Genomic DNA, 113,764 nt, shown 5'->3' with positions numbered 1-113,764 from the left:
TCTCAATATCGCTGATCACTTGATTGATATCGCGCCCCACGTGCATCGTGAACCGCAGGTCTTTCCGGGCGCGTGATAGGCCAACGTTCTGCAGCTTCATCAGTTTGATGTCGTGGAGCGTACGGAAGGCCGGCTCACCATTGATGCGGCGGGAGGCTCTGGTCACCAGGTTGAGAAAGTGAGTTGCCTGGGTGTCGTCACCTGAGGTGTGAACGAAGAGGGTGCTCTGCGCCTTGTTATAGAAGGCGATGTACAGATTCCAATTGGTATCGAGGATTTCTTCTGTCTGAGCCCATCCAACCGGCGTCTCTCGCCGGGTCACAGCTATGACTGTATCGGCCTGATCATTGGTCGAGATGTACTGCAGTTTTTCTCTGCGCCCATCCAGCCCCTGCGCACGCTGTGGTGTCCAGTCCTGGGGAGAGACGTGATATGCCACTGCGCTAATTTTGGGGTTCGGGTTTAGTCCAAAAATCACCTGAGCATCTTCACCATCGGCAAACTGCTCGCTGAAGTCCGCCTTTTCAATTTCCCGGCTGACCTTTTTCTCGCTCACGTCGCGAATGACTGCACTCCAGTCAGCACTCTCCTTGTACAGGGCTGCCATTTGGTGGTCAGTCTTCTGGTTAGCGATATTGGCAACAAACTTGGCATCACCAAGAGCCGCATCTACTCTCGTCAGTCGACCAATGAACTGGAGCGTTACAGCTGGGCTTTGGTGTTGATCATGAATGGCGGCGATTTTGAGCTCGGGCAGATCGAAGCCTTCGCCAAGCATGTCGACACAGACGATGATCCGGTGCTTCTTCTCGACGATATCCGCCATCACCCTGGCCTGGTTCGGCACCTTGCTGTGAATCAGAACTGGCGTCAGGTCGGGATGCTGTTTGTAAATCTCAAATAGGTCTGTCGCCCGCTTGTGGGACTTGGCACGCACCATCATCAAATGGTTGTAGCCTGCCTTGAGATCAGCCCGGAGCAGCTCAACGGCCTTGTCTGCGATGGCTTGGTCGGACAGATTGAGGTTGTATTCTCGTACCGGATGGAACTCGATGCCTTTGAAATAACCATCAAGCTGCGCATCCCGGAGTGGGTAGTTGTAGATGATCTTGCCAGCCAGAGCCAGGCCATCCTCCCGAAATGGCGTCGCTGTGAGCTGTATACAAGGTTTGCCCTTGAAAGCTGTTTTGATTCGACTCCAACTGGCTGCCACGACATGGTGAGCCTCATCGATCATCAAGTGGCTGCACATGTTGACCAGCACCCCCAAGGCAGCGTCCTCGAATAGCAGTAGGGCCTGGGGAGTGGCCACAATGATGTTGGCCGTAGCCAATTCAGCGACCTGCGCCTCAACCAGCTTCGAATCGATGGCCGCCACAATGGGATTGAGCGCCGTGTCCGATACGGCCCCCACTGTACGAAGCGTCTTCATCTCAGCGCACTTATTCACTAACTGAGTTCTGAGGGCGTCCGACGGTACAAGGATCAATGTCCGGCTCATCCTCGCCGCGATGATCAGCGCGAGCATTGTGTCGGTTTTCCCTGTGCCGGTGGGCATGACTACGGTGGCCGTAGTTGCGGGGTCGACCACCAAATGACCAAGGGTCGCGTAAAGCGCAGCTAGTTGCGGCTTCCGCAGACCAGGCACCTTGGCTTTAGGATCGTCCAGATTGAAATTGAAGAGGTGTTTTTGCCAGCTCTGGTACACATCAGAATGCGTTATTGCTACGTCGTCCATGGCGATTACCTGAAAGCAGAAAGGGCTTCTTGGATAGGGCACTCTATTGCGTAGGCGGCCTTAGCAATTTAGACATAAGTACAAGGCCGTTAGACTCAGCGTAGGGCTGCTGAACTGTCGCGTTCGCTTCTGGCCGATAGCTGCCCACCACTACCAGCAGCTTTGACCCAAAGTTGGCGCTCACGAATAGCGGCCCAGTACATTTTCAGCGGGCCTGCAAACTGGGAGTCATCGAGCCCACAGTGTCGTGTTCGTTGCTCTGCCAACGCAGTATTTACCGAAGTGTCCGGCCTCCATTCTCGTCTTCGTATTTAGAAAACAAACATGGAGGCGATCACCAGTACGCTTTAGCGAGTAATCGTAACCTACACGAAAGAATCCACGGTCTGCTCCAGTGGATGTGTTGAGCACGACCTCAACTACGTGTCTATTTTCTGGATCGTAGTGAACAATTCCTTCAAGGTCAGGGAGCCATACGCATACAGTCTCCGTCGCGTCTGGGGCTGAGAAGCCCTCAAAATAGAAGTATCGCAATGCTTCAATGTCATCCCAAGCTAGCCCCTGTGTATCAAGGCAAGACGAACCTAGGTTCATAAACTTCGCGGGGTGCTCGTCGCGAGCAGATTGAAATCGGCTTCTCAATATTGTGTTTTTTATTACACCATTGAGCCAGGCCCGCCGAGCATCCACTGCGAAATGCCTGATATTCGACAATGGTGGGATCTTTCTAGGTGGCAGGCCGGAATCATGGAGCTCGAATAACAGTGAAACAGCAAAATCTGTCGCCGTAGGTACTGCGCGGTCAGACTTAAAGGTGTTGGTCATGAGTCGTTCTAGAGCAGGTGATTTCGCCAAGGCAAGCGCTAGCGTGCTATCGACGTTTGCGCTGATTGCCGCGGCCCGGAAACAGTTGCTCCATAGAATTCCAGGAGCGAAATGTCCTACTAAAAATCTCCAAATTGGCCCCAGTAATATTTTGAAGATCGGACTGATGATTTTCGCTACAGAAGCTTCCATGCCTTGCCCTCGGTAATTTTTTGCAGACACTAATGACCATGACACTGTTTATCAATCGGAGTTGAGTGGGCTGGTGTTAACTATATGATGCGCAATCATTTGTTGAGCCTAGGCTGAGCGCGTAACGAGCCAAGCATGCTTCACGGCGTGGCTGGGCGGTATGCACGCTCTAGAACCCCTTCCCCCAAAACAAGCCCCGAATCCCCCTCCGGCCCCCCCTCTTTAATCTCCTCCAACGTCTGCCATCTGAGTTGCCCACCCTGCAACGTCGCCCTGCCTCTAACAACCTCCCCATTTCTACCGCTGGTGACATACAGCACAGCCTCCGAGCCCGTAACCGTTCCTTTGACTTCCCCACCTTCGTTGATCCGGCCGCAGTTGACCGTGGCGAAGTAGTGGGTACCGGTCACGGTGTTGCCTTGCTGCACCAGTTCGAAGCCCGCGCCACCGCATTCAGCCTTGGCCTGAATCTGTTCGGGCGTGCGCAGGTCCAGGTACCAACTGCCTGTGAAGGAGGATTCTGCGGCGTACAGGGCGGGGAGGGTGTTGATCAGAAGCACTGCCGCGACTGGGATTTTCAGGCGGTGAGCGGCTCGGTGGCTGAGCGGGTGACTGCTGGATGTAGCGGATTTGGGGTTTCGTTGCATAACGGTCCTTGTTGATGCGTAGTTCATTAAGCGGTTGGGTCTTGAGGCGTCATTCGACAGCTCTCTCCCGCAGACCAAATGGGTCGTAAATGCCGTGGCCACTCTTCGAGTGACGGCGAAGAATGGCGAGGTGGTTTATCCAGATAAGGAGCCTTTGCCATGCACGCCGCAACCTCTGCCGGGCCAGTCCGCCCCGGATCAGCCTCGGCAATCGCTACAGGCTCTCAAGCTCCCGACGCAACTGCTCAAGCAGCTCATCCACACCCAGTTCCGGGTCTGCCAGCAGGTAGCTCTTGGCCAGAATCGTCAGTGGGTGCACGCCCATGTTCTCCGCCAGCTCGGCCAGCTTGATCACCGAAGGGCTCTTGATGCCGCGCTCCACATCGCTGATGTAGCTCTGGCTCGCTCCCACCGTTTCCTGCGAAAGATCCTTGCTCTTTCTCAGCTCCTTGATGGCTTGCGCCAGCGCTTGCTTCAGTTCCATCCCGCCTACTCGCAAAAAGGAACGATGAAGCCTTCCGTCCGGTCATTAATCTATACTCAAAGGAGTATCTTTGGTCGAGTGAGATTTCCTCTTACGTGTTACCTCTCCAGGCCTAGACAAGGAGATTGCCGGCCAATGCATCCCCACCCCAAAACATGGACCCACGACATCACCACCATCCTCACCCAGTCCCCCGGCGAGCCGCAGCTGCGTGCCCTGGCCAATTGGCTACACAGCTTCGCTCCCACCGACTACGTCGTGCTGTTCCTCTACGAAGGCAGCCACCTGCCGTTGCCCCTGTTCCACACCATGCCCGCCGAGCTGCGCGCCATCTTTATCGATGATTACCGCGCCGGCCCCTACCTGCTCGATCCGTTCTGCCTCGGTTGCCTGTTCGAAAACGCCGATGGGCTCTACGGCATGCGTGAGTTGGCGCCGGACAGCTTCCACAACGGGCACTACTTCGATGCCTATTACCACCGCTTGCGGCTGAGTGATGAGCTGGGCTTTTTCACCACGCCAGCGCCGGGTTGCCGGGCGGTGTTGTCGTTGATGCGCGGGGAGGGTGGGGCGCCTTTCGATGAAGAGGCGCTGCGGCTGTTGCGCGACGCGCTGTCGGTGGTGCAGGAGGTGGTGCGCATGGCTTGGGAGACGCGGAGTCAGCCGCCGGCGGATGCCGTTCTGCCCACGAGCCATGTGCGTGCGGTGTTCAGTTCCTTCGGGGAGGAGTTGCTGACGCGGCGTGAGCACAAGGTCGCGCAGTTGCTGCTGCAGGGCTATTCCAGCGAGCAGATAGCTGCGCAGTTGCGCATCACCCGGGGCACGGTGAAGGTGCACCGGCGCAACCTGTACGAGAAGCTGGAGATCAACAGCCAGGCAGAATTCTTCGGGCTGTTCGTGCGGGAGTTGATGACGGAGCCGACGTTCAGCCGACGCAGGCATTCGCGGCGCTAAGCGGCCGCGTGCGCAGCGCCGCTCGGTGCTTCCGGTGAAATCCAGGTGCGCGCAGCACACCCTACGTCCGGAGTAGGCAGTGGCTGGGCGCTTCGAGGTCTATTTGCGCTGCTTGCACACCCCGATGATGCAGCAGTATCGAAGGCTGCGAGGTGGCCAGGGGCATGTAGGGGCGACTTCAGTCGCCAAGCAACCCGCAGGGTTGCCGTGGGTGGTTGCAGGGTAACGCCATTGCCCATGGGCCAATGAATTCGCCCCAACCGATAACGGCTACCACCCCCGGCGCTTCTCATAACGGACATCCCGCTCGTCCACGACCCCGGCCAGGGTCCAGCCATGGCGCTGGTAGAAGCCGTTGGCGCGGATGTGCTCGTGGCCATCGGTCACCAGCCAGATGCTGTCGTGGGCCTGGAACAGCGCCTCTTCCGCTGCCTGCAGGAGCATGCGCCCCAGCCCCACGCCTTCGAACTCGGGGCGGATGAACAGGGCGAAGAGTTCACCCTCATCCAGGTCGATCATGGCGAAGCCGGCGGGCACGCCGTCCACCTCGGCGATCCAGCAGCAGGGCCCGGCGGCGATGGCGTCGGCCAGCACGGCCGGGGTGATGCCCAGCTCGGCCATCTGCTCGCGGGAGAGGTGGTTCTGCACGACGCTGGTGCGGATGGCGAAGAGCGCCTCGATATCCCCGGTGGTGGCCAGGCGCAGGGTGCGGGTCATGCTGTCATTCCTTTGCGGGTTGTCCTGTGTGGGGGCGGTCGCCGATGCCGAGTTGCAGCACCTCGCCGGCCGGGCTGATCACCCGCAACCGTGCCGATTGTCGTTCACCCATGGAACGTCCTCTCCCTGGAGTCTTGGCCGTGTCGAGCGGTCGATCAGTGGATGGTCGGGAAGCGCTCTTTCACCAGCGCCTGGGCGTGGAAGGCCATCTGGTCGAGCAGGCGGTCGCGCTTGCTCTCGGCCTCGCTCAGGGCCTTCTGGCCGTTCTGCTTCACCAGGTAGGCGTGGATCTGCCGCACCTCCTTGGATTGGAAGATCGGGGCCAGGTCCTGCACCGCCACCATGCCGTTGGAGCGCTGGGCGCGGGTGTTGAGCAGCACGTGCGGCCCCTGCGCGGCCAGCACGCGGAAGCCCAGGGCCTCGAAGGTGGGCACCTTGCCCGCCGCGCAGGCCAGTTCGGCGTGGGGGCGGTGTTCGAGCATGCGTTGCACCAGGGCGCGGGCGATGCCGTGGCGGCGGTGGCCGGCGGCCACGGCCAGGTAGGCCAGAGTGCAGGCCTCGGCGTCGTCCTGGCTGGGCAGGTACAGGGCGAAACCCAGCACCTGGGAGGGGTCTTCGTCCGCCAGGGCGAGCACCAGCCGCGCGCCGCTGGCCTGGGTGCTGTCCATGGCCTGCAGGTACAGGTGCACCTCGTAGCCGATCACGTACTGGTACAGCTGGTAGAGCGGGTTGCTGGGCGTCAGCGGAACCGGGCTGATGTCGCTGAAGTAGTCCACCACCATCTGCAGCACCTGGCTCTTCAGGGACTCGGGCGGCGGGTTATCCAGGGTTACGAGGGTGAACATGTGCAGCTGACTCCGGGCGTGCCCGATCGGGGAAATCGGCGCGGGCGCCATTGTAGCGTCGCCCGCAGCGGGCGGCTCACTTGAAGAAGTTGCTGGGCGTGATGCCGAACTGCTTCTTGAACATGGTGGTGAAGGCGCTGGGGCTTTCGTAGCCGAGCTGGCCGGCCACGTCGATGATCTTCTCGCCCAGGGCGATGCGCTCCAGGGCGAGCAGCAGGCGGGCCTGCTGGCGCCATTGGCCGAAGGTCATCCCGGTGCCTTTCTGGAACAGGCGCTGGATGGTCTTCTCGTCCAGGCCCAGCCGGGCGCTCCAGTCCGCCAGGGTGGAGCCGTCGCTGGGGTCCTGCTGCAGCGCCGCGCAGATGCCCTGGATGCGTCGGTCCGCCGGTTGCGGCAGGTGCAGGGGGAGGGTGGGGAGGATCTTCAGCTCATCGAGGATGAGGCTCATCACCCGCCCTTCGCGGGAGTCCGGCGCATAGGACTCGGTGATGCCGATGGAGGCCTGGATCAGTTCGCTGAGCAGCGCCGAGATGCTCACCGCCTTCGATTCGAGGGGCAGGTCCGGGGCGATGTCCGGGCGCACGAACACGCTGCGCATCTTCAGCGCGCCCACGCAGCGGATGGCGTGCACCTGCCCGCAGGGCATCCAGATGCCGCGGCTGGGGGCACCGTCCACTGGTTCATCGCCGAGTGCACCACCATCACGCCCTGGATGGCGTAGATCAGCTGGTGCTTGTTGTGCGAGTGGGGCTGGATGAACCAGTCCGCCGGGTAGTCGGTGGCGCTGCTGCGCAGGGGCCAGGGCGCGGCATCGATCTCGCTCAGGAAGGTGTCGAGGGGCTTGATCATGATGTCTTTTTCGCGATGGTTGTTGACCGGATTGCGCGAGACAGGCGGTTTGGCGGGCCTTAGGATAGCGCCGAATCCTGAGAACCAGCAGCGTGATTTCACGGCCCCGGCGGCTGTGGAGCGGCGTTGCCTTTGCCTGGAAGCGTGCCATGTCCATCAGTTCCACCGCCTCCCCCCTGGCGGCCCCTTCGGTCGCGAGCCAAGCCAGCCCGCTGGTCATGCGTGTGATCGGCGCCTGCGCGCTGGCGCACCTGATCAACGACCTGATCCAGGCGGTGCTGCCGTCGATCTACCCCATGCTCAAGGCCAGCTACGGGCTGAGCTTCACCCAGGTGGGGCTGATCACCCTGACCTTCCAGCTCACCGCCTCGCTGCTGCAACCCTGGGTGGGCTACTACACCGACCGCCACCCCAAGCCCTGGCTGCTGCCGGTCGGCTCGCTGTGCACCCTGGTGGGCATCCTGCTGCTGGCCGTGGTCGGTTCCTTCCCGGCCATCCTCATGGCCTCGGCGCTGGTGGGCATCGGCTCGTCCACCTTCCACCCGGAGGCCTCGCGCATCGCACGGCTGGCCTCGGGCGGGCGCTTCGGCCTGGCGCAGTCCACCTTCCAGGTGGGCGGTAACGCCGGCAGCGCCTTCGGCCCGTTGCTGGCCGCCGCCATCATCATTCCCTACGGCCAGGGCCACGTGGCCTGGTTCGGGCTGTTCGCGACCTTCTCCATCCTGGTGCTCTACGGGCTGAGCCGCTGGTACCGCAACCACCTCAACCTGTTCCGCCTCAAGCAGGGCGGCGTCGCCACCCACGGGCTGTCCAAGCGGCGGGTGACCTTCGCCCTGGTGATCCTGGCGCTGCTGGTGTTCTCCAAGTACTTCTACATGGCCAGCCTCACCAGCTACTTCACCTTCTACCTGATCGAGAAGTTCGATCTCTCGGTGGCCAGCTCGCAGCTCTACCTCTTCCTGTTCCTCGGTGCGGTGGCGGCCGGCACCTTCTTCGGCGGCCCCATCGGCGACCGCATCGGGCGCAAGAAGGTGATCTGGTTTTCCATCCTCGGCGTGGCGCCCTTCACCCTGGCGCTGCCCCACGTCGACCTGTTCTGGACCGGCGTGCTGAGCATGGTCATCGGCTTCATCCTGGCCTCGGCGTTCTCGGCCATCGTGGTCTTCGCCCAGGAACTGGTGCCGGGCAACGTGGGCATGATCGCCGGCGTGTTCTTCGGCCTGATGTTCGGCTTCGGCGGCATCGGCGGCGCGCTGCTCGGCCACCTGGCCGACATCCACGGTATCGAGCACGTGTTCTTCCTCTGCTCCTTCCTGCCGCTGCTGGGCATCCTCACCGTGCTGCTGCCCTCCACCAAGGGGGTGTAGGGCAGGGCGTGCGGCGTGGGTTCAGAGCCAGCGCCGCACCCGTTGGCAGTAGCCCGCGTACTCGCTGCCGAACAACTCGGCCAGGGCGCGTTCCTCCGGGGCGATCTGCAAGCGGTCGAGGTACAGCACGAAGCCGGCCACGCCGAGCAGGCTCAGCGGCGCGGCCAGCAACGCCGCCCAGGCCAGCAGCACCAGGGCGAAACCCAGGTACATGGGGTTGCGCGTGTAGCGGTAGATGCCGCTCTGCACCAGGGCCGTGGCCTGTTCCGGCGCCAGCGGGTTGACCGTGGTCTGCGCCAGCCGGAAGCTCGCCACCCCCGCCAGGCAGATGCCCAGCCCCACCAGCAACAACACCAGCGCCATCACCAGACGCCAGGCCTGCGCCACCCCGATGGGCGGAACCGGTTGCGCCAGCAGCGCCATCAGCAGGGCGAAGGCGCCTGCGACCATCAAGGGGGGAACGCGTTTCTCCAGCCAATCCATCGTCGTTTCTCCTGTGGGCTTTCCGCGCAGCATGAAGGCTGTAGCGACTCCAGGGTCAAGCCTGCGGTCGGCCCACGCCCGCTCTAACTTGCGCTCCGGGGCTCAGCGTCTAGGCTCGACCGTTCTGCTTTTCAGTGATCAGGACGAGTGATGGAACATTCAGGCGCGACGGTTTTCACCAAGGGAGAGTTCAGCGTGGTGCAGTGGTTGGCGGTGCGGCAGGACGGTTCGACGGAAATCCGTGGCTACCGCCTCAAGGGGCCGGGCGCCCCGCAAACCCTGTTGCCCACGGCGGTGATCGCCAGCGCGATGATCCAGGAGCTGACCCGGCGCCGGCCCGGCCTGCGCCTCTGAAACCACCCAGGGCCCTGCAGCGGAGGGACGGCACATGGAGCGATTCAGCGGCGGCTGCCTGTGTGGCCGCGTAAGGCTGGTGGCGAGCGGGCGGCCCTACCGGGTCGGCCTCTGCCACTGCCTGGATTGCCGCAAGCACCACGGCGCGCTGTTCCACGCCTCGGCGATATTCCCCGAAGCCGCCGTGGCCATCGAGGGCGAAACCCATGACTACGCCGGGCGCTGCTTCTGCCCGCGCTGCGGCTCGTCGGTGTACTCGCGCACGGGTGATGAAATCGAGGTGAACCTCGGCTGCCTCGACGCCCCCGACCAGTTGCTGCCCACCTACGAGAGCTGGGTCACCCGCCGCGAAGCCTGGCTGCCGCCATTCCCGCTCGCCCACCACTATCCCCACGACCGCGAAGGCACGGGCCGCTCCGAGGACTGACCGGCGTTGTTCTCCGGCACAAAAAAGCGCCCCGTGGGGCGCTTTTTTCATGGTCGCTGGCATCAGCTGCCATTGCGTTTCTTCTCCGAGGCGCTTGCCGGCGGCTCGCTGCGTTTGGCCGGTTGCTGGCCGGCGTCCGCCACTTCGGCGTTCTTCTTGCCCCACAGGCGCTGCTGGTCTTCGCGCACCTTCTGGTTGAACTGGTAGGAGCGGTCGAAGCCGTCGCCCTTGGCGAAGGCGGGCGCGCTGCCGAGAGCGAGCAGGGCGATGAGGGCGTAGTGGATCTTTTTCATGGGCAGGCCTCTTGAAGTTCGCATGTCGGATGGGGAGTTGCGATGCGAAGTGGGCCTGATGCTACGGAGGTGAAACTAACAGGGGCATGAGCCGGACATTACATTGCTGCAATCTTGCCGCGCCGACAGCGCAGGACGGGGCCCGGTTGCGGAACCGACAGGACGAACACGTGCCGTAGGGTGTGCCGTGTGCACCGCCGCAAGGTGCTTCCGATGGAGCGCAGGTGCGCGCGGCACACCCTACATCGGGAGTGCGCAGCGGCTGCAAGAAAGCCTGCTCAGGCTCCGCGAATCAACAGGTCGCCGTTACGGAAAATTTCAGAATTGTAATCTTCCAATCATCCTGGCGTTAGCTCCCGGCAGTGACGATAAGGCGCGGTCGCATTCATTCGAACAATCCATAACGGCCCGCCCAGATCAATAAGAACTGCCATTCGCCAGGAGCAATAGATGAACAGAAAAGCCAAGCTGTCGCTTGCCGTCGTGTCCGCCATTCTCGGGGTCAGCCCGCTCGTTCATGCCGAAGAGCAGAAAGAGGGTTTTATCGAGGGCAGCAGCCTGAGCGTCCTCAATCGCAACTTCTACTTCAACCGCGATAACCGCAACGGCGAGGAGGGTGCCGGCGGTGCGGGTTACTCCGAAACCTGGGCACACGCGGTGATCGGCAAATTCGAATCCGGCTTCACCCAGGGCACCGTCGGCTTTGGCGTGGATGCCTTCGCCATGCTCGGCCTGAAGCTGGACACCGGCGGCGGCCGCAACGGCGCGCGCAGCTCCTTCGACGTGCTGCCCGTGGACAGCGCGGGCGATGCGCGGGACGAATACACCAAGGTCGGCGGGGCGGCCAAGGTCCGCGCCTTCGACACCGTGATCAAGGTGGGTGACGTTTTCCCGGTCACGCCGGTGGTGCAGTACGGCGACTCGCGGCTGCTGCCCGAATCCTTCCGCGGCATCACCTTGGCCAACAACAGCATTGATGGGCTGACCCTGCAGGGCGGCCGCCTGCACGCCATGAGCCAGCCGGTGTCGAGCAACATGCGCGACAACTTCGCCACCTTCTATGCCGGTGGCGTCGATTCGCCCTGGGTCGGTTACTTCGGCGGCGACTATGTGCTGAACGACCATGTCAGCCTCAGCGCCTACAGCGCTCGCCTGAAGGATGTCTGGGACCAGTACTACGTCGGCACCTCCCTGAGCTACCCGTTGAACGACCAGGTGTCGCTGATTGGCGGCTTCAACCTCTACAAGGCGGTGGACGAAGGCAGCAAGCAGCTCGGCGAGTTCAACAACACCATCTGGAGCGGCAAGGTCGGCGTGCGTTTCGGCGCCCATACCCTGGCCCTGACCCACCAGCGCAACAACGGCGACGACGACTTCGACTACCTGCGCCAGTCGGATTCCATCTACCTCGACAACTCCATCCAGTATTCGGACTTCAACTCGCCGAAGGAGCGCTCCTGGATGGTGCGCTATGACCTGGACATGGCGGCCTTTGGCGTCCCGGGGCTGTCGTTCATGACCCGCTACGGCAAGGGCACCGACGCCGACTACAGCAACGCCAACGCCACCTACATGCGCCGCGACGCGGATGGTAATCCGCTCACCGATCAGAAGCGCTGGGAGCGTGACATCGAGGCGAAGTACGTGGTGCAGAGCGGCTCGCTGAAGGACATGTCGTTCCGCATCCGCCAGGCCAACACCCGCGCCACCCAGTTCGAATCGGACCTGGACGAGTTCCGCCTCATCGTCGAATACCCGCTCAGCTTGCTGTAGCGGGCCTTGGCGAAGATGACGGATTTGTAATTCGCCGACCACGGTCCCGTCATTTTCGCTTTCGCATACTTCCACTCATTCACCTTTGAAGCAGTGATGCTCCTTTGGAAGAGGTGAATCCTTGGGCGCCCTGGTGGGCGCCTTTTTTATGCGCGAAGCATCCGCCCGAGCGGGCGTGGGGTTGATTCGTGCGTAGCCCCGTAGGATGGGTAGAGCGAAGCGAAACCCATGCTGCCGGTGTTGCCAATGGGCACGGTGCGGACGGGGGCCTTGGATTGATGGGTTTCGCTGCGCTCTACGCCATCCTACGGACCCCGCCAATCGGAGGTGTGGCGGGGATGTCGCTCCCTGCTCACCCCCGTGCGGGAAACACCAGGCGGAACAGGGTGAAGCTGCCCGGCAGGCTGCTGGCTTCGACGCTGCCCTGGTGCAGGCTCATGATCGAACGCACGATGGCCAGCCCCAGGCCGGTGCCGCCCTCGGCGCGGGAGCGGCCGCTGTCCACCCTGTAGAAGCGCTCGAAGAGGTGCGGCAGGTGCTGGGCGGGGATGCCGATGCCGGGGTTGCCCACGGCGATGGAGACCTTGTCCGTGTGCCGTTCGATGACGATGGAGATCTGGCTGCCGGCCGGGCTGTGGCGGATGGCGTTGGATAGCAGGTTGGACAGGGCGCGCTGGATCATCAGCCGGTCGCCCCGGGTGGTGCCGCTGCCGGCGACGGCGATGTCGATGCGCCGCTCCTCCGCCGAGATGCTGAACAGGTCGGCCACGCGCCGCGCCTCGTCTTCCAGCGTGATGTTCTCGAAGGGCACCAGGGAAGCGGGGTGGCTGACGTGGGCCAGAAACAGCATGTCGGTGACGATGCGGGTGACCCGCCCCAACTCCTCGGTGCAGCACTCCAGCACCTCCTTGTAGGCCTCCGGCGGCCGCTCGCGGGAGAGGGTCACCTGGGCTTTGCCCATCAGATTGGTGATGGGTGAGCGCAGCTCGTGGGCGAGGTCGTCGGAGAACTGCGAAAGCTGCTGCACGCCGCCGTCCAGGCGGTGGAGCATGAAGTTGATGCCCTGGGCCAGGTCGGCCAGTTCCTGGGGCAGGCGCTCCACGGGGATGCGGTGGGTCAGGTCCTGGGTGGACACCAGCGAGGCCACCTTGCGGAACTGGCGCAACGGGCGCAGCCCACGCTGGACGATCCACCAGGCGCCCATGCCGATCACCAGCAGCAGCAGGGGCAGGGCATAGAGCGTCGAGCGCAGGTAGGCGTTGAGCAGCGTCTGGTCGGCGGTGCGGTCCATGGTCAGCTGGATGATCACCGGCGTGCCGTCATCCAGGCGCACCTTGGTGGCGGCGGTGAGGGTGGCGTGGCCGAAGTCGTCGCGGGCCTCGTGGTAGCGGATCACCTCCGTCACCGCCGGCAGCGGGCCGCTGGCCAGGGCGCGGTCGCTCACGTCCAGCAATAGGCGGCCGTTGGCGCCGGCCTGGTAGATGGCCAGTTGCAGGTTGTCGTGGCCGAGCACCAGGTCGAGCAGGCCGTGGGGCTTGCCGAGCAGGCCGGTGGGGGTGAGGCGGTCTTCCTCCAGGCGGTGTTCGATCTGCTCGATCTTGTCCCGCAGGCCGTCGCGGGCCAGGGACGAGAGTTCGTGGAGCAGCGCGAAATAGGCCGCCACCGCCAGCAGCACCACCAGCGCGGCGCCCATGAGCGCCACCGAAACCCCCAGGCGCAGCGACAGGCTGGCGGGCTTCATGGGCGGTCCTCCAGCACGTAGCCGACGCCGCGCAGGGTGTGGATCAGCTTGTTGTCGAAGGGGTCGTCGATCTTCGCCCGCAGGCGGCGGATGGAGACCTCCACCACATTGGTGTCGCAGTCGAAGTTCATGTCCCACACCAGCGAGATGATCTGCGTGCGCGACAGCACCTCGCCCGAGCGGCGCATCAGCAGGTGCAGCAGGGCGAACTCCTTGGTGGTCAGGTCGATGCGCTGCTCGCCGCGGAAGGCCCGGTGGCGGCCCGGGTCCAGCTCCAGGTCGGAGACCTTGAGCACGTCGGGGATGGGCACCTGCTCGGTGCGGCGCAGCAGCGAGCGCACCCGCGCCAGCAGTTCGGGGAATTCGAAGGGCTTGACCAGGTAGTCGTCGGCGCCCAGGTCCAGGCCCCGCACCTTGTCCGCCAGGCGGCCCCGGGCGGTGAGCATCATCACCCGGGTGTTGCTGGTGCGGCGGATGTTTTCCAGCACGCCCCAGCCGTCGATCTCGGGCAGGTTCACATCCAGTATCACCAGGTCATAGGCGTGCTGGCGGACCAGGTGAAGGCCATCGATACCGGTGGCGGCACGGTCGGTTACATAGCCACTTTCACTGAGGCCCTGGTGCAAGTAATCGGCAGTTTTAGGCTCGTCCTCGATAATCAGGATTCGCATGTTCAAGTTACCTGGAAGTTCGAGGTTCAATTGATTCAAGCGCGCGGCTTGTATGAATTCATCGCGAGCGGATAGAGGCCGCTTCGTTGTTGTTTCGCGGAGGCTAAAGGCTGTAGTTGCTGCAGGGTCAAGCCCCGCCTGATGCGGCTGGCACGGGTGCGGCAAGCGGTCGCACTTGTCGGCTGGGTGGCGCTGGATCGTCAGTCGCGGGGGCCGAAAAGTTGCGCGGTTATTTGTTACGAGTCATGACGAAGTTCAACGGTCAATCACTCGGCCGGCGCATGTTAATACAGGCACTTTGTTAAATGCCGGTTGATTACATATTTGTAATTTTGCAGTCACCTTGACGATAAGGCCTGCCCACTAGATTGCCCCTCCATTGCGTATCCGGCATTCATCCACCCCTCGGGTGGCCGGTGCCTGTTCTGGGTCTTTGGAGTGGAGCGACCTGTGTCTGTCATCGATCAATTACCGGCCGGTTTCCGGCGCTGCGCCCTGGCGTGCACCCTCGGCCTGGGCCTTTCCCTGGGGCAGGCATTTGCCGCCCCCACCGCCTTGACCCTGGCCGATGCGCTGGAGCAGGCGCAGCGCAACAACCCCGAGCTCGCGGCGGCGGGCTGGGCCCTGGGCATCGCCGAGGGCGAGCGCCAGCAGGCGGCGCTGCTGCCCAACCCGGAGCTTTCCTGGGAGCAGGAAGACACCCGCAGCGCCACCCGTACCACCACCGTGCAGATCACCCAGCCCATCGAGCTGGGCGGCAAGCGGGGCGCGAGGACGACGCTCGCCGAGCGGGGCATCGATGCCGCCGGGCTTGAGCTGGAGCGCAGCCGCAATGCGCTGCGGGCTGAGGTCATCCAGGCCTTCCAGGGCCTGTTGCAGGCGCAGGTGCGGGTCGGGTTGGCCGAGCAGTCCCAGGCGCTGGCGGGGCGCGGCGTGGTCATCGCCGAGGGCCGGGTCAAGGCCGGCAAGGTGTCGCCCATCGAACTCACCCGGGCCCAGGTGCAGCGCGCCGAGATCGCCCTGGAGCTGCGCCGTGCCCTGCAGGAGCAGGCCCGTGCGACCACCCAGTTGCAGCGGGTGCTGGGCGCTGACGTCGCCGCGCCGGTGGCCCTGGCCGGCGACGCCGCCGCGCTGCCGGACATCCCGCCTGGCGCCCGCCTGCTGGGCGCGTTGGCCGAGAGTGCCGAGCTGCGCCTGGCGCAGATGGGCATCGACCAGCAGGACGCCGCCTTCGAGCTGGAGAAGGCCCAGCGCATCCCCGACCTCAGCGTCAGCCTCGGCAGCCAGTACAGCGCCGAGGACCGCGAGCGGGTGAACGTGGTGGGGCTGTCCATGCCCATCCCCTTGTTCAACCGCAACCAGGGCAACGTCCTGGCGGCGGCCCGCCGTGCCGACCAGGCGCGGGACCAGCGTCGCGCCGTCGAATGGCGCCTGCGTGGCGAGGTGCGCGAAGCCCTGGAGCAATGGCAGGCGGCGAGCGCCGAGGTGGAAGCCTTCAGCGCCACCATCCTGCCCGCCGCCAGCAGCGCGGTGGACAGCACCAGCCGCGGCTTCGAGATGGGCAAGTTGGCCTTCCTCGATGTGCTGGACGCCCAGCGCACGCTGATCCAGGCACGCAGCGGCTACGTGCAGGCACTGGCCTCGGCCACCGAAGCCTGGGTGCGCCTGGAGCGCATCTACGGCGACGTCACCGCCCTTGGCGGCCCCGGCGCCTGAGGGCCCGGCCCATCCATCACCCGCGCCCCTCGGCGCGGGCCCTGTCTTTTGAGTTTCGGGAGTACCTATGAGCAGGAAATTGGCCCTGGCGATCGCCTTCGCAACGGGTATCGGCGTGGTTGCCGGCGCGGTTGCATTCATGCCCGGTGGTGCGGCCGGGGAGGGCGCCAAGGCGCATGCTGGCCACGACGAGGCGGGGCACGACGACGAGGACGGCCACGGCGAAGCGAAACCTGCCGCGCGCGGCCCCAACGGCGGCGAGCTGTTCCGCGCCGACGACCTCGATGTCGAACTGGTGGCGCCGGAAAGCGCCGACGGCCGCGTGCCCATGTCCGTCTACCTGTCCCGTGCCGGCAGCCGCATCGCCGCCGATGGGCAAAGCCGGGTGTCGATGAGCGTGCGGCGCGCCTCGGGGGAGACCCAGGTACTGGCCTTCTCTCCCCGTGACGGCGCCTTCGTCAGCCCGACGGGCATCGCCGAGCCGCATTTCTTCAGCGCCACGCTGGAGGTCGAGCGTGAGGGCCGCACCGCGCGTTTCGAGTACACCAAGGAGGAAGGCCTGCTGGCCCTGAGCGCCGAGCAGATGACCGCTGCCGGCATCCGCCTGGCCACCGCGCAGGCCCGCAGCCTGGATACGCGGGTGAAGCTGCCGGGGGAGATCCGCTTCGACGAGGACCGCACCGCCCACCTGGTGCCGCGCACGGCAGGGGTGGTGGAGAGCGTGGCGGTGAACCTCGGACAGCAGGTGGAGAAGGGCCAGCTGCTGGCGGTGATCGCCAGCCCGCAGCTGTCTGAGCAGCGCAGCGAACTGGCCGCCGCCGAGCGCCGCGCCGAGCTGGCCCGCACCACCCACCAGCGCGAGCAGCAGCTGTGGAAGGAGGGCATCTCCGCCGAGCAGGACTTCCTCCAGGCGCGGCAGGCCCTGCAGGAAGCCGAGATCGCCGTCGCCAACGCCCGGCAGAAGCTGGCTGCGGTGGGCGGCGCCGGGCAACAGGCCCAGGGCAACCGCTACGAGCTGCGCGCGCCCTTCGCCGGCACGGTGGTGGAGAAGCACCTGGTGCCCGGCGAGGTAGTGAGCGAGGCGAGCAACGCCTTCACCCTGTCCGACCTCAGCCAGGTGTGGGCCACCTTCAGCCTCTCGCCCAAGGACCTGGGCGAGGCCCGGGTGGGGCGCGCGGTGAAGGTTATCTCGCCGGAGCTGGGCAGCGAGGTGCTCGGGCAGGTGGCCTATATCGGCAACCTGCTGGGCGAGCAGACCCGCACCGCTACCGCGCGGGCGGTGCTGAAGAACCCGGAAGGCGCCTGGCGCCCGGGGCTGTTCGTCAGCATCGAGTTGGCGATCGCCTCCAGCCAGGCCGGCGTCACCGTGCCGGAGCAGGCGGTGCAAAGCATCGAGGAGCGCCCCAGCGTGTTCGTGCAGGTAGCGCAAGGCTTCGTCGCGCAGCCCGTCAGCCTCGGCACCCGCAGCGACGGCTTCGTCGAGGTGACCGAAGGCCTGGCCGCCGGCACCGCCGTGGCCGCCGAGGGCAGCTTCATCCTCAAGTCGGAGCTGGGCAAGGGCTCGGCCGACCACGCCCACTGACCGCCACCACGAGACCACGACATGTTCGAACGCATCATCCAGTTCGCCATCGAGCAGCGCATCATCGTGTTGCTGCTGGTGTTGGCCATGGCCGGGCTTGGCGTCGCCAGCTACCAGAAGCTACCCATCGACGCCGTACCCGATATCACCAACGTGCAGGTGCAGATCAACACCGCCGCCGCCGGCTTCTCGCCGCTGGAAACCGAGCAGCGCATCACCTTTCCCATCGAGACGGCCATGGCCGGCCTGCCGCACCTGAAGCAGACCCGCTCGCTGTCGCGCTCGGGCTTCTCCCAGGTCACGGTGATCTTCGAGGACGGCACCGACCTGTACTTCGCCCGGCAGTTGATCAACGAGCGCCTGCAGGTGGCCCGGGAGCAGTTGCCCGAAGGCGCCGAGGCGGTGATGGGGCCGATTTCCACCGGCCTCGGCGAGATCTTCCTGTGGACGGTGGAAGCCGAGGACGGCGCCCTGAAGGAGGACGGCACGGCCTACACGCCCACCGACCTGCGGGTGATCCAGGACTGGATCATCAAGCCGCAGCTGCGCAACGTGCCCGGCGTGGCGGAGATCAACACCATCGGCGGCTACGCCAAGGAGTTCCAGGTCGCCCCCGATCCCAAGCGCCTGGCCGCCTACGGCCTGACCCTGGTGGACCTGCTCACGGCCCTGGAGCGCAACAATGCCAACGTCGGCGCCGGTTTCATCGAGCGCAACGGCGAGCAGCTGCTGGTGCGCGCGCCGGGGCAGGTGAAGGACCTGGCCGACATCGCCAACATCGTCATCGCCAATGTGGCGGGCACGCCGATCCGCGTCAGCCAGGTGGCCGAGGTGCAGATCGGCCGCGAGCTGCGCACCGGGGCGGCCACCGAGAACGGCCGCGAGGTGGTGCTGGGCACGGTGTTCATGCTCATCGGCGAGAACAGCCGCGCCGTTTCCCAGGCGGTGGCGGCGCGCCTCGACGCGATCAACCGCTCGCTGCCCGAGGGCGTGGTCGCGGTGCCGGTCTACGACCGCACCCAGCTGGTGGACAAGGCCATCGCCACGGTGAAGAAGAACCTCATCGAGGGCGCCATCCTGGTGGTGGCGGTGCTCTTCCTGTTCCTCGGCAACATCCGTGCGGCGCTGATCACCGCGATGGTGATCCCGCTGTCGATGCTGTTCACCTTCACCGGCATGTTCGGCAACAAGGTCAGCGCCAACCTCATGAGCCTCGGGGCGCTGGACTTCGGCATCATCGTCGACGGCGCGGTGGTGATCGTGGAGAACGCCATCCGCCGCCTGGCCCATGCTCAGCAGCACCACGGCCGCATGCTGACCCGCTCCGAGCGCCTGCACGAGGTGTTCGCCGCCTCGAAGGAAGCGCGCCGCGCGCTGATCTTCGGCCAGCTGATCATCATGGTGGTGTACCTGCCGATCTTCGCCCTCACCGGGGTGGAGGGGAAAATGTTCCACCCCATGGCCTTCACCGTGGTCACGGCGCTGCTGGGGGCGATGATCCTCTCGGTGACCTTCGTCCCGGCGGCCATCGCGCTGTTCGTCACCGGCAAGGTCAAGGAGGAGGAGAACGTCGTGATGCGCCTGGCGCGCCGTGGCTACGAGCCGGTGCTGGGCTGGGTGATGGGCCACCGCGTGCCGGTGTTCGGCGGTGCCTTGCTGCTGGTGCTGATGTCCGGCGTGCTGGCCAGCCGCATGGGCAGCGAGTTCGTGCCCAGCCTCAGCGAGGGGGACTTCGCCCTGCAGGCGCTGCGGGTACCCGGTACCAGCCTCACCCAGTCGGTGGACATGCAGGCGCGCCTGGAAATGGCGCTGATCGCCCAGGTGCCGGAGATCGAGCGGGTGTTCGCCCGTACCGGCACCGCGGAGATCGCCTCCGACCCGATGCCGCCGAACATCTCCGACGCCTACGTGATGCTCAAGCCCAAGGACCAGTGGCCCGACCCGGGCAAGCCCCGCGAGGCGATCATCGCCGACCTGCAGCGCGTCGCCGCCTCGGTGCCGGGCAGCAACCACGAGCTGTCGCAGCCCATCCAGCTGCGCTTCAACGAGCTGATCTCCGGCGTGCGCAGCGACGTGGCGGTGAAGGTCTTCGGCGACGACATGGCCGTGCTCAACCGCACCGCCGGCGAGATAGCCCAGGCCCTGGAAGGCGTTGCCGGCGCCTCGGAGGTCAAGGTCGAGCAGACCTCGGGCCTGCCGGTGCTGACCATCAACATCGACCGCGACAAGGCCGCGCGCTACGGCCTCAATGCCGGCGACGTGCAGGACACCATCGCCGTGGCGGTGGGCGGGCAGAAGGCGGGCACGCTGTTCGAGGGCGACCGCCGCTTCGACATGGTGGTGCGCCTGGCCGACCCGCTGCGCACCGATATCGACGGCCTCTCGCGCCTGCTCATCCCGGTGCCGCCGTTGCCGGGCAGCGGCTCGGAGCGCATCGCCTTCATCAGCCTGGCGGAGGTGGCCAGCCTCGACCTGGTGCTCGGCCCCAACCAGGTCAGCCGCGAGAACGGCAAGCGCCTGGTGGTGGTCAGCGCCAACGTGCGCGGGCGTGATATCGGTTCCTTCGTGGAGGAAGCGGCCAGCCGCCTGGAGCGTGAGGTGAAGGTGCCCGCCGGCTACTGGACCACCTGGGGCGGGCAGTTCGAGCAACTGCAATCGGCGGCCAAGCGCCTGCAGGTGGTGGTGCCGGTGGCGCTGCTGCTGGTCTTCGTGCTGCTGTTCATGATGTTCAACAACATCCGCGACGGGCTGCTGGTGTTCACCGGCATTCCCTTCGCCCTCACCGGCGGCGTGCTGGCGCTGTGGCTGCGGGACATTCCGTTGTCGATCTCGGCGGGGGTGGGCTTCATCGCCCTGTCCGGTGTGGCGGTGCTCAACGGCCTGGTGATGATCGCCTTCATCCGCAACCTGCGCGAGGAGGGCCGCCCCCTGCACGAGGCCGTTATCGAAGGCGCCCTGACGCGCCTGCGTCCGGTACTGATGACGGCGCTGGTGGCCTCCCTCGGCTTCGTGCCCATGGCCCTGGCCACCGGCACCGGCGCCGAAGTGCAACGCCCGCTGGCGACGGTGGTGATCGGTGGGATTCTCTCTTCCACCGTGCTCACCCTGCTGGTGCTGCCGGCGCTGTACCGCTGGATATACCGCCGCGACGAAGACCCCGAGCCCGGCGTCGCGCCATGACCGGTAGGGTGGACGACGCTTCACCCGTCCACCATTCGGAGCACGGCGCGGCATCGCTGGTGGAGGTGAAAAGCGACCTCCACCCTACGCTCGGGGCGCGTCTGTGCTGGGTGGGAATGACGGTCCGGTAGGGTGGACGACGCTCCACCCGTCCACCATTCGGGGCTCGGCGCGGCACCGCTGGTGGAGGTAAAAAAAAGCGACCTCCACCCTACATCCCGGGGCGCGTCTGTGCCGGGTGGAAATGACGGTCCGGTAGGGTGGACGACGCTCCACCCGTCCACCATTCGGAGTCCGGCTCGGCACCGCTGGTGGATGCAAAAAGCGACCGCCACCCCGCCTTGGGATGCGCTGGTGTCGGATGGGAACAGCTGTTGCTGGGGCAACAGCTGTTCAGCATTCCTGCCAGGCACCCAACAGCGCAGCTGTTGGCGGTTTTTCCTATCTGCTTGATCCCGCTGTGTTTTCTGCATTGGCACGACTACTGCTCTGACCTCCCTACATGCACGTCGCCGTGACGAGAGGTTGGAATGAGTCGAACGATAAGAGTGGTGGTGGTCTCGGGCAGCCTGCGCAACCCGTCGCGCACCCATGGGTTGCTGCAGGCCCTGGTGGAGCGCCTGCAGGCGCGCCTGGCCATCGAGGTGCACTGGATACGCGTCGCCGATATCGCCGGGGGATTGGCCGGCTCGCTGGAGCGCGACACGGCCTCACCGGCGCTGCTGCCGCACCTGCAGGCCATCGAGAACGCCGAGCTGATCATCGCCGGCAGCCCCGTCTACCGCGCCTCCTACACCGGCTTGTTCAAGCACCTGTTCGACCTGGTGGACTACCAGGCCCTCAAGGGCGTGCCGGTGTTGCTGGCCGCCACCGGCGGGGGCGAGCGCCACGCCCTGGTGATCGACCACCAGCTGCGCCCGCTGTTCGCCTTCTTCCAGGCGCACACCTTGCCCTATGGCCTCTACGCCACCACCGAGGCCTTCACCGATCACCAACTCACCGACCCCGCCCAGTTCGAACGCATCGAGCGGGCGCTGGAGCCGGTGCTCGCCTTCTTCCACCATGCGGCCGATCGCGCCGCCTGAATTCCCAAGCCCCGAGGAGTCAATGCCATGAGCCAGCAACCGATCCGCTTCGCCTACTGGGTGCCCAACGTCAGTGGTGGCCTGGTGGTCAGCAACATCGAACAGCGCACCAGCTGGGACGCCGACTACAACCGCAAGCTGGCGCAGATCGCCGAGCGCGCGGGCTTCGACTACGCCCTGTCGCAGATCCGCTTCACCGCCGGCTACGGCGCGGAGAACCAGCACGAATCGGTGGCCATCAGCCACGCGCTGCTGGCCGTAACCGAGCGCCTCAAGGTGATCGCCGCCATCCTGCCCGGCCCGTGGAACCCGGTGCTGGCGGCCAAGCAGCTGGCCACCATCGACCACCTCAGCAACGGCCGCATCGCCATCAACGTGGTGTCCGGCTGGTTCCGTGGCGAATTCCACGCCATCGGCGAACCCTGGCTGGACCATGACGAGCGCTACCGCCGCTCGGAGGAATTCATCCGCGCCCTCAAGGGCATCTGGACCCAGGACGACTTCACCTTCAACGGCGACTTCTACCGCTTGCGCAACTACAGCCTGAAGCCCAAGCCGCTGCAGCAGCCGCACCCGGAAATCTTCCAGGGCGGCAGCTCGCGGGCCGCCCGCGACATGGCCTCGCGCGTGTCGGACTGGTACTTCACCAACGGCAACAGCGTGGAAGGCATCAAGGCGCAGGTCGACGACATCCGCGCCAAGGCGGCGGCCAACGGCCATTCGGTCAAGGTCGGGGTCAACGCCTTCATCATCGCCCGCGACACCGAGGCAGAAGCCCGCGCGGTGCTGCAGGAAATCATCGACAAGGCCAACCCGGACGCGGTCAACGCCTTCGGCGCCGAAGTGAAGAACGCCGGCGCCGCCAGCCCCGAGGGTGAAGGCAACTGGGCCAAGTCCAGCTTCGAGGACCTGGTGCAATACAACGACGGCTTCAAGACCAACCTCATCGGCACGCCCCGGCAGATCGCCGAACGCATCGTCGCCCTCAAGGCCGTGGGCGTGGACCTGATCCTCTCCGGCTTCCTGCACTTCCAGGAGGAAGTGGAGTACTTCGGCCAGCATGTGCTGCCGCTGGTGCGCGAGCTGGAGGAAGAGAAGCGCGCGGAGAGGGCGGTGGCCTGACGGGGCGACTGGCGAATTCCGGGATGCGGCGCTTCACTGTTGAGTTGCCGGAATTCGCCAGAACCACCAGGTTCACCCGGGCATGGACCGGCCATTTCAGGAGCAGGGAAGATGCCGCAGGTTCATGACAGCAGCGCGTGGTGGTGCCTGGAGAATGGTGCGTTGGGCATCGGTGAGGACCACACCCAACCCGAAGGTCGCCAACTGGCCATCGACCTTATCGACTCAGGGCTGGTTACCCACCTCTTCATCGAACTGGCGGATGCGCATTACGGCGGCGTGCTGGCCAACGCGCAGCAGATCGCCACTAACGGTGGGACGCGTCAGCAAATCCAGGCGGCTTGCCCGGATGGCAACCTGTTCGTTTGTCCTATCAGCCTGAAACAGGTGATTACCGCTGCACTCAAGATCGGTGTCCCCGTTCATTTGGCGGACCACCCGATCATGGCTTCGCGATCTGGTGATTTCCAACGCAGGCACAATTCCATACTCCAGACGTTTCGCACCGTTACCAACCAGCCTGGCCCGGGGGCGGCACAGGCGGTAGGGCCTGCCAGCGTCGGCTGTCTGTTCCTGTGGGGAGGGGCTCATTTCGAGGGGGGAAGGGCATTGGATATCTTCATCCCGGGACTGCCCTTCATCATGATGGGCTGAGTCGCACCTCTTCTACCGGACTGTCGAGGTCCGCAGGTGCCGGAGCCTAAGGAGAGGCGGTGAAGGCCGTGGAACCATGGCGGGCGTGATCGCCGTATTTACGATAATCGCATCCGGCCATGGCGGGTAAGCCCGGGATGTGCAGCGCGTTTCTGTGCCGGGGTTGGCAATGTGCCATTGCAGCCGAGTCAGGTGTTCCGGTGGCGCGCTATCGTGGGTGCCTTCCCGGGCAACCCCCGCCCGCAGCCGCAAGGAGGCACTGCCACCCATGTCCGAAACCGCCATCACCCTGCGTGTGCAGTTCAGCGATGAGGCGCAGGCGCAGCAGGTGCTGCAAGCCCTCGGCGCTGCCGCCGAGGCCCACGGCCACGAGCTGACGGCCAGCCTCGCTTCATTGGCACCTGTCGGTGCCCACGGCGCGGAGCAGGGCATTGATATCGAGCGCCTGGAGCGCCAGGACTCGACGCTGATCGTGGCGGGCTATGCCGGGCGCATCGACCCGCCGCTGTGGCTGATCCCCGGCCTGGTGCACCTGGGCGCGACCCGCACGGTGTTGAGTGAGTCCCGTGACGAAGGCGGCCAGCGGCATCACTTCATCGGCCTGAAGCGGGTGTCGCAGAAGGCCTTCGAGGCCAGCGCCGCGCTTATGCCCAAGCCGCCGCTGAAGGCCAGTGCCGAGCTGTTCCTTCCGGAAGGCCGGGTGACGGTCAAGGCGACCTTGCTGAGCCACGAGTGGAAGGAGTCGCTGTTCGAGCGCTTCTGCGTGATGCGCATGCAGGCCGAGGACGGCCGCCTGTTTCTCTACAAGGGCGCGTCCGGGCTGACGGCGATGACCGCCGACGATCACGAGAAGACCTGCACCTTCTCCGCCACCTTCGAACTGGGCGAGTACGACGGTGAGACGGTGGCGTTCGCCCGTCGACCGACCAAGCTCCAGCTCGGCAGCATCAGCCCGGCCAAGGCCCGCAAGGTCAAGTTCAGCGGCCGCAACAAGGTCTTCATGGAAGGGCCGTTCGCGCCCCTTATCAGCCGCTACCTGCAGGAGCTGGAAGGCAAGCCCGATGCCTTTATCCAGCGCCTGGGCGCCGCCTCGTTGCTGGACGTGGGGTTCAGCGAACTGTTCGGCCTGCTGAAGAATCTCGACGCCTATTCCTTCGACGGCTTCGGCCACTACGTCTCGCTCTCGGACGGCAGCCGCGAGGCCTTCGAGATCTACACCGTGGGCGACGCGACGGTCGATCTCGAGGCTGCGCGCCAGCACCTGAATATGCTCGATGTGGCCGCCACCTATAGGGACGACCACCCCAACGTGTACACGCTGTACTGGCTGCACCACGGCATCCGCGTGCGCTTCAAGGTGTGGGCGAAGGGGTTCGAGTGCTACCTCGATCGGCAGGTGGAGTCCGCTTTCTAGCGGGGGTTGGCGCGGGGCGTCTTGGGATTCCTGGTACCGCCATCCCATGGGTTTCGCTTCGCTCTACGCCATCCTACGAATCATCCCTGCGTCGCGGGGACACGGAGCTGGAGGCGACTCCGGTTGCGTAGGATGGGTAGAGCCGTGCGAAACCCATGCTGTCAGGGTTTCAGGCAATGGGAAGGCGTGGCGCCCTCGGCGTTCGTGGCCGGGTCGTAGGTTGGCGACGAGCGCAGCGAGGCCCAACGGGGCGGGGTTCGATTTGGGGGGATGCCTGTAGCGCCGCCTGATGGGTTTCGCTTCGCTCTACGCCATCCTACGAATCATCCCTGCGTCGTGTGGACACGGAGCTGGAGGCGACTCCGGTTGCGTAGGATGGGTAGAGCCGTGCGAAACCCATGCTGTCAGGGTTCAGGCAATGGGAAGGCGTGGCGCCCTCGGCGTTCGTCACTCTGTAGGCCGGCCAGCCTGTATGTCGAAAATCGGGACCGTCTGTATCTATCGGCCCTGGGGGGCCATTGGTAGGGTTCGAAAACGCCCCATCCCCCCGGAAGCCCTGACCATGACCTACGCCTATTCCCTGCTGCTGATCAGCGGCATCTACCTGGCGGTGCTCGCCAGCCCCGGGCCGAACTTCTTCATCCTCAGCCAGATGGCTCTGAGCCAGCGGCACCGGGATGCGCGTTACGTCGCCTTCGGCATCACCACCGGCTCGGTGTTCTGGGTGATTGTGTCCATCGCCGGGCTGGCGACCCTGCTGGCGCAGCACCCCTGGCTGGAGTCCGGCGTGCGCCTGGCCGGTGCCGCCTACCTGGTGTGGTACGGCGGTCGGCTGCTGCGGTCGGCCCTCCACCCAACGCCACGTCGGACGCCGGTGGAGCAGCCCGAGCTCGATGGCTCGCGCCTGGCCGCGTACCGCATCGGCCTGCTCACCTGCGTGACCAACCCCAAGGGCGCGGCCTTCTGGACCAGCGCCTTCGCCGCCATCTTCCCGGTGGGGGCGCCACTGTGGTTCTACCCGGTCACCGTGCTGCTCATCGGCGTGCTGTCGTTCGGCTTGCATATCGGGCTGGCCCAGGTCTTCGGCTCCGCCGCGCTGCGGTCGAGCTACCTGCGCATCGAGCGGGGCATCAATGGTTGCGCCGGTGCGGCGCTGGTGGCGCTGGGGCTGCAACGGATATTTGCGCGCTGATGCGCCAGGTCGAGGACGGCTTCGCCCGGGTGTTCTTCGATAAGCCGCTGGGCTGAGCCGTCGTCGGGCGCGAGCCTTCAACCTTCTGAGTCACCGCGTAGGGCGGGTGAAACCCGCGTTGGCTTCTGTGCCCCATCCCGCTGGGTTGCACCCGACCTACACCACGCGGGCGCTGTGCACGGCCTGGCTTGCCTGCTTCAGCCCAACCTGCGGGCGTGGGCGTTTTCCGCCATGGCCGCGATGCCGCTGCGGCGGTTGGCCTCGGCCGCCAGCTGGCGTTCTTCCTCGTTAGCGAAGTGGGCGTCCCAGGCCAGGACCTTGGGCGTCATCAGCTTGTGCCAGAGCGGCGGGATCATCGCGACCATGATGGTCGTGAGGTAGCCGCCGATCATCATCGGCGCGTCCGGGAAGGGGCGCAGGTCCTGGTAGGGCACCTCACCCTGGGCGTGGTGGTGGGAGTGGCGGGTGAGGTTGAACATGCTCCAGGAGCTGATGCGCCGGTTGCTGTTCCACGAGTGACGGGGCTGCACCGGCGTGGCCGGGTTGCGCACCATGCCGTAGTGCTCCATGTAGTTGACGATCTCCAGCAGGGCCTTGCCCCACAGCGCGCAGGCGATGAAGAACAGCGCCACGCGCCAGCCACCGATGCCCCAGGCGGCGGCCACCAGCAGCAGACTCATGGCGTGCCCGCGCAGCACCGCGTTGTGCCAGCCGAACAGGCTTTGGCCCTTCCTGGCGAGGCGGCGGCGCTCGATGTGCCAGGCGCTGAGGTTGCCCTTGAGGGTGGAGACGAGCACGTGCCAGTAGACGTTGCGCCCACGCGGCGCGGTGGCCGGGTCTTCGGTGGTGGAGACGTAGCGGTGATGGCCGTAGACGTGCTCGATGGCGAACACCGTGTCGAAGCTGAAGGCCAGCAGCCAGCGGCCGATGAGCATGGAGACCCGGTCCCAGGTGCGGTGGGTGAGTTCATGGGCGGTGATGGTGCCGATCATGCCGATCATCAGGCCGGTGAGCAGCCAGGCCGAGACGTGGTGGATGCCGGCGGTGGCGTCGCGGGCGGCGATCAGGTCACGGCCGCTGAGGCGACTGAGGGCCGCGCCGAAGCCCAACGGGTCGCCTGCGCTGACGCTCCACAGCGCCGCGAAGACGATGAAGCCGAGCAGCGGCAGGGCCAGCCACAGCTGGACGGTGAGGATGCCGGGATGCTTGAAGTGCGGGGTGCTGGTGTCGTCCCCCGCGATGGCATCGCCGACGAGGTAGAAGGCGAGGATCGCCAGCAGCCCGGCGCTGGTCCAGATGCCGCCGGCCAGCAGGGACAGCGCGGCGAGCAGCCCGATGCCCTGGAACAGGAAGTACTTCAGGTAGTGCAACGCGTTCATGGTGGTTTCTCTTGTTGTGGTGATCAGGCGTCGGCCAGGGCCGCCGGTGCGGTGGTGGTGAAGCGGTCGGCGTGGATGTGCTCGGGCGCCACGCCCAGGCCGCGCAGCAGCGCACTGGCGCTGTCGATCATCGCGGGCGGGCCGCAGAGGTAGGCGTGGGCGCCGGGCTCCAGCAGCGCCGGGATCTGCGCCGTGACCAGCCCGCGCGCGCCGCTCCAGGGTGTCTCGGGGGCGATATCGGAGAGCACCGGGACGAAGCGGAAGGGCGCGGGCCATCGGGCGGCGATGGCGGTGATGTCTGCCAGGGCGTAGAGGTCGCGCTGCTGGCGGGCGCCGAACAGCAGGGTGGCCGGGCGGGTGACGCCAGCGGCCAGGGCCTCGTGCAGGATCGCCAGCAGGGGCGCCAGGCCGCTGCCGCCGGCGACCAGCAGCAAGGGCGCTGTTGCGGGGCGCAGGTGGAAGTCGCCCTGGGGCCCTTCGAGCACCAGGCCCTGGCCCAGCAACGGGCGTTCGTCCACCCACCCGGTGAAGACGCCGCCGGGCACCTTGCGGATGAAGAAGCCGACCTGGGCATCGGGCTGCATCGGCGTGCAGAAGGAGAACGGCCGTGGCTGGCCGGGCAGGGCGTCGAGGGTCAGCGTTGCGTACTGGCCGGCCTTGTAGGGCAGGGCCTCGTCGAGCTGCACCTGCAGGTGGGTGATGTCGTGGGTGAGCCGCTGCTGGCCGACCACCTTGCCACGCACGCGGCGCCTGGCGCTGTGCCGGGCGAGGTCCACCTCGATGCGCAGGTCCCCCTGGGGCACGCTCTGGCAGGCGAGGATGTAGCCCTGGTCCAGCTCCTCGTCCGTGAGCACGTAGCTGGCTTCGGTCAGCTCGCGCACGCGGCCGGACAGCAGCCTGCACTTGCAGGTGGCGCAACCGCCCACGCGGCAGCTGTGGGGGAAGTCGATGCCGTGGCGCAGGGCGGCCTGCAGCAGGGTTTCCTTCGGGTTCACCAGGATCTCGGTGGCGTTGATCCGCACCTGGCTGGGGCGGGATCGGGAGCGGAATGGAAACATGCGTCCTCCTGTTGTGATTGTTGGGTCGGACGGCTGAATCCTAGGGGTGTCGCCGGGGAGGAGGAGAGGGCCTCAATTGACATTCTGGGGGTCATTAAATGACACTTTCGCCCCCGCCAGATGCGAGCCACAGAGGCGCCCATGCCTGACTTCCGACTCCCCGTGCAGTACCTGCGACAGGTCGCGGAACAGCTGCGGGTGATGGGTGTGGCCCCGGGCGAATGGCTGGCCGATTGCGGCGTGGCCCCCGCGCTGCTGGACGACCCGGAGTACCAGCCCGGTATCGAGCTGTTCGGGCCGCTGATGCAGCAGGCGCTGCGGCTCAGCGGCGAGCCGGCGCTGGGGCTGTTGATCGGCGAGCGGCTGGGTGTCGGCACCCACGGCGTTCTCGGTTTTGCCGCGCTGCAGGGCGGCTCCCTGCGCCAGGTCATCCAGCTGCTGGAGCGCTACCTGGCGGTGCGCACCACCCTGGCCCGGGTGCAGCTCGACGGCGAACCGGCCCAGGCCCGGGAACACCTGCGCTTCGTGGCCGAGTACCCGCTCGGCGAGGTGGAGCAGACGGTGATGGAAGCGGTGATGCTGGCGGTGAAGAACATCTTCGACGCCATCACCCCGGCCGGGCGCTCGGCCAGCCGCATCAGCTTCCCGGCCCCGCAGCCCATCTACGCGGCACTGGCCGAGCAGCTCTTCGGCTGCCCGGTGGACTATGCGCAGTCTTGGGCCGGCTTCACCTTCGACACGGCGATGCTGGATACGCCGCTGCGCATGGCGGACCCTTCCGCCTTCCGCGAGGCGGAGCTGATCTGCCAGCGCGAGCTGAAGAAGCTGGGGGAGAAGAGCTCCCTGGGTGCGCGGGTGCGCCGGCTCATCCTCGAACGGCAGAACGCCTTCCCCAGCCTCGTCACCATCGCGCGCCTGCTCTACATGACGCCTCGCACGCTGCACCGCCGCCTGCTCGCGGAGGGCACCAGCTACAAGCAGATCCTCAAGGAAGTCCGCCACGTGCTGGCCATCGAACACCTCCGCGCCGGCCGGCTGACGGTGGAGGAAATCGCCCAGGTCCTGGGCTACAGCGACGTGGCCAACTTCCGGCGCGCCTTCAAACAATGGGAAGGCGTGGCGCCCTCGGCGTTCGTCGCCCCGTAGGTTGGCGCCGAGCGCAGCGGCGCCCAACGGGGCGGGGCTCGATTTGGTGGGCGCCTGTGGCTCCGCTTGATGGGTTTCGCATAGCTCTACGCCATCCTACGAACAAGCTCGCGTTGGCATTTGTGCTCCGTGCCCGACCTGCAGGGCTCGCGGGGTTGTAGGGGGAGTGGGGCGAGCGCCCTGGCGGCATCACGGTACGCGTCCGTCTCAGGCGCGCACCCAGCGCTGGCGCGTCCAGCCGCTGAGGGCGTCGACGGCGAACACCAACGCCAGCATGGCGAGGATCACGCTGCTGGCCTGGGCTTCCTGGAACAGGCTGAGGCTGACGTAGAGCATCTGCCCCAGGCCGCCGGCGCCGACGAAGCCGAGCACGCTGGCCATGCGGATGTTGTTTTCCCAGCGGTACAGCGAGTAGGCCAGCAGCTGCGGCCAGAGGTTGGGCAGGGTGCCGTAGCAGAAGGCGGCGACCTGCCCGCCGCCCTGTTGGCGGATGGCCTCGGCTGGGGCCGTTGGGGTGTTTTCCAGGGCTTCGGCGAACAGGCGGCCGAGCACGCCGGCGGTGTGCAGGGCCAGGGCCAGGGTGCCGGCGTTGGGGCCGAGGCCGGCGGCGAGCACCATCAGTGCGGCCCAGACCAGCTCGGGAATGGCGCGCAGGCCGTTGAGCAGCAGGCGGGTGACGGCCTGCAGTGGCTTGCCGAAACGCCCGGCGGCGGGCAGCGCCAGGAGCAGCCCGACGAGGGCCGCCAGCAGGGTGCCGAGGGCCGACATGGCGAGGGTTTCCAGGGCGCCGTGGGCGATGGCCTGCAGGTGGGGGGCGCTCAGGTCCGGTTGCAGGAAGCGCGCGGCGTAGGCGCCCATCTGCTTGAGGTTGCCCGCCTCGGTGAGGGCGAGCAGGTCCAGCCCCAGGTAGAGGAAGGAGGCGACCACGGCAGCGAGGGCCGCCAGCAGCAGGGCGGCATTGGCCAGGCGCTTCATGCCAGCCTCCCGCGCAGCACGCGGCTGAGCTGGTCGGCGAGCAGCACCAGGAGGAAGAAGGTCAGCAGCATGCTGGCCACCTCGCCACCGGCGAACATGCGCAGCGACAGGTCGATCTGCTGGCCCAGGCCGCCGGCACCGACGAAGCCCATCACCACCGAGGCGCGGATGGCGCATTCCCAGCGGTACAGGGTGTAGGAGGTCAGCTCGGCGGCGGCGTTGGGCAGCAGGCCGTAGACGAAGGCGCCCAGGCGGCCGCTGCCGGCCTGCAGCAGGGCGTGCATGGGGCGCTGGTCCACCGATTCGAGGATTTCCGCATAGACCTTGCCGAGCATGCCGGCGTAGGTGATGGCGATGGCCAGCACGCCCGCAGTGGGGCCGAGGCCGACGGCGCGGACGAAGAGCAGCGCCCAGACGATCTCCGGCACGCTACGCAGGAAGATCAGCAGCCCGCGGATGGGCCAGCGCAGGGCCTGGCCGAGGGCACTCGGGCGCCCGCCACGGGAGGCGGCGGAGAGCGACAGGGCACGGCTGGCGGCCAGGCCGGCGGGCACCGCCACCAGCAGCGCCAGGGCCATGCCGGCGGTGGCGATGGCCAGGGTCTGCAGGGTGGCGTCCAACAGCAGGGCGAGGAAGTCGGGTGTATGCGCTGGCGGCCAGAAGCCGGCGACGAAGCGGCCCATCTCGCTCTGGCTATCGGCCTGCAGCAGCACGCCCGGGTCGAGCTCGGCCAGGCGGATGCCGGGCCACAGCAGCGCGACGGCCAGCAGCGTCAGCAGCAGGCGGGGCAGGGCAGCGGGGTCGCGGGTGTCGCGGCTCAGCATCGGGGGATCTGCAGCCGCAGCGTCGCCGATGGCGGCTGCGGCGAGGCCAGTTGCTCGTTGGCGTAGAGCGCGTCGAGCAGGGGCTGGTCGACCTCGGCGGCGGGACGGTCGAAGGCGATGCGGCCCTCGCGCACGCCGATGATGCGCGGGAAATGCGCCAGGGCCAGGTCCACCGCGTGGAGGCTGGCGACCAGTGTCACGCCCTGGGCGCTGGCGTGGCGGCAGAGCACGCTGAGGGTGTGGTCGGCGAGCACCGGGTCCATCGCCGAAACCGGTTCGTCGGCGAGCAGCAGCTGCGGGGCCTGGTACAGCGCACGGGCGATGCCGACCCGTTGCAGCTGGCCGCCGGAGAGCTGCTGGCATTGGGCGAACAGCTTGTCGGCCAGGTCCAGCCGGGCGAGCACGGCGCGGGCGCCCGGGACATCCAGCGGATGCAGCAGGTTGAGCAGGGCGCGGCCCAGCCCCCACTGGCCGAGCTTGCCGGCCAGCACGGCGGTGACCACCCGTTGCCGAGGCGGCAGGGGCGGTGCCTGGTGGATCAGGCCGATGCGCGCGCGCAGGCGTTGCCGGGCTGCGGCGGAGCAGGCCCAGGGGCGTTCGCCGAGCAGCTCCACCTCGCCCGAACTGGGGCGCACGGCGCTGGCCAGCAGGGACAGCAGGCTGGATTTGCCGGCGCCGGACGGGCCGATGATGGCGACCCGTTCGCCGCTGGCGATGGCCAGGTCGACGCCACGCAGGGCCTGGACGCCGGTGCCGTGTCGCAGGCCGGCGTCGGTGAGGCGCAGGCTCATTTCAGCAGGTCGGCGGCCCGGGCGGCTTCCTCGATGCCTTTGTAGTTGTCCGGCTGGGTCTCGATGAAGCGGCTGGCGGCCTGCAGGTCGAGGATGGCCTTGTGCTCGGGGTTGGCCGGGTCGAGGGCGAGGAAGGCCTTCTTGATCTTCTCGGCCAGCGCCGGGTCGAGGGTGCCGCGCACGGTCCAGTTGTAGTCGTAGTAGGCCGGGGTGGTGGCGAACACGCGCACCTTGCTGGTGTCGACCTTGCCGGCGGCGACCAGCTTGTCCCAGACGCTGGCGTTCAGCACGCCGCCGTCCACCTTGCCGGCCTGCACCCAGGCAGCGGTGGCGTCATGGGCACCGGAATAGCCGATGCGGCTGAAGTAGCCTTCCGGCTTGATGCCGTCCTTGAGCATGAAGTAGCGCGGCATCAGGCTGCCGGAGGTGGAGGAGATGGAGCCGAAGGCGAAGGTCTTGCCCTTGAGGTCGGCCAGGGACTTCACCGCAGGGTCGGCGGTGATGAACTTGCTGGTGAACTGGGCGTCCTGCTCGCGCTGGACCAGGGGGATGGCGTTACCGGTCTTCAGGCGCACCTGGACGAAGGTGAAGCCGCCCAGCCAGGCCAGGTCCAGGCGGTCGGTGGCCAGCGCCTCGACCACCGCCGGGTAGTCGGCCACCGGGACGAACTGCACCGGCATGCCCAGTTCCTTCTCCAGGTAGGCGCCCAACGGCTTGAACTTGCGCAGCAGTTCGGTGGGGGCCTCGTCGGGGATGGCGCTGACCTTCAACACCTCGGCGGCCTGGGTGGCCAGCATGGACAGGGACAGGGTGAGGCCGGCGGTGGCGGCCAGGATGCGCTTGAGCATGGGGATTCTCCGGTTCAATAGCGGAAAAGGTGCGCAGCGGTCGCGCGTCGGGCGCGCTTGCTGAGGGTAGACGAATCGGCGGCGATTATAGGGATGGGAGGCGCAAACGCCAGCTTTGCTAGAATCCGCCGCCATCAGAGTTGCGAGGTGTGTGATGAGCGAGCCGATCCGTTTGACCCAGTACAGCCATGGCGCCGGTTGCGGCTGCAAGATCTCCCCCAAGGTGCTGGAGGTGATCCTCGCCGGCAGCGGCGCGCAGAACCTCGACCCGCGCCTGTGGGTCGGCAACGCCTCGCGTGACGACGCGGCGGTGTACGCCCTGGACGACGAGCGCGGCGTGGTCTCCACCACCGACTTCTTCATGCCCATCGTCGACGACCCCTTCGACTTCGGCCGCATCGCCGCCACCAACGCCATCAGCGACATCTACGCCATGGGCGGCGACCCGCTGATGGCCATCGCCATCCTTGGCTGGCCGGTGAACCTGCTGCCGCCGGAAGTGGCCCGCGAGGTGATCCGTGGTGGTCGCGCCGTGTGCGACGCTGCCGGCATCCCCCTGGCCGGCGGCCATTCGATCGACGCGCCGGAGCCGATCTTCGGCCTGGCCGTGACCGGTGTGGTGGAGAAGCGCCACATGAAGCGCAACGACACCGCCAGCCCCGGCTGCAAGCTCTACCTGACCAAGCCGCTGGGCATCGGCATCCTCACCACCGCCGAGAAGAAGTCCAAGCTGCGCGCCGAGGACGTGGGCCTGGCCCGCGACTGGATGTGCACCCTGAACAAGCCCGGCAGCCGTTTCGGCAAGCTGGCCGGCGTGCAGGCGATGACCGATGTCACCGGCTTCGGCCTGCTCGGCCACCTGGTGGAGATGGTCGACGGCGCCGGCGTGACCGCGCAGCTGGATTACGCCAGCGTGCCGCGCCTGCCGGGTGTCGAGCACTACCTGGCCGAAGGCTGCGTACCCGGTGGCACCCTGCGCAACTTCGACAGCTACGGCGAGCGCATCGCGCCGATCACCGACGCCCAGCGCGACCTGCTGTGCGACCCGCAGACCAGCGGCGGCCTGCTGGTGGCGGTGAGCCCGGAGGGCGAGGCGGAGTTCCTTACCGTGGCGGCCGAGCTGCGGCTGACGCTGGCGCCCATCGGCCAGCTGATCGAGCGACAGAGCCACGCGGTAGAGGTGCTGTGATGCGCGACAACGCCACCGACTACCGCGAGCTCTTCCTCAACGACGTTCCCATGATGGATATGCGTGCCCCGGTGGAATACACCAAGGGCGCCTTCCCCAATACCGAAAGCCTGCCGCTGATGACCGACATCGAGCGGCAGAAGGTCGGCACCTGCTACAAGCAGAAGGGCCAGCAGGCCGCCATCGAGCTGGGCCACCATCTGGTCTCCGGCAAGGTCAAGGCGGAACGGGTGGCGGCCTGGGCCGCCTTCGCCAGGGCCCACCCCGAGGGTTACCTGTACTGCTTCCGTGGCGGCCTGCGCTCGCAGATCGTGCAGCAGTGGCTGAAGGAGGCGGGCATCGATTACCCGCGGGTGATCGGCGGCTACAAGGCGATGCGTACCTTCCTCATCGAGACCCTCGATGCCGCGGTGGCGGAGTGCGATTTCGTCATCGTCGGCGGCATGACCGGCACCGGCAAGACCGAAGTGGTGGCGGCGCTGGCCAACAGCATCGACCTCGAGGGGCATGCCAACCACCGGGGCTCCAGCTTCGGCAAGCGCGCCACGGGGCAGCCCTCGCAGATCGACTTCGAGAACCGCATCGCCGTCGACCTGCTCAAGCGCCGCGCCCGTGGGCAGCAGCAGTTCGTGCTGGAGGACGAGAGCCGCATGATCGGCGCCTGCTCGTTGCCGTTGTCGCTGCACCAGGGCCTGCAGCGCTTCCCGCTGGTGTGGCTGGAGGACAGCCTGGAAGGGCGCATCGAGCGGATACTCAAGGACTATGTGACCGATCTGGCCGCCGAGTTCCGCATCGTGCAGGGCGAGGAGCAGGGCTTCGAGCGCTTCGCCGAGCGCCTGCTGCAGAGCATGGACAACATCCAGAAGCGCCTCGGCGGCGAACGCTACCAGCGCCTGCGCGCGGTCATGCAGGAGGCCCTCGACGAGCAGCGCCGCAGCGGCGCGGTGGAGCTGCACCGGGGCTGGATCGAAGGGCTGCTGCGCGAGTACTACGACCCGATGTACGCCTACCAGCGCGAGAGCAAGGGCGCGCGCATCGAGTTCGCCGGCGACGCCCCGGCGATCCTCGCCTACCTGCAGGCGCGCCAGGCGCAGCGCTAGTCAGGGGTAGGCGCGCTCGAAGGCGCCGAGGTCGCAGTTGACCAGGCCATCGCCGTTGCCGTCGCGCTGGCGGTCGAGCCCGCGCTGGTCGTGGCTGGAACAGTTGCCCACGCCGGCGTCGATGGCGGCGCTGGTGCGGCGCAGCGGGTGCACCCAGGCACCGTTGTTTTCCTGCAGGGGGAACAGCTGGTGGGTGAAGGTCGCCGCGTCGGCGATGTAGTTCTCCGCCAGGCAGTTGCTGCCGTCCGTGCCCAGCAGCAGGCCACGGGCGCGGAAGTCGACGGCGCCCGGCAGGCCCTGGCAGTTGCGCACCTCGTCGAACTCCGTGGCGCGGTTGCCGGCGACGATGCTGTTGCGCAGCAGCAGGTCGCCCCGGTTGGTGACGCCCCAGCCGTCGTTGCCGGCGATGGTCACGTGCAGCAGCTCGGCACGGGACTGGGCGGACAGCTGCGGCAGGAAGGGGTGGCCGTTCTCGAAGGCGCCCCGTTCGATGCTGCGGTTGCCGCTGAGGGTGCTGTTGGCCAGGCGCAGTTGCCCGGCATTGGCGATGGCCGCGCCGTAGCCGCTCCTGAGCACCTCGTTGGCCTGGAAGGTGGTGCGGGCGATGTCCGCCGAGCCCTGGTTGTAGAGCCCGCCACCCATGCCCCATTCGCCGTAGTCGGACGCCCGGTTGGCGTTGAACAGGCTGTCGCGGACGGTGAGCGTGCCCTCGTTGTACAGGGCGCCACCCTTGCCGGCGCTCTGGGCTTCCTCACCGAAGTTGCGGTTGTCGCGGAAGGTCGAGCGGTGCACCTCCAGCACGCCGAAGTTGGCGATGGCGCCGCCGTTGCCGGCCTGTGTGGCCGGGTAGGGCATGTAGACGAACACGCGGTTGTCCACCAACTCCACCTGGTTGAGCTGCACCTGGCCGTAATTGAGCAGGGCGCCGCCGTCGTAGATCTGCTGGCCACCGGTGAGGCCGAGGTTGCGCAGCTTCAGCTGGGCGCCGGCGTGCACGTGGAACAGGCGGTCCAGGCGGTTGGCGTTGAGGCGGGTCACCGCCGCGCCCCGGCCGACCAGGCTGACCTGGCCGTGTACGTCGAAGTCGCCGATGGCGTTGGCGTCTTCTTCCACGGGCCAGTTGCCGGCCGGGTCGGGGTTGGCCTTCTGCAGCAGGTAGTCGCCGGTGCTGAGGAGGATGACGGTCTCCCCCGGCGTGGCATTGGCGGTAGAAATGGCCTCGCGCAGGGAGCAATGGGCCTGGGTGCACTGGCCGTCGTCTTCATCGGCGAAGGTGTTGACGCGCAGTTCCAGCGCATCGGCGGCCAGTGGGGCGGTGAGGGCGAAAACGAGCGACAGCGAACGGTGGCAATGGCCTGGCATGGGAAGGTCCTCAGTGTGGGGAATCAGCGCTCGATTGCACGACTGAGGCCGCTGAGGTACGACAGTGCGCCGCGAAAATGGTGCCCGACTCAATCGTTGCGCACAGCCCCCACGGCGGGGCTGCGGCTGTTCGTAGGATGGCGTAGAGCGAAGCGAAACCCATCACGGCACGCTCGGGACTATTCCACGGGATCGAAGCGCTCCTGGGCGTCCATGCGGATACCGCGCAGCTGCCGTGTGTCCAGGTACGAGGCGTAGAGGGGTTCGGCGCAATAGCCGATCAGCAGGGTGCGACGGCGGCCGCCGAGGGTGTTGAGGCTGCCGGCGTGCACCAGGTCGGCATCGAACACCAGGATGTCCCCTGCGCTGCCGGAGAGCTGCAGGGTGCGGGTTTCGTCATTGACGTCGAGCGGCGGTTCTCCCGCCGCCGGGCGGTGGCTGCCGGGGACGATGCGCGTCGCGCCGTTGTCGGGGCCGTAGTCGTCGAGGTAGGCCAGGGCGTTGATGGTGTCGCCGGGGCGCTGTGCCGAGAGGTCGCGGTGCAATTGCTGGTAGCCGCCGCCGGCCAGGGGTTCGCGGCCTTCCACCTGGGCGAGGAAGAAGCGTTCGCCGATCAGTTCGCCCACCGCCGCCAGTACCGCTGGCAGGCGGCACAGGGCCTGGACCCTGGGCTCCAGGTCCAGCAGGGAATGGCGCCAGTCCCGGCCCCGGGGCACCGGCCATTGGTCCGAAGGCTTGACCCCGGCGTCGAACAGGGTGCGCAGCTCGTCCAGCCACCCGGCTGGGATCGCCTGGCGCAGCAGGGCGTAGCCATCTCGGTGGAGTTGTTCGCGGTCAGTCATGGTGTGCCCGATGTCCCTATCAGCCCGAAAGGGCGGAAGCATCGGGCAAGAGCCGGAGGATGGGCAAGTGCTGTCTTTCGGTTGGGGCACGACAGGTGCCAATGGGCCTGTGCGCGGGGCACGAATCTATGCTTGGATTACGTCTTCGGTCATCAACCGCATGGAGCGCCAGGCCGCCCCCGTGACGTATTCGAGACTCGGTGCAACCTTGCTGTGCCTGCTGCTCTGCCTCCCCGCAAGGGCGGCGCAGTACCAGGTCGTCACCGAGGAGTGGGCGCCCTACAACTACCAGCAGGATGGCCGGCTCACCGGCATGGCCACGGATATCGTCCGGGCCATCATGGCCTTGACCGGGGATGACTTCTCCGTGGCGGTGCTGCCGAGCATGCGTGCCGCCCTCGAACTGCGCACCCGACCCAGGACCATCATGTATTCGATGTTCCGCACGCCGGAGCGCGAGCTTCTGTACAAGTGGGTGGGGCCGATCGTGGAAGAGAGCATCTATCCCTATCAGCTGGCCAATGCCGCCGAGCCGCTGGATTCCCTGGCGCAGTTGCGCCGCGCCCCGCAGATCACCACCCGCCACGCCGGCCTGGTGCCGCAGACGCTGGCCGCCCAGGGCTTCGACAACCTCGACCGCAGCGCCGCCGAAAGCCAGCAGCTCTACCGCATGCTGCTGGCCGGGCGCACAGCGGTGATCGCCGGCGACACCGACGCGGGGGTGGCCTACTACAGCGGCCAACTGGGCATCGCCCCCGGCACCTTGCGGCGCATTCCCGTGGAGCTGTATCGCTCATCGCTGTACATCGCCTTCAGCCTCGACAGTGACGACGCGGTGGTCGCCGCCTGGGGCCGTGCCCTGGAGCAGTTGCGCCGTTCGGGCGAGGTGGAGCGCATCCAGCGTCGTTATGAACAGGCCCCCGGGCGATGAAAAGGCCGTGCCGGCCCGCTGATGGCCGAGCCCCTATTGAGCGTCGAGCTTCATCAGCTGGCAGATGGCCTGGTACAGAGGGCTGCCCGGTTCGCCCAGTTCGAGCACGACATCGAAGTGGTTCTTGCCAGGCACTGCGAGTGTGCGGCCTTCGAAACCGTTCCGCCGCCAGGCTGCCAGGAACTCGGCCGATTGCCAGGCGAACTCCTCGCTTTCCAGTGCGCCGTAGCTGGCTACCAGCTCACCGCTGCCTGCGCTTGGCAGGTGGAACAGCGGGCTGTTGCGACGGGCGTAATCGGCGTCGAACTGCATCCAGTCGTTGACGTAGGTGCTGCGCAACGGGTCCAGGTCGAACAGGCCGCTGATGGGCAGGGCCCCGCGCAGCACGTTGTCGGGCACCCCGTATGAGGCGTGCCAGCCACCGGCCAGAAGCATGCCGGTGAGGTGGCCGCCGGCGGAGCTGCCGCTCGCGTAGAGCCGCTGGGGGGCACCGCCGAATTCACCGACGTTCCGGTACAGCCAGGCCAGCGCACGGCGGGTCTGGTCGACGATATGGTCCAGCGTCACTGCCGGTGCCAGGTCGTATTCAAGCACCGCGACACAGGCGCCGGCAGCCGTCAGGGCCGGCGCCATGAAAGCGGAGGCGGCCTTGGAAAGCGCGCGCCAATAGCCGCCATGGACGAACAGCAGCACCGGCGCGTTTGGCTGGCTGCCGGGGAAGATGTCCAGCTTCTCATTCGCCCCGGGACCGTAGGGCACATCGCGGTGGCAGGGCAGGGAAGCGTGGGCGCTGTCGCTCAGTTCGCGGTACAGGAGCGGGTATCGCTCATAGTTGTCGACGCTCGCGCGGGCGTTGTACTGGGCTTCGAAATAGGCGGCGAGTGCAGCTGGATCTTGGGGGCGACTCATGGCGTTGGGCTCCCCTCGGGTGGGGCGGAATGGTGGGGAGTGTGCTGGGTCGGCGCTGGCCCTGGGTTCAACTGCCTATGAATTTTTCGGCGAATATCCGAGCTCCTGTGACGCAATGGTCGGTGGCCCATTGCTTGATTGCGTCGACCATTGGAGGCGGCCCGCACACATAGAGGTCGAAGTTCTGCTCGGGCTCGAGGGGAACATCCAGGTGCTCGGGGATATAGCCCCGCTTGCCGCTCCAGGCCTCGCCGGGCTGGTTGACCACCGTATGCAGGGTGAACCCCGGGATGCGTTGGTGATAGCTGGCCAGGCGCTCCAGCTCGCACAGGTCGGCCTCCTGGTTGACCCCGTAGAACAGCGTGACCGGTTGCCCATGGGGGCCGCTCTCCGCCATTTCGTCGAGCATCCCGAGGAAGGCCGAAAGCCCGGTGCCGCCCGCCGCCATTACCACGGGGCGCTCCAGTTGGCGCAGGTAGAAACTGCCCAGGGGCGCTTCGAGCTCGAGGATGTCGCCGGGCTGCCAGCGCTCGCGCAGGTAGCGGCTCATCACCCCATCGGGCAGCAGCCGCACGAGGAACTGCAGCTGGTTGCTAGCGCCAGGTCGGTTGGCGAAGGAGTACGCCCGCCAGGTGTCGGTGCCCGGCACCCGCATGCGTGCGTACTGCCCAGGGAGGAAGTCAAGCTGGCGGGGTAACTGGCTGGCATCGAGCCACAGCAGTGCCGTGCTGTCGGAGACCTGCACGACCTCGCGCACAGTGGCCGTGATGCATTCGGGGCCAGCGGCATGGCAGACGCTGGAGTCGAAGTCGAAATAGAACCTGGCATCGGAGTGCACGCGGGTCTGGCAGGTGAGCATTCGGCCCTGGGCCAGGTCGGCCGGGCTCAGGGCTTCGTCATCTACATAGTCCTGGGTATAGCGGCCGCTTTCGCAGCGGCCCTGGCAGGTGCCACAGACGCCTTCACGGCAATCCAGGGGGATCTTGATGCCGGCGCGCAAAGCGGCGTCGAGGAGGATTTCATCGTTCTGCACGGGGCAGAACAGGGTCTTGCCGTCGGCGAAGCTGAAGGCAACCTTGTGTGTCATGATCTGGAGTCTCGTGCAGTCAGAGGTGGTAGAAATCCAGCACCGAGTTGATGGTGTCGTTGAGCAGCAGCACATGCTTGCGGCTGATCAACCAGCTGTCGCCATGGGGGCGCAGGTGGTAGGTGGCGTGGCCGTAGAACTGGTCGGTGCTGGCGAGGCGGTGGAACAGGGTGTGCCAGTTCGCCTTGACCTCGAGATCCCCGTTGGCGAGTGCGCTGATGCGGACGTTGCCGACCTGGTGCAGGGTGCGCGGCATGGGCGTGGCCGAGGCGGCCTTGCCGGTGCGCAGGCGGAACACCCGGTCTTCCAGGCCACCGCGGTTGGCGTAGTAGATCAGCGACATGCTGGTTTTCGGATCAGTGGTGTACACGTGCTCCGAGTCCCACTGTGGCAGGTGGAATTCGCTGTCTTCGCTGAACAGTGCCAGGTAGCGGTCCCAGTCCTGGGCGTCGCACAAGGCGGCCTTGTTGAAGAGGAATTGTTCGACCCGGTATTGAAGCTCGGCATTCATGATTCAGAGCTCCTGCACATCGATGAGCGCGGCGGCCTTGCGGGCCAGTCCGTCGAGTAGAAAACGCTGCCAGGCTCCATGTTGATTCACGTAGAGCCCTTCGTGGGTGAATTCGATGCCGGTCAGCACCGGGGCTATCCCCAGCGCCTCGCTGTTGGGCGTCGCCCCTTCGACCCAGTGACCCGCGCCCCGGGAGATGTCGCTCCAGCGTTCCAGGCGCGCCTGGAAGCCACGCTGGGCTTCGCGGAACTCCACGAGGTCATCCGGTGTGCCCATGCCGGAGACGTTGAAGAAGTCCTCGAACTGGCGGATGCGGTTTTCCCGGTCGGCGTCGGATTCGCCTTTCACGCCCAGGCAGAAGCTATGAACCTCGGTCTTGTTCCAGGCCAGGGGGCGGACGATGCGCAGCTGCGAGCTGATCTGGTCGATGAAGAACATGCTCGGGTAGACGTTGAGGTTGCGCAGGCGGTGCATCATCCATTCGGCGCGGCCTTGGCCGTATTCCTCCACCAGGCGCGGCATGATGCTCGCGTAGCCGGGGCGGACCGAGGGGTTGGGCATTTCGCTGAAGAGCACGCTGTGGCCGTTGTCGAAGGCGAACCAGCCGTCGTCGGTGGCGCTGTCTCCGGCGCCGAGCTTGCTGTAGTCGAGGGTGTCGCCAGCGGCGTGTCCTTTTTCGGCGTTGACTTGCTGCCGGTGCTGCACGGTGGCCACGTAGTTGTAGTGCACGGTGCTGACGTGATAGCCGTCGAGGCCGTTTTCGTTCTGCAGCTTCCAGTTGCCCTCGTAGGTGTAGCTGCTGCGGCCAGGCAACACTTCCAGCTCACCGGTGGGGGATTGGGCGGTCATCATGTCGAAGAACACCTTGGCATCGCCCAGGTAGCTCTCGAGGCTGTCGACACCTTCGGTGTCGAGGCTGACGAACACGAAGCCCTTGTAGCTTTCGATGCGTGCCTTCTTCAGGCCGCGGCTGGCCTTGTCGAAGTCGGCCGGGTATTCCCCCGGCGCCTTGACCTTGACCAGGCGCCCGTCGCTTTTGTAGCACCAGGCATGAAAGGGGCAGGTGAAGGTGCTCTGGTTGCCCTTCATGACCCGGGTGAGGGTGGTGCCCCGATGCTGGCAAGCGTTGATGAGGGCATTGAGCCGGCCTTCGCCGTCGCGGGTGATGATCAGCGGCTGGCGGCCCGCGCGGATCGTGACGAAGTCATGGGGCGTGGCGATTTCGCTTTCGTGGCAGGCGTAGATCCAGTTCTTCTCGAAGATCAGTTCCATCTCGAGGTCGAACAGTCCGGGTTCGGTAAACATGTCGCGGGCGATGCGGTAAATGCCTTCCACGGGGCGGAAGTCCAGGCACCCTTCGACGAAACGTTGCCATTGAGCGGGGGATCGGGAGGTCATCAGGCGTACCTTGTTGTTGTGGTCCGATGCCACCGAATTAGACCCAGCCCCTGTCCCGGCTTCTATCCGCTTTTGCATCCAACCCTGGCCGGTTTTCGTGGCGCCTATGGCGAAAGAGCGCCCGGCCGCCCTATGCTTTGCGGCATAACAACGATAAGCCGCTCTGCCTTGAGGAACTGACTATGCCGTTTTCTCACCCCTGTGCTTCGGGACTCAAAGCCAGCCTGCGCGACATCGGCGGTGCCCGTGATTGGATGACGGCGATCGCCGGCCCCCACAGCCTGTCGGTGAGTGCCGAGCACCCCTTGGCCTTCGAGCATGCCGCCAGTCGGCTGGGGCCGCTGTCCACCGTTATCGGGCGCATCCACTACGGCACCGAGGTGGTGATAGGCGTGGAGGCGCGCGAGGGGTTTGCCAGCTACAGCATCAGCCTGCCGCTGGATGGCGAGCAGGAAATCCGTCAGGGCCGGCAGGTGCATGGTTCCGATACCCAGACCGGGATCATCGTTTGCCCCCGTGAGCAGCAACGCCTGACCATCGCCGCTGACTGCCGCAAGCTGCAGGTGGTGATTCCTTGCCAATCGATGCAGCAGGTGCTCGAGCACTTGCTGCAGCAGCCGGTCGAAGCACCGGTGCATTTCGATGCCCGCGTCGATGCCGAGCAGGGGGCGACCGCCGGCTGGTGGCGAATGGTGCGTTACCTGGCCGATGAGCTGGAGCAGGCCAGCCCGATCACCAGTCAGTTGCTGTTGGCCCGCGACCTGGAGAGCAGCCTGATCAAGGGCCTGCTTCTGTCGCAACCCAATAACTATTCCGCTGCACTGGCCCAGGTCGGTGAGCCCCGTTGCCCGGCATACGTGGGCAGGGCTCGCGAGTTCATCGAGCGCAATGCCCAGAATGAGCTGACCCTGATGGAGATCCAGGCGGTAGCCGGTGTATCGCCACAGCGGCTGCATGAGGGCTTCAAGCGCCGGTTCGGGGTGTCGCCGCTGGGTTATCTGAAGCGCTTGCGCCTGAACGGCGTGCGTCGCGATCTGCTGGAGGAGCGCGGTGTCTATACGGTTGCCGCCACGGCCACCCGTTGGGGTTTTACCCACCTGGGCCGGTTCGCCAGCGATTATCAGCAGGCCTTTGGCGAACAGCCCTCGCAGAGCCTGGCGCGCGGCAAGGCTTCCTTCACTTCCTGAGCATCAGGTCGAGCAGGGTATGACTGTCCTTGATTCGCTGCAGCACGATCTCCGAGCGGATGTCGGTGATGCCTGCGGTGCGGTTCAGCGTGTCACCACGAAGTCGGAAAAGTGCTTGAGGTTCCGCGCCTGGACCCGCAGCACATAGTTGCTGACGCCCGTGACGACATAGCCGGAAACCACCTCGGGCCACTCCTGCACGCGCTTGATGAAGGTCTCGTGCCAGTCGTCCTGGTCCTGGCGCAACGACACATGGACGATCGCCTCGAACTCGACACCCAATCGTTCGGCGTTCAGTTCCGCGCGGTATCCACTGATGATGCCTTCCTCCTCCAGTAGCCGCAGACACGCAGGCAAGCCGACGGCGAGAGCGCGACCTTCTCGGCCAGGTCCTGGTTGCTGATGCGCCCGTCGTATTGCAGAGCCTGAAGAATGCGCAGGTCAGTGGCATCCAAATTGATCAATGCAATTTCCTTCTGTTATTTCTCTGATTCTTAGAATTTTATGCTGTTTTCTGGTTTAAGGGGTGCGACTTTGCAGGAAAATTATGCCTCGGTTGGTTCATGGTTTTTCGGTAGATGAACAACGGCAAGGACCTGTGATGACCCGCTACATATCCAGCGATGGCATCGACGACAGTCATTACCGGGGCGGCGCCCATGCCGCTTATGGCCGTTACGGCGACGACGGCCAACGCTGGGAACGCGATATCGAAGTGCGCTACGTGGTGCCATCCGGCAAGGCGCGCGACCTCTCGTTGCGCCAGCGGCAGGCGACCCTGCGCTCAAGCCAGCAGGTGGCGAAGGCCGACACCGTCGATAGCGACGAAGTGCGGCTGATCATCGAATACTCCCTGAGCATCTTCTGAAGGGACTGCACACATGACTCAACCATCTGGATTTGCTTCGATCTCCAAACGTGAACAGGGCCTTCACCGTCAGCTGAGTGCTGGGCAGATGAGCATGATCGCCATCGGCGGTGCCATCGGTACCGGGCTGTTCATGGGCAGCGCCTTCGCCTTCGCCATCGGCTACGCCGGCCCCAGCGTGCTGCTCAGCTACGCCATCGGCGCCTTCATCACGTTGCTGCTGATGGGCTGCCTGGCGGAGATGACCGTGGCCCATTCCACGTCCGGCTCGTTCGGTGCGTACGCCGAGTATTACGTCAGCCCGATGGTGGGCTTCCTGGTGCGCTATGCCTACTGGGCGGCCATCGTGCTGGCCGTGGGCACCGAGGTCACCGCGATTGCGCTGTATATGAAGTACTGGTTCCCGGACGTGCCGGCCTGGATCTGGATCCTGTCGTTCTCCAGTGCGCTGGTGGCGCTCAACTCCGTCAGCGTGAAGACCTTTGGCCAGGTCGAGTACCTGTTCTCGGCGATCAAGCTGGCGGCCATCGCGGCCTTCATCCTGCTCGCTGTCTGGCTGGTGTTCGGCTCCAGTAGCGGGGAGTACGGCCTGCACCACTACACCGACCATGGCGGTTTCATGCCCCACGGCTTCAGCGGCATGTGGGTGGCGGTGATCATCTCGATCTTCAGTTACCTGAGCGTGGTGCTGATCGCCGTGGCCGCTGGCGAAGCCGAAGACCCGGAGCGTGCGGTGCGCCAGGCGTTCCGCGCGACCATCGTGCGGCTGGTGGTTTTCTACCTGCTGACCCTGGCCCTGATGCTGGCCATCGTGCCCTGGGACGAGGCTGGGAAGACCCAGAGCCCGTTCGTCACGGTGATGCAGTACATCGGCATTCCCGGGGCCACCGGCGTGATGAACTTCGTGATCCTGGTGGCGGCGCTGTCGGCCATGAACAGCCAGCTGTACATCACCACCCGCATGATGTTCAGCCTGTCTCGCGCCGGCCAGGCGCCGGCCGGCCTGGGTCGCCTGACCCGCACCGGCATCCCGCTCAATGCGCTGCTGCTGTCATGCCTGGGGATTGCGGTGGCGACCGTGCTCAGCGTGTTCTACCCGGAGGAATCCTTCAGCCTGATGATGGCCATCTCGATGTTCGGCGCGATCTTCACCTGGCTGATGATCTTCGTGACCCACCTGTTCTTCCGCCGTTACTACGCCCGCAAGCAGCAGGCATTGACGTTCAAGCTGCCGCTCTACCCCTACGGGACCCTGATAGGGCTGGTGCTGATGGCGCTGGTGCTGGTCACGGCCGTCTTCACCGAGGCGTTCCGGATGACGCTGCTGTTCGGTGCGCCTTTCCTGGTGTTGCTGACCATTGGGTAAGCGGTGTTCTTGCGGCCTCAGAGGGCGAGTGGTGCGTCTGAGAAGTGCGTCGATCCTTTGTAGCCCGAGCCGATCAACGGCAGCACATCCACCACCGGCAGGCCGCCGCGCAGGGCGGCCTCGATGCCCTGGGCGCTGTCTTCGAATACCAGGCAGCGTTGTGGCGGCAGGCCGAGGCGGCGGGCCGCCTCCAGGTGGATGGCCGGGTGGGGCTTGGCCTGGCCGGTATCGTCGAGGGTGACGACGGCGTCGAACAGCGGCGCCAGGCCCAGGGCGGCCAGGGAGCGGGTGACGATGGCCCGCGAGCCGCTGGAGGCCACCGCCATGGGCTTGAGCCCGGCGAAGCGGCGGGCGATGGCGGTGATCGGGGTGATTTCCCGCAGGTGCGTGTCCAGGTGGGCCAGGTAGTGCTGGCGCATGCGTGCCGAGACCTGTTCGCGGTGCAGCGTCACGCCGTGTTCGTGCTCGAAGGCGTCCATCAGCAGTGCTTCGGAGAGCCCGCAGCGTGCGGCGTGCCAGGCCGGGTCCATGACCTTGCCGCACGCGGCGAAGCCGGCATTCCAGGCGCTGGCATACAGCGGCAGGCTGTCCACCAGGGTGCCGTCGCAATCGAAGATCAAGCCTTCGGCGCGCTGCAGCAGTGCGTCGAGCGGGCTCATGGCTGGGCCGGCTCCCCCGGGTAGCGGGTTTCCAGCACCACGGCGAGGGCGTCCGGGCGCCAGAACTCCTGGTCGAACTCCACCGGTTGGCCCTGCTCGCCGAAGTTGAGCCGTTCCAGGTAGAAGCTGCTGGAGCCCGGGGATACCTGCAGCAGGCCGGCCTGGGCCTCGTTCATGGTTTCGGCGTGCATCAGCAGTTCGCTGCGTGATTGCACCCGGCCGAAGCGTTCGCGCAGCAGGGTGGTCAGCGAGGTGTCGAGGTCGGCGGAGAGCAGCGCCGGGCACCAGTCCACCAGCACCACGTTGCATTCCAGCAGCACCGGGCGCTGGTCGACCCAGCGCCGCCGCTGGAGGACGAACACCGGTTCCTCGGGGTGCTCCAGGCCCATGCGTTTTGCCAGCCAGGCACCGGCCGGGCGGCGCTCGGCGTGCAGGCATTCGGTGCGTGGCTCGCGGCCCTGGCGGGCGACGTATTCCATGAAGCCGATGATGCCGGTGGGGTCGTAGCGGATGCGCGGCGGGCTGACGTACCAGCCACGGCGGTTCTGCCGGTAGATCAGGCCGTCGCGCTCCAGCAGCTGCAGGGCCTGGCGCAGGGTGACGCGGGTGCAGGCGAAGCGCTCGGCCAGCTCGCGCTCCGCCGGCAGCTTGCTGTCGCCGGGAAGAAGGCCGGCGGCGAGGTCGGCCACCAGCTGGTCGCGGATGCGCAGGTAGTGCGGCAGCGAGGCGCGCCAGGCACCCGGGGGCTGGGATTCGCTGACGAACGAGGGCCGCGCCGGGTTGAGGTTCACGAGGTGGCCCCGGCGGCCTGGGGCAGGGCGCGGTCCTGGGCGTCCAGGTCCTTGCGCCAGGCGTGCAGGCCGTAGGCGGCGAGGATCACGAAGCCGGCATAGAGCGCCGCGGTGAGCTGCAGGTCCTTGTAGAGGAACAGGCCGACGTAGGCGATATCCAGCACGATCCACAGGCCCCAGCTGGCCAGGTACTTGCGCGTGGCCCAGAAGCTGGCCACCAGGCTGAAGGCGGTGAGCAGGGCGTCGACCCAGGGCACGGCCGCGTCGGTGAAGTGGTGCATCAGGCTGCCCAGCAGCACCGCGCCGAGCAGGCCGGCCAGCAGGCTGACCCGGGCCACACGCGGCGGCAGGCGCTCCACGCGGACCTTCCCGGCCACGCTCTGGCCGCTGCTCCAGCGCCACCAGCCGTAACCCTGCAGCAGGGCGAAGACCAGTTGCAGGAGCATGTCGGAGTAGAGCTTCACGCCGAAGAAGATCCAGGCGTAGAGCAGCACCGCGACGACGCTCACCGGCCAGCACCAGCGGATGCGTTGGGCGGTGAGCCAGACGCCGAGGATGTTGATGAGCACGGCGACGATTTCCAGCGTTGACATGGCGATGGCCTCGGCGGGTTCAGTACTGCGGTTTCAGCGCCTGGTGCTTGAGGGCGCGCTTCTGGGCGTCCGGCAGGTCTTCGCGGCCCTGGTAGGGGGCGCTGTACCAATGGCCGTAGGTGGGGTTGGGCAGCAGGAACCAGCGCTCGCCGAGCCAGCCGAGGTAGGGCGCGGCGGCTTGCTGCTGCTCGGCCTGGCTGCCCTTGGCACTGATGAAGTCGCCGAAGCTGTCGCCCACCAGCATCAGTACGCGGGCCTGGCTGCCGACCCAGTTGCGCCGGCAGGTCTTGTCCGAACCCGCGTCGGCGCAGCCGCCGATGGCGGTGCCGGCGGTGAGGATCTGCGCGGTGCCGTCGATGGGGAAGCCGGCGCGCCGGAGGTTGGCCAGGGTGGCCTGCTCCTGCCCGGGCTCGCGGTTGGTCAGGTAGTAGGGGGTGATGCCGCGCTGGGCCGCCGCCTGCATGAAGGCCAAGGCACCGGGCAGGGCTGGGGCTTCGGCACGGTCCACCCACTGGTACCACTGGGCATAGTCGTAGGGGGCGTCGGCGAGGATGGCGCGGGCGTTCAGCGGCACGTTGTCGAGCAGGGTCTCGTCGATGTCGACGATCAGCGCCGGTGGCAGCCCCTGGAGGTTGCGCGGGGTGCCGGCGAGGGCGTCCCAGGCGGGGTCGGCCAGGGCCTTGTCCAGCTGGCGGGTGGCGTTGGCGTAGACCTGGCGGAACAGCAGGTCGTGCTCGATGGAGGTCTGGGTCCAGAGCACCGCGTCCAGCTGGTCGTTGGCCGGCGGGTGCTGCTGGCAGCCGCCCAGCAGGGCGGCGAGCAGGGCGATGCAGGGCAGGGCGGGAATGCGCATGGCGGGCTCCTCAGAAGTTGACAGTGGCGGACAACCGCGCGGTGCGCGGGGCGCCCTGGAACAGGTAGCCGTCGCCCATGTACTCGCCGGCATCGCGCCAGTAACGCGCGTCGAAGAGGTTGTCGACGGTCAGGCGCAGCACGGTTTCGTAGCCCTCGATCGCCAGGCTGTAGCGCCCGCCGATATCGAACACGGCGTAGTCGTCCACCTTCACGTTGCCGGCCTGGCTGGCGTATTTGCTGCCGCTGTATTGCACGCCGCCGAGCAGGGCCAGGCCGGGCACGCCGGGGATGGCGTAGTCGCCATGCAGGCTGGCGCGCAGGGTGGGCACGTTGATCGCCTGGTGGCCTTCGTAGGCGGCGGTGGCGGTGCCTTCGACCCGGGCGCGGATGGCCGCAGCGCTGGCCGAGACCTGCAGGTGGTCGGTGACCCAGCCGGTGGCGGACAGCTCCAGGCCGACGTTCTTCTGCTCTCCCTGCTGCACGTAGGTGAAGGTCTGGTCGCCGTTGGGGCGCGAATACTGGTAGGCCTTGGTGATCTGGAACAGCGCGGCGGTGAGGCTGAGGCGCTGCCAGTCACGCTTGATGCCCAGCTCCAGCTGGCGCGAGGTGGTGGGCGCGAGGATTTCGTCGGCGTTGGTGGCGAACCAGGGCGCTTCGCCGCCCAGGGCCAGGCCCTTGCTGTAGCTGCCGTAGAGGGAGATGTCCGCGCGCGGCTTGTAGATCAGCGCGGCGTTGGGCAGGAACTCCCAGCGCTCGGTGTGGCGGGTGGTGTCGCCGTTCTTGTCGAAGGCTTCTTCGTCCAGGCGCACCTGGCGCCCGCCGATCACCGCCTGCCAGTGTTCGCCGTAGCTCACACGGTCGGTGGCGAACAGGCCGTACTGGCGGCTGTCCAGGCGGCGGTAGGTGTGGCCGAGGGGCACGTCGGTGGGGTCGAAGGCGGGCGTGGGCTGATGGATGTTGCCGGTGCCGACCCATTCGTTGGTGGATTTGCGGCGGTCCAGCAGGCGGCGGAAGGCGCTGGTGCCGACGGTCAGCTCATGGCTGAACGGGCCGCTGTCGAAGCGGCCGGCGAGGGCTGCCTGCAGCTCGTCGTTGCGGCGGGTGTCGCCGGGGTTGCGGAAGTCGTAGACGTCGTAGTCGCCTTCCGGGCTGAAGTAGTTGGGCACGGCGGAGCTGGCGCAGCTGGCGGAGCCGTAGCAGCCCCAGGCGAAGGAGCTGTAGTCGTCGATCACCACGCGGCTGCGGGCGGCGCTGAGGCTGCCGGTCCAGACGTCGTTGAAGAGGTACTCGAAGCGCCCGGTGAGGTTGAGCGAGTCGATGCCCACGGGCTTGGACCAGCTCTGGTCGGCGAGGCGGTCCTTGGGGTCGATGCCGCTGGGCACCACGTTGCCGCCGAGCAGCTGGTAGCCGGGCACCGAGCGTTGTTCGCGGGTCTGGTATTCGGCGTCCAGCTGCAGCAGGGCGGCGTCGCTGATGTTCCAGTCGGCGGCCAGGGAGACGAAGTCGCGGGTGCCGTCGGAGTTGTCGACGTAGGAGCGGATGTCCTCGTGGGCGAAGTTGGCGCGCAGGCCGAAGCGCTGCTCGGCGTCGAGCCAGGCGCCGACGTCGGTGGCGATGTAGCGCTCACCTTCCTCGTTGGTGGCCAGGGTCACCGAGCGCACGTCTTCCGGGCGCTTGGTGACGTAGTTGACCAGCCCGCCGGGCTCGGACACGCCGCTCTGCAGGCCGGAGAGGCCCTTGAGCACCTCGACCCGCTGCTTGTTCTCCAGGGCGACGTTCTGCTCGCCGGTGATGGTGCGGCCGTTGATCTTGTAGCTGCTGGCGGCGTTGAGGGAGAAGCCGCGGATGACGAAGTTCTCGTAGTAGCCGATAGGCGCGTAGCTGTCGCCGACCGAGGCGTCGTTGCGCAGCACTTCGCTGAGCAGCTTGGCCTGGCGGTCCTTGATCAGTTGCTCGGTGAACACCGAGACGGAGGCGGGGGTATCCAGCAGTGGGGCGTCGTCGAAGCCGCCCACCGAGGCGCTTTTCGCCTGGTAGCCGTCGCCCTCGTCGCCGTGCACGGTGACGGCATCCAGGGTGACGGTGTCGGCGGCCTGGGCCAGGGACGGGCTCAGTGACAGGGCCAGGAGCGCCAGTGCGAAGCCGTGGCGGTGCTGCAGGAACAGGGAAGGGACCATGAACGAACTCCTTGATGGACGCCGGCTGCTGAGTGAACCGCGCGACGGGAGGGCCCGGCGGGCGGCGCTGGCGTGCCTACTGCTGAAAGACGAAAGAAGAGGGTTGAATCTCAGGCCGGAGCTGCTCCGGTGGACATTGGCAAGGCTGGATCGGCCGCCCATTCCTGCAGCGAGCCGTCGTAGATCGAGACCTGTTGGCGGCCCAGCAGGGTCAGCGCCAGGGCGGTGGCAGCGGCGGAAATACCGCCGCCGCAATAAAGAATCAGCGGCTGCCCGCCATCGAGCAGCGGGGCGCCCAGCGCCTGGGCCAGTTCAGCGGGCGGCAGGTAGCGGCCCTGTTCGTCGAAGAGGCTGCGGGCCGGGCTGTTGAGGCTGCCCGGAATGCGCCCGCGACGGGCGTAGCGGGTCACCGCGCTGCCGTCGAACAGGCCGGCGGAGAGGGCGCAGACCAGGGTGCCGGGGGCGCGGCCCTCGACCACGGCGAGCACCTCCTGGCGGTTGGCCCAGAAGCCCGCCCGGGCCTGCAGCGGTGCCAGGGGCGCGGTGTCGACAGCAGCGGGTTGGTCACCCGAGGCGAGGGGCAGGCCGTCGTGCCGCCAGGCCTTGAGGCCACCATCCAGCACACGGGCGGCGATGCCGAGGCTGCGCAGCATCCACCCCAGGCGCGCGGCCCAGAAGCCGTCGTGGCGGTCGTAGAGCACGATCTCCCGGGCGGCGCCGAGGCCCAGGCGTGCCAGGGGCACCTGCAAGGCCGAGGGCGTTGGCAGGGCGAAGCTGAAGCCCGCCTCCGGGTCCGCCAGGTCATGCAGCAGATCGGCGTGGCGGGCGCCGGGGATGTGTTCGGCCTGCCAGGCCGCGTGCCCGCTGGCCACCCGGTAGTCGCCGTCGAACTGCGCGGCGGCCAGTTCCACGCTGGCATCGAGCAGCAGCAGGCCGGGCGCCTGCAGGGCCTGGTGCAGGGCCTGGGGCGAGACGAGGGTGGCAGCGTGAAGCGGGGGCATGGCGGTCTTCCTAGTTGTTATGGGTGCGGGCGAGCCGCGCGAGGTGGTCGAGCAGGCGGGCGCCCTCGCTGTCGCCGAACCAGCGGGCGTGGCCGATCAGGAACGCGTGGTAGGCGATGTCGGCGCTGGCCCGCGAGCCGACGATGCCCTCGAAGTAGTCGACTTCGTTGAGGGCGAAGTCGGCGTGCACCAGGGGCAGCAGGGCCTTGAGCGTGAGCAGGTCGTGGCGGCCGAGGGGGCGCTGGCTGGCGTAGCCCGCCAGCAGTGCGTCGACCGCATCGAGATCGGCCGTTGCGCGGCCGCCATCATCCAGTTCCAGCCAGGGAATGCAATTGCGTTCCAATGCCGTTGCCAGGTCGAACAGGGCGAAGGTCCGGTCGCTCAGGCCGAAATCAAGGACGCTCTCAACCTCCGCCGAGCCACCTTGCCCGCGCCACAGCAGGTTGGAGGCGTGCCAGTCGTTGTGGGTCCAGAGCGCCGGTTGTGCGGCCAGCAGCGGCAGCAGTTGGCGGTGGTAGGGCAGGTGCAGTTCTTTCAGCGCGTAGTGCCAGTCGTGCCCGGCCAGGTAGCGGGCCAGGGCCGGTTGCCCGGGCAGGGCCTGCTCGATGGCCCGCAGCGGGTCGGGCTGGCTGAACAAGCGCAGGTTGGCCACCAGCACCGGCGCCTGCCGGGGGGCGGCGTCGAAGCCTTCTGCGGCACAGTGCAGCCGGGCCAGGGCGGCGCCCGCCGAATGGGCGTGGTGGCGGTCGAGGAAGGGCGTCCAGGACAGGGCCTCGCGGTAGAGGTCGTCACCGGCGGCGCGGGGCAGCACTTCGTAGGTCCACTCGCCCAGGGCCAGCGCGCTGTGCCCGTCGCGGTCACGCAGGGCGGGGGTGACCGGTGCGCCGCGGTCCTGCAGGTGGCGGACGAAGCGGTGTTCCTCCTCCAGCCAGGCCGGTTCGCGCACGCGGCGGTGGTGGCGCTTGACGAACACCTCGCCGTGATCGGTGTGCACCTGGGCGGCGGCCGAGAAGGGCCGGGGGCTGTGCCAGCCGAGCTGCTGCACGGCGCCCAGCTGCGGGAAGCGTTGCAGCACCTGCTCCACATCCCGTTGCTGCAGGGCCGGCCAGTCGGCCTCCACCGGCTGCGCGCCCATGCCGTGGGCGATGCGTATCGGCTGGGTCACGGCCGTTGCTCCGTCAGGTACCGGTTGCTGGTGGCGCCGCGCCAGGCGTCCGCGTCGGCGAGCACACCGTGGCTGTGCAGCCAGTGGGCGTAAGGGGCGAGCAGTTCCTCCCGCTGCTGGCCCCAATGGCCGGCGTGCAACCAGGTGGGGGCGATGCGCTCCAGGGACTGGCTGAGCAGCTCGGTGGGGAAGTAGGGGATGGCCGCCTCGTAGGCGGGCAGGGCGCTTTGCGGGTCGGCCGCCACGGCACGGAAGCCGCGCTCGGTGGCGGCGAGGAAGGCGCGGGCGCTGTCGGGGTTGTGCTCGAACCAGTCCTGGCGGCCGCCGAGCAGGTAGCTGTGGTAGCGCGGCGCGCCGATCGCGTCCACCGGCCAGACCACGCGGCGCTCGGCGGGGATGGGGCTGCCCATCAGCGCTTCCCAGGCCCAGTAGCCGCCGAAGCTGGCGTCGGCGATACCGGCGGCCAGCTGCTCGGGGCGCAGTTCGCGCACCTGGCTGTCGACGATGATCACCGCGTCCGGGTCGCCACCGTCGGCGGCCACCAGGTGGCGCACCATGGCCAGGCCGCGCGGGGTGGGGTTGAGCGCCAGGCGCTTGCCGGCCAGGTCGCGGGGGCGCTGGATGCCGAAGTCGGTCAGGGTCTGGATGGATTCCAGGCCGGCATGGTTGATGGCCGCCACGCCCAGCAGCGGCTGGCCGAGTGCGCGGCGCACCAGCAGGCGGTTGCTGGGGAACACGCCGAGATCGGCGGCGCCTTGCAGCAGGTGTTCGAGGGTGTCGCCGCGATAGGGGTCCGGTACCTGCAACTGCACATCGAGCCCGGCGTCGCGGTACCAGCCACGTTCCCGTGCCACATAGAAACCCGCCGAATTCGGCCAGGGATGAAAATATTCCAGCATCACCCGTACAGCGATCATCCATCGTGCTCCGCATTGCCCACTGGGCCTGTGGGGGCGGATTTAACGGGCGGCGCCCTGGTATATACCAATATCGTTCAGCGCTATTGATATCTCCTGATGGAATAAAATTGCGGCTATTGATTCGATTTAGAGCTAGCGGCTGGCCTGCCCGTGCAGCGCACGGAGGAAGTCGGCCGCCAGGTGGTGGGCCCAGGAGCGCGCGGTGAGGCCGGCCAGGTAGGCGCAGTGGCTGCCGCGCGTGGTGACGGCGAGCAGCGTGCGGGGCATGCGCGCCATGGCCTGCTGGTGGTCGCGCACGTTGCCAAGCACACAGACGGGGTCGTCCTCGGCGTTGAGCACCAGCAGCGGCACGGTGATGCGGTCCATCACCGTGATCGGGTTGCAGTTATCGAGAAAGGCCTGCTGGCTGGGGTAGCCCGCGCATTCGTAGAGGTGCCGGTGGAACTCGTCCAGGCTCTGCGCGCCTTCCAGGGCGGCGAGGCTGGGCAGGTGGGCCAGCGCCTGGCGGTTGGGGGTGACGAACTGGCGCACCAGCTTGCGCGCCATCAGCCGGGTGTAGGGCGCGCGGGAGCGGGCGAAGGCCACGCGTATGTCGTAGCCCGGGCAGTAGGCGAAGGCGCCCTGTAGCGGCGTGTCATCGCCCTGTTCACCGAGGTAGCGCACCAGCAGCCCGGTGCCGGCGGAGATGCCCGCCGCGTAGAGCGCGGAGTGCGGGTAGCGCTCGCTGATCTGGCGCAGCTGCTCGCGGAGGTCGGCGGTGTCGCCCATGGTGTTGAAGCGCGGGCTGGTCAGCGACAGGTCGCCGTGGCCACGGCGCTGGCAGAACACCACGCGCCAGCCGGTGAGCCGCTGCAGGTCGCGGACGAAGCCGCGCATGCTGTGGGGCGAGCCGGTGATGGTGTGCAGCACCACCAGTGTGGGCACCTCCGGCGGCAGGTCGGCGCCGAGCCAGTGCAGGGCGGTGGTGCCGCCGTCGGCCATGAGCAGGGTGTCGACGCGGTCGTAGCGCAGGGCGGGGGAGAAGACCTTCTTCAGGCCCAGGCCGAGCAGTTGCAGGTGACCGTTGAACAGCCAGGGCGTGGCCCAGAAGCGCCGGGTGAGGCGCGGCACCTGCTGGATGAGGGCGTCGTTGTCGGGGTTGCGCTGGTAGATCAGCTGCGGCTTGCGCGCTGCCGTGCGCAGGTAATGGAAGCCCAGGCCGGTGGCGGCGAGCGGAAGCAGGGCGGTTAACCAGGTCGACATCGAACGTCCTTGGGTTGGAGGGCGGGCCGGTTGGACCCGCCAGGGGTTGAGTCAGGTGCGCAGCTGTGCCCGGAGGATCTTGCCGATGGGCGACTTGGGCAGCTGTTCGCGGAATTCGATGCGCTTGGGCACCTTGTAGGCGGTGAGCCGCTCGCGACAGTGACGGATGATCGCCTCGCCGTCGAGCCCCGGTCTATGCAGGGCGACGAAGGCGCAGAGGGCTTCGCCGGTGGTGTCGTCGGGCACACCGATCACCGCCACTTCGCTGACGTCCGGGTGTTCGGCGATCACCGCTTCCACTTCGTTGGGGTACACGTTGAAGCCGCTGACCAGGACCATGTCCTTCTTGCGGTCGACGATGCGGAGGTAGCCGTCCTCGTCCATCACCGCGATGTCGCCGGTGCGGAACCAGCCGTCGACGAAGGCCTCATGGCTCTCCTCCGGGCGGTTGAGGTAGCGCTCGATGATGTGCGGCCCGCGCACCAGCAGTTCGCCGGGGGTGCTGGGTGCCAGCTCGTGGCCCTCGGCGTCGGCTATGCGCACGTCGCTGCCCGGCAGGGGCAGGCCGACGGTGCCGGGGCGCTCTTTCGGGCCGGGCGGGTTGAAGGCCACGAAGCAGCTGCTTTCGGTGAGGCCGTAGCCTTCGAGTATCTGCCCCACGGCGGCACGCCAGCGCTCGCCGGTGACCGGGCGCAGGGAGGTGCCGCCGGAAACGGCGAGCTTGAGCGCGGGTGGCCTGGCCTGGAACCAGGGCTCGGCCAGCAGGCCGGCGTAGAGGGTGTCCACTCCCGTCATCCAGCGCACCGGGAAGCGCTCGAAGGCCGGCTGGGCATTGCTCAGCGGCCGTGGGCTGGGCACCAGCAGGTTGCGTGCGCCACGGCCGAAGAACAGCAGGAAATTAAAGTTGAAGGCGAAGATGTGATAGAGCGGCGGCAGGGTGACGATGGCCTCGCCCGGCTCGATCTCGGCGTCGAAGCCCTTGAGGTAGTCCTCGGCCATGCGCAGCACCGCCTTGAGGTTGGCGTGGGTGAGCACCGCACCCTTGCTGCGGCCCGTGGTGCCGCCGGTGTACTGGTAGAGGGCGACGTCGTGGTGACGCGGCTCCAGCGGCGCCGCCTGCCGGCCGATGGCCAGGGCCTGGGTGAAGCGCTGGAAGCCCACCTCGGGCGTGAGGTCGCCGCCGGCCTGTTCTTCGAGCTTCTGCTGGATGGCGCTGGCCACCGGCTCGGGGAAGAAGTCGCTGAGGCTGGCGAGCACCAGGGCGATGCCGTGCCGGGCGACCACCTGCTGGGCACGCTTGGCAAACAGGTCGCAGGCCACCAGCAGCCTGGCGCCGCTGTCGGTCAGCTGCGCATCCAACTCGCGCTCGGTGTACAGCGGGTTGACGTTGGTGACCACCAGGCCGGCCTTCCAGGAGCCGAGGACCGCGACGGGGTAGTGCAGGCAGTTGGGCAGTTGCAGGGCCACCACCTCGCCCGGCTGCAAACCGCACGCGTGCACCAGGTAGGCGGCGAAGGCACTGGACAGCGCGTGGACCTCTGCGAAGGAGAGGTCGGCATGCAGCCCGTTGGGCATCACCTGGGTGAAGGCCGGTGCGTCGCCATGACGCTCGGCGCCGTCACGGGCGCAATCGGCGAGGTTGCCGGACAGTGCCTCGGCGCCGAGCCGGTAGCCCCGCAGCTGCGGTGGATAGTGCTGTTCCCAGCGGCGTGCAGTGGTCATCCCTTGTCTCCTGTTGTTGTTATGGGTGATGCGGTGGTGCCGGTGCCCGTCTAGAGCAGGACTTCGATATCGCCGGTGGGGAAGGCCACGCAGGAATAGATCCAGCCGAAGTCACGGTCGGATTTGCGCAGGTGCGCTTCCTGGGGGTTGAACACCGGGCCGGAGAGCAGCTTGACCCGGCACAGGCTGCATTCGCCGGAGCGGCAGGCGTTCTCGGCGAAGTAGCCGTTACGTTCCAGTGCATTGAGCAGGGGCTCGCCGACCTGGCTGCGGAAGCTGCCACGGCCGCGCACGGTGACCTGCACCTCGTCCTCCAGCGCCACGCCTGCGGGCCAGCCCGGTTGCTGGTCCGGGGACTTGGGCGCGCCGTTGGCCTCGACGCGGATGCGCCGGCGGGGCACGCCCAGCTCGGTGAGCAGCGCGACGCAGCTTTCGTTGAAGGGGGTGGGGCCGCAGATGTAGAACATCTTGCCGTCGACAGCGCCCAGTTGCGCCTGCAGCAGCTCGCGGGTCAGGCGGCCGTCGAGCCCCTGATAGCCAGCGGGCGGCCGCGAGATCACTTCGGTGAGTCGGACGTTTTCATGGTGCGCGGCCAGCTCGCGCAGCTGGTGTTCGAAGATCACGTCGTCCACATGGCTGTTCACGTAGACCAGGTGGAAGCGCTGCGGCAGGTCGCGCCCGAGCAGGTCCAGCAGGATGCTGCGCGCCGGGGCCACGCCCGAGCCGCCGGCGAGGAACACCAGGTCGTCGCCATGGAACAGCGGGTTGTGGTGGAAGGTGCCCATGGGCCCGGAGCTGGTCAGGTGCTGCCCCAGGCTCACGTGGTCGAGCAGGTAGTTGGAGACGAAGCCCCCCTTGGCGCGCTTCACCGTGAGGTCATAGTGGCCACGCTCGCCGGGCGAGGAGGACATGGCGTAGGGGCGGGCAGTGAGTACGCCGTCGATCTCGACGAAGAGGTTGATGTACTGGCCCGCCTGGAAGGGCGGCAGCGGCTTGCGGTCGCTCGCCTTCAGCCGCAGGGTCTTGGTGCTGGGCGTGTCGTCGATGATCTCGACCACCTCCAGCGACAGGCGCTTGGGGTGCAGTTGCACCACGGTGCTGCCCACTTCGCCGCGCACCTCCTCGAAATCGCTGCCGCTCTGTTCCAGGGCCTGCTTGGCGGCGAGGGCTTCGGCGTAGCCGGCGATGCGGTTCATCGGGTTGCGGTCAGACATGCTCCACCTCCGTGGTCTTCAACTGCTTGAGCACGGCCCTGGCCGTGGATTCGCCCGCCATGTAGGTGGGCTGGAAGCCGCCCATGGAGGTCCAGGAACCCGCCATGTAGAGCCCGGGCACGGCATCCAGGCGTTCGCGCAGCAGGGCCGAGTCCTGGGCGCTTTGCTGGAAGCCGTAGATGGCACCGCCGGGGGTGTTGAGGTAGCGCATCATGGTCAGCGGCGTGGCCACTTCCACCTCTTCGATGTACTGGCGCACCTTGGGGTAGACCTTCTCGATCACCGCGATGAGCTTCTCGGCGAATGCGTACTTGGTCTGCGCGTAGCGCTCGGGTGGCACGGCCTTCCACACCTCGCCGTATTGCAGGCAGACCAGCACCACCTGGCTCTTGCCCGCCGGCGCGGCGCTGGGGTCTTCGAGGTTGTAGCAGGTGAGCATGCCGCCGAGCGGTGGCTCCAGGCTGCCCATGCGCGCGTGGATCTGCTCCTCGTCGAGGGTTTCGTAGATGAAGCTGGAGGCGGTGGTGACGCCGAGTTCCCCGGGGGTGCAATCCAGCCCGAGGTAGATGACGAAGGCCGAGGTGCCCATGCGCCGGGATTTGAAGTCCTGCTGGACCTTCAGCGGCGGGCGTTCGAGGTCGAGCAGTTCGTTGAAGGTGATCAGCGGGCTGGCGTTGGACACCACCGCCTTGCAGGCGACCCGTTCGCCGCCTTCCAGGCTTACCCCGCAGATGCGCCCGCCCTGGGTGTGGATGCGCTCCACGCCGCAGTTGAAGCGCACCTCGCCACCGGCTTCGAGGAAGGATTCCACCAGGGCGCTGGACATGGCCTGGGAGCCGCCCTTGATGTGCCAGGGTTTGAACACCGCGTAGGCGTAAAGCATGGTCGCCAGGTCGGCGAAGGGCAGCATGGTCGGCGGCACGCCCAGGTAGAGCCAGTAGGTGGCGAGGATGTTCTTCAGCTTGGCGTCGGTGAAGAACTCGTCCAGCACCTCCCGCGCGGGGCGGAAGCCGTACTTCACGTAGTAGGGGCAGAGCGATTCGAGCATGGCCTCGCTGTTGGCGCGGCTGGCCTGGGGCAGGGTCATGAAGCTTTCCAGGGTGACCTTCTCGCAGACCAGCATGAAGCGCTCGATGGCCTCGCTCTCCGCCGGGTACATGCCCTGCAGCAGGCGGCGGATGCCCGACCAGCTGGCCGGCAGGGTGACGTCCAGTTCGTCGGGCACGGCCAGGCGGTACAGAGCGTGCTCCTGGATGAACTCGACCTTGTCCAGCACGCCGAGCTTGTCGAAGAACTTGCGCATCACGAAGGGCTTGTCCTCGGTGCCCAGGCCGCTGAGCTGGTGCAGCGCCACCTCGAACTCGAAGTTACCGCGCACGAAGGAGGTGGCGCACCCCCCGGGAATGTTGTGGCGCTCCAGCAGCAGGGTGCGGGCACCACCGCGCTGCAGCGCGGTTGCAGCGGTCAGCCCGGCGTTGCCGGCGCCGATCACCACGGCGTCGTATTGGTTCATCGCTCACCTCGAACTTATCAACGATAAGATTTGGTCAAAAAAAGGGGGCCTAGGGCTTGTACGAAAAGTCGTCGAGCGCAGGCGCTTTTTAGAAGCGGTCCTGCAATGCATGCAGGTCGTCGAACTGCGCCGGGGTGCCGCTGGCTCGTGCGCCGACGGCGCGGAGGATGTCCTGGCCGCTGAGGATGGCGCTCTGCAGCAGCACCGCGTGCTGGAGGGATTCGTAGACGCCGTGGTCGCGGCTGTAGAGCATCGAGCGCTTGATGCCGTTGATGGCCACCGGCGGGCGTTCGGCGATGCGGCGGGCGGCGGCGAAGGCGCCTTCGAGCAGGGCTTCCGGGGCGGCGAAGACCTTGGCCAGCAGCCCCAGGCGGTGGGCTTCGGCGGCGTCGAGGGTGTCTCCGGTCAGCGCCAGGTAGCGGGCCACGCCGGCCGGGATGAGCCGGGGCAGGCGCTGCAGGATGCCGAGGTCGGCCATCATGCCGATGTTGGTTTCCTCGATGCGGAACTTCGCCGCCTCGGTGGCGAAGCACAGGTCGCAGGCGGCGATCAGGTCGAAGCCGCCACCGATACAGGCGCCCTGGACGGCAGCGATCACCGGGAAGCGCGCCTGCTCCAGGGCATTGAGCGCGCCCTGCATGCGTTCCAGGTTGACCTGCAGCACCTCGCGCTCCTGCGGGTTGCTGGCGTGGAATTCCTTGGCAGCGGAGAACATCTGCAGGTCCAGACCGCCGCAGAACACCTTGCCTTGGGCGGAGATGACCAGCGCCCGTACCGTGCCCGAGCGGCTCAACTGGTCGACGGCGGCGGGCAGTTCGCTCCAGAAGGCGCGCGTCAGGCTGTTGGCCTTGTCGGGGCGATTGAGCTGCAGGTGGGCGACGCCGTTGTCGACGCTGACGGCGAAACACTCATAGATTGGGGCCATGGAAACACCTCGGGGGCGGATAATCTTGGCGATGCTAAGATTCGATCTTTGCAGCGTCAAGATTTTTCCGAGTGCTAAGATCGCGACGCCCCGCCGCCCACGAAATCAAGGCCCCCGCCGCCCATGAGCAAGACACCTCAACGCGCCCGCGACACCTACCACGTCGGCAATCTCGCCCCGCAACTGCTCGATGCCGCGCGGGAGATGCTTGAGGAAGTGGGCCCCAGCAAGCTGTCGCTGCGGGCGGTTTCGGAGCGGGTGGGGGTGAGTTCGACGGCCGCCTACCACCACTACGCCAACCGCGCCGAGCTGGTGGGCCAGTTGGCGGCCCAGGGCTTTCGTGAATTGGGCGCCGTGCTGCGTATCGAAGATGGCGGCAGCACCGGCCTGCAGAAACTGCGTGACGCCAGCCTGGCCTACTTCAGTTTCGCCCGGGCCAACCCGGCGCTGTACCAGTTGATGTTCGGCCCGGAGCTGGCCAGCGGCGAGATGCCGCTCGACTACATCGAGGCGCGGGACCGGGCCTTTGGCGAGCTGCGGCGGATCATCGCCGAGATCCTCGGCCAGGGCATGGACAGCGCCGAGGTTCGCCGCGCCGCGCTGGCGGGCTGGTCCTACACCCATGGCCTGGCGTCGCTGGTGATCCACGGCGTGTTGCAATTCCCGGCCGGCACCACCGACGCACGCTTCGTCGACAGCACGCTGCAGGGCTTCGAGCACTTGTTCAATGCCGGCGGCGGAGTGGGTTCCGGGACCTAAGGGGCGGGCGGAGGGTGCGCTGGCCCTTGCACTGAGGCAAGGGCGCGGCGGAGGTAGGCGGGGTTATTCCAGGTGCTCGGGGTTGACCGGGTCGCCGGACTTCATGTTCAACTGCGCGCGCACATCTTCGAACATCGCATCGTAGTGTTTGTGCATCGAGCCAATGCTGCTCATGGCTTTGGGAATGCCGTATTTTTCGGCGATCTTGGTGATGTTGCTGGCGAAGTTATAGGCCAGGTCCTTGGGCAGGAAGAAGGACTCCTTCAGTTCCTTGTTGAAGATGCTGCCATGGACGGTGAAGAGCATGCCTTTGCCTTCCTTGGGGTCCGTGGTGACCTCGTAGTCGATGCACAGGTTGTAACTGAAGTCGTGCTCGTTCAGCGCATGACGCTCGATATGCAGGTGGCCGGGTTCGAATGTCGCCATTGCTCTTTCTCCTTCATGAATAGCGTGAATCAGCTGCGTCCGCGCAAAGAATAAAGCAGAGCTGCGAGGCACTGAAAACTAGTTCCTTTTCAGGGTTTGTAAAGCCTGCGGGAGCGCCGGTACGGGCGTCCTGCGGGTATTGGACGCGCCTGCTCATCGGTCATTCAATGTTCTTCCATCGTTCCATGGCGGTGCCTGCCCGATCACCTAATGATCAGGGCCCGATCAAAGGCCGGGCGGGAGTAACGCCAACTAAGACAATGAAAAAAGAGGCGCGGCGAGTGTAAATAACAGCGATAAAACTCTGGGATCCAGTAAACTCTGCGTGCGCTTGCCTGTCAGAATCACTGAAACAACCCACCCGAAGGTTTTCCATGTCCAAACTTGCAGAATTCAAGGCTCTCGAAGCCAAGCTGGCCGAACAACTGGCTCAACTCGATGCACTGAAGAACGATAAAGAACTCAAGCGTGAAATCGAATTCGAACAGAAGCTGCGTTCGCTGCTGGGCGAGTACAACTTCTCGCTGCGCAATGTGATCGCTATCCTCGACCCGAGCGTTTCGCGCAGCCCCGTTGCCGCTAAAGCCGGCGGTCAGCGCCGCGAGCGCGCGGTGAAGGTCTATATCAACCCGAAGACCAACGAGCGCGTCGAAACCAAAGGCGGCAACCACGGCGTATTGAAAGCCTGGAAAGCCGAACACGGTGCTGAAACCGTGGAAAGCTGGCTGCAGTAACCGCTTCTGCCCAGTTGCAAACAGCCCGCTTCGGCGGGCTTTTTGTTGCAGGTGAAAGAGCGATAACGTCGGCCTGGCTATTCGATCGTGTTTGAACAGGCAATGAGCACAGGAGGCCATTGCGTTGTTCTTATATCGCTCGCGGGATACCCGGATGGATTGATTGGTTACTCCGTTGCGATACCTCGCACTCCATCACTTGCCAGCGATAAGCTCCGCTCCCAGCACCGTTCAATAACACTTCAAACGATAGAACCCCATGAAATCCGATGGCTCCCTCAGTGCACGCGAGGTCTACCAACTGCTCAAGGACATCGCCCTGGGCGTGCGCCTTATGCGCCGTGGCACGGAGCAGGGCTGGAGCCGAGACCATCGCGGTGACGTCGAGCTCGCGGTCGATGGCTGGCAGCTGACGCTGTACAACGAATTCGGCCACCTCGACCACTGCAGCGCCTGCACCTCGGCGGACGGCCGGCAGGGCGCGCCCGATGCCTGGGCGCGGTTCGGCACCGACCCCACTCAGCTGTTGAGCCAGTGGGAGCGCAGCCAGTTGGAGGGCTTGCTGCATAGGCTTTAGGCGGCCGCTGGATGTTTTTCGCGGTTGAAACCGCTCCCACGGAACAGGCTTGATCGCGGTCAAGGCGCACGTGGATGGGCGCGGTAACGTTGGGGCAACCCGTAGCCGAAGCCCGAGCATCCACATGGCCAAGCCCTTTCCCCTCAACCCCAAGCACCCCGAGCGCATCTGCTGGGGCTGCGACCGCTATTGCGCGGCGAGTGATCTGGCCTGCGGCAATGGCGCGGACCGCACCATGCACCCGGTGGAGACCTTCGGCGAGGATTGGCACGAACAGGGGGAGTGGGGCATCGAGCCGGTGCTGGGGCCGGATGCCGTGCAGGAGGCGAAGCCGTGACGCGCTATCTCGCCCTGGCCCCCAGCGCAAACTGCTATGGACAGAAACACCCGAACTGATACTGGCTGGCCGTCCGTTCGCCGTTGCATAGTCGGAGTCTTTTTCTCGACGCGCACGGTAGCGGAGGCTGAGCATGGATGTGCTCATGGGGTTGCTTGCGGCCCTGCTTTGGGGTGGAACGGATTTCATGGTCGGGTTGAATGCCCGGGCCGTGGGCGTGCAGCGCGCGGTGTTCTTCAGCCAGACCCTGGGGCTGTTGCTGATGAGCCTGCTGCTCGTGGTGTTTCCCGCCTTCCTGCTCAAGCTGACCGACGCCGCGCCGGGGGATTGGGGCATGGGCGTGCTGGCGGCCTGCTTCACCCTGTGCGGCGCGCTGGCGCTGTCGAAGGCCTTCTCCATCGGCAAGGCGTCGATCGTCGCGCCGGTGGTTACCTCCTATGGCGTGGTCACCACCCTGCTTGCCTGGCTGGGTGGCGAGCGGCTCAGCGGGTTGCAGCTGGCGTGCATCGGCCTGTGCGTGGTCGGTGTGATCCTCTCCAGCATCACCCGTGGGTCCGACACGCCGCATCATGTCGAGCCGCGCCGCTCCATCGCCTATGCACTGCTCGGGCGCTGCTGTACGGCACCAGCCTGTGGTTGCAGGGGCACTTCACCCTGCCGCGCCTGGGCACGGTGGGCATGCTTTGGCTGGGCTACCTGGTGGGCGTCAGCCTGTTGCTGGTACTGATGCTGAGCCGCGGTGGCAGCCTCAAGCCGCCCGCGCCCCGGCATGCCTTCGCGCTGGCGGGCACCAGCCTGATGAACCTGGGCGGTTTCTCGGCCTTCGCGTTCGGCGCCATGGCTGGCTCGGTGTCGGTGGTGACGGTGATCAGCACGCTGTCCGGCGGGATCGCGGCTATCCTCGGCTACCTGTTCTTCAAGGAGCGGCTGGCGCCCGTGCAAGTGGTTGGCGTGACCCTGGTGCTGCTCGGCGCCATGGTGCTGCACGTGAAGGCATGACGGTCATGTGGGCGGCGTAGCCTGCATCCGCCGGATGAAAAATGGATTAACGAATTCCGTGTTCCTGGCACTCCCTCCCGACCTTTATGCTCGGCGCGGAATTGCCCCTGGCCACTGACCTTCCCACCCTTGGAGAGCCCGATGTCCTTCGTCGATTCGATCGTTGAGCAGGTGTTGCGCATAGAGCTGGGAATTCACCACAGCAGCGTGCGCCTGTTGTGCCGGACCGATGGTGAAGCCCTGCATGACCTGCGCATCGGCCTGCGGCGGCTGCGCAGCCTGTTGCGGCCCATCCGCAACCTGGAGTCGGTGCGTGAGTTGGATACCGCAGCAGCGGAGGTGGGGCGGCTGACCACGCCGATCCGCGACCTGGAAGTGATGATCATCGAGCTGGAGCGTCAGGGGCTGCCCGACCTGGCGCAACTGCGCCGCCAGCGTCTGGAGCAGGGCTATCGCATGGTCGAGGACAGTCCCACCATTCGCACGCTGATGGCCAGCCTCGATGACTGGCCGGAGCAGTTCCGTGATGCCCAGCGTGCGGGCGAGCTGCGGGCGTTGCGCGACTTCATCCGCAAGCGCCTGAAGAAGCAGCGCGACACGCTGGTGGCCGCACTGCGCGACCCGGCCTACGACCGCCACGCATTGCGCATCCTGGTCAAGCGCATGCGCTACGCCCACGACGCCTACCCGAGCCTGTCGCCGATTTCGGCCAAGGCCGCCGCGTCCCTCAAGGCCGTGCAGGGCGCGCTGGGGGATTGGCACGACCACTTCCAGTGGTGCCTGAAGGTCGACAGCGAGCGTGACCTGGAGCCCCTGCGCCGCCCGTGGGAGATCGCCATGGAGGCGTCACTGAAGGCAGCGGAAGCAGAGTTGCAGAACCTGCTGGAGCGCCTCGAAGGAAACTGAAAACCCGCGATCAACCGTTGCCGGTGTGAGCGGTGAACTTGACGAACACCAGTTCGGGGTCGCCGTCATCCAGGTTGTCGATGCGCCGCTGGGGGTGAAGCCATGCCGGGCCAGCAGGGCGAGCATCGGTGCGTTGGAGGCGTTGGTCGAGGTGAACAGCTTGGGCCCGGTGCACTGCCGCTCCAGCTCCGCCATCAGCGCTGAGGCGACGCCTCGGCGGCGTGCCCCGTCCTTCACCATCACCAGGGCGATGAAGTCGTGTTCGAAGAAGGAGCGGTCGAGCACGCCGTAGCCGAGCAGCGTCGAATCATCGTGGGTTTCCACCGCTACCCAGCATTGGTCGGCCGCTACCGCGTTGGCGATGAAGGCCTTGCGGCCCGGCTGCTCGCGGACTATCGGGTCCAGCGCCACGAGAGCTTCGGTATCCGCGCTGCGGGCGCGTCGCACGGTGGGGAGCGTCATGGTCGGCTCATGCCTGGGGAAGGGCGGCCAGTCTAACCACCGGCTCTCCCTCCGTCTTCCGATGCTTCCCGGAGAAGGCCCTGGCGGTACTGGTTGAGCGTGGTGCCGGTCCAGCGGCGGAAGGCTTGGCGCAGGCTGGAGCCGTCGTTGTAGCCGAGCAGCTCGGCGATCTGTTCGGTGGTCAGCTGGGTGCGCCCCAGCAGTTCCCGCACCCGCTGCAGGCGGGCCTGATCGAGTATCTGCCGGTAGCTGCAGCCCTCGTCGGCCAGGCGTCGGCGCAGGGTGCGTTCGGTGAGCTTGAGGTGCTGGGCGATCTGGCCGATGTCCGGGTAGCGGTCCGGCAGCGAGGCGAGCAGGGCGGTGACGCGCTGGCGGGTGCCGCCCATCTCGCTCTCCAGCAGCTTGTTGAAGCCCTCGCTGGCCAGCGCCAGGGCCGCCTGGAACACCGCCGGGTTGGCGGTGGGGATCGCCGATTCGAGCAGGCCCGCCGGCAGGAGGAAGACGATGTCGCTGCCACGGGAGCGCACCGGCATGCCGAAGTAGGCGAGGTAGGGCTGGGTGCTCTCCAGCCCGGCGGGCAGGGTGAGGCCGAGCCCCTGCAGCGGGCGGCCCATCAACTGGTTGAACAGGTGGTAGGCGGCGGAGGCCAGCACGTTGGCGTGGAACTGGCGCTGCCGGGCGTCCCAGCCCGCCCGGATGCGGAAGCGGGTGGTGACCCGGACATCCCCCTGGCCTTGCGCCTCGACCAGGATGTCGGCGATGTCCGGGTTGAACAGCAGCATGTAGGCGCGGACCACCTTCAGGGCGTCGGCGAGGGTTTCCGCGCTCATCAGGGCGAGGCCGGCCATGCCGTAGTCGGTGGCGCGGTAGTGCTCGCCCAGGCTCAGGCCGTCGATGGCGCCGCCGTGGTTGCGCACGATCCAGTCGTACAGGGCGTGGCTGGGCGGCTGCTCGTCGGGGCTGTCGGCGAGCAGCAGTTGCGGCGCCTCCAGGCCCCGGGCGTGCAGGTAGTTCTGCAGCGGTCGCCACTCGAAGTCGAAGGTCAGCGCTGACGGCGGCATGCCGGGCTCCTCAGGGATCACAGGTTGCGCGCAATGGCGCGGAAGGCTTCGAGCGACTCGTATTCCATGCGCGTGCCGTCCTCGTTGTAGCGTGCATAGGCGGAAGTCTTGGCGATCACCACGCGGCGCGTCGGGTTGACGTAGATGAACTGGCCATAGACGCCCACGGCCATGTACTCGCCTTCGTCGCCCTGCGGCACCCACCACTGGTAGCCGTAGCCGAGGTTCGGCTGGCCCTGCTCCTTATACCGCCCGGGGCGGAGGAAATCCTTCGCGGGGGTGACCGATTGCTGCACCCACTGCCGCGGCACGATCTGCTCGCCCGCCAGGTTGCGGCCCTCGTGCAGGTACAGCAGGCCGAAGCGGGCGTAGTCGCGCAGGCACAGGTTGAGGCCGCCGAAGGCGATCTCCGCGCCGTCGTTGTCGGTCAGCCACTGGCCGTCGCACTCGGCGCCGAGGGGGACCACAGCTTCTCGGCCATGTAGTCGGCCAGGTCGCGGCCGGTGGCGCCCTTGAGCACCATGCCCAGCACCTGGGTGTCCACGCTCACGTAGTGGTGCTCCGTGCCGGAGGCGCCGGCGCTTTTGAGCTGCGCCACCCAGGCGTCCACCGAGCCGCCGAGGGCGATGGTCTGGCCCAGCTGGTTGATGCCCGCCTCGGGGTCGGCGTAGTCCTCGTTGAAGGCGATGCCGGAGGCCATTTCCAGCACGTCCTGCAGCGGCACGCCGTCGTAGCCGCTGCCCTTGAGCGCGGGCGCGTAGTCGCTGACCGGGTCGCGGATATCGCGGATCGCACCTTCCTTCAGGGCGATGCCCACCAGGGCGGAAACGAAGGACTTGCCCACCGACCAGGAGATGGCCCGGGAATCCTCGCGGTTGCCTCGGAAGTACTGCTCGTAGACGACCCGGTCGGCCGCCATGACCAGCATGCCGGTGGTGCCCGAGGTCACCAGCCAGTCGCCCAGGGCCTGGTCCCGGCCCTGGAAGTGGAAGCGCTCCACCAGCGCCTTGGGTGCCGTCTGCAGGGGGACGCTCGCGGGGCCCTTGGGGATCGGGCGCGCCTGGAAGATCGTCGGCATGGAGCGGAAGTTCTGGGTGATCCGCTCGGGGTCGAACAGGGTGTGGAAGTGCCACAGGCGCATGCCCAGTTGCGTGGCGAGCACCAGGACGATGCCGCCCACCAGCAGGGCGGCTGACAGCAGCAGGCGTTTTACCGAGAGGCGGCTCATCGGGCGGCCTCGGCGTCTAGCGATTGGCAGTCGGGGATGTAGATGAAGGTGGGGCGATACGCAGCGGTTCTTCTCATTGTTTTCTCTGCCGTGTGGAAGGTGTTTCACCGGGGTGCAGTGAACCAGCCGCCAGGCGTGGAGCGCGAGAAGCGCTCCGGACAAAAAACGATGGAAATCGGACAGGCCTGCTGCCTCAGGCCAGCTCCAGCACCTGACCGTCGGCGGGAATCAGCAGGCGCTGGGCCAGGCCGCTGGCGTGCGCTGCCTCCGCGAGCTCCTCGCGGGTGACCGGGCAGTGGTTGATGGCCTGCAGGTGATTGGCGACCACGATGCCCCGGCTGAGGCGGGTGAATTCGAGCACCTCGTCCAGGCCCATGATGATGTCGTCGCCGATATCGAAGCGCGCGCCACCGGCCGGTACCACGCACACCTGGGGCTGATGGTGCAGCACGAAGTCGCGCACCCCGGGCGTGAGGATGGTGTCGCCGGCCAGGTACAGGCTGGGTTCGCCGGGCAGTTCGATCAGGTAGCCGACGCCGTGCTCCATCAGGCGCCCGACCAGGCCCTTGCCGTGGGTACAGCGCACGGTGCGGATGGTCCCGCCGAAAAAGGGCACCGGCTCCGCGTGCCCCTCCGGCAGCGGCTGTACGTTCAAGCCCAGCCGCGCCAGGTAGGGCGCGTCGTGCGGGGTGCAGATGACCGGGATCTGCCGCTCCCGCAGCCAGCGCGTACCGGCGCGGTCCAGGTGGTCGAAGTGGCCTTTCTGGCAGTGGGTGATCAGGCAATGGGTGACGGACTCCAGCGCCTGCGGGGCCGATTCGGGCAGCTCGACCGTGGGGTTGCGCTGCCGCCCGGCGAAGATGCGCAGCGAGGGCAGGGTGCCTTTGCGCGCCAGCATGGGGTCCACCAGGATGCGCTGCTGGCCCAGGTCGAGAATGATCGTTGCGTTGCGGAGTTGCTGGATCTTCATCATGTTCCTCCTAGGGTATGGCGCCATGGTGCCGAGGACCGGGTCTGGCGATAATGGCGGGAATGGACATAATTCATTCATTTCCAGTCACGTCATTCTCCGCCACGGTGCCCCTATGAAGATCGGCCTGCTGTTGTTTCCCGGTTGCATGCCCGCGGGGCTGCTGGCTTTTGGCGACATGCTCCACGCGGCCAACCGCCTGGCCGGGGGGCGAGTTGTTCGAAACCTGTTTCGTGGGCATGCACGGCGGCCCGGTGGAGTGCGCCCATGGGCTGGTGCTGGCGGCGAGCCAGGGCATCGCCGAGGGCGAGCTGGATGCCGTGCTGATTCCGGGCTTCTGGGCGGAGTCTCCGCAACAGGTCGAGGCGATGCTGGCCGGCAACGCCGCATTGCTGGGTGCCCTGGCTCGGCTGCACAAGCGCTGCCAGCTGTGGAGCTATTGCACGGGCGTGTGCCTGGTCGCCGCCAGTGGCCGCCTCGATGGGCAGCCCGCCACCGTGACCTGGTGGCTGGCGGATGCATTGCTCAAGCGCTACTCCAAGGTGCGCTGGCAGAGCGAGAGCAATTGCATCTTCAACACACGCAGCGCCACCGCCAGTGGTGTCAACGGTTACCTGCCGCTGGCCCAGGCCCTGATCGAGCGGCAGGTGAGCCAGAGCGTGTTCCACGACCTCGACCGTTTGATGGTGTTGCCACGCCCGGCCCAGGTGCACGATGCCTTCCAATCCCTCAGCCTGATCGAGCAGCCCAGCCCATTGCTGCGCCGCGTGCACGGCCTGGTGCAGGGGCTGCCGGCCGAGCAGATCACGGTGCAGAAGCTGGCGGCCGAACTGGGCATGTCGGAGCGCACCCTGGCCCGCAAGGTGCGCGATGAAACCGGGGTGGCGGCGGCCACCTATGCGCGGCGCATCAAGCTGAGCCAGGTCAGCGAGCGCCTGACCCTGACCTCCGCCCCGCTGAAGACCATCAGCGACGAGCTGGGCTTCAGCAGCGATTCGAACCTCACGCGCATGTTCAAGGAACTGACCGAACTGACGCCCGTGCAATACCGGCAGCGCTTCGGACGGGTGCAGGGATGAAGACGGCGATGCGGACGAGGTGCGCTATGCCATGGAAACCCGGCCTGCTGCTAGCACTCGTGCTCAGCGCCGGTGCAGCGGTGGCACAACCTGGAGCGGATGAGCCGCCGCCCGCTCGCGTCGACCCCTGCGCCCTGAAGCGCGATGGCGCGGTCTGCAGCGAACAGGACCCGATCTTCCAGCAGGTGATGGATGAGCTGAATCGTGAGCGGCGGGAGGCGGAGCCGACACCGCAGGAGAAGGACCGGGGTGAGCGCGTGCCGTAGGGTGTGCCGTGCGCACCTCAAAAGGTGGGAGTGGCACGGAGCCTTTCGGAGCTCGCCGGAAGTACCGAGCTCGGGACCGGTGCGCGCAGCACACCCTACAAGAACACATCGGCGCACGAGGCTCGACCGTGTGCATTGCAACGCACATTGATGCACGGGCTCGGCCCGATGCACGCGGCTCGGTCGTAGGGTGTGCCGTGCGCACCTCAAGTGAGTGCAGCGTTGGCTACCGGTCACTACCCCCCGGGCTGAAGCCCGGGCTACCGGGTAGGGGGTGCCGTAGCCCGGACTTCAGTCCGGGAAGGGTCAGCCAGGCAGCACCTTCGCCAACACCACACAGGCCACCACGAGCCCCAGCACCACCCAGCGCAGGCCATTGGGCGAGAGGAAGCCGAACAGGTGCAGGGTGCGGGCGGTGAAGACGTGCCGGCACTCGGGGCAACGCACCTGCATCCTGGCGGCGAAGGCGTTCTGGTTGACGCCCACGCCACTGGCGACGAGCGCCTTGCGCGCGGTGAAGATCGCCGAGCAGGCGGGGCAGGCTTCCAGTTCCTTCATGGGGTCTTCTCCGTTCCAGGGGCCAGGCAAGGTGGCTCTGCCAGCGAACATACAGGCTCGGGACCAGGCGCCGCGCCTTCGTGATACCGCGCTGAGACCCCGTGCACATTCGCTGAGGGGAGGCGGCTGCGGCCCGGTGCTCGCCGGGTTCGAGGGTTGTCTTGTAGACTTCCGCCCTGTCACGGTGCGACGGCCTGCGTTCGATGCGGCCGCCATCCGTGGCTCCCCTGGGCTCTGCTGGTACCTGGCCGCATGCATGCCATCCGCCTTTCCCGTCAGCTGTCTTCCTGGCTTCTGTTCGTACTGACCCTACTGGCGCTCCCGGCCGGCGCGGGCGAGCGGGTGGTCGATGCCGCGGCGGTGGACAAGGCCGCGCTGTCCCTGACTCCCTACGTGTCGCTGCTGGAAGACCCGGAGCGGTCCTTCACCCTGGCCGATGTGCAGGCCCCCGCGCTGGCGGCGCGCTTCCAGGGTGACCAGCCGCCCGGCAATGCCCTGGCGCTGGGTTTCACCCGCTCGGCCTTCTGGCTGCGCCTGGTGCTGCACAACCCGGGTGATACGCCGTTGCGGCGCATGCTGGTGGTGGAGAACCCGCGCATTTCCCATGTCGAGGCGCATATCCCGGATGCTCATGGCGTCTACCACGCCACCGCCACCGGCTGCGACGTGGCGCCCTCGAGTAAGGCATACGCCAACCGCAACTTCGTCTTCCCGCTGCTGCTGCCGGCGCATTCCGAGCAGGTGATCTACCTGCGCGTGGCGTCCAGCGTGGGACTGCTGGTGCCGTTGCAGTTGTGGCCGGTGGAGGCCTTCCATGCCTACGAGCGCGACGACTACGTGAGCAAGGTCTGGTACTTCGGCATCGCCACCGCCATGGTGCTGTTCAACCTGATGCTGTTCGTGGCCCTGCGCGACCGGGTGTACCTGCTCTACGTGGCCTTCGTTTCCTGCACCGCCTTCACCCTGGCGATCAAGAACGGCCTGGCGCCGGACTGGGCCATCGCCGGGCTGCCGCTCAACTCCAACGTCGCCTATTACTCGGGCGTGTCCCTGGCCCTCAGCGCGATGCTGCTGTTCACCCGGCGCATGCTGCGCACCGACCAGCTGATGCCGAGGGTGGACCGGCTGCTGCTGGCGATGGTCGCGCTCTACCTGGTGACGCCATTGCTCTACGCCATCGCCTTGCCGCTGTTCTCGCGCCTGGCGGTCTACTTCAACCTGGCCACGGCCGTGGTGGTGCTGGGCGTGGCCCTGGCCGGGGTGATCAAGCGCCAGCGCAGCGCCTGGTTCTTCCTCGCGGCTTTCGCCCTGCTGATGTTCGGCGGTGCCATGACCACGCTGCGGGCCATGGGCCTGATGCCCACCAACATGTTCACGGTGGACGGCATCCAGCTGGGCTCGGCCATGGAGATGATCGTGCTGGCCTTCGCCCTGGCGGACCGTTTCAACGTGATGCGCCGCGACAAGGCGCGGGTGCAGGAGGCACTGCTGCAGGCCCAGGAAAAGCTGGTGGAGACACTGCAGGGCTCGGAGCGCGAGCTGGAGCTGCGCGTGGCCCAGCGCACCGACGAGTTGCAGGCGCTCAACAGCAAGCTGGAGACCCTGAGCCTGACCGACGCCCTGACCGGCATCGCCAACCGCCGCCACTTCGACGAGGTGCTGCAGCAGGAATGGCACCGCGCCCAGCGCACGGCTGAGCCCCTGGCGCTGGCGATTCTCGATGTCGACTGGTTCAAGCGCTACAACGACCACTATGGCCACCCGGCGGGCGACGCCTGCCTGCAACGCATCGCCCAGGTGCTGGCCAGCACCGTCAGCCGTTCCAGCGACCTGGTGGCGCGTTATGGCGGCGAGGAGTTCGTCTTCCTCGTGCCCATGACCGATGCGGCCGGCGCCCAGGGCATCGCCCAGCGCCTGGTGCAGGCCATCGAGGAGCTGGCCTTGCCCCATGAGCTTTCCACCTTCGGCCGGGTCACCGTCAGCATCGGTGTCGCCGCCATGGTGCCGGGGCAGGGCGAGGCCGCCGAAACCCTGCTGCAACGCGCCGACGCGGCGCTCTACGAGGCGAAGAAGGCGGGGCGCAATCGCGTCGGGCGCTTCATCTAGGGCGCGCCTTCTGCGGGCCTGCTAGGCAGGCGTGGCCAGGTGGGCGAGCAGCTGCCGTGCATGGGATGACAGCGCCTCCTGGCCCTTGATGCACAAGCGCAATTCCCGTGTCGCCCAGGTGTTCTCCAGGCTGACGATGGCCACCGGCAGTTCCTGCGCCAGGCGTGTGGCGCCCGCTTCGGGGAGCATGGCGATGCCGGCGCGCTGGGCCACCAACTGGGCGATGGCGTCGAAGCTCGGCGCACGCACCCGCACCTTCAGCGGCACGGCGTAGTTCAGCGCCATCTCCTCGATGAAGCGCTGCATGGCGCGCTCCGGCGGCAGGCAGACGAAGGCGAAGCCCAGGGCCTCGCGCATGTGCGCCTGGCGGCGGCCGGCCAGCGGGTGGTCCTGAGGCACCAGCAGCACCAGACGGTCGTCGCGGAACGGCATCGAGACCAGCCCACCGGTGGGCAGGTTGCCGTCGTAGACGCCGATGTCGAATTCGCCGGCCTGCACGCCCCGCAGCACGTCGCGGCTGTTCAGTTCGGTGAGCTGCAGGTCCACTTCCGGGTAATCGGCGAGGAAGGGCCCCAGGGTGGCGGGCAGGAAGGTGCTGTTGGCCACGGTGCTGGCCGCCAGGCGCAGGGTGATGCGGCGCTGGCCGGCGAGCTCCTGCAGGGTGTCCTTGAGCTTCTGCGCCTCGTGCAGCACGCCGTGACAGCCTTCCAGCACCAGCCGCCCCGTGGGTGTCAGGCTCATGCCATCGGCCTTGCGCACGAACAGGGCCAGCCCGCAGCGTTCCTCGAACTGGCGCAGCCGGGTGCTGGCCGCCGAGACGGCCACGGGAAAGGTGGCGGCGGCCTTGCTCAGGCTGCCGGTGGCGGCGATGGCGGTGAGCAGGCGCAGGTCGGCGAGGTCGAAGTGCAAGGGCGTTCTCCTTTGACGAAGGGGCCGTTCGGTAAAAAGCGATTCTAGCGCTGGCGCCTTCGCTTCAGAATAACGGTAGCCACCTTGCAGACCGGATACCTGATGAACGCCTTGCTCTCCCTCTATAAACGCAGCGCCGCCAACGGCAGCCTCTTCGCCGTGCTTTCGGCCGCCGGATTCAGCCTCAAGGCGATCTTCGTCAAGCTGTCCTATGCGGCTGCGCCCGTGGATGCGGTGACCCTCCTGGCGATGCGCATGGGCCTGGCGTTGCCCCTGTTCGCCTGGTTGTTGTGGCTGAGCCGTGGCGCCGGTGAGGTGGCCTTGTCCGGCCGCGACTGGTTTCGCGTGCTGCTGCTGGGGATGTTCGGCTACTACCTGTCCAGCCTGTTCGACTTCTACGGGCTGGAATACATCAGCGCCGGCCTGGAGCGGCTGATCCTGTTCACCTACCCGACGCTGGTGCTGGTGTTCCAGGCGCTGATCTTCCGCGAGCGGCCGAGCCGGCGCACCTTGCTCGCCATGGGCCTGTGCTACCTGGGGCTCGGGGTCGCGCTGATGCACGACATCGGCAGCACCGACATGGGCACGCAGGTGATGATCGGCGCCGCCTGGGTGTTCGCCAGTGCGGTGACCTATGCGCTCTATTACCTGGGCACCGGCGTGATGGTGAAACGCATCGGCTCCATGCGCCTGGCCGGCCTGGCCGGCGGTGCCTCGGCGCTGATGGTGCTGGCGCACTATGGCGTTGCGGCCGACTTCACCCAACTGGCGACGCTGCCGGCTTCGGTGTGGCTGTACACCGCGCTGATGGCGCTGCTCTCCACCGTGCTGCCGATCTACTGGATGGCATTGGCGATCCAGCGCCTGGGCACCACCCACACCGCCGCCGTGGGCAACCTGGGGCCGGTGCTGACCATCCTGGCGTCCTGGGCGTTGCTGAACGAGGCCATCTCGGCCTACCAACTGGTCGGGCTGGTGCTGGTGCTGTTCGGCGTGTCGCGGCTCAAGGCGGCGCCGCCAAAGGCCGTCGTGGCCGAGGACGCGGCGCTCGCAGTGCCTGCCGTCGTGCCGGTGGGGGCGGGGCGCCAGAACGCCGACTGAGGCTGCGTTACGGCAGCCTAGAGCGGGAGCCGCCGACAGGCGCACGAAGCTGTTCTACTCTCCCAGCGTCGAGCCATCGTCCGGGGTGTAGAGCACATGGGAAGTAGCCACAAGGCAGTGGGGCCGAGCGCATGGCGCGGCGGGTTTTGGGGCTGGCTGGCGCTGTGCCTGTGCGCGCTGGCGCCAACCCTGGCGCAGGGGGTGGAGCCGGCGGCCGAAGGCGGCGCCCAGACCGCTGAACTCAAGGTGGTGAATCGCAGCATCCTGGTATTCCGCGCCGTGGTGCTGGGCGAGGGCCCGGAGCTGCGGGCCAGGCGAGCCAAGGCGGTGATCGGCGAGGCGCTGGAAGGCACCGAGCGGCTCGACGTCCGGGTCGACGCCGTGGGTGACGATTACCTGGTGCTGCTCGGCGACCGCCGTGCCTTTATCGTCGCGCCGGAGGATGTCGACCCGCTGGTGGCGCATTCCGTTCGTGAGGCCGCCCAGGACGCCGCCGAGAAGCTGCGCCTGGTGGTGACCGAGACGCAGCAGGCGCGCAGCCTGCGTTTCATCGCCGAGGCGGCGGGGTATTCCGCGCTGGCGACCCTGTTGTTCGTCGCCGCACTCAAGGCCATTCAGTTCGTCCGCAGCAGGCTGCTGGAGCGCTTGCCTGGCGTGATGACGCGCCATGCCCAGGCCTTTCGCGTCGGGCAGACGCCGGTGCTCGACCTGCGCTACCTGTACCCCCTGGTGGGCCGGGTGTTCTGGGCGATCCGCTGGGCCTTGATCCTGCTGTTGACCTATGAGTGGCTGAGCTTCGTGCTGTCGCGTTTCCCCTATACGCGGCCCTGGGGCGAGAGCCTCAACAGCTACCTGCTGGAGGTGGCCGGTTATCTGTTGCAGGGCATCATCGGTGCGGTGCCGGGGTTGATCCTGGCCATTTCGATCTTCTTCATCGCCCGGGGCGTGACGGCGTTCAGCCGACGCGTGCTGCGGCGGATGGCGACGCCGGGAACCCTCAGCTGGCTGAACCAGGAGACGCTGCCCACCACCACCCGGCTGACCTCGCTGGCGATCTGGCTGTTCGCCCTGGCCATGGCCTATCCCTACCTGCCGGGGGCGGGTACCGAGGCGTTCAAGGGGCTTTCGGTGCTGGTGGGGCTGATGATTTCCCTCGGCGCCTCCAGCGTGGTGGGGCAGGCGGCGGCGGGGCTGATCCTCACCTACACGCGCACGTTGCGGGTGGGCGAGTTCGTGCGCATCGGCGAGCACGAGGGCACGGTCACCGAGCTGGGCATGTTCACCACGCGGGTGCGTACTGGGCTGGGCGAGGTGCTGACCATCCCCAACTCGATGATCACCAGCAGCGTGACCAAGAACTACTCGCGCGCCGTGCAGGGCCCCGGCTACGTGGTCGATACCACCGTAACCATCGGCTACGACACGCCCTGGCGCCAGGTGGAGGCGATGCTGCTGGAGGCGGCGCGGCGCACGGCGGGCATTCTCGAGCAGCCGGCCCCGCAGGTGTTCCAGACGGCGTTGTCGGACTTCTACCCCGAATACCGCCTGGTGGCGCAGGCCATCCCCAGCGAGCCGCGGCCCCGCGCCGAGCTGCTGAGCGAGCTGCACGCCAATGTCCAGGATGTATTCAACGAGTACGGCGTGCAGATCATGTCGCCGCACTACCTGGGCGACCCGCAGCAGGAGAAGTGGGTGCCGCGGGAGCAGTGGTTCGCCGCCCCGCGCGGGAGCGGGACGAACCCTGAGACGTGGCGGTCAGCCTGGCAACCTGGCGATCACCTTGATCTCGAAGTCGAAGCCATAGAGCCAGGTCACGCCCACGGCGGTCAGCGTCGGGTGCGGCGCGGCGCCCCAGAACTCCGGCACCACCTCCCAGATGGCTTCGAACTTCGCTTGCGGGTCGACCATGAACACGGTGACGTCGACCACGTCGTCGAAGCTGCAGCCGGCCTCGCCGAGGATCGCGTTGAGGTTGGTGAAGGCCTGGCGCACCTGGGCCTTGAGGTCCGGCTCGGGGGAGCCGTCGGGGTTGCTGCCCACCTGCCCGGAGACGAACAGGAAGCCATTGGAACGGATGGCCGGCGAGTAGCGGTTGCGCTCATAGAGCGCCTGGCGGCCGGGCGGGAAAACGACGTCGCGCTGGGTCATGCGGTACCTCCAAGGTGGGTCGATGGGACCCGGGATCAACGATGGAGGCGACTGTAGGAGCTTGCGCGGGGGGATAAACGCGCAAGCTTGTCCTTCACTGTTTGTGAATCCCAAACAATCCGCTGGAATCTGGAGCGCCGATGGACCGTTTCGATGCGATGCAGGCCTTCGCCCGGGTGGTGGAGGCCGGCAGCTTCACCCGCGCCGCCGACACCCTGCACATGAGCAAGACCAGCGTCACCCAGCTGGTGCAGCAACTGGAGGCGCGCCTGCGGGTGAAGCTGCTCAACCGCACCACGCGGCGGGTGGCGCTGACCGCCGATGGCGCTGCCTACTACGAGCGGGTGGTGCGCCTGCTGGCCGATATGGACGACGCCGAGACCAGCCTCTCCAGCGCCTCGGCTTCGCCCCGGGGCCGCCTGCGGGTGGATGTGCCCAGCCCGCTGGCGAGCATGATCCTGGTACCGGCGCTGCCCGAGTTCCACGCGCGACACCCGGACATCCAGATCGACATGGGCGTGAGCGACCGCATCGTCGATGTGATCGGCGAGAACGTCGATTGCGTGGTGCGCTGCGGCGAGTTGCGCGACCAGTCGCTGATGGCGCGGCGGGTCGGCGACCTGCGCCTGGGCGTGTATGCAGCGCCGGATTACCTCGCACGCCTCGGCGTGCCGGCGCACCCGCGCGAGCTGGAGGATTCGCCCCACCGCATCGTCGGTTTCCTCTGGGCGCGCACCGGCAAGCCGGTGCCCTATGCCATGCGCAAGGGCAATGAGGAACTCCGCGTGAACGGCCGCTACGTGCTGGCGGTGGACGATGGCAACGCCTACCTCGCCGCCGGGCTGGCGGGCCTGGGCGTGCTCTGGCTGCCGGAGTACATGGCCCTTGCCAGCCGGGCCAGCGGTGCGCTGGTGCCCCTGTTCGAGGACTGGCGCCTGGACCCGATGCCGATGTACGTGGCCTTCCCGCCGAACCGGCACATCAGCGCCAAGCTGCGGGTGTTCATCGACTGGGTCGCCGAACTGATGGAGCGCCACGCGCCGGTGATGACCCTCCCGGGCGCATGACGCGATGAGGGCATGACGACGGGGCCGCAACGGCCCCGTTGTCCGTGGGTCAGAACGCGACCCGTACCCCGGCCTCGACGCTGCGGCCGGCCGCCGGCACTTCGTCCCGCAGGATCGAGCTGGCGTAGCGCACGGTCTGGTCGTTGAGGTTGTCGCCCTTGAGGAACACCAGCCACTCGCTTTCCGCCAGGTCGAAGCGGTAGCCGAGGCTGGCGTTGAGGGTGGTGTAGCCGTCGGTGCCGCGCTCTTCGGTCGGGACCCGGCGCTGGGCACTGGCGTGCTCGACGCCGACGCTGGCCTGCCAGCTCTGGTAATTCCACAGCAGGGCGCTGTTCAGGCGCAGGGGTGAGATGCGCGGCAGCGGTTCGCCGGTCTCCTTGTTCTTGGCACGGGTGTAGTCGGCGGAACTCTGCAGGGCGAACTCGCCGTACGGGGTCTGCGCCAGGCGCCAGTGGTCCTGCGCCTCGACGCCCCAGAAGTCGGCCTTCACGCCGCTGTAGAGGTATTCCGGCAGGGCATCGTCGTCGCTCGGGGCGACTTCCTGGCCGTCCTCGTCGAGGTAGCGGCCGCTGCCCAGCAGGCCGATGTAGTTGGAGAAGCGGCTGTAGAACACGCCGACGCTGCCCTTGTGGGTGCCGTCGTCGAAGCGCAGGGCCAGGTCGGTGGACCAGGACTTCTCTTTTTCGGCATCCGCATCGCCCACCTCGTAGGTGCCGGTGGCGGCGTGGGGGCCGTTGGCGTAGAGCTCGTAGAAGGTCGGCGCGCGCTCGGTGTAGCTGAGGGTGCCGGCCAGGGACCAGATGTCGGTGAGGCGGTAGATGGAGCCGAACGACAGGCTGCCGGCGGTGAAGCTGTGGCTGTCGTCGGCGCCTTCGAAACGCTCGTTGCCGGCGGCGTCCGGGCGCAGGCGGGTGTGTTCCAGGCGCCCGCCGAGGGTGAGCTCCAGGCGCTCGGTGGCCTGCCAGCTTTCCAGGGCGAAGAGGGCGCCGCTGTCGGTGTCGGTCTGCGGCACGAAGGCTTCCTCGCCCAGGGCCTCGAAGCGGCTGCTGGCCACCTGCACGCCGACCACGCCTTCCAGCGGGCCGATGGGCGCGTGACGGGCTTCGAGGCGGGCCTCGTAGCCGTCGTTCTTGAAGGTGGTACCGACTTCGCCGTCCTCGATCTCGCGGTGCTCGTAGGTGGTGTGGCCGAAGTCCAGCTTCAGGGAGCTGAAGGGGCCTTCCAGGTCACGGATCTCCGAGGCCATGGCGTAGTGGCGCTGCTCCATGTCGATGCGCACGGCGTCTTCGGCGGGCGAGCCGTAGTTGCTGTCGTACTCGTCGTAGGAGAGGCCGACGTAGCCGTGGTCCCAGTGGTAGGCACCGCCCACCGCGCCGCCGTCCTGGCGGCCGTCGCTGTTGTTGACGCGGTGCTTGCTGTCGTCGCCGTCCTGGGCGCGCTGGTCGCGGGAGCGGGCGTAGCCGGGGATGCGCGTGTCGTTGAACTGCCGCGAGTTGGCGTCCAGGTGCAGGGCGAAGTTGCCGTCGCCGGCCTCCAGCTTGCCGGCTGCGCTGCGGGTGGTATCGGCGCCGCCGTAGCGCAGCCCGCCGCCACCGTGCAGGCCGTCCACCGGCTCGGTGGGGATGCGGTTGTCGAAGGTGTTGACCACGCCGCCCACGGCGCTGCCGCCGTACAGCAGCGCCGCCGGGCCGCGTACCACTTCGATGCGCTCGGCGTTGGCCGCGTCATAGGGCACGGCGTGGTCGTAGGAGAGCGAGGATGCGTCCAGCGCGCCAACGCCATTGCGCAGGATGCGGATGCGGTCGCCGTCGAAGCCGCGGATCACCGGGCGGCTGGCGGCCGGGCCGAAATAGGTGGAGGAGACGCCGGGCAGGCCGTTGAGTGTTTCGCCCAGTTGCGCGGCGCTGCGCAGGCTCAGCTCGTCGCCTTCCACCACGCTGGTGGGCGAGGCGAGGGCTTCGCTTTTCAGCGGGTTGGCGGTGATCACCTGCTGCTCGAGGACCATGGGCTGGGCGGCGAACGCATGCTGCGCCATCAGCAAGGCCGCGGCGATGGGGGTGTGGAGGCGGAGGAAGCGAGCGGACATCGGAGGCGGTTCCTGTGAGTTGGAATTGTAATGTTACAACATAACAATTAGTGCGCCACAGTTTTATAAGCCCGGTGTAGAGCGCTCCGTGGGGATTGGAGGTTTTGCGTGCTCGGACATAACGCCCGTTGCGCTTATGCGGAACGTGACCTCGCCCGGGTGTCCGGCTGATCTACGCTGCTCAGGCTGGCGAATGCTTTGGCTCTGTCTGCGTTAGCTGTTGTGGTTTTAAAGAAAGCGTTCAAGCACGGTGCTTTCCGGGCATTTATGGACTTCTGCCACTTCCACCGCATGGGTTTCGCTCCGCTCTACCCATCCTACGAAAGTACGTGCGCACCACGTGGTGGTGCGCTGGGCGAAGAAGGTTGGGGCAGCCGCCAAACGCCCCTTCCCAGGAGGCCGAGCGAATCGTTGCGCCGGGGGACGAGCGGCATGGATGCCGCCAGAGGCGCGCCAGGCCATGGATGGCCCATCGCGCCGGCCCCCAGAGCGGCGATGGAGTGAGGGAACCCGACGCAGTCGGGCCGGATGATGGGGCAAGCCCTTTTGGTTCCTTTTCTGGCGACTGATGTATAGACCGAGGACATAGCTGACAGGTGTACGGAGACATGGTTGACACTTTCCGGCGAGCTGCCTTGCCGGGGATCCATACCATGCCTTGGAACACGAGAGACGCCATGAGCTTGAAAGAGGAATTCATTGCGTTGGCCTTACAGCCTGACAGCAACAGGCGAGAACTGTGCCGACGCTTCGGTATCAGCCCGCAAACGGCTTACAAGTGGCTTAAGCGATACGAACAGAGCGGGAGAGATGGCCTGCACGAGAAATCCCGCCGGCCGCTCAATAGCCCCAAGCGGACCCCTCCCGCGCTGGAAACGGAGGTGGTTGCGTTGCGTCAGGCGCATCCTGCGTGGGGCGGACGCAAGATCAGCCATGTCCTTAACTGCGGTATTGCCTCCAGCACTGTGACTAACGTCCTGCACCGCCATCTGCTGATCCTGCCGCCTGAAAAGGAAGCCAAGAAGCCCTGGCAGCGCTTCGAGCACGAGGCCCCCAATGACCTCTGGCAGATGGATTTCAAGGGCTACTTTCCGACCCAGCAAGGCCAGTGTCATCCGTTGACGGTTGTGGATGACCATTCCCGCTTCAACCTGGCGATCCAGGCCTGCGCCAATGAGCGCAAGGAAACGGTTCAGGAAAAGCTGAGCGAAGTCTTCCGCCGCTATGGTTTGCCTGCCCGAATCAACACCGATAACGGCTCCCCTTGGGGCTCGCCACGTAATCCGGGTGAACTATCCGAGCTGGGTGTTTGGCTGGTCCGGCTGGGCATTCGCCTGAGCTTCAGCCGGCCTTACCATCCACAAACCAATGGCAAAAACGAGCGCTTTCATCGCGCGCTCAAAGCTGAAGTACTCAAGGGAAAGCACTTTCACGACTTGATCGAAGCCCAGGCTGCTTTCGATCAATGGAGGGAGATCTACAACCTTCAACGGCCCCACGAAGCGCTGGGCTATCAGGTTCCCATGGAGCGATACCGCACAAGCCCCTGGCCATTTCCAGAAAAACTGGAGGACTTCGAATATGCCCCGGATGACGAAGTGACAAAGGTTTATCACAGCCGATTCCGCTTTAGAAAACACTACTTCCGCATCGCCAAGGGGCTTGCTGGGCACTTGATCGCTATACGTCCCAGGCCTGAAAGCGAGGCGTTGTACGACGTGTACTTCTGCCATCAATTTCTACGAACTATCGACCTGAACAACCCTGACTACGGACCATAATGTGTCAACCATGTCCCCGCACATGTGTCCACCATGTCTCCGGTCTATACAGGGCGATTGCCAAAAGAAACTCGCCCGGGGGGCGAAACGAAAAGCCTCAACAAAACTCGGCAATCAGCTGGACTCCATTCTTCTAGCAACACTTAACGCAGACAGAGCCAATGCTTTCGACGTTCTTTCAATCCCCGTACCCGGCAGGAATGAGCCTGTCCGCAACCTGCGGCAGCGCTCGTCTTCGTTTCTTTCTGCCGTGCCTGGTCGCCGTTCGAGTCGTATTTCCCCCATGCCCCGCGATGCGCAAGGAGTGCTCCCCCGCAGGGGAGTCGTGCGCCGCTGGAGGGCACGGGAGTCGCCGGCTCCCATCCCATCTCATGCAAGGAAAGCGTCATGACCACATTCAACGAGGCCGCTTCGGCCGGTTACAAAAGCCTGCTGAACCTCTACCAGCCCGAGGTCTTCCCGGGGAACTTCTGGTTCGCCGGCAACACGCTGCATTGCTGCCTCGACTATCTCGTCAATTCGAAGCAGCACGACGACGGCGGGATCCTGCGCAAGGCCTATGGCATCTACCAGGACCTGAACGCCAGGGTCGACTGGTGGGTGGACGACTACGGCTGGTGGGGAAATGCATTCCTTATCGCCTTGTACAACTGGGAAGCGCTGGGCTACCAAGACCCCCGTGACGATCAACTGCGAGAAGGCATCATCGGCGCCACGAAGCACTGCTGGGACAAGCTCGCCGGGCATTGGTCGGATGACAGCTACAACGAGGGCGGTGAGGATCATGCGGCGGGCAGTGCGCCTATCAGGGGTGGCACGTTCAACCTCAAGGACCCCGACCAACCGATGTCGGGTCGCAATACCGTCACCAACCTGGGGTTCCTGCTGCTCTCCCGGGGCCTGGCCCAGTTGAACCCGAACGATCCCGACGCGCCAAAGTATGCGGAGATGGCGACGGCTGAATTCCAGTGGTTCGACAAGTGGCTCGGTATCCCCGGGTCGCTGCGGACCGCGCAGGACCTGGTGCTGGAGCGGCCTCGTGGGAATGCGGCCAACCCTGAGTGGCATTGGACCGGCGACCAGGGGCAATTCGTCCTGGCGATGGGGTCGGGGAGTGAGGTTTCCCACAAGGTAGCGGCCGCCGTGCTGAAGCGGATGATCGACAACGACGGCATCCTCCACGAATACGAGATCAGCGGCGCGCTCGAAGGCTTCATTGCCGACTACGCCACCGGGAAGGGCGTCTTCATGCGCTGCATGCAGGGCCTCTACGGTGCGTCGGGAGGCAGCGCGGTCTACAAGGATTTCGTCAGGAACAACGCCGCTTCCGTCTGGGCCACGGCCACCCAGGGCAGTGGTGGCGCTTGCCAGTTCAGGTTCAACTGGAGCCGCCGCCCGGGCGTCTGGGAGCCCGAGACCCTCTCTGGCAAGGACCCACAACTGTGCGACCTGATCCTGCAGACCGCCGGGCAGGACGCCCTGAACGCCGCGTTGGCCTTGGGTCTGGGGAACGAAACCATCAAATGATGGCTGTGCCCCGGGCCAGTGGGCCCGGGGTTTTCCTGGCGGCCCCGGTGGCCAATGCAAAATGCCGAGGGCTGCGCGGGGCGATCTTGCAGATTGCAATTCGCCCCGTCACAGGATTGTTTGGCAACTCGTTGTTTTAAAAGGGCCTTTACGAAAAGGCCAAGCTGGCATGTTGCGTGCTCCTTCTCTCGCTACAAGAAGGAGAACGCCCATGAATGTCTGTGTCAGAGAAATCATCGAAGCCTTTCCCGGTCGGGAAGTGTCCCTCACCACCCGCCCGGACGGTCGCCTGTCATTGACCATCGGCGGCGAGGCCCAGCCGGCCTTCCACCGGGTCATCGATTGCGAGAGCGTGCTGTCGCGGGCTCAGGTCGGCGGTCTGATCCGCGAGCTGGTGCACGATGTGCAGGCCAGCGGTGATCGTCAGCCGGGGCAGGGTGCCAGCTGGCTCGCCCCTGAACGGCCGGCTCACGACCTCGCTTCTCCCTTCGCCGCGCGGGCGCTCACCGCCCATGGCGATGACCCGCGCCCCACGCGCGCCTCCTGCTGAGGGCCCACGCCATGGAACACTTCCTTATCGTCAAGGACCACCAGGAATGGGCGTGCCGCCGCTTCGGCAGCCTGGACAACCTGTTCAGCTCGGACAGCAAGGCGGACGTCATCTGCATGGCCGCCGCCCAGGTCGGGCACCTGCAATCGTCGGTGAAGATCCACGGCGAGGACGGCTCGCTGGAAGAGGAGCGGATCTACCCGCTGCTCAGTGGTGATCCGCTGCGGTATCTCTGACCCGCGATAAGCGAGGCCCTCCGCCTGACCACCCGGTAGCACCGGGCGGCGTTGGGCCTCGCTGCGCTCGGCGCCAACCTACGGTCTGTGCCCGGGCTGAAGCCCGGGCTACAAAGGCGTGCTGCTACAGCTCGTTACCCAGGACCGGGAACTGCTCCCAGGTGCCGTCCGCTCGTTTCACGAAGACATGGTCGGCGCCGAATGACCACAGCTCCGAGCCGGTGGAAATGAGGCGATGGAACGAGGGGGAGGCGATGGTCTGGCTGACGATTTCCGTCTGCCACTTGTCCCGGTCACGCACCAGCAGGCGACCGGGTTCGCAGGCGTAGATCAGGTCCGCATGGCGTGTGACCGACCAGAGATTGCCCAGGGGCGCGTCCACGGACAGGTCCCAGATACTGCTGTCGTCCATCTCCAGCACGATCCCGTTGTTCCCGCACAGCAGGTGCCGTCCGGGGCCGTCGGCGACGATGGTGGAGAGGATCGCGTTGGTGGGGCAGTCGATGCGTTGCCAGTCTCGAGGCGTTCTGCGATAGGCCGCGCCCGCCCAGCCCACGGCGATGGGCAGGCCCTGGGCATCCAGGCCGACATCTTCGAAGTCCGGTGATTCGGCGATCGGGGCCGCAAAGCTCAGGTCCAGCCAGTTGCCGTTCCTCAGTTCGAGCAGCTGGCCTCCCAGGCCACACACCAGCACGCGGCCATCCAGCGCGCGAACCCTGAAGAGCTCGCCGCGCTCCTCCGGGTCGACGACCTCCTGCTGGCTGAAGGTTCCGGCTATCGCTGCCGGGGAAAAGTCGGGCCCCTTGCCGCCCAGGCTGTACATCACGCCGCTTTTGCCAAGCATGTACAGGGTGCCGCTGGCCGGGTCGAACGCCAGGGAGCGGATCAGGTCTTCGTCGAAATCAATGTAGGTCCACTGGCCCTGCAGCTTCAGCAGGACACGTGAGGCGTCCACATCCGGGTAGGCGTTGTATTGCGCGGCAAGCGCCACATCGCCCGAGCCCAGCGGCACGCCATCGAGGAAGAAGTAGTCGGGTTGGCGGGTCATCGATCGATCCATGTCCTATTTGGGGGGCGCCGGCGTCGCCAGGGGCGCGGCGGCGATCTTCGGCTTCTTGAACAGCGGAACATTGGCCTTCTGCTTGCTTTTGAAGGCCTTGTCGGTGGGCTTCACCTCCAGCTTCGTGTGGCCTGCCTCCAGCTGTTTGCGTACGCAGGCCTCGTCGCAGCCCATGGCGGACGAGACGGCTTGCGCTCCGCAGTCCAGGGCGATGCTGAAGTCGTATGGGTCGCCCAGTTTGGACTTTTTGGGAATCCGATCGTTGCGCAACTGGGCAAATTTGGCGCCCACCCGGCCATGCTCGTCCAGCTCGGTGGAGACCGGGTTGCGCGAGTCATGGTCCTTGCCTTCCACGCAGACGCAGGGGGCGGCGCCTTCGGAGTACTTGGGGTAGCGCGGTTGCCCGCGGGCCTCGCCGGCCTTGCGCTGTTCGGAAAGCTCGGCGACGGGAATGGGGTGGTGCGGTGTCTTGTCTCCACAGCCCACGCAGCTGTTCGGGCTGAAAGGCACGAGCACACAGCGGCGGGCCTTGCAGCAGTCATCGGAACAGTCGCTGGCGATGGGTTTCTTGCAATTGTCGTTGACCTTCTTGGCATCGCCGGACTTCGCGCAGGGGTGGTCATCCAGGGCAAGCGCCACTTCGTCCAGGTAGGGCCAGGGGACGGTGTTGCCTTGCGAGCCGTGGTTGTGGGTCGTCAGGTCGGACATGCGATCCACGTTCTGGCCTTCGAACTTCACATCCATGGACCAGGCGGTGAAATACACCTTGCCCTTGATCTTCGATGTGATGACGCCTTTCTTCGGGGCGCAGCCGGCTTCGTCGCCATAGCTGGTCTTGAAGTAGCTCTTGTCCTTGAGCATCACTTCCTTGCCGGAGATCTTCACGGTGCGCGACCCGTTCGAGGTGTCGCTGGCCATTCCGGTGTTGGGGTAGGGGATGGGGACGCCGGGTGGTGTCGCGGGCGTTTGTGGCGGGGTGAAGCACACATCGGGGAAGCAGGCGACGGACTTCCCCTCGGCCGCCTTGCAGGAAATCTCCAGCCCGTTCGCGAACACCTGATTAGCCATCTCTCCTCCTGAGCGTTCATCCATTCCCGGACTGGCTTCAATCTAGCAGCGGGTCGGTGACGCGCCAGGGCCGCTCGGCGGTTGGGGAAGTAGCGGCCTAGAGCCTCGGCGAGCAGCCTGGGGGGCACCAGGCCGCTTCGTAGTGGGGCATTACTCCGCAGGTGCAGTGCCGGCGCCGAACCGCTCGCGCAGCAGGTAGCGCAGGGATTCGCCCAGGGCTTCGCCGTGACCCAGGCCTTCGAAGGACTGGAAGAGGGCGTCGAGGCCGGGGACCTGGGCGAGGTCGTCCACCAGCTCCGTGGCGGCGCGCTCCGGGTAGGGCTCGGCGGTGCCGCGCGGGTTGGCCGGTTCCGCGCTGCCGCGCATCAGCAGCAGGCGCGCCGGGTGGCCGGCGATGCGCTGCTCCAGCCCCGGGCGTTCGCCGAAGATGACGCCATCCCCCCACCAGAGCGACGGGCTGGCGGCGGCGAACTGGCTGAACTGCCGGGGCCGGGTGAACAGCGCATGCAACACCAGCAGGCCGCCGTAGGAGTGACCCCAGAGCGTTTGCCGGGTGGTGTCGAAAGGCGCTTGCGCGGCCACGGCCGGGCGCATCTTCTCCTGCAGCAGGTCGAGGAAGGCGTCGGCGCCGCCGCTGGGCTGGCCGGTGAGCGGGTCGCGCTGGCCGGGCTTGTCGGGCTGCCGGGGCGTGTAGTCCAGGGTGCGGGCGTTGCGCTCGATGCGCTGCGGGGTCTGGTAGCCGATGGCGACCAGCAGCGGCGCATCGCCCTTGGCCAGGTCCTGCAGCAGGGGCGCGTCGAGCACGCCGAAGGCGGCATTGCCGTCGAGCATCCACACCACCGGGTAGCCGCCGGCCGGGGCCGGGCTTTTGGGCTTGGCGATCCACAGTTGGTAGTGGCGCTGGCCATCCTCGGAGTCGAGTTTCAGGCTGCTGAAGGCGTAGGGCAGGTCCTGGCGCTGCAGCAGGCGCGTGTCCATCAGGGCGTTGGGGTCGGGTCGCGCCAGGGGCGCGACTCCGGGAAGTGCCACTGCCAGGGCGAAGGCCAGGGCAGAAGTGAAGCGGGGCAGTCTCATCAGGCGGTCTCGACAGTCAGAACGAGGCGGTCATGCTGGTGTAGAGGGTGCGGCCGGGCTCGTTGTAGGTGGCGGCGCCGGCACCGTCGATGTTGTTCACGCCCTGGGCGTTGCCTTCGCGGTACAGGCGCTTGTCCAGCAGGTTGTCGACGCCCGCGGTGAAGCTGAGGTTCTCGCTCAGGTCGTAGGTGCCGCTCAGGCCCAGCAGCGCATAGGGCGAGAGCTGGTTGTTGGCGTTGCCGGTGACGCGGTTGCCCTGGTAGCCGTATTTCTTCGGCTTCTGCTTGCCGTACCAGGCGACGCTGGCCTGGAAGGACAGGTCTTCGCGGGCCTGCCAGTCGAGCATGGAGTTGAGGGTGTAGGCCGGGGTGACGGAAAGGGTGTCGCCGGTTTCCTTGTTCTTCGACTGCAGCATCCAGGTGAGGTTGTTGGTCCAGCTCAGCTGCTCGGTCAGCGGCAGGGTGAGGTTGCCTTCGATACCTTCCACCAGCGCCTTGGGCACGTTCTCCCACTGGAATATGCGGGCGTTGGCGTAGTTCACGCCGCCAACCACCTGGCCGCCGGTGGCGCTGCCGATGGAGGCCATGCCGGACTCGATCTTGTTCTTGTAGTCGTTGCGGAAGTAGGTCAGGCCGGCGACCAGGCCGTCCTTCTTGTACTCGATGCCCAGTTCCTTGTTGACGCTGGTTTCGGCGTCGAGGTCTTCGTTGCCGCGCAGGTAGCAGCTGGTGGTCTGGCCGTAGCAGCCCTGGCCACGGCTGTAGAGCAGGTAGTCGGAGTTGAGCTGGTACAGGTTCGGCGCCTTGTAGGCGCGGGCGATACCGGCCTTCAGGGTGAGGGTGTCGGTGAGCGCGTGGGACAGGTTGAGCGACGGGCTCCAGTTGTTGCCGACGATGTCGTGGTGGTCGAAGCGCAGGCCCGGGGTGAGCATGGTGCCGGGGGCCAGTTCGATGTTGTCTTCGGCGAACAGCGAGAAGATCTGCGCCTCGGAGGTGGTGTCGCGGCCGCTGTTGGTGAGGCCGCCGATGGCGCCGCCTTCGGTGGTGGTCTGGGTGTTGGAGCTCGGGTCGTCCAGTTGCTGGCGGGTCCATTCGCTGCCCAGGGTCAGGGTCTGCGGGCGGCCGGCATCCAGGGGCAGGTTGAGCTCGCCGTGGGCGGTGAGGTTGCGCAGGGTGGCGGTGTAGTAGCCGCTGTTGGCGAAGATGCCTTCGGTGCCGCCGGCCAGGCCTTCGTTGATGCGGTTGTTGCGGGTCTTCTCGTACTGCAGGTAGGCCAGGGAGCTGCCGAAGTCCCAGTCGCCACGGTGGGTGAGGGCGTAGGTCTCGCGGAAGGTGCGGTTGGTCTCGTGGCCGAGCATCTTCTTCACGGTGGCGTTGCTGTTGGTGTTCTGGGTGTCGCCGGTGTAGAGGTTGCCCTGGCGGCTGAAGCCGGTTTCCAGCTCCAGGGTCTGCTCGGGGGTGAAGTTCCAGCTGAGCAGGCCGTTGACGTCCTTGTTGCGCACGCCTTCGCGGCCGGCGGGCAGGGTGCCGGCCTGGTTGCCGGTACGGGCGGATTCGTGGCCTGAGTTGATGTCCCAGTCGTCCGACTCGGTCTTGGCGACGTTGCCGTAGACGCGGTAGCTGAGGGTGTCGGTGAGCGGGCCGTTGAGGCCGAAGCTCAGGCGCTGGCTGGCGCCTTCGTCCTTGTGGGTGGGGAAGGAGGTGTAGACGGTGGCGTTGCCGTGGGTCTTGGCGCCGGCCTTCTTGGTGATGATGTTGACCACGCCGCCTGCCGCGCCGTTGCCGTAGCGCGCGGCCGCCGGGCCACGGATGACCTCGATGCGCTCGACCTGGTCGGCCGGCACCCAGTTGGTGTCGCCACGGCTGTCACGCTCGCCACGCCAGCCGTAGCGCACGGCGTTGCGGCTGCTCACCGGCTTGCCGTCCACCAGGATCAGGGTGTTCTCCGGGCCCATGCCGCGGATGTCGATCTGGCGGTTGTTGCCACGCTGGCCGCTGGTGGAGTTACCGGTGAGGTTCACGCCCGGCATGGTGCGGATGATCTGCGACAGGTCGTTGGCCGGCGGGCGCTTCTTGATGTCTTCGGCGGTGATCACCGAAACCCCTGGCGCCTGCTTGGTCTCTTCCTCGGCGGTGGCGATGACGTTCTGGGCTTCCAGCTCGATGCCGGGGGCACTGGCGTCGATGTTGGCCGCGTGCACGGCGAACGACAGCAGGCAGCTGGACAGCAGCAGGAAGGGGATGGCGGTGGAAGACGGGCGAGGCGACATGGACGATCTCCGGTAATGCCTTGGGATGCGCGAAGATCATGAATGATATTAATTGTTATTTGAGAGTAAAGCGCATTAACTTTCTAAACACTTCGTGAGGGTCCGTGTTGGGGGGATTCGCGAGCAGAGCTCGCTCCTGCGACAGGGTGCAAAACCTGCGATTGAGCCCCGTAGCCTGGGCTTCAGCCCAGGGATTCCTGCACGGCGCCGCTCCCGGGCTGAAGCCCGGGCTACAGGAGGGAGCACCCTGCCGTGTAGGGCGGGTGAAACCCGCGATTGGGTCGTGCGGGGCGCCGGGTGTGGGAGCGGTTTCAACCGCGAAATCGCATCGCGAATGAATTCGCTCCTACAGGTCGAGCGTAGGGCCATTGCGTCATGTGGCCGGCAGTTCCGTAGCCTGGGCTTCAGCCCAGGGGTTCCTGCACGGTGCCGCTCCCGGGCTGAAGCCCGGGCTACAGGAGGTAACATCGCGCCACCGGCAGCCGCAGGTGCAGGCACAGGCCGGGGTGGGCGTTGCTGGCCCAGAGCTGGCCGCCCTGCAGTTCGATGGCGCGGCGGGCGATGGCCAGGCCCAGGCCGAAGCCTTCGCCGGTGCCGCCTTCCAGGCGTTGGTAGGGGAGGAAGATGCGTTCCAGGTCCCCCTCGGCGACGCCGGGGCCCTGGTCGCGCAGGCGCAGGTGCCAGCAGTCGCCATCGCGCTCGCCGTCGAGACTTACCCTGCCGCCTTCAGGGGAGTGGCGGATGGCGTTGCGCAGCAGGTTCTCCAGGGCCTGGGCGAGGCTGTCGAGGTGCACCTGCACGCGGCAGTCGGCATCCAGGGTGCAGGGCAGGCGTGCGGCGTCCCAGCCGCTTTCGAAGCAGGCGTCCTCGCGCAGGGCTTCCCAGACCGAAAGCACCTGCACCGCTTCGGTGGGCAGCTGCGGGCGCTCGGTGTCCATCCAGGCCAGGTCGAGGGTGTCTTCCAGCAGGCGTTGCATATCGGTGATTTCGCGGTCCAGGCGCTGGCGCAGCTGCTCGGGCGGCAGCTCGCTGTCGTGGACGATGCGCAGCCGGGCCAGCGGGGTGCGCATCTCGTGGGACAGGGTGCGCAGCAGCAGGCGCTGCTGGCCCAGGCTCAGGCGCAGGCGCTCGGCCATGTGCTCCAGGGCCTCGGCCAGCTCGCCCAGCTCGTCGCGGCGGTCGGCCAGGGGCGTGCCCAGGGGCGCGGTGTCCAGTTCGTCGGCGCGCAGGGCATCGGCGCGGTCGCGCAGGCGGTTCAGCGGCACCACGAGGTGGCGGTAGATCAGCAGGCCGAGCAGGGCCGCCAGCAGCGTTGGTACCACGCCGTGGGTGAAGAGGTGGGTCCAGGGCGTGAGGCCGCTGGGCAGCAGGCGTTCGGGCAGCTGGAGCACCAGGCGGCCGTTCTCCGGGTGCTCGGGGAACTCGATGCTGACGTAGGGCAGCTCGTCCTGCAGGCGCCGGCTCATGGGCCAGTCGAGCTTGCGCATGAAGGTCAGGTGGCTGGATTCCTCCGCGTTCAGCGGCGTGCCGTCGAGGCTTTCCAGGCGCGGGCCGAGCACCGCCACCCAGGTGTCTTCGCGGCTGGCCAGGTCCTGGCGGAAGCGCGCGACGCCGGCCGCGCCTTCGTTCTCCCAGGCCTGCTCGGCCTGCAGCGCGTACTGGGCCAGGTAGTCGCGGTCGGCCGGGGCCAGGAAGTAGGTGCTGCGCTCCACCGACAGGCCCCAGGTGTAGATGAGCCAGGTGAGCAGCAGGCAGAAGCCGACCTGCAGAAGCGCCAGCTTCCACAGCAGGGGATGGCGGCGCATCAGGAGCGGTCCGTCTCGACCAGCAGGTAACCCTGGCCGCGCACGGCCTGGATCTGCAGGCTATGCAGGCCGATATCGGCGAGCTTGCGGCGCAGGTTGCAGACATGCACGTCGAGCCCGCGATCCAGCCGCGTGTAGGCGCGGTGTAGCACGCATCGGTAGAGGAAGGGCTTGCTCAGGGCATCGCCCGGGTGTGCCTGCAGGGTGGCCAGCAGGCGGTACTCGGAGGGCGTCAGCCCGGCGTTGCGGCCCTGGTGCCGGACGTCCTGGGCCTGATCGTCGAACTGCAGCGGGGTTTCCGCACGCTGCACTGGCTGGCGGCGGTCGAGGCGCACGCGGCGCAGCAGGGCGTCGGTGCGGGCGTCCAGTTCGGCAAGGCTGAAGGGCTTGGGCAGGTAGTCGTCGGCGCCGCGGGTGAAGCCGGTGATGCGGTCCTGCTCGGCGCCCAGCGCCGACATCAGCATCACCGGGGTGTCCTGGCGGCTGCGCAGGGCTTCCAGCAGCTGCAGGCCGTCGAGGCCGGGCAGCATGATGTCCAGCAGTACCAGGTCGAAGTGGCCGGTCTCGGCTGCATCCAGGCCCAGGGTGCCGGTGCTGCAGGTGGTGACGGCGAAGCCGCGCTGGCGGAAGTGGGCGTCCAGGTCCTCGCGCAGCCGGGGGTCGTCTTCGACCAGCAGCAGGCGGGGGGAGGAGGCGGGGAATTCGATTTGAGAATATTTCACATTTGGAAATATCTCATTCCCCGGGGGTGCCTGGCAATCGCGCGATGGTCGCAGGGGTCAGCGCGTGGCGGGCTCCACCACCACCTGGTTGCGGCCCTGGCGCTTGGCCCGATACATCATTTCGTCGGCCTGCTTGAGGGTGGCTTCCAGGCTCCGTCCGCCGGGCGTCCATTCGGCCACGCCGAGGGAGATGGTCACCTGGCCGACGCCTTCGGTACGCGCCTCCTCCACCGAGTGACGCAGGCGTTCGGCGACTTCCGAGGCTTCCGCCAACGTGGTGCCGGGCAGCAGCAGGAGGAACTCCTCGCCGCCCACGCGGCAGGCCAGGTCGCGGTCCCGCGAGCAGGCCTGCATCACCGTGGCGATCACCTTGAGCGTGCGGTCGCCGGCGTCGTGGCCGAAGCGGTCGTTGACCTTCTTGAAGTGATCGATGTCCAAGGCCACCACCGCCAGGTCGCGCTCGCCGCCCCGGATGGCCACCAGGGCTTCCTCCATCGCGCGGCGGTTCAGCAGGCCCGTCAGCGGGTCGGTCTGCGCCTCATGGTTGAGGCGGCCGAGCTTCTCCTGCATCAGGGCGATGCCGGTGATCAGGGCCTGCTTGATGTGCGCGGCCTCGAAGTACCAGGCGCGCACCGTGGCCAGGCGTTCCGAGCTGCCCGGCTCGCCCATCTGGCGGGCGCCGGCGGCCAGCTGGCGCAGCGGGTCGGCGATCAGCCGTGTCGTCCACCAGAGCACCGCGAAGCCCAACAGCGCCAGGGGCATGGCAGCGACGAGCACGTGCCGGACCAACCCCTCCAGCGCCACCAGGGTGGCCTGGCGTGGCTGCTGCGAAACCACGCCCCAGCCGGTTCCCGGGATGCCGGCATAGCCGGAGAGCATCTCCACGCCCTTGGAGTTCACATACACCAGGGTGCCGCTGCGCCCGCCCAGCACGGCATCGTCGACGGCGCTGGCACCGACCTGCTGGCCGATGCGCGCGGGGTCCGGGTGATAGAGCAGCCGGCGGTTGGCGTCGATCAGGTAGACGTATGCATCCTGGTGGAAGTGCAGGCCGATCAGGCCGTGCAGCAGGTTGTCCTTGCGCATGTAGATCAAGCCGCCGACCAGGCCCAGGTACCGGCCGTCGGCATCGAGTACCGGCTGCGAGACGAAGACCACCAGCCGCCCGCTGGCGGCGTTGAAGGGTTCGCTGATCAGCGGGCGGCGGGCACGCAGCGCCTCCTCGAGGCCGGGGGAGCGGCCGCCTCCATCGAGCTGAGGCGCCTCCGGCACGGCGGCCAGCACGCGGCCATCGGCGGCGACCACGGCGATGGCGTTGAAGCCGGCATCCTGCAGGTCGAGCCGGCGTGCCTCCTCGGCGAGCAGCTGCGGGTCATCGAAGTGCTTGCCCAGCAGCGCCGCGCTGTACGCCAGCTGTTGCTGGGCCGCCTGCAATTGGGCGCCGATGCTGCTGGCCAGCTTCTGGGCGTAGGCGTGGTTGTTCTTCAGCGCGCCGTCCAGCAGCGAGGCCTTCTGCACCCGGTAGGCCGCGTACAGGCCGTTGGCCAGCGTGGCGATGCTGGCCAGCAGGACGAGCAGCAGGATCAGGTGGCGGAGCCGTGTCGCGGGGAAGGGGGTGGGGTTCATCGACGACGACTCTCCTGCGACGCGTGGGGGGACCGGCCGCGCGCCCAACGACGGCATGCAGCGGGGGCGGCGTCAGCAGTGTAGCCAAGGCGCAGGCGCGCGCTCCGGGACCCTGGCCCTCAGTCGAAACCCTTGAACACGGCGAACTCCTCCACCGGGGCGCGCTCGGAGCGCAACTGGTTGATCGGCGCGGAGCGGTCGGCGTGGCCCAGCGCCATGCCGCAGTAGAGCAACTCGTGCTCGGGCAGTTCGAAGTGGGCGTGCAGGCTCTGGCGCACCATGCCCCAGGCTTCCTGCATGCAGGTGGCGAGGCCGCGTTCCTCGGCCACCAGCGCCAGGGACTGCATGAACATGCCCAGGTGCGCCCACTGGCCGTGGCCCATGGAGCGGTCGATGACGAAGAACAGCCCCACCGGCGCGCCGAAGAACTGGAAGTTGCGCGACATGGCGCGCAGGCGCGCGGCCTTGTCTTCGCGGGGGATGCCGAGTTTGGCGTAGAGCGCCTCGCCGATGGCGTAGCGGCGGGTGCGGTAGGGCTCGGTCAGCCCTTCCGGGTAGATGGGATGGTCGCCGGCTTCGCCCGCCGGGTTCTTCATCAGGGTTTCCAGGGCGACGCGCTCCACGGCGGCCTTGGCGGTGCCGCTCACGGCGATGACCTTCCAGGGTTGCAGGTTGCCGCCGGAGGGCGACCAGCGCGCGGTGTCCAGCAGCTCGCGCAGGGTGGCGGCGTTGACGGGCTCGGCGGTGAAGGCGCGGACGGAGATGCGTTGCTTGAGGGTTTCGGCTACGGACATGACGGCGCTCCTTGGCGGGTGATGGCGCGGCCGGGGCCGTGCGGACCCGGGCGAACTTAGCGAAAAGCCCGTCCTTGACGCCACAGGCAGAACTGCCAAGAACCATCACCCGGACGCCAGCCCGGGTGATGGCGCCGGTTACTGCGCGGTGCTGGCCGGCTGCTCCCAGAAGCGCGGGAAGGTTTCGTGGGGGTACTGCTTGCCGTCGTACTTGAGGGTCTTGCGCTCGGTGCGCAGGTACTTCTCCCCGGCGGCCGAGTCGCCGGTCACCTTGGCGGTCAGCACCAGGTCGGCGAAGCCGTTGCTGCGGGTCTTGGCGATGTCGAGGGTGACCTTGGCGCTTTCGGTCATGAAGTCCGGGTCGTTGACGCAGAGGGTGCCCTTGATGGTGGTCCATTCGCTGAGGTAGGCCCTGAGCACCGGGCGCAGGGCCTTGCCGTCCGGGGCGAACAGGGTCAGCTCTTGGTCCGAGCCGCCGTCCGGGCAGCTGGCGCCGCGGGCGGTGCTGTCGAACACCAGGCCGAAGGCGCGCACGCCCGGCGCCAGGTGGTAGCGGGCGGTGTCCAGCCACAGGCTGCCGGCGCTCACCTCGGTGACGGCGTCTTCGTCCAGGGTCGCGTCGTAGCGCTCCAGGAATGCGCCGCTCTTGCCGTCCACCTTGGCCACTAGCAGGGCCAGGCTGCGTTCGCCGGCGGAGATGCCTTCATCGCCCGGGCGGACGTAGGCGAGGGCGACCACCGAGCGGGCCTTGTCGTCCGGCCAGGGTTTGCAGGCGGCGGCCACCAGTGGGCCTTCGTTGTAGGCGTCGGGCATCGCCCAGTCGTGCTGGCCCAGTTGCTTGGCCAGCGCGTCGATCAGCGGTGCGACGCAGGGTTGCGGGTCGCGGGCCTGGGCCTGGCCGGCGAGGCAGGCGCAGGCGAGCAGGGCGAGGCGGGGAGCCCAGGAGGCGAGGCGGCGGTAACGCTCCATGTCGACGGTTCCGTGTGGGGGAAAGGCCGACATTCTAGCCGCCGCTGCGGGGGGCGGAGTGGCTGACCGGTTCGCATTTCTGCCGATTGGCCGTTGCCGGCCTAGCCAGCGTTGGTGGCCAGGGGCGCGCCGACCGGTTCGCGGGCCGGCTCGAACTCCAGGGCCGGGTCGGCGATGGGCTGGCGCAGCAGCATCTCGCGGTCGCGCTCGTAGTGGTTGAGCACCCGCCAGGGCAGGTGGCGGCCCTGGCGCGGCAGCAGGTCCCCGCCGCGCTGCACGTAGCCCGACTGCAGGGCGCCCATGACGCTGCCCGGCTCCATCTCGCCCTCCGGCGCGCGGGGTGTGCACACCTCCAGCTCGTGCTTGCCCATGTGGTTGAACAGGCGGCACAGGTAGCTGGAGGCGATATCGGCCTTGAGCGTCCAGGGCGCGTTGGTGTAGCCGAATATCGAGCCCATGTTGGGGATGCCGTGGGCCAGCACGCCCTTGTAGGTGAGGCGGTCGGACAGGCTCTTGCGCTGGCCGTCCACCACCATGTCGATGCCGCCCAGGGCCCGCAGTTGCAGGCCGGTGGCGCTGATGATGATGTCCGCCGGCAGCTCGGCGCCGGATTCCAGGGCGATGCCCTGCTCGGTGAACGTGGCGATGCGGTCGGTGACCACCGAGGCGCGGCCCTGGCGCAGGGCGGCGAACAGGTCGCCGTCGGGCACCGCGCAGAGGCGCTCGTCCCAGGGCATGTAGCTGGGGGTGAAGTGGCGCATGTCGACCTTGCCGCCGAGCTGCCTTTTCACGCTGCCCAGCAGCCAGGCGCGGACCTTCTCCGGCCAGCGCCGCGCGGCCTTGTAGATGACCCGCTGCAGCCAGATGTTGCGCGTGCGCGCCATGGCGTAGACCCAGCGCTCGGGCAGCACGCGGCGCAGGGCGGCGGAGACCACGTCCTTGCCGGGCACGCTGATGATGTAGCTGGGCGAGCGTTGCAGCATGGTGACGTGGCCGGCGCGCTCGGCCATGGCCGGCACCAGGGTCACGGCGGTGGCGCCGCTGCCGATGACCACCACGCGCTTGCCGCTGTAGTCGAGGTCTTCCGGCCAGTGCTGCGGGTGGATCAGGCGGCCCTGGAAGCGCTGCATGCCGGGGAAGTCGGGCTGGTAGCCCTGGTCGTAGTCGTAGTAGCCGACGCAGGAGACCAGGAAGCGCCCGGTGAACACCCGCTGCGCGCCGCTGGCCTCGTCACGGGTCTTGACCGTCCACAGCCGCTCACGGCTGGACCAGGAGGCTTCGGTGCAGGCCAGGCCGAAGCGGATCCTGCTGTCGACGCCATGTTCGCGGGCGGTGTCTTCGATGTACTGGCGGATGGTGTCGCCGTCGGCCAGGGTCTTGAGCTGGTCCCAGGGGCGGAAGGCGAAGCCGAAGCTGAACATGTCGGCGTCCGAACGGATGCCGGGGTAGCGGAACAGGTCCCAGGTGCCGCCCACCGCCTGGCGCCGCTCGATGATGGCGAAGTCCATCTGCGGTGCCTCGCGCACCAGGTGGCAGCCCATGCCGATGCCCGAGAGCCCGGCGCCGATGATCAGCACGTCGTGATGGTCGTTCAAGGTCGGCCTTCCTTCTTGTTGTTCTTGTGTTGTGCAAGTCATAGCAGGCTTTGCCGTCGCTGCTCGCCGGCCCTTTGGCGGGTTGTCGGGCACGCGGGGGTTTTGTCCGGGTGTAGGGCGGGTGAAACCCGCGGGCAAAGTGATGCCGGGATGTCGGGTTTCACCCGACCTACGGGGGGCGGCTCAATGCTCGCGTCGGTAGCTGAAGCGGCAGCCGCTGGGATCGGTGAAGGTGAGGCCGTCGGCGTCGAGGCTGTAGCCGTAGCTCACCAGCGCATCGTTGGCGGTGGAGAGGGTGACGCGGCCGGGGCTCTCGATGTGCCAGGTGCCGCTGTCCCACCAGGTGAAGCCGCCGGGGGCGTCGGGGGTGCCGCTGTACAGGCCGTTGGCGTCGAAGCGCAGGCTGCTGGCGTACTTGGTGGCGCAGGGTGGGGACTGGCTCTTGCGCCATTGCCCCAGCAGTTGGTTTTCCAGGTCGGTCATGTCGTGCTCCGGTGGTTGCCGGTGCGGGGTGCCTGGGGGCACCTCGCACCGGTCCTGTCGCCCCTACTTGGCGCCGGCCGCCAGGTTGGTGGGCCTGGCTCGGGCCTTCGGCGCCTTGCCGAGGTCCTTGAGCACACCACCGGCATCGCTGATGAGGGTGGTCAGCTTGCTGCGTTCGGCGTCGCTCATCACCGTATCGTAGTCAAGCAATGCGCTGGCGTTCTTCGGATCGGCCTTGCGTTTGTGGAAACGCTTGGCCAGCCGCTTGGCCGCGATGGCGGCGAAGTGTGGCTTGAGCACCGGCGAATCCAGCGCCGCCTGGATGGCGTCCAGGCCCTCGGTGAGGTGGTCGCCACCGATGGCCAGCACCAGGTGCGCGTCGGGCGTCGAGAGCACCCGATGGGCGGCTTCGGCGTGGCGTGCCTCGACCGCTGCGGTGACCATCACCGTGGCGCTGCCGGCGGCATGGGCGACCATGCCGTCGATCTCCCAGTGCACTTCCACCTTCACCTCGTGCACGCCGGGGACGCCGAACAGCGCGCCTTCGGCGCCGCGCATCAGGGTCATGGATTCGCTGATGCGCTCACCCGGTTGCAGCAGGGCGTAGGGCTGGTCTTCGATGCAATGCACGAGGGTGCGGTAGCTGCGCGTAGTGCCGGCGGGGTCGATGACGCTGCCGCTGACGAAGTCGCTCTTCAGGCTCAGGTTGGCCGGTACCCTCACCGGTTGGTCGCCTCGGTTGACCAGGGCGATGCCGACTCGCACCGGCGCGCCCAGGGGCAGTTCGCCGAGCAGCGGGGTGACGTCCAGGTCCAGGCCCAGCACCTCGGCTTCGAGGTCCGTCGGGGTGATGCTCGGCATCGCCGTGGAGGCGCTACCGAAGGCCACCGAGCCGGGACGCACGAAGGGGTCGGGGTAATGGCGCAGTTGCTTGAGGTTGTCCGGGTGGAAGGACCACTGGATGTTGCTGGGGAAGGGCGTGGCCGGGGTGCCGGCGGCGGCGATCACGTCGCTGGTGCACATGAAGCCGAAGTCCGCCGAGTTGTGGTACAGGCCCATGGCGTGGCCGATCTCGTGCACGGCGGTGCGGAAGTAGGGCGCCGCCGCGGTGCCGAAGCGCTTGCCGCTGACCGTTCCCCAGCCGGCTGCGATGGTCCAGTGGGAGGCGATGCCGATGCCCTCGCGGGGTACGTTGTTGGAGTCGGTGCCGCCGTTGTCGTACATGATCCCGCGCGGGGTGGAATCGATGTTCTTCACCGCCAGCACGTGGTAGCGCCACTCGGTGTCGAGGTTGACCACCGCGCGCCGCGCCAGCATCGCCGCATGCATCTCGGCGTCGGACCAGGAGTTGCCGCTGGCCTCGGCGACGTTGGTGTCGCTGAGGTTCACCGCCACCTGCCAGCCCACGGCGTCCATCACCGTCTGCCAGGTGTGCCCTAGGCCGCTGTTGGTCGGCTGCTCGGAGCCGGAGACGGTGTCGATCTCCACGGTGCAGCGGCGGTAGTAGCTCGACAGCCAGCCCATGGTCATGCGCCCGATCACCGCGTTGGCGGCGTTCTTCACATCACCCTCGGCGTAGTCGGAGGGCGAGGGATAGCCCGCCGGCCCTGCCATGCGCACCATCTGCGTGGTCAGCTTGGAGTCCAGCGCCCAGCTGTTGGGGGCGGTGAAGCGCCACAGCTCGAAGCCGAGGTGGAAGCTGTTGCCCAGGTAGAAGTTCTCCGGCAGCGAGGTGACGCGGATGTAGTAGCGGTAGCGCGAGCGCGACAGGATCGGGATGCCCGAGGCGGGGTTGGGTCCGGCCAGGAGGATGGGCTTCAGGCTGGTTTCCGGGCGGCTGCCGAGCAGCGGGATCGGCGAGGCGATGGGCAGCGGCAGGAAGAGGGTTGGCCGCTGGTAGAGGTCGCCGCTGGCGGTGCGGCCGGCGCTGTGGGATTCCACGCGCAGGGTGCCGTCATAGGACACCAGCGGCGCGCCGGTGGGCTTGTAGTTGAGCAGCCAGCAACCGGGGCGGATGCTGCGCAGCGGCGGCACGATGATCGGGCCGGGCACTTGCCTGGGGAGTTCGCTGATAGGGGGGAGGGCGCTGGCCGTTCGGGCGTCTTCCTGCTCGGGCGGCAATACATCAGGCATGGGTGGGGTTTTGTCGAGGCTGGACATCGTTGAACACTCCTATTCAACAAGGGGCGCACCCTGCCCGTACTCCGAACCACGCGAGCCATTGCATGACGCCGGTACGACACCCCTGGAAGGTTCCTTTTTTAGGGTCGTGTCATGCGTACCACGTGCGCATGGCCCGGTGAGTATGCGACTGCGCCAGGCCCTGCATAGCGCCGCCCATCGCCCGCAGGCCGTGCGGAGCGACCGGTTGTCGGAGCGCCCGGGAGCCCTGTAAGGGCGCCGCTACAGAGCCCCGCGCAACCGAACTTTTCGTGCTTGTCGATATGCCGGAAAGGCGTTTGCGTGGGGAGGGGGCGAGGGGTTTTGGTCGGCCATGTGCATCGGGAATTGGTGGGCTGAAGCCCACCCGCCCACCCGTGCTCACCCTCGGGTGGCGGCTGAGGGGAACTCTGTAGGGGCGAATTCATTGGCTCTGTCTGCGTTAAGTGTTGCTAGAGGATTTGAGTCCAGCTGATTGCTGAGCTCTGGTGATGTTTCTGGTTTCGCCCACCCGGGCGAGTCCCTTTTCTCAGTCGCCATGTCGCCAGAAAAGGAACCAAAAGGGCTTGCCCCATCATCCGGCCCGACTGCGTCGAGTTCCCTCACTCCATCGCCGTTACTCGCTACGCTCGCCCTTCGGGCCGCACTGAAGTGCGTTCGCCGCAAGCGTCGTCTGGGGGCCGGCGCGATGGGCCATCCATGGCCTGGCGCGCCTCTCGCGGCATCCATGCCGCTCGTCCCCCGGCGCAACGACTGCGTTCGGCCTCCTGGAGGGGCGTTGGCGGCTGCTCCAACTTTCTTCGTCCAGCGCATCGCCACGTGGTGCGCACAGGCTTTCGTAGGATGGTGTAGAGCGAAGCGAAACCCATGCGGTGGAGGTGGCACAAACCCTTGGGTGCCCGGAAAGCACCGTGCTTGAGCGCCTGCATTAAAACCACAACAGCTAACGCAGACAGAGCCAATTCATTCGCCCAGCGGTGCGCAGCGCTGCCGCCTCTGTGATCACCAACCCCCTCAACGGGTACGGATCTCCCCCGCGCGAGGCTTTCGGCATCGTTGCCGAGGGCGTCCTTCAATTGCATGTCGGCGCCTTGCTCGCGCAACTGATCCAGCAGTTGGGTGCGCTGGAACAGCGCGGCGTACATGGCGGCGGTCTGCCCGGCGGCGTTGCGCTGGTCGGTGGGGCAGGCGGCGTTCATCAGGCGGTGGGCGATGCTCAGCTCGGCCTTGAAGATGGCGCCCATCAGCGCGGTGTTGCCGCGGGCGTCCTGCAGGCAGGGATCGGCGCCGGCGGCGAGCAGGGCGTCCACCGCTTCGGCGTGGCCGTGGTAGGCGGTGAGGATCAGGGCGCTGTAGCCCTTGGTGTCTTGCGTGTTCAGGTCGTAGCCGGCGTCGATGAAGGCCTGGAGCACATCCAGCCGGCCTTCGCGCGCGGCGTCGAAATAGCGTTGGGCCAGTTCGGCTTTGATGGTGGCCGGGTCGGGTGATGGCTCGGCCTGGGCCAGGCCGACCCAGAGCAGCAGGGTGAGAAGTGTGTATTTCATCTCGGGCCTCCGTAAGCCGGCCCGCGTGTGCGGGCCGGCGTTGGGTGGGTCAGTCGGTGAGCTTGGCGGCCAGGGCTTTCACCTTGGCCAGGTCGCCACCGGCCACCTTGGTGACACGGGTGCCGTAGTCGGCATCGGCCTTGTAGAGGAAGGACAGCATGATGTGCTTGCTCTCGCTGTCGGTGCCGGCGAGGGACTGGCCGAAGCTGTTGACCAGGTCCTGTTGGTCCTTCTTGCCGTAGGAGCGGTACAGGTCACCGGCCTGCTTGAAGTTCTGCTCGCTCTGGATACCGCGCTGCTGGGTGCTGCCCTGCAGCGGCGTCTCGACGTAGCGGGCGCTGGCGGTGGCTTCGCGGGGCTGCAGGCGGCTCGGCTCGTAGTTCACGCCGCTGCTGGTGTGGCCGACGTTCATGCTGCCGTCCTGGTTGCCGTTGTTCACCGCACCACGGGGCTTGTTCACCGGCAGCGACAGGCCGTTGGTGCCCACGCGGTAGAGCTGGGTGTCGGCGTAGGCGAACACGCGGCCCTGCAGCAGGCGGTCTTCGGAGGGCTCGATGCCCGGCACCAGGTTGGAGGGCGCGAGGGCGACCTGCTCGGCTTCCTGGAAGAAGTTGTCGACGTTACGGTTGAGCACCATCTGGCCGATCTTGCGCTCGGGCACGTCGGGCCAGACCTTGGTGGCGTCCAGCGGGTCGAAGTCGAAGCGCGCCAGGTCCTTGGGCTCGAGCACCTGGATGTACAGGTCCCACTTCGGGTAGTCACCCTTGGCGATGGCGTTCACCAGGTCGGTGGTCATGTGGCTGTAGTCCTTGCCCTGGACGGCCTCGACTTCCTTCGGGTCGAGGTTGCGGATGCCCTGCAGGGTCTTCCAGTGGAACTTCACGTAGTGCGTCTCGCCCTTGGCGTTGACCAGCTTGTAGGCGTGCACGCCGTTGCCGTCCATGAAGCGGTAGCCGGCCGGGGTGCCTTCGTTGGAGTAGAGCAGGGTGAGGGTGCGGATGGACTCCGGCACGTGGGAGAAGAAGTCGAAGCGGCGCGAGTCGTCGTCCAGGTTGGTGCGCGGGTCCGGCTTGAAGGCGTGGACCATGTCCGGGAACTTGATGGCGTCGCGGATGAAGAAGGTGGGGAAGTTGTTGCCCACCAGGTCCCAGTTGCCGTCGGCGGTGTAGAACTTGGTGGCGAAGCCGCGCGGGTCACGCAGGGTTTCCGGGGAGTGGTTGCCGTGCACCACCGAGGAGAAGCGCACGAACACCGGGGTGCGCTCGCCGTTGCGGAAGACCTTGGCGACGGTCAGGTCGGCGATGTCCGCCGAGGCGACGAACTCGCCGTGGGCGCCGGTACCCCGGGCGTGCACCACCCGTTCGGGGATGCGTTCGCGGTCGAAGCGCTGCAGCTTCTGGATCAACTGCACGTCCTGCAGCAGCACGGAACCATTCGGCCCGGCTGTCTGAGAGTGCTGGTTGTCGCCTACGGGGGCGCCGTTGTCACGGGTCAGTGGTGCACCCACAGCCATGGAAAGATTGAACAGGCATGCCGCCGCCAGCAGGCCGGGGGCGGTGCGTTGGAATCTGGACATTTGCGTCTCCTGATGTCTCTGGTTCGGGTGTTGCGGCCTGAACCATAGGGAGCGCGGGAGGGGGCGGATAATAGGATTTGGTCAGCCTGGCGATTAGGAAATATTAAAGGTCCTACGCGCGCCGCCTGCTTAGAGTTCTCGGGTACAAGCCCCACCCCGATTTCACCAGGAGGCCGCGCAAGCGGCTCGCACGCAGGACGACCCATGACCCTTACCGAATTGCGCTACGCCGTTGCCCTGGCGCAGGAACAGCATTTCGGCCGCGCCGCCGAGCGTTGCCACGTCAGCCAACCGACCCTTTCCGTGGGCATGAAGCGCCTGGAGGACTACCTCGGCGTGCTGCTCTTCGAGCGCAGCAAGGGCGCCGTCTACCTCACCCCCATCGGCGAAAGCATCATCGAGCAGGCGCACAAGGTGCTGGCCGAGGCCAACGCCGTGCTGGAAATGGCCCACGCCGGGCGCAACCAGTTGTCCTCGCCGCTGCGGGTCGGCGCCATCTACACCATCGGGCCCTACCTGCTCCCGCACCTGATCCCCCAGCTGCACACCGTGGCCCCGCAGATGCCGCTGTACATCGAGGAGAACTTCACCCACGTGCTGCGCGAGCGGCTGCGGGAAGGCGAGCTGGACGCCATCATCGTCGCCTTGCCGTTCTCCGAGCCCGATGTGCTGACCAAGGTGCTCTACGACGAAGCCCTCTGTGTGCTGCTGCCCGCCGACCACCCGCTGGCGGCCGAGCAGCGTCTCTCGGCCGAGGCGCTGGAGGATGCCGAACTGCTGATCCTGGGGGAGGGCCACTGCTTCCGCGAGCGGGTGCTGGAGGTGTGCCCGGCCACCCAGCGTGCCAGCGTGGAATCCAGCTCCCTGGAAACCATCCGCCACATGGTCGCCTCCGGGCTCGGCGTCTCGGTGCTGCCCCATTCGGCGGTGAGCGGCCACCACTACTCGCCGGGCTCCGTGGCCATCCGCCCCTTCAGCGCGCCGGTGCCGTTCCGCCAGGTGGCCATCGCCTGGCGCGCCAGCTTCCCCAGGCCGCGCGCCATCGACGTGCTGGCCGACTCGGTGCGCCTGTGCTCGGTATCCCGTGGGCCGGGTAGGGAAGACGGCTGATCGGCGCGCGGGCTCTGGTGGAGGGGCGGGGCGACATGTATGATAACGATTATCATTTGAGTCGAACCACCCAATCCGGCCAGCCAGCAGTGCAGTGATCTTGCCCGCAGACAAACTTTCCCTTTATCTCGCCCATCGCGCCGCACTGGTGGACTACGCCGCGCCCATTGTCGGCTGCCGTGCGCGCGCCGAGGACGTGGTCCAGGAAGCCTGGCTGCGCTTCGATGGCCGCGAGCCGGATGCCCAGGCCATCGGCCACCCGGTGGGCTACCTGTACCGCATCGTGCGCAACCTCTCCCTCGACCTGACCCGGCGCCTGGCCACCGAACGGCGCCAGCCCGACGGCGATGCCGTGCTGGCCGAGCTGCCGGCCGAGACGGCGTCCCCCGAACGCGAAGTGGCCGGCATCGATGAGCTGCAGCTGATCAGCGAGGCCCTGGCCGAACTGCCCCAGCGCACCCGCACCGCCTTCGAGATGCACCGCCTGGGTGGCTACACCCTGCAACAGGTGGCCACCGCCCTGGGCGTGTCGGTGGGGTTGGTCCATCAACTGGTGCATGACGCGCTGGCCCACTGTTCCGCACGTCTGGAGCAGGCCGATGGCTGAGGTCGATGAATTTCTGAAAAAACACGTCGGAGAAACGTCTTTTGCCGAGGATGGCCGCAATGTGCGACCCTCTCGCGCCGTTTCAGCCCCCGGAGACTGGATGTCCATGCCCCACGCCGAACCCCAAGCCCGCCGGGATATCGCCCTGGACTGGCTGCTGCGCCTGCAGCAGGCACCCGGTGATGCGGCGTTGGCGACGGAGTTCCAGGCGTGGCACGACGCCGAACCGGACAACGCCGAAGCCTTCCGCAAGGCCGAACGGCTCTGGCGCCTCACCGGCCAGCTGCAGGCCACCACCCGCCAGGATTGGCCGGCGGTGCCGCCCGCTGCCGAGCCTGAAGCACAGGTCATTCCATTGCCGACACGCTCACCGCAGCGTCGTCGCCATGCCCGTCGCTGGCTGGCCGGTGCCATCGCCGCCTGCCTGGTGCTGGGCCTGGGGGCTGGCCTGCGCACACCGCTGGAGGCTGACTACCGCACCGCCCGGGGCGAGTTGAAATCCATCGACCTGCCGGATGGCAGCCGCCTGCAACTGGACGGCGACAGCGCCATCGCCGTGGTCTTCTCCAGCGAGCGCCGTGACGTGAAGCTGCTCCGTGGCCAGGCCTTCTTCGAGGTGGCCAAGGACAGCGCGCGACCCTTCCATGTGCTGGCCGACGCGCTCGACGTGCAGGTCACCGGCACCGCCTTCAACGTCGACCTCGGCAGCGCGCGCAGCGCCGTGGCCGTGGTGCACGGCTCGGTGCGGGTCGCCGACCGCGATGCCGGGCGCGAACTGGCCGCCGCGCTTACGGCAGGGCAGACCCTCGCCTATGGCGGCGACCACCAGGCCCAACGCGGCACCCTGCCCGTGGGACAGGTGGCGCCCTGGCGCAACCGCCAGCTGATCGCCGACAACGCGCGCTTCGGCGACATGGTCGAGCAACTGAAGCCCTACCTGCCGGGCACGGTGCTGTTGCGCGACGCGCAATTGGCCGAGCAACGCATCACCGGCGTCTACGACCTGCGCAACCCCGAAGCGGCCCTGCGCGGCATGGCCCAACCCCATGGCGGCCGGGTCGAATCCTGGAGCCCCTACCTGCTGGTGATTTCCCGCGGCGAATGACGCCAGCAGCGCCTCTGAAAACTTTTTTCACTTTTTTCTGAAAAATTTCCGAGCTGTCCCGTCCTTTGCCTCGCACAGCAACTGCGATCAATTCGCATTCACTGATTGGCGGGCCGATTTGCCCGCGCGGGGAGCCAGATGGAACAGCAGTCCAACAGCCTCAGTAGCGCACTACGCAGGAAACTCGGCCGGGCCGCCGGAGCGGGGGCACTCGGCCTTTGCTGCGCCCTGGGCAGCGTCACGGCCCAGGCCGCCGAAGCGGCCGCCAGCGAGAACGTCCTGCAGCAGGCCCACGCCTTCGACATCCCGGCCCAGAGCCTGGCCGCCGCGCTGATCGCCTTCGGCCAGCAGAGCGGGCTGCAACTGACCATGGATTCCGCGCTGCTGGCGAACCAGCTGTCGCGCCCGGTGAAGGGCTCGCTCACCAGCGAACAGGCCCTGGAGAAGCTGCTGCAGGACAGTGGCATCGGTTGGAGCTTCCAATACGGCAATGTCATCTTCCATGCACTGCAAAGCGCGGGCGGGGACGTGATCGAACTGGGCAATACCGTGGTGCTGGGGGCGCCACCCGAGAGCGGCTTTCAGGGCGAGACCGTGATCGATCGCCGCGCCATCGAAGCCTTCCCCGGCGCCAACGGCGACATCACCACGCTGCTGCAGATGCACCCCAGCGTGCAGTTCAGCACCGAGCAGAAGAGCTCGAACACCGGCGGCGAGATCGACCCGGCGGACATCAGCATCAACGGGGCCAAGTTCTACCAGAACAACTTCATGATCGATGGCGTCTCGATCAACAACGACCTCGACCCGGGGCAGCACTCCTGGGGAGACCTGACCCACCTCGAACGACTGCCAAGCCGGGCCCACGGCATTGCGCTGGACGCCGACCTGCTGGAGTCCGTGACCGTCTACGACAGCAACGTGCCGGCGGAATTCGGCGGCTTCAACGGTGGCGTCGTGGATGCCAAGACCCGTCGTCCCAGCCAGGAGTTGCACGGCAAGCTATCCGCCGGGATGACCCGTTCGGAATGGACCAAATTCCACATCGCCGACGAAGACAAGACCGCCTTCGAGGAGTCGAGTGACGCGCAGAACCAACCGGAGTTCGAGAAACTCACCCTGAGGGGGATGGTCGAAGGGCACCTGACCGACGACTTCGGTGTGATGGCCGCGTTCTCGCGCAAGACCTCGGTCATTCCGCTGTTCGCCTATGACGGCGGTTTTCAGAGCCAGGGCGATTCGGTGAAGAAAGACCAGCGGCGCGAGATCGACAACTTCATGCTCAAGTCCTATTGGGCAGTGAATGACCGCCTCGATATGAGCTTCAGCCTCACCCATGCGCCGCAGGAGGCGGAGTATTTCCGCTCCAACGTCAAGAACTCGGGCTCCCAGATTCACCAAGGGGGGTACCAGGCGGGCATGGTCGCCAAATGGCTGGGAGACGCCGCCAACTACACGCACACGTTCGCCTACACCAACCTTGAGAGCACGCGCACCTCGGACAGCAACGTCTTCAAGAACTGGCGTTGGTCGCAGGACAAGAACTGGGGTAACCCTTATCGCAATGGCGTTCTCTCTGCGGCTGCCACCAGCTTCGAGGGCGGGAACGGCGATCTGGAACAGACCCAGGTAGGCGCCAGTTATGTGTTCAAGGCCGATTGGCTGCCGCTGACCTGGGCGGGAGTGACGCATAACTTCCAGACCGGGCTCGAGCTCGAAACCAAGACCGGCCGCTATGAGCGCTCGTCCGATATCTATACCGCCACGACGCTCAGCCTGGCCGCAAACACCAGTGGCAACCTCACCTGCAGGACGCTCAGCGGCATTCAGGACGACGACTACTGCTCGGTCAGCGTCAACGCAGAGGGCGCTCCGGTCCGCCAGTATTTCCGTTTTCTCAACTACTACCGCGAAGGGGAGGTCGAGCAGACCGAAAACCGCTATGGGCTGTTCATGCAGGACAGGATCGAGCTAGGGAAACTCACGCTGCGCCCGGGCCTGCGCTTCGACGGTGACGACTACATGGCGAAGAAGACCTTCGCCCCGCGTTTCTCCATGGAGTACGACCTGTTCGGTGATCGCAGCACGCTGCTCACCGGTGGACTGAACCGCTACTACGGCAGGAATCTCTTCGCCTATCGCCTGATGAATGATCGCGAGGCGCTGCGCTGGCGTCGCACGCGGTTGGCCAGCACAGGCAACCAGATCACCGACTTCGGTGGTTGGGTGAACTACGGCGTCAACGAGAACTCGTTCCGCCAGCTGGACATTCCCTACGATGACGAGCTGGCGCTCGGCGTGACCCAGCGCTGGTACGACACCACCTTCGACCTCAAGTACGTTCGCCGCGAAGGGCGTGACCAGGTGTTCCGTGCCAGCGCCAACACGCTCGACCTGGAGCCGGGCGACGGCGTCACCCTGATCCGCAACTACTACGTGTTTTCCAACATCGGCAAGAGCCGCAGTGACAACGTCACCTTCACGGTCACGCCGGACTGGAAGATGAAGGGCTTCGGCACTGCCACCTCCTTGCAGCTCGCCATGAACTGGAGCCAGACCCAGAGCAACATGCAGGGCTATGAGCGCATCATCACTGACGCCGAAGAGTCCGACGAGGATGTGATCTACGACGGCAAGATCATGGCCTGGAGCGGTTTGCCTTCCGATGACTTCAACCGCCCCTGGACCGCGCGGCTGACCACCATCACCGATATCCCTGCGCTCAACATCACCTGGAGCAACTTCTTCCGCTACCGCGGCAAGTACGACCAGATTGTCTTCACTGGGGATCAGCAAACCATCAATGGCGTTGAATACGACGTCTATGACGCCGCCTCGGTGCCGGCTGCACCGACCTGGGACACCCGCGTCTACTGGGAAGTCCCCACCGGCACCGACCAGGCGGTATTCGCCGCGGTGGACGTGACCAACGTGATGGACAAGGTCAATCCCATCGTCACGCGATCCGGTTCCACCAGCTACGAAGTCGGCCGCCAGTACTGGCTCGAAGTCGGCTACCGCTTCTGACCCCTCCATAAGAACGACCGAGATTTCCTGATGAAGAAGATGATCGCGGGCCTGCTCGGCCCGCTGCTGCTGGCCGGCTGCGCGAGCCTGGGCGGGGGCGAGCGGTTGCCCTGGGATGACCGCGTGCTGCGTGGCGAACTGGACAATGGCCTGGAGTACCGAGTGGTCGAGGACCGTTCCGAAGCCGGGCGGCTGGATGTGCGCCTGACGGTGCGCGCCGGCTCGGTGGACGAGGCGGACGACCAGGTCGGCGTGGCTCACCTGCTGGAGCACCTGGCCTTCTACAGCCGGGGCGGGCAGGGCGTGAACGTACGCCAGCGCATGGAGGCCCTGGGCTGGCAGCAGGCCCGCAACTACAACGCCGTGACCAGCTACGACCGCACCCAGTACCTGCTCAGCCCGGCCAAGGGCGCGGCGGAGCTGGAGCCGGCCCTGCAGGCCCTGGCCACCCTGGTATTCGCCGGGGATTACCGCGCCGAGGACCTGGAGCGCGAGCGCCCGGTGGTGGTGGAGGAATGGCGGGGCGGCCTGGGCAACGCCCAGCGCATGAACGACCAGCGCACCGCGTCCCAGCGCGTCGGTTCGCGCTACCCGGAGCACCGCACCATCGGCAACGAGGCGGCCATCCGTGCGGCACAGGTGGAGGTGCTCAAGGCCTTCCAGCAGCGCTGGTACCAGCCAGGCAACATGGTGCTGAGCATCGTCGGCGACGTGGACCCGCAGCGCGTCGCGACAGCCATCGAGCAGGCCCTGGGCCAGGTGCCCGGGCAGGCGGTGCCGAGCCGCGAGCACCGCGAGCTGCCCCTGGACGGGAAACTGAAGATCTTCCACCTGCAGGACAGCCAGAGTGGCAGCAACCAGGTGGCCCTGTTGTTCCGCCTGCACGAGCCGGCCAGCCGTGCCGAAGGGCCGGACGGGCTGCGCGAGCGCCTGGTGGACCGCCTCACCCTGTCGGCCATGCTCGCCCAGCTGCGGCGCCAGCCGCTGCAGCCCGGGGTGCGCAGCCTGAGCCTGCAGAAGACCCAGATCGGCAACCACTCCAGCGTACTGGGCGTGGCCGCCGGGGTGACCGGCGAGAGCCATGATGCGGCGCTGCGCCAATTGCTGGGCGAGGTCGAGCGCCTGCGCCGCTTCGGCATCAGCGAGGCGGACATGGACGCTCAGAAGGCCCGGGTGCGCAGCATCGCCCAGGGCATGCTCGAACGGCCCGATACCCGTGACTTCCAGAGCTGGATCAACGAACTCAACGACGCCGCTGTGCTGGGTCGCCCGGTGCAGCGCAAGCATGTGATCGCCCGTGCCTACCTGGGCGTGCTCGACAGCGTCGGCCTGGATGAGATCAACCAGCGCCTGCGCACCTGGGTCGACAGCCCCGACCAAGTGTTGCAGCTCAGCGCGCCCGGCCTCACGCCCCTGCGCCTGCCCACGGTCGCCGAGGTGCAGCGCCTGAACGCGCAACTGGCCGTGCAGCCGCTGGCGCGGCCTCAGCCCTGGCAGCCGGAGGTCGAGCCCGTGGTCACCCATCCCGAGGTGCCCGGCCCCGGCGCGCCTGGCGAGATCGTCTCGCGGCGCAGCTTCGCGGCCGAGCAGGTGGAGCATTGGCAACTGAGCAACGGTGATCGCCTGGTCTGGCTGCGCAAGCCTGGTGCCAAGGGCGGTGTGGGCTTCAAGGCCGAATCCTCCGCCGGCTTCATGGTCGAGGGGATGCAGCCCTGGCGTGTGCAGATGGCCGCGCAACTGGCCGGGCAGAGCGGGCCGGCGGGCTGGAGCCCGGAGGCCATGCGGCTGTGGCGCAGCGAACAGCGGGTTTCCTTCGCCCTGGAGCAGCAGGCCCAGCGCCTGGAAATCGACCTCGGCCACCTGCCGACGCCGGCCGGCAAGTCGAGCGCGCCGGTGGATGTGCAGGCACTGCTGCAGGTCTACCGGCTCAGCCAGCAGGCGAGCATCGACCCGCAGGCCTTCGAAGCGGCGCGCACGGACCTGGGCGAGCGCATTCAGCGCAGCCGCGACAGCGTGCGCGAACGCCAGGACGACCTGCAGCGCCGCCTCAGTCATGGCGATGACGGCTGGGTACTGCCGAGCCGCGACGAACTGGCCGCGCTGAGCCGTGACGCCCTGGACGCGGACTGGCAGCGCCTGGTCCGTGCGCCCGTTACCTACTACCTGATGGCCGATGTACCGGCCGAGCAGCTGGAGGGCTGGGTGCGCGCCGAGCTGGCCAGCATTCCCCGTGGGCAGCCGCTGCAAAGCCGTTCCGCCCTGCAGCAGCCGGGGCAACGCCAGGGCGAACTGGAAATGGCCCTTGAACCCCGCGCCAGCCTGCGCTTGCTGAGCTACCAGGCGCACGAATGGAACCCCCAGGACGCCGCGCGCGTCGCCGCCCTGCGGGAGCTGGCGCGGCAGCGCCTCAAGCAGGCGCTGCGGGGCGAGGCGGGGGGCATCTACAGCCTCAACTTCGATGCCGAACTGAACCCCGACAGCCGGCGCATCGAGAGCCGCCTGAGCTTCTCCTGCGACCCGGCGCGGCTGGACGAGCTGCGCGAACTGGCGCGACGCACCCTGGCCGAGCTGCCCCGGCATATCGACGAAAAATCCCTGGCGCCCTTGCGTCGCGAGTTGGTGCGCCAGGAAGGGCTGCGCCATGACGATGCGGAAACCCAGCTGCGCCGCCTGGTGCTCAGCGAACGCAAATGGCAGGACCCGCGCTACCTCGCCCAGCAGTCGGCAGTGGCGGACGCCCTGCAGGTGGAGGCACTCAAGGGCCTGGCCACGCGCCTGGCGGACCCGGCCAACCGGGTGCAGGTGCTGCTGACCCCGGCGCCGGTACTGAGGACTTCCCATTGAAGACCCTGCGCACCTTTTTCACGCTGGCGTGGCCCTTCTGGGGCGATCGCCGGCAATGGCAGGCCTGGCTGATGCTGCTGACGGTGATCGGCCTCGGCTTGCTGGTGGTGCAGATCAACGTGCTGATCAACGCCTGGAGCAAGGTGTTCTACGACACCCTGGGCGCCTTCCGCACCGACGACCTGTATAGGTTGATGGGCGAGTACGCGCTCTACATCGGCAGCTACGTGGTGATAGTCGTGTACCTCGACTGGCTGCGTAAGGCCGTGGTGCTGCGCTGGCGCCGGGCGATGACCGCCAGCACCATCGGCGCCTGGATGCAGGGCCAGGCCTTCTACCGCCTGGGCTTCGACGGCGAGCCGGACAACCCCGACCAGCGCATCGCCGAAGACATCCGGCTGCTGGTGGACCGCAGCGTCGAGCTGCTGGTGTCCTTCATCGCCAACATGGCCCAGGTGGGTGCCTTTCTCTCCATTCTCTGGGGGCTGTCGGGCACCCAGACCTTCACGCTCTGGGGCCACAGCTTCACCGTCGAGGGCTACCTGGTGTGGATCGCGGTGATCTACACAATCGTCGGCACGGCCATCACCCATGGCATCGGCCGCCCCTTGCAGCGCCTCAACTACGAGCAGCAGCACCGCGAGGCGGACTTCCGCGCCAGCCTGTTGCGCCGCCGTGACCACGCCGAGCAGATCGCCCTGTACCGCGGCGAAGCAGTGGAGCAGCGCCACCTGGGCGAGCGCTTCGAACGCATCGCCTACAACTGGCGGCGGCTGATGGACCGTCAGCGCAGCCTGAGCTTCTTCACCGTGGGCTACGACCGGGTCAGCCTGATCATCCCGGTGTTCGCCGCGCTGCCGGCCTTCCTCGCCAAGACCATCACCCTCGGCGGGTTGATGCAGATCCGCAGCGCCTTCAATGCGGTGCAGAACTCCCTCAGCTGGTTTATCGACGCCTACTGGCGCCTGGCCGAGTGGAGCGCCACGGTGGAGCGCCTCGGCCAGTTCCAGCAGGCCATCGAACGCAGCCGCGTGCAGGTGCGCGAACCCTGCTGCGGCGAGGCGCTCTGCGTGCGCCAGCTGGACGTGCTGCGCCCCGATGGCAGCCTGCTGCTGGCCGGCGTAGATGCCTCGGTGGCTAAGGGCGAGTGGGTGCGCATTGAGGGTCGCAGCGGCCTGGGCAAATCCACCCTGCTGCGCACCCTGCAGGGGCTCTGGCCCTATTGCCGGGGCGACTGGCAACTGCCCGAAGGGCGCAGCCTGCTGCTACCGCAACAGCCTTACCTGCCGAGCCTGCCGTTGCGCGACCTGCTGGCCTATCCCGCCACGGCCCTGCCGGAGGACGCACGCCTGCGCGAGGTGCTGCAGGCGGTGGGCCTGGACGCGCTGACGGAGCGGCTGGGGGATGAGCGCGAATGGAGCCGCGAGCTGTCCGGTGGCGAGCAGCAGCGCCTGAGCATCGCCCGCGCCTTGCTGTACCAGCCCGACACGCTCTACCTCGACGAAGCCACCAACCAGCTGGACGACGCCAGTGCCTGCCGGTTGCTGGAACTGATCCGCCAGGCGCTGCCCAGGGCCACGGTGATCGGCATCAGCCACCA

97 protein-coding genes and 5 pseudogenes (2 of these 102 running past the window's edge) are annotated in these 113,764 nt (G+C 67.0%); 42 read left to right on the top strand and 60 right to left on the bottom strand.

Annotation, left to right across the window (positions count from 1 at the left end; all coding sequences use genetic code 11):
• The 3 genes from PSm6_RS27515 to PSm6_RS27505 form a co-directional block, all read right to left on the bottom strand.
• On the bottom strand, positions 1–1,738 hold the 5' portion of the coding sequence (locus tag PSm6_RS27515; protein WP_265168847.1) for a DEAD/DEAH box helicase. The gene continues 1,202 nt to the left of window position 1, outside the view; only the first 1,738 of its 2,940 coding nucleotides appear in the window; the start codon lies at positions 1,736–1,738; the stop codon falls past the left edge of the window.
• Between the two features lie 1,157 nt (positions 1,739–2,895).
• Positions 2,896–3,315: a hypothetical protein gene (locus PSm6_RS27510; RefSeq protein ID WP_265168845.1), complete on the bottom strand. Its 420-nt coding sequence runs from the start codon at positions 3,313–3,315 to the stop codon at positions 2,896–2,898.
• Positions 3,316–3,616: 301 nt separating this feature from the next.
• Positions 3,617–3,886 (bottom strand): helix-turn-helix domain-containing protein, encoded by a 270-nt coding sequence (locus PSm6_RS27505; protein ID WP_265168843.1) that lies wholly within the window; start codon positions 3,884–3,886, stop codon positions 3,617–3,619.
• A 135-nt stretch (positions 3,887–4,021) separates the two neighbouring features.
• Here PSm6_RS27505 and PSm6_RS27500 point away from each other — a divergent pair, with 135 nt between their 5' ends.
• Entirely contained in the window at positions 4,022–4,840 is an 819-nt protein-coding gene (locus tag PSm6_RS27500) for a helix-turn-helix transcriptional regulator (protein ID WP_265168842.1), read from the top strand.
• A 270-nt stretch (positions 4,841–5,110) separates the two neighbouring features.
• On the opposite strand, the gene PSm6_RS27495 is transcribed toward PSm6_RS27500, so the two are convergent.
• The 3 genes and pseudogenes from PSm6_RS27495 to PSm6_RS27485 form a co-directional block, all read right to left on the bottom strand.
• A complete protein-coding gene (locus PSm6_RS27495; protein WP_021220196.1) occupies positions 5,111–5,557 on the bottom strand; it encodes a GNAT family N-acetyltransferase in 447 nt (148 codons plus the stop codon).
• A gap of 155 nt (positions 5,558–5,712) precedes the next feature.
• Complete coding sequence (locus PSm6_RS27490) at positions 5,713–6,402, bottom strand: GNAT family N-acetyltransferase (RefSeq protein ID WP_021220197.1); 690 nt, start codon at positions 6,400–6,402, stop codon at positions 5,713–5,715.
• 76 nt (positions 6,403–6,478) lie between these two features.
• Positions 6,479–7,251: pseudogene (locus tag PSm6_RS27485) on the bottom strand (AraC family transcriptional regulator).
• A gap of 149 nt (positions 7,252–7,400) precedes the next feature.
• Between PSm6_RS27485 and PSm6_RS27480 the strand changes: the two are divergent.
• Complete coding sequence (locus PSm6_RS27480) at positions 7,401–8,618, top strand: MFS transporter (protein WP_021220199.1); 1,218 nt, start codon at positions 7,401–7,403, stop codon at positions 8,616–8,618.
• A gap of 21 nt (positions 8,619–8,639) precedes the next feature.
• On the opposite strand, the gene PSm6_RS27475 is transcribed toward PSm6_RS27480, so the two are convergent.
• The gene (locus PSm6_RS27475) at positions 8,640–9,101 is read right to left on the bottom strand and encodes a methyltransferase family protein (RefSeq protein ID WP_021220200.1); all 462 of its coding nucleotides are present in this window, start codon (positions 9,099–9,101) and stop codon (positions 8,640–8,642) included.
• Between the two features lie 150 nt (positions 9,102–9,251).
• Here PSm6_RS27475 and PSm6_RS27470 point away from each other — a divergent pair, with 150 nt between their 5' ends.
• Complete coding sequence (locus PSm6_RS27470; protein ID WP_021220201.1) at positions 9,252–9,455, top strand: hypothetical protein; 204 nt, start codon at positions 9,252–9,254, stop codon at positions 9,453–9,455.
• Between the two features lie 34 nt (positions 9,456–9,489).
• Positions 9,490–9,882 carry a GFA family protein gene (locus tag PSm6_RS27465; RefSeq protein ID WP_021220202.1) on the top strand — a complete coding sequence of 131 codons (393 nt, stop codon included), beginning with the start codon at positions 9,490–9,492 and terminating at the stop codon, positions 9,880–9,882.
• Positions 9,883–9,944: 62 nt separating this feature from the next.
• Here PSm6_RS27465 and PSm6_RS27460 read toward each other — a convergent pair whose 3' ends face one another.
• Complete coding sequence (locus PSm6_RS27460) at positions 9,945–10,175, bottom strand: hypothetical protein (RefSeq protein ID WP_021220203.1); 231 nt, start codon at positions 10,173–10,175, stop codon at positions 9,945–9,947.
• Positions 10,176–10,625: 450 nt separating this feature from the next.
• Between PSm6_RS27460 and PSm6_RS27455 the strand changes: the two genes are divergently transcribed.
• Positions 10,626–11,948, top strand: a complete 1,323-nt coding sequence (locus PSm6_RS27455; protein WP_265168839.1) for an OprD family porin — start codon at positions 10,626–10,628, stop codon at positions 11,946–11,948.
• Positions 11,949–12,300: 352 nt separating this feature from the next.
• Here PSm6_RS27455 and PSm6_RS27450 read toward each other — a convergent pair whose 3' ends face one another.
• Positions 12,301–13,689 carry a heavy metal sensor histidine kinase gene (locus PSm6_RS27450; protein WP_043245374.1) on the bottom strand — a complete coding sequence of 463 codons (1,389 nt, stop codon included), beginning with the start codon at positions 13,687–13,689 and terminating at the stop codon, positions 12,301–12,303.
• Complete coding sequence (locus PSm6_RS27445) at positions 13,686–14,360, bottom strand: heavy metal response regulator transcription factor (protein ID WP_043245376.1); 675 nt, start codon at positions 14,358–14,360, stop codon at positions 13,686–13,688. Before PSm6_RS27445 ends, PSm6_RS27450 begins: the two co-directional genes overlap by 4 nt.
• 459 nt (positions 14,361–14,819) lie before the next feature.
• Between PSm6_RS27445 and PSm6_RS27440 the strand changes: the two genes are divergently transcribed.
• The 8 genes from PSm6_RS27440 to PSm6_RS27405 all read left to right on the top strand — a co-directional run bounded on the left by PSm6_RS27440 (position 14,820) and on the right by PSm6_RS27405 (position 26,305).
• Complete coding sequence (locus tag PSm6_RS27440; protein WP_371877163.1) at positions 14,820–16,076, top strand: TolC family protein; 1,257 nt, start codon at positions 14,820–14,822, stop codon at positions 16,074–16,076.
• A 91-nt stretch (positions 16,077–16,167) separates the two neighbouring features.
• Positions 16,168–17,658: an efflux RND transporter periplasmic adaptor subunit gene (locus PSm6_RS27435; RefSeq protein WP_307735147.1), complete on the top strand. Its 1,491-nt coding sequence runs from the start codon at positions 16,168–16,170 to the stop codon at positions 17,656–17,658.
• Positions 17,659–17,679: 21 nt separating this feature from the next.
• Positions 17,680–20,838: a CusA/CzcA family heavy metal efflux RND transporter gene (locus tag PSm6_RS27430; RefSeq protein WP_265168837.1), complete on the top strand. Its 3,159-nt coding sequence runs from the start codon at positions 17,680–17,682 to the stop codon at positions 20,836–20,838.
• Between the two features lie 530 nt (positions 20,839–21,368).
• The gene (msuE, locus tag PSm6_RS27425; protein WP_043244003.1) at positions 21,369–21,923 is read left to right on the top strand and encodes an FMN reductase; all 555 of its coding nucleotides are present in this window, start codon (positions 21,369–21,371) and stop codon (positions 21,921–21,923) included.
• A 27-nt stretch (positions 21,924–21,950) separates the two neighbouring features.
• Positions 21,951–23,045: a dimethylsulfone monooxygenase SfnG gene (gene sfnG, locus PSm6_RS27420; RefSeq protein ID WP_043244002.1), complete on the top strand. Its 1,095-nt coding sequence runs from the start codon at positions 21,951–21,953 to the stop codon at positions 23,043–23,045.
• Between the two features lie 111 nt (positions 23,046–23,156).
• Positions 23,157–23,699, top strand: coding sequence for a hypothetical protein (locus PSm6_RS27415; RefSeq protein WP_043244000.1), 543 nt, complete (start codon positions 23,157–23,159; stop codon positions 23,697–23,699).
• Positions 23,700–23,967: 268 nt separating this feature from the next.
• Positions 23,968–25,113: a hypothetical protein gene (locus PSm6_RS27410; protein ID WP_265168836.1), complete on the top strand. Its 1,146-nt coding sequence runs from the start codon at positions 23,968–23,970 to the stop codon at positions 25,111–25,113.
• 562 nt (positions 25,114–25,675) lie between these two features.
• Complete coding sequence (locus PSm6_RS27405) at positions 25,676–26,305, top strand: LysE family translocator (protein WP_265168835.1); 630 nt, start codon at positions 25,676–25,678, stop codon at positions 26,303–26,305.
• Between the two features lie 197 nt (positions 26,306–26,502).
• Here PSm6_RS27405 and PSm6_RS27400 read toward each other — a convergent pair whose 3' ends face one another.
• Together PSm6_RS27400 and PSm6_RS27395 are read right to left on the bottom strand one after the other, a co-directional pair.
• Positions 26,503–27,684 carry an alkane 1-monooxygenase gene (locus PSm6_RS27400; protein ID WP_021220215.1) on the bottom strand — a complete coding sequence of 394 codons (1,182 nt, stop codon included), beginning with the start codon at positions 27,682–27,684 and terminating at the stop codon, positions 26,503–26,505.
• A gap of 23 nt (positions 27,685–27,707) precedes the next feature.
• Complete coding sequence (locus PSm6_RS27395) at positions 27,708–28,742, bottom strand: 2Fe-2S iron-sulfur cluster-binding protein (RefSeq protein ID WP_021220216.1); 1,035 nt, start codon at positions 28,740–28,742, stop codon at positions 27,708–27,710.
• A 141-nt stretch (positions 28,743–28,883) separates the two neighbouring features.
• Here PSm6_RS27395 and PSm6_RS27390 point away from each other — a divergent pair, with 141 nt between their 5' ends.
• A complete protein-coding gene (locus PSm6_RS27390; protein ID WP_021220217.1) occupies positions 28,884–29,888 on the top strand; it encodes an AraC family transcriptional regulator in 1,005 nt (334 codons plus the stop codon).
• Positions 29,889–30,095: 207 nt separating this feature from the next.
• Here the strand turns inward: PSm6_RS27390 and phnE are convergent, their stop codons facing one another.
• The 4 genes from phnE to PSm6_RS27370 are packed head-to-tail and all read right to left on the bottom strand — an operon-like array spanning position 30,096 to position 33,326.
• Positions 30,096–30,863, bottom strand: a complete 768-nt coding sequence (phnE, locus tag PSm6_RS27385) for a phosphonate ABC transporter, permease protein PhnE (protein ID WP_265168834.1) — start codon at positions 30,861–30,863, stop codon at positions 30,096–30,098.
• On the bottom strand, positions 30,860–31,687 hold the full coding sequence (locus PSm6_RS27380; protein ID WP_265168833.1) for a PhnE/PtxC family ABC transporter permease: 828 nt from the start codon (positions 31,685–31,687) through the stop codon (positions 30,860–30,862). Before PSm6_RS27380 ends, phnE begins: the two co-directional genes overlap by 4 nt.
• Positions 31,681–32,478 (bottom strand): phosphonate ABC transporter ATP-binding protein, encoded by a 798-nt coding sequence (locus tag PSm6_RS27375; RefSeq protein WP_265168832.1) that lies wholly within the window; start codon positions 32,476–32,478, stop codon positions 31,681–31,683. Before PSm6_RS27375 ends, PSm6_RS27380 begins: the two co-directional genes overlap by 7 nt.
• Positions 32,475–33,326, bottom strand: coding sequence for a putative selenate ABC transporter substrate-binding protein (locus PSm6_RS27370; protein ID WP_043243985.1), 852 nt, complete (start codon positions 33,324–33,326; stop codon positions 32,475–32,477). The genes PSm6_RS27375 and PSm6_RS27370 overlap by 4 nt, the downstream gene beginning before the upstream one ends.
• Positions 33,327–33,480: 154 nt before the next feature.
• Here PSm6_RS27370 and selD point away from each other — a divergent pair, with 154 nt between their 5' ends.
• Entirely contained in the window at positions 33,481–34,515 is a 1,035-nt protein-coding gene (selD, locus tag PSm6_RS27365) for a selenide, water dikinase SelD (protein ID WP_265168830.1), read from the top strand.
• Positions 34,515–35,615, top strand: coding sequence for a tRNA 2-selenouridine(34) synthase MnmH (gene mnmH, locus PSm6_RS27360; RefSeq protein WP_265168829.1), 1,101 nt, complete (start codon positions 34,515–34,517; stop codon positions 35,613–35,615). Before selD ends, mnmH begins: the two co-directional genes overlap by 1 nt.
• Here mnmH and PSm6_RS27355 read toward each other — a convergent pair whose 3' ends face one another.
• Together PSm6_RS27355 and PSm6_RS27350 are read right to left on the bottom strand one after the other, a co-directional pair.
• On the bottom strand, positions 35,616–36,977 hold the full coding sequence (locus tag PSm6_RS27355) for a CSLREA domain-containing protein (protein WP_265168827.1): 1,362 nt from the start codon (positions 36,975–36,977) through the stop codon (positions 35,616–35,618).
• 179 nt (positions 36,978–37,156) lie between these two features.
• On the bottom strand, positions 37,157–37,819 hold the full coding sequence (locus tag PSm6_RS27350) for a phytanoyl-CoA dioxygenase family protein (protein ID WP_021220225.1): 663 nt from the start codon (positions 37,817–37,819) through the stop codon (positions 37,157–37,159).
• Positions 37,820–37,979: 160 nt separating this feature from the next.
• On the opposite strand from PSm6_RS27350, the gene PSm6_RS27345 reads away from it, so the two are divergent.
• Positions 37,980–38,750 (top strand): substrate-binding periplasmic protein, encoded by a 771-nt coding sequence (locus PSm6_RS27345; RefSeq protein WP_148304289.1) that lies wholly within the window; start codon positions 37,980–37,982, stop codon positions 38,748–38,750.
• 33 nt (positions 38,751–38,783) lie between these two features.
• Here the strand turns inward: PSm6_RS27345 and PSm6_RS27340 are convergent, their stop codons facing one another.
• From PSm6_RS27340 to antA, 4 genes are all read right to left on the bottom strand, one after another.
• Positions 38,784–39,659 (bottom strand): alpha/beta hydrolase, encoded by an 876-nt coding sequence (locus tag PSm6_RS27340; protein ID WP_021220227.1) that lies wholly within the window; start codon positions 39,657–39,659, stop codon positions 38,784–38,786.
• A 67-nt stretch (positions 39,660–39,726) separates the two neighbouring features.
• Positions 39,727–40,746, bottom strand: coding sequence for an anthranilate 1,2-dioxygenase electron transfer component AntC (antC, locus tag PSm6_RS27335; RefSeq protein ID WP_265168823.1), 1,020 nt, complete (start codon positions 40,744–40,746; stop codon positions 39,727–39,729).
• Between the two features lie 19 nt (positions 40,747–40,765).
• Positions 40,766–41,257 (bottom strand): anthranilate 1,2-dioxygenase small subunit, encoded by a 492-nt coding sequence (gene antB, locus PSm6_RS27330; protein WP_043243972.1) that lies wholly within the window; start codon positions 41,255–41,257, stop codon positions 40,766–40,768.
• 3 nt (positions 41,258–41,260) lie between these two features.
• Positions 41,261–42,655 (bottom strand): anthranilate 1,2-dioxygenase large subunit, encoded by a 1,395-nt coding sequence (gene antA, locus PSm6_RS27325; RefSeq protein WP_265168821.1) that lies wholly within the window; start codon positions 42,653–42,655, stop codon positions 41,261–41,263.
• A gap of 182 nt (positions 42,656–42,837) precedes the next feature.
• Between antA and PSm6_RS27320 the strand changes: the two genes are divergently transcribed.
• Positions 42,838–43,842 (top strand): AraC family transcriptional regulator, encoded by a 1,005-nt coding sequence (locus PSm6_RS27320; protein ID WP_021220231.1) that lies wholly within the window; start codon positions 42,838–42,840, stop codon positions 43,840–43,842.
• On the opposite strand, the pseudogene PSm6_RS27315 reads toward PSm6_RS27320, so the two are convergent.
• Positions 43,832–44,303, bottom strand: a pseudogene (locus tag PSm6_RS27315) (Lrp/AsnC family transcriptional regulator). The gene PSm6_RS27320 and the pseudogene PSm6_RS27315 sit on opposite strands and share 11 nt — an antisense overlap.
• Before the next feature lie 140 nt (positions 44,304–44,443).
• Here PSm6_RS27315 and PSm6_RS27310 point away from each other — a divergent pair.
• Both PSm6_RS27310 and PSm6_RS27305 read left to right on the top strand, forming a co-directional pair.
• Entirely contained in the window at positions 44,444–44,710 is a 267-nt protein-coding gene (locus tag PSm6_RS27310) for an OprD family outer membrane porin (RefSeq protein ID WP_371876982.1), read from the top strand.
• A gap of 13 nt (positions 44,711–44,723) precedes the next feature.
• Entirely contained in the window at positions 44,724–46,076 is a 1,353-nt protein-coding gene (locus PSm6_RS27305; protein ID WP_265168819.1) for an amino acid permease, read from the top strand.
• A 17-nt stretch (positions 46,077–46,093) separates the two neighbouring features.
• Here PSm6_RS27305 and PSm6_RS27300 read toward each other — a convergent pair whose 3' ends face one another.
• The 13 genes from PSm6_RS27300 to PSm6_RS27240 form a co-directional block, all read right to left on the bottom strand.
• Entirely contained in the window at positions 46,094–46,735 is a 642-nt protein-coding gene (locus PSm6_RS27300; RefSeq protein WP_265168817.1) for an HAD family hydrolase, read from the bottom strand.
• Positions 46,732–47,457 (bottom strand): GntR family transcriptional regulator, encoded by a 726-nt coding sequence (locus PSm6_RS27295; protein ID WP_265170580.1) that lies wholly within the window; start codon positions 47,455–47,457, stop codon positions 46,732–46,734. Before PSm6_RS27295 ends, PSm6_RS27300 begins: the two co-directional genes overlap by 4 nt.
• 65 nt (positions 47,458–47,522) lie before the next feature.
• Positions 47,523–48,119: a nicotinamide riboside transporter PnuC gene (gene pnuC / locus PSm6_RS27290; protein ID WP_265168816.1), complete on the bottom strand. Its 597-nt coding sequence runs from the start codon at positions 48,117–48,119 to the stop codon at positions 47,523–47,525.
• A 19-nt stretch (positions 48,120–48,138) separates the two neighbouring features.
• Positions 48,139–48,972, bottom strand: coding sequence for an HAD family acid phosphatase (locus PSm6_RS27285; protein WP_265168815.1), 834 nt, complete (start codon positions 48,970–48,972; stop codon positions 48,139–48,141).
• A 10-nt stretch (positions 48,973–48,982) separates the two neighbouring features.
• Positions 48,983–51,151 carry a TonB-dependent siderophore receptor gene (locus tag PSm6_RS27280; protein WP_265168813.1) on the bottom strand — a complete coding sequence of 723 codons (2,169 nt, stop codon included), beginning with the start codon at positions 51,149–51,151 and terminating at the stop codon, positions 48,983–48,985.
• A 110-nt stretch (positions 51,152–51,261) separates the two neighbouring features.
• Entirely contained in the window at positions 51,262–52,152 is an 891-nt protein-coding gene (locus PSm6_RS27275; protein ID WP_265168812.1) for a sulfurtransferase, read from the bottom strand.
• Between the two features lie 10 nt (positions 52,153–52,162).
• Positions 52,163–53,317, bottom strand: coding sequence for a phosphotransferase enzyme family protein (locus PSm6_RS27270; protein ID WP_265168810.1), 1,155 nt, complete (start codon positions 53,315–53,317; stop codon positions 52,163–52,165).
• Positions 53,314–54,234: an ABC transporter substrate-binding protein gene (locus PSm6_RS27265; RefSeq protein WP_021220241.1), complete on the bottom strand. Its 921-nt coding sequence runs from the start codon at positions 54,232–54,234 to the stop codon at positions 53,314–53,316. Before PSm6_RS27265 ends, PSm6_RS27270 begins: the two co-directional genes overlap by 4 nt.
• A gap of 135 nt (positions 54,235–54,369) precedes the next feature.
• The gene (locus tag PSm6_RS27260) at positions 54,370–55,479 is read right to left on the bottom strand and encodes a YheT family hydrolase (RefSeq protein ID WP_265168808.1); all 1,110 of its coding nucleotides are present in this window, start codon (positions 55,477–55,479) and stop codon (positions 54,370–54,372) included.
• A 51-nt stretch (positions 55,480–55,530) separates the two neighbouring features.
• A complete protein-coding gene (locus tag PSm6_RS27255) occupies positions 55,531–57,201 on the bottom strand; it encodes an AMP-binding protein (RefSeq protein WP_265168807.1) in 1,671 nt (556 codons plus the stop codon).
• A gap of 50 nt (positions 57,202–57,251) precedes the next feature.
• Complete coding sequence (locus PSm6_RS27250; RefSeq protein ID WP_265168806.1) at positions 57,252–58,415, bottom strand: FAD-binding oxidoreductase; 1,164 nt, start codon at positions 58,413–58,415, stop codon at positions 57,252–57,254.
• The gene (locus PSm6_RS27245) at positions 58,408–59,928 is read right to left on the bottom strand and encodes a phytoene desaturase family protein (protein ID WP_265168805.1); all 1,521 of its coding nucleotides are present in this window, start codon (positions 59,926–59,928) and stop codon (positions 58,408–58,410) included. Before PSm6_RS27245 ends, PSm6_RS27250 begins: the two co-directional genes overlap by 8 nt.
• A gap of 88 nt (positions 59,929–60,016) precedes the next feature.
• Positions 60,017–60,853 (bottom strand): enoyl-CoA hydratase-related protein, encoded by an 837-nt coding sequence (locus PSm6_RS27240; protein WP_265168804.1) that lies wholly within the window; start codon positions 60,851–60,853, stop codon positions 60,017–60,019.
• Between the two features lie 123 nt (positions 60,854–60,976).
• Here PSm6_RS27240 and PSm6_RS27235 point away from each other — a divergent pair, with 123 nt between their 5' ends.
• Positions 60,977–61,612 carry a TetR/AcrR family transcriptional regulator gene (locus tag PSm6_RS27235; RefSeq protein ID WP_043243951.1) on the top strand — a complete coding sequence of 212 codons (636 nt, stop codon included), beginning with the start codon at positions 60,977–60,979 and terminating at the stop codon, positions 61,610–61,612.
• Positions 61,613–61,675: 63 nt separating this feature from the next.
• Here the strand turns inward: PSm6_RS27235 and PSm6_RS27230 are convergent, their stop codons facing one another.
• Entirely contained in the window at positions 61,676–62,038 is a 363-nt protein-coding gene (locus PSm6_RS27230) for a DUF5064 family protein (RefSeq protein WP_021220248.1), read from the bottom strand.
• A gap of 374 nt (positions 62,039–62,412) precedes the next feature.
• On the opposite strand from PSm6_RS27230, the gene PSm6_RS27225 reads away from it, so the two are divergent.
• The 5 genes and pseudogenes from PSm6_RS27225 (at position 62,413) to PSm6_RS27205 (ending at position 65,591) form a co-directional block, all read left to right on the top strand.
• Positions 62,413–62,772: a histone-like nucleoid-structuring protein, MvaT/MvaU family gene (locus tag PSm6_RS27225; RefSeq protein WP_021220249.1), complete on the top strand. Its 360-nt coding sequence runs from the start codon at positions 62,413–62,415 to the stop codon at positions 62,770–62,772.
• Between the two features lie 259 nt (positions 62,773–63,031).
• Complete coding sequence (locus PSm6_RS27220) at positions 63,032–63,349, top strand: DUF7693 family protein (protein ID WP_265168803.1); 318 nt, start codon at positions 63,032–63,034, stop codon at positions 63,347–63,349.
• A 124-nt stretch (positions 63,350–63,473) separates the two neighbouring features.
• Positions 63,474–63,686 (top strand): DUF3079 domain-containing protein, encoded by a 213-nt coding sequence (locus tag PSm6_RS27215; protein WP_021220251.1) that lies wholly within the window; start codon positions 63,474–63,476, stop codon positions 63,684–63,686.
• 133 nt (positions 63,687–63,819) lie between these two features.
• Positions 63,820–64,685 (top strand): annotated as a pseudogene (locus PSm6_RS27210) (DMT family transporter).
• 141 nt (positions 64,686–64,826) lie between these two features.
• On the top strand, positions 64,827–65,591 hold the full coding sequence (locus tag PSm6_RS27205) for a CHAD domain-containing protein (RefSeq protein WP_021220253.1): 765 nt from the start codon (positions 64,827–64,829) through the stop codon (positions 65,589–65,591).
• Here the strand turns inward: PSm6_RS27205 and PSm6_RS27200 are convergent.
• From PSm6_RS27200 to PSm6_RS27180, 5 genes are all read right to left on the bottom strand, one after another.
• Entirely contained in the window at positions 65,532–66,053 is a 522-nt protein-coding gene (locus PSm6_RS27200; protein ID WP_307735124.1) for a GNAT family N-acetyltransferase, read from the bottom strand. The genes PSm6_RS27205 and PSm6_RS27200 overlap by 60 nt on opposite strands.
• A 32-nt stretch (positions 66,054–66,085) precedes the next feature.
• The gene (locus tag PSm6_RS27195) at positions 66,086–67,114 is read right to left on the bottom strand and encodes a helix-turn-helix transcriptional regulator (protein ID WP_265168802.1); all 1,029 of its coding nucleotides are present in this window, start codon (positions 67,112–67,114) and stop codon (positions 66,086–66,088) included.
• 17 nt (positions 67,115–67,131) lie between these two features.
• The gene (locus PSm6_RS27190; RefSeq protein ID WP_265168801.1) at positions 67,132–67,581 is read right to left on the bottom strand and encodes a serine hydrolase; all 450 of its coding nucleotides are present in this window, start codon (positions 67,579–67,581) and stop codon (positions 67,132–67,134) included.
• On the bottom strand, positions 67,542–68,342 hold the full coding sequence (locus PSm6_RS27185; protein WP_265168800.1) for a serine hydrolase domain-containing protein: 801 nt from the start codon (positions 68,340–68,342) through the stop codon (positions 67,542–67,544). The genes PSm6_RS27190 and PSm6_RS27185 overlap by 40 nt, the downstream gene beginning before the upstream one ends.
• 193 nt (positions 68,343–68,535) lie before the next feature.
• Positions 68,536–69,312: an MBL fold metallo-hydrolase gene (locus PSm6_RS27180; protein WP_265168799.1), complete on the bottom strand. Its 777-nt coding sequence runs from the start codon at positions 69,310–69,312 to the stop codon at positions 68,536–68,538.
• 215 nt (positions 69,313–69,527) lie between these two features.
• Between PSm6_RS27180 and PSm6_RS27175 the strand changes: the two genes are divergently transcribed.
• Positions 69,528–70,391: a GlxA family transcriptional regulator gene (locus PSm6_RS27175; protein ID WP_265168798.1), complete on the top strand. Its 864-nt coding sequence runs from the start codon at positions 69,528–69,530 to the stop codon at positions 70,389–70,391.
• Positions 70,392–70,417: 26 nt separating this feature from the next.
• Entirely contained in the window at positions 70,418–70,657 is a 240-nt protein-coding gene (locus tag PSm6_RS27170; protein ID WP_148304287.1) for a hypothetical protein, read from the top strand.
• A gap of 306 nt (positions 70,658–70,963) precedes the next feature.
• Here PSm6_RS27170 and PSm6_RS27165 read toward each other — a convergent pair whose 3' ends face one another.
• Positions 70,964–71,215: a zinc ribbon domain-containing protein gene (locus PSm6_RS27165; RefSeq protein WP_265168797.1), complete on the bottom strand. Its 252-nt coding sequence runs from the start codon at positions 71,213–71,215 to the stop codon at positions 70,964–70,966.
• 252 nt (positions 71,216–71,467) lie between these two features.
• Between PSm6_RS27165 and PSm6_RS27160 the strand changes: the two genes are divergently transcribed.
• Positions 71,468–73,321, top strand: a complete 1,854-nt coding sequence (locus tag PSm6_RS27160) for a diguanylate cyclase (RefSeq protein WP_043244589.1) — start codon at positions 71,468–71,470, stop codon at positions 73,319–73,321.
• Between the two features lie 21 nt (positions 73,322–73,342).
• Here the strand turns inward: PSm6_RS27160 and PSm6_RS27155 are convergent, their stop codons facing one another.
• Positions 73,343–74,230, bottom strand: coding sequence for a LysR family transcriptional regulator (locus tag PSm6_RS27155; RefSeq protein ID WP_021220262.1), 888 nt, complete (start codon positions 74,228–74,230; stop codon positions 73,343–73,345).
• Between the two features lie 102 nt (positions 74,231–74,332).
• On the opposite strand from PSm6_RS27155, the gene PSm6_RS27150 reads away from it, so the two are divergent.
• Together PSm6_RS27150 and PSm6_RS27145 are read left to right on the top strand one after the other, a co-directional pair.
• Complete coding sequence (locus PSm6_RS27150) at positions 74,333–75,331, top strand: DMT family transporter (protein WP_265168796.1); 999 nt, start codon at positions 74,333–74,335, stop codon at positions 75,329–75,331.
• Between the two features lie 96 nt (positions 75,332–75,427).
• Positions 75,428–77,053: pseudogene (locus tag PSm6_RS27145) on the top strand (mechanosensitive ion channel family protein); the annotation flags it as partial.
• A gap of 33 nt (positions 77,054–77,086) precedes the next feature.
• Here PSm6_RS27145 and PSm6_RS27140 read toward each other — a convergent pair.
• Entirely contained in the window at positions 77,087–77,479 is a 393-nt protein-coding gene (locus tag PSm6_RS27140; protein WP_265170579.1) for a RidA family protein, read from the bottom strand.
• Between the two features lie 140 nt (positions 77,480–77,619).
• Between PSm6_RS27140 and PSm6_RS27135 the strand changes: the two genes are divergently transcribed.
• Positions 77,620–78,546 (top strand): LysR family transcriptional regulator, encoded by a 927-nt coding sequence (locus tag PSm6_RS27135; protein ID WP_265168795.1) that lies wholly within the window; start codon positions 77,620–77,622, stop codon positions 78,544–78,546.
• 49 nt (positions 78,547–78,595) lie between these two features.
• Here the strand turns inward: PSm6_RS27135 and PSm6_RS27130 are convergent, their stop codons facing one another.
• The gene (locus tag PSm6_RS27130; RefSeq protein WP_265168794.1) at positions 78,596–80,632 is read right to left on the bottom strand and encodes a TonB-dependent receptor; all 2,037 of its coding nucleotides are present in this window, start codon (positions 80,630–80,632) and stop codon (positions 78,596–78,598) included.
• Between the two features lie 653 nt (positions 80,633–81,285).
• Between PSm6_RS27130 and PSm6_RS27125 the strand changes: the two genes are divergently transcribed.
• The 4 genes from PSm6_RS27125 to PSm6_RS27110 all read left to right on the top strand — a co-directional run bounded on the left by PSm6_RS27125 (position 81,286) and on the right by PSm6_RS27110 (position 84,726).
• Entirely contained in the window at positions 81,286–82,413 is a 1,128-nt protein-coding gene (locus PSm6_RS27125; RefSeq protein ID WP_265170578.1) for an IS481 family transposase, read from the top strand.
• Positions 82,414–82,800: 387 nt separating this feature from the next.
• Positions 82,801–83,940 carry a hypothetical protein gene (locus PSm6_RS27120; protein ID WP_265168793.1) on the top strand — a complete coding sequence of 380 codons (1,140 nt, stop codon included), beginning with the start codon at positions 82,801–82,803 and terminating at the stop codon, positions 83,938–83,940.
• Between the two features lie 211 nt (positions 83,941–84,151).
• Positions 84,152–84,490 carry a hypothetical protein gene (locus tag PSm6_RS27115; RefSeq protein ID WP_043244582.1) on the top strand — a complete coding sequence of 113 codons (339 nt, stop codon included), beginning with the start codon at positions 84,152–84,154 and terminating at the stop codon, positions 84,488–84,490.
• Between the two features lie 11 nt (positions 84,491–84,501).
• Complete coding sequence (locus PSm6_RS27110; protein WP_021217713.1) at positions 84,502–84,726, top strand: DUF2188 domain-containing protein; 225 nt, start codon at positions 84,502–84,504, stop codon at positions 84,724–84,726.
• Between the two features lie 124 nt (positions 84,727–84,850).
• Here PSm6_RS27110 and PSm6_RS27105 read toward each other — a convergent pair whose 3' ends face one another.
• The 14 genes and pseudogenes from PSm6_RS27105 to katB all read right to left on the bottom strand — a co-directional run bounded on the left by PSm6_RS27105 (position 84,851) and on the right by katB (position 103,408).
• On the bottom strand, positions 84,851–85,774 hold the full coding sequence (locus PSm6_RS27105; protein ID WP_265168792.1) for a hypothetical protein: 924 nt from the start codon (positions 85,772–85,774) through the stop codon (positions 84,851–84,853).
• Between the two features lie 15 nt (positions 85,775–85,789).
• The gene (locus PSm6_RS27100; protein WP_021217711.1) at positions 85,790–86,854 is read right to left on the bottom strand and encodes a PAAR-like domain-containing protein; all 1,065 of its coding nucleotides are present in this window, start codon (positions 86,852–86,854) and stop codon (positions 85,790–85,792) included.
• 150 nt (positions 86,855–87,004) lie between these two features.
• A complete protein-coding gene (locus PSm6_RS27095; protein WP_021217710.1) occupies positions 87,005–87,928 on the bottom strand; it encodes an alpha/beta hydrolase in 924 nt (307 codons plus the stop codon).
• Between the two features lie 16 nt (positions 87,929–87,944).
• On the bottom strand, positions 87,945–90,197 hold the full coding sequence (locus PSm6_RS27090) for a TonB-dependent siderophore receptor (protein ID WP_021217709.1): 2,253 nt from the start codon (positions 90,195–90,197) through the stop codon (positions 87,945–87,947).
• 452 nt (positions 90,198–90,649) lie between these two features.
• A complete protein-coding gene (locus tag PSm6_RS27085; protein WP_265168791.1) occupies positions 90,650–92,002 on the bottom strand; it encodes a HAMP domain-containing sensor histidine kinase in 1,353 nt (450 codons plus the stop codon).
• Positions 92,002–92,724: a response regulator transcription factor gene (locus tag PSm6_RS27080; RefSeq protein WP_286672676.1), complete on the bottom strand. Its 723-nt coding sequence runs from the start codon at positions 92,722–92,724 to the stop codon at positions 92,002–92,004. The genes PSm6_RS27085 and PSm6_RS27080 overlap by 1 nt, the downstream gene beginning before the upstream one ends.
• Positions 92,725–92,781: 57 nt before the next feature.
• Positions 92,782–94,350, bottom strand: a complete 1,569-nt coding sequence (locus tag PSm6_RS27075) for a sensor domain-containing diguanylate cyclase (RefSeq protein ID WP_265168789.1) — start codon at positions 94,348–94,350, stop codon at positions 92,782–92,784.
• 119 nt (positions 94,351–94,469) lie between these two features.
• Positions 94,470–95,144, bottom strand: a complete 675-nt coding sequence (locus PSm6_RS27070) for a nitroreductase family protein (protein WP_265168788.1) — start codon at positions 95,142–95,144, stop codon at positions 94,470–94,472.
• A gap of 138 nt (positions 95,145–95,282) precedes the next feature.
• A complete protein-coding gene (locus PSm6_RS27065) occupies positions 95,283–96,113 on the bottom strand; it encodes a PA3715 family protein (RefSeq protein WP_265168787.1) in 831 nt (276 codons plus the stop codon).
• Positions 96,114–96,214: 101 nt separating this feature from the next.
• Positions 96,215–97,708 carry a flavin-containing monooxygenase gene (locus tag PSm6_RS27060; protein ID WP_265168786.1) on the bottom strand — a complete coding sequence of 498 codons (1,494 nt, stop codon included), beginning with the start codon at positions 97,706–97,708 and terminating at the stop codon, positions 96,215–96,217.
• Between the two features lie 183 nt (positions 97,709–97,891).
• Positions 97,892–98,191, bottom strand: a complete 300-nt coding sequence (locus PSm6_RS27055; RefSeq protein WP_265168784.1) for a hypothetical protein — start codon at positions 98,189–98,191, stop codon at positions 97,892–97,894.
• A gap of 63 nt (positions 98,192–98,254) precedes the next feature.
• Positions 98,255–100,351: a zinc metalloprotease gene (locus tag PSm6_RS27050; protein ID WP_265168783.1), complete on the bottom strand. Its 2,097-nt coding sequence runs from the start codon at positions 100,349–100,351 to the stop codon at positions 98,255–98,257.
• A gap of 1,031 nt (positions 100,352–101,382) precedes the next feature.
• Positions 101,383–101,895 (bottom strand): annotated as a pseudogene (locus PSm6_RS27045) (ankyrin repeat domain-containing protein); the annotation flags it as partial.
• A gap of 49 nt (positions 101,896–101,944) precedes the next feature.
• Positions 101,945–103,408, bottom strand: coding sequence for a catalase KatB (gene katB, locus PSm6_RS27040; RefSeq protein ID WP_043244592.1), 1,464 nt, complete (start codon positions 103,406–103,408; stop codon positions 101,945–101,947).
• A gap of 267 nt (positions 103,409–103,675) precedes the next feature.
• Between katB and PSm6_RS27035 the strand changes: the two genes are divergently transcribed.
• The 6 genes from PSm6_RS27035 to PSm6_RS27010 all read left to right on the top strand — a co-directional run.
• Positions 103,676–104,581 carry a hydrogen peroxide-inducible genes activator gene (locus tag PSm6_RS27035; RefSeq protein WP_043244557.1) on the top strand — a complete coding sequence of 302 codons (906 nt, stop codon included), beginning with the start codon at positions 103,676–103,678 and terminating at the stop codon, positions 104,579–104,581.
• A gap of 100 nt (positions 104,582–104,681) precedes the next feature.
• Positions 104,682–105,188: a sigma-70 family RNA polymerase sigma factor gene (locus PSm6_RS27030; protein ID WP_031288342.1), complete on the top strand. Its 507-nt coding sequence runs from the start codon at positions 104,682–104,684 to the stop codon at positions 105,186–105,188.
• A gap of 100 nt (positions 105,189–105,288) precedes the next feature.
• On the top strand, positions 105,289–106,293 hold the full coding sequence (locus PSm6_RS27025; protein ID WP_265168781.1) for a FecR family protein: 1,005 nt from the start codon (positions 105,289–105,291) through the stop codon (positions 106,291–106,293).
• A gap of 138 nt (positions 106,294–106,431) precedes the next feature.
• Positions 106,432–109,320 (top strand): TonB-dependent receptor, encoded by a 2,889-nt coding sequence (locus PSm6_RS27020; protein ID WP_265168780.1) that lies wholly within the window; start codon positions 106,432–106,434, stop codon positions 109,318–109,320.
• Positions 109,321–109,350: 30 nt separating this feature from the next.
• Positions 109,351–112,164, top strand: coding sequence for a M16 family metallopeptidase (locus tag PSm6_RS27015; protein WP_265168779.1), 2,814 nt, complete (start codon positions 109,351–109,353; stop codon positions 112,162–112,164).
• Positions 112,161–113,764: the 5' portion of an ABC transporter ATP-binding protein/permease gene (locus PSm6_RS27010; RefSeq protein WP_265168778.1), read on the top strand. 76 nt of this gene lie beyond the right edge of the window; the window shows 1,604 of its 1,680 coding nt (coding positions 1–1,604); its start codon is at positions 112,161–112,163; its stop codon lies beyond the right edge, outside the window. Before PSm6_RS27015 ends, PSm6_RS27010 begins: the two co-directional genes overlap by 4 nt.

It is taken from the genome of Pseudomonas solani, from assembly GCF_026072635.1.
GTDB lineage: Bacteria > Pseudomonadota > Gammaproteobacteria > Pseudomonadales > Pseudomonadaceae > Metapseudomonas > Metapseudomonas solani.
The sequence above is the reverse complement of the archived record's forward strand: the minus strand, read 5'-3'. Positions and strand labels throughout refer to the sequence as shown.

Coding starts and splice junctions, on each gene's coding strand:
- PSm6_RS27505 (WP_265168843.1), bottom strand. CDS start 3,886: ATGGAACTGAAGCAAGCGCTGGCGCAAGCCATCAAGGAGCTGAGAAAG.
- PSm6_RS27500 (WP_265168842.1), top strand. CDS start 4,022: ATGCATCCCCACCCCAAAACATGGACCCACGACATCACCACCATCCTC.
- PSm6_RS27495 (WP_021220196.1), bottom strand. CDS start 5,557: ATGACCCGCACCCTGCGCCTGGCCACCACCGGGGATATCGAGGCGCTC.
- PSm6_RS27490 (WP_021220197.1), bottom strand. CDS start 6,402: ATGTTCACCCTCGTAACCCTGGATAACCCGCCGCCCGAGTCCCTGAAG.
- PSm6_RS27480 (WP_021220199.1), top strand. CDS start 7,401: ATGTCCATCAGTTCCACCGCCTCCCCCCTGGCGGCCCCTTCGGTCGCG.
- PSm6_RS27475 (WP_021220200.1), bottom strand. CDS start 9,101: ATGGATTGGCTGGAGAAACGCGTTCCCCCCTTGATGGTCGCAGGCGCC.
- PSm6_RS27470 (WP_021220201.1), top strand. CDS start 9,252: ATGGAACATTCAGGCGCGACGGTTTTCACCAAGGGAGAGTTCAGCGTG.
- PSm6_RS27465 (WP_021220202.1), top strand. CDS start 9,490: ATGGAGCGATTCAGCGGCGGCTGCCTGTGTGGCCGCGTAAGGCTGGTG.
- PSm6_RS27460 (WP_021220203.1), bottom strand. CDS start 10,175: ATGAAAAAGATCCACTACGCCCTCATCGCCCTGCTCGCTCTCGGCAGC.
- PSm6_RS27455 (WP_265168839.1), top strand. CDS start 10,626: ATGAACAGAAAAGCCAAGCTGTCGCTTGCCGTCGTGTCCGCCATTCTC.
- PSm6_RS27450 (WP_043245374.1), bottom strand. CDS start 13,689: ATGAAGCCCGCCAGCCTGTCGCTGCGCCTGGGGGTTTCGGTGGCGCTC.
- PSm6_RS27445 (WP_043245376.1), bottom strand. CDS start 14,360: ATGCGAATCCTGATTATCGAGGACGAGCCTAAAACTGCCGATTACTTG.
- PSm6_RS27430 (WP_265168837.1), top strand. CDS start 17,680: ATGTTCGAACGCATCATCCAGTTCGCCATCGAGCAGCGCATCATCGTG.
- msuE (WP_043244003.1), top strand. CDS start 21,369: ATGAGTCGAACGATAAGAGTGGTGGTGGTCTCGGGCAGCCTGCGCAAC.
- sfnG (WP_043244002.1), top strand. CDS start 21,951: ATGAGCCAGCAACCGATCCGCTTCGCCTACTGGGTGCCCAACGTCAGT.
- PSm6_RS27415 (WP_043244000.1), top strand. CDS start 23,157: ATGCCGCAGGTTCATGACAGCAGCGCGTGGTGGTGCCTGGAGAATGGT.
- PSm6_RS27410 (WP_265168836.1), top strand. CDS start 23,968: ATGTCCGAAACCGCCATCACCCTGCGTGTGCAGTTCAGCGATGAGGCG.
- PSm6_RS27405 (WP_265168835.1), top strand. CDS start 25,676: ATGACCTACGCCTATTCCCTGCTGCTGATCAGCGGCATCTACCTGGCG.
- PSm6_RS27400 (WP_021220215.1), bottom strand. CDS start 27,684: ATGAACGCGTTGCACTACCTGAAGTACTTCCTGTTCCAGGGCATCGGG.
- PSm6_RS27395 (WP_021220216.1), bottom strand. CDS start 28,742: ATGTTTCCATTCCGCTCCCGATCCCGCCCCAGCCAGGTGCGGATCAAC.
- PSm6_RS27390 (WP_021220217.1), top strand. CDS start 28,884: ATGCCTGACTTCCGACTCCCCGTGCAGTACCTGCGACAGGTCGCGGAA.
- phnE (WP_265168834.1), bottom strand. CDS start 30,863: ATGAAGCGCCTGGCCAATGCCGCCCTGCTGCTGGCGGCCCTCGCTGCC.
- PSm6_RS27380 (WP_265168833.1), bottom strand. CDS start 31,687: ATGCTGAGCCGCGACACCCGCGACCCCGCTGCCCTGCCCCGCCTGCTG.
- PSm6_RS27375 (WP_265168832.1), bottom strand. CDS start 32,478: ATGAGCCTGCGCCTCACCGACGCCGGCCTGCGACACGGCACCGGCGTC.
- PSm6_RS27370 (WP_043243985.1), bottom strand. CDS start 33,326: ATGCTCAAGCGCATCCTGGCCGCCACCGCCGGCCTCACCCTGTCCCTG.
- selD (WP_265168830.1), top strand. CDS start 33,481: ATGAGCGAGCCGATCCGTTTGACCCAGTACAGCCATGGCGCCGGTTGC.
- mnmH (WP_265168829.1), top strand. CDS start 34,515: ATGCGCGACAACGCCACCGACTACCGCGAGCTCTTCCTCAACGACGTT.
- PSm6_RS27355 (WP_265168827.1), bottom strand. CDS start 36,977: ATGCCAGGCCATTGCCACCGTTCGCTGTCGCTCGTTTTCGCCCTCACC.
- PSm6_RS27350 (WP_021220225.1), bottom strand. CDS start 37,819: ATGACTGACCGCGAACAACTCCACCGAGATGGCTACGCCCTGCTGCGC.
- PSm6_RS27345 (WP_148304289.1), top strand. CDS start 37,980: ATGGAGCGCCAGGCCGCCCCCGTGACGTATTCGAGACTCGGTGCAACC.
- PSm6_RS27340 (WP_021220227.1), bottom strand. CDS start 39,659: ATGAGTCGCCCCCAAGATCCAGCTGCACTCGCCGCCTATTTCGAAGCC.
- antC (WP_265168823.1), bottom strand. CDS start 40,746: ATGACACACAAGGTTGCCTTCAGCTTCGCCGACGGCAAGACCCTGTTC.
- antB (WP_043243972.1), bottom strand. CDS start 41,257: ATGAATGCCGAGCTTCAATACCGGGTCGAACAATTCCTCTTCAACAAG.
- antA (WP_265168821.1), bottom strand. CDS start 42,655: ATGACCTCCCGATCCCCCGCTCAATGGCAACGTTTCGTCGAAGGGTGC.
- PSm6_RS27320 (WP_021220231.1), top strand. CDS start 42,838: ATGCCGTTTTCTCACCCCTGTGCTTCGGGACTCAAAGCCAGCCTGCGC.
- PSm6_RS27310 (WP_371876982.1), top strand. CDS start 44,444: ATGACCCGCTACATATCCAGCGATGGCATCGACGACAGTCATTACCGG.
- PSm6_RS27305 (WP_265168819.1), top strand. CDS start 44,724: ATGACTCAACCATCTGGATTTGCTTCGATCTCCAAACGTGAACAGGGC.
- PSm6_RS27300 (WP_265168817.1), bottom strand. CDS start 46,735: ATGAGCCCGCTCGACGCACTGCTGCAGCGCGCCGAAGGCTTGATCTTC.
- pnuC (WP_265168816.1), bottom strand. CDS start 48,119: ATGTCAACGCTGGAAATCGTCGCCGTGCTCATCAACATCCTCGGCGTC.
- PSm6_RS27285 (WP_265168815.1), bottom strand. CDS start 48,972: ATGCGCATTCCCGCCCTGCCCTGCATCGCCCTGCTCGCCGCCCTGCTG.
- PSm6_RS27280 (WP_265168813.1), bottom strand. CDS start 51,151: ATGGTCCCTTCCCTGTTCCTGCAGCACCGCCACGGCTTCGCACTGGCG.
- PSm6_RS27275 (WP_265168812.1), bottom strand. CDS start 52,152: ATGCCCCCGCTTCACGCTGCCACCCTCGTCTCGCCCCAGGCCCTGCAC.
- PSm6_RS27265 (WP_021220241.1), bottom strand. CDS start 54,234: ATGATCGCTGTACGGGTGATGCTGGAATATTTTCATCCCTGGCCGAAT.
- PSm6_RS27260 (WP_265168808.1), bottom strand. CDS start 55,479: ATGTCGACCTGGTTAACCGCCCTGCTTCCGCTCGCCGCCACCGGCCTG.
- PSm6_RS27255 (WP_265168807.1), bottom strand. CDS start 57,201: ATGACCACTGCACGCCGCTGGGAACAGCACTATCCACCGCAGCTGCGG.
- PSm6_RS27250 (WP_265168806.1), bottom strand. CDS start 58,415: ATGTCTGACCGCAACCCGATGAACCGCATCGCCGGCTACGCCGAAGCC.
- PSm6_RS27245 (WP_265168805.1), bottom strand. CDS start 59,928: ATGAACCAATACGACGCCGTGGTGATCGGCGCCGGCAACGCCGGGCTG.
- PSm6_RS27240 (WP_265168804.1), bottom strand. CDS start 60,853: ATGGCCCCAATCTATGAGTGTTTCGCCGTCAGCGTCGACAACGGCGTC.
- PSm6_RS27235 (WP_043243951.1), top strand. CDS start 60,977: ATGAGCAAGACACCTCAACGCGCCCGCGACACCTACCACGTCGGCAAT.
- PSm6_RS27230 (WP_021220248.1), bottom strand. CDS start 62,038: ATGGCGACATTCGAACCCGGCCACCTGCATATCGAGCGTCATGCGCTG.
- PSm6_RS27225 (WP_021220249.1), top strand. CDS start 62,413: ATGTCCAAACTTGCAGAATTCAAGGCTCTCGAAGCCAAGCTGGCCGAA.
- PSm6_RS27220 (WP_265168803.1), top strand. CDS start 63,032: ATGAAATCCGATGGCTCCCTCAGTGCACGCGAGGTCTACCAACTGCTC.
- PSm6_RS27215 (WP_021220251.1), top strand. CDS start 63,474: ATGGCCAAGCCCTTTCCCCTCAACCCCAAGCACCCCGAGCGCATCTGC.
- PSm6_RS27205 (WP_021220253.1), top strand. CDS start 64,827: ATGTCCTTCGTCGATTCGATCGTTGAGCAGGTGTTGCGCATAGAGCTG.
- PSm6_RS27200 (WP_307735124.1), bottom strand. CDS start 66,053: ATGACGCTCCCCACCGTGCGACGCGCCCGCAGCGCGGATACCGAAGCT.
- PSm6_RS27195 (WP_265168802.1), bottom strand. CDS start 67,114: ATGCCGCCGTCAGCGCTGACCTTCGACTTCGAGTGGCGACCGCTGCAG.
- PSm6_RS27185 (WP_265168800.1), bottom strand. CDS start 68,342: ATGAGCCGCCTCTCGGTAAAACGCCTGCTGCTGTCAGCCGCCCTGCTG.
- PSm6_RS27180 (WP_265168799.1), bottom strand. CDS start 69,312: ATGAAGATCCAGCAACTCCGCAACGCAACGATCATTCTCGACCTGGGC.
- PSm6_RS27170 (WP_148304287.1), top strand. CDS start 70,418: ATGCCATGGAAACCCGGCCTGCTGCTAGCACTCGTGCTCAGCGCCGGT.
- PSm6_RS27165 (WP_265168797.1), bottom strand. CDS start 71,215: ATGAAGGAACTGGAAGCCTGCCCCGCCTGCTCGGCGATCTTCACCGCG.
- PSm6_RS27160 (WP_043244589.1), top strand. CDS start 71,468: ATGCATGCCATCCGCCTTTCCCGTCAGCTGTCTTCCTGGCTTCTGTTC.
- PSm6_RS27150 (WP_265168796.1), top strand. CDS start 74,333: ATGAACGCCTTGCTCTCCCTCTATAAACGCAGCGCCGCCAACGGCAGC.
- PSm6_RS27140 (WP_265170579.1), bottom strand. CDS start 77,479: ATGACCCAGCGCGACGTCGTTTTCCCGCCCGGCCGCCAGGCGCTCTAT.
- PSm6_RS27135 (WP_265168795.1), top strand. CDS start 77,620: ATGGACCGTTTCGATGCGATGCAGGCCTTCGCCCGGGTGGTGGAGGCC.
- PSm6_RS27130 (WP_265168794.1), bottom strand. CDS start 80,632: ATGTCCGCTCGCTTCCTCCGCCTCCACACCCCCATCGCCGCGGCCTTG.
- PSm6_RS27125 (WP_265170578.1), top strand. CDS start 81,286: ATGCCTTGGAACACGAGAGACGCCATGAGCTTGAAAGAGGAATTCATT.
- PSm6_RS27120 (WP_265168793.1), top strand. CDS start 82,801: ATGACCACATTCAACGAGGCCGCTTCGGCCGGTTACAAAAGCCTGCTG.
- PSm6_RS27115 (WP_043244582.1), top strand. CDS start 84,152: ATGAATGTCTGTGTCAGAGAAATCATCGAAGCCTTTCCCGGTCGGGAA.
- PSm6_RS27110 (WP_021217713.1), top strand. CDS start 84,502: ATGGAACACTTCCTTATCGTCAAGGACCACCAGGAATGGGCGTGCCGC.
- PSm6_RS27105 (WP_265168792.1), bottom strand. CDS start 85,774: ATGACCCGCCAACCCGACTACTTCTTCCTCGATGGCGTGCCGCTGGGC.
- PSm6_RS27100 (WP_021217711.1), bottom strand. CDS start 86,854: ATGGCTAATCAGGTGTTCGCGAACGGGCTGGAGATTTCCTGCAAGGCG.
- PSm6_RS27095 (WP_021217710.1), bottom strand. CDS start 87,928: ATGAGACTGCCCCGCTTCACTTCTGCCCTGGCCTTCGCCCTGGCAGTG.
- PSm6_RS27090 (WP_021217709.1), bottom strand. CDS start 90,197: ATGTCGCCTCGCCCGTCTTCCACCGCCATCCCCTTCCTGCTGCTGTCC.
- PSm6_RS27085 (WP_265168791.1), bottom strand. CDS start 92,002: ATGCGCCGCCATCCCCTGCTGTGGAAGCTGGCGCTTCTGCAGGTCGGC.
- PSm6_RS27075 (WP_265168789.1), bottom strand. CDS start 94,350: ATGAACCCCACCCCCTTCCCCGCGACACGGCTCCGCCACCTGATCCTG.
- PSm6_RS27070 (WP_265168788.1), bottom strand. CDS start 95,144: ATGTCCGTAGCCGAAACCCTCAAGCAACGCATCTCCGTCCGCGCCTTC.
- PSm6_RS27065 (WP_265168787.1), bottom strand. CDS start 96,113: ATGGAGCGTTACCGCCGCCTCGCCTCCTGGGCTCCCCGCCTCGCCCTG.
- PSm6_RS27055 (WP_265168784.1), bottom strand. CDS start 98,191: ATGACCGACCTGGAAAACCAACTGCTGGGGCAATGGCGCAAGAGCCAG.
- PSm6_RS27050 (WP_265168783.1), bottom strand. CDS start 100,351: ATGTCCAGCCTCGACAAAACCCCACCCATGCCTGATGTATTGCCGCCC.
- katB (WP_043244592.1), bottom strand. CDS start 103,408: ATGGCTGTGGGTGCACCACTGACCCGTGACAACGGCGCCCCCGTAGGC.
- PSm6_RS27035 (WP_043244557.1), top strand. CDS start 103,676: ATGACCCTTACCGAATTGCGCTACGCCGTTGCCCTGGCGCAGGAACAG.
- PSm6_RS27025 (WP_265168781.1), top strand. CDS start 105,289: ATGTCCATGCCCCACGCCGAACCCCAAGCCCGCCGGGATATCGCCCTG.
- PSm6_RS27020 (WP_265168780.1), top strand. CDS start 106,432: ATGGAACAGCAGTCCAACAGCCTCAGTAGCGCACTACGCAGGAAACTC.
- PSm6_RS27015 (WP_265168779.1), top strand. CDS start 109,351: ATGAAGAAGATGATCGCGGGCCTGCTCGGCCCGCTGCTGCTGGCCGGC.